The organism is Nesterenkonia rhizosphaerae, assembly GCF_039544555.1.
GTDB classification, from domain to species: Bacteria; Actinomycetota; Actinomycetes; order Actinomycetales; family Micrococcaceae; genus Nesterenkonia; species Nesterenkonia rhizosphaerae.
Genome location: NZ_BAABLW010000007.1, coordinates 455,423 through 570,765, shown reverse-complemented (window position 1 = coordinate 570,765; position 115,343 = coordinate 455,423). Strand labels below are relative to the sequence as shown.

At 63.3% G+C, this 115,343-nt stretch carries 98 protein-coding genes (2 of these 98 running past the window's edge); 37 read left to right on the top strand and 61 right to left on the bottom strand.

Going from position 1 to position 115,343, the window contains the following annotated elements:
- On the bottom strand, positions 1-481 hold the beginning of the coding sequence (locus ABEA23_RS08295) for an ABC transporter ATP-binding protein (protein WP_345477586.1). It extends 1,397 nt beyond the left edge of the window; 481 of the gene's 1,878 nt are visible here — the first part of the coding sequence; it begins with the start codon at positions 479-481; the stop codon falls past the left edge of the window.
- 91 nt (positions 482-572) lie between these two features.
- Between ABEA23_RS08295 and ABEA23_RS08290 the strand changes: the two genes are divergently transcribed.
- Together ABEA23_RS08290 and ABEA23_RS08285 are read left to right on the top strand one after the other, a co-directional pair.
- On the top strand, positions 573-1,145 hold the full coding sequence (locus ABEA23_RS08290) for a TetR/AcrR family transcriptional regulator (protein WP_345477585.1): 573 nt from the start codon (positions 573-575) through the stop codon (positions 1,143-1,145).
- A gap of 52 nt (positions 1,146-1,197) precedes the next feature.
- The gene (locus ABEA23_RS08285) at positions 1,198-2,802 is read left to right on the top strand and encodes an MFS transporter (RefSeq protein ID WP_345477584.1); all 1,605 of its coding nucleotides are present in this window, start codon (positions 1,198-1,200) and stop codon (positions 2,800-2,802) included.
- A 5-nt stretch (positions 2,803-2,807) separates the two neighbouring features.
- Here ABEA23_RS08285 and ABEA23_RS08280 read toward each other — a convergent pair whose 3' ends face one another.
- A complete protein-coding gene (locus ABEA23_RS08280; protein WP_345477583.1) occupies positions 2,808-5,747 on the bottom strand; it encodes an ATP-binding protein in 2,940 nt (979 codons plus the stop codon).
- Between the two features lie 83 nt (positions 5,748-5,830).
- On the opposite strand from ABEA23_RS08280, the gene ABEA23_RS08275 reads away from it, so the two are divergent.
- Both ABEA23_RS08275 and ABEA23_RS08270 read left to right on the top strand, forming a co-directional pair.
- Positions 5,831-6,835, top strand: coding sequence for an aldo/keto reductase family protein (locus ABEA23_RS08275; protein WP_345477582.1), 1,005 nt, complete (start codon positions 5,831-5,833; stop codon positions 6,833-6,835).
- Positions 6,836-6,872: 37 nt separating this feature from the next.
- On the top strand, positions 6,873-7,925 hold the full coding sequence (locus tag ABEA23_RS08270) for a hypothetical protein (RefSeq protein WP_345477581.1): 1,053 nt from the start codon (positions 6,873-6,875) through the stop codon (positions 7,923-7,925).
- A gap of 34 nt (positions 7,926-7,959) precedes the next feature.
- Here the strand turns inward: ABEA23_RS08270 and ABEA23_RS08265 are convergent, their stop codons facing one another.
- The 5 genes from ABEA23_RS08265 to ABEA23_RS08245 form a co-directional block, all read right to left on the bottom strand.
- A complete protein-coding gene (locus tag ABEA23_RS08265; RefSeq protein WP_345477580.1) occupies positions 7,960-8,718 on the bottom strand; it encodes a winged helix-turn-helix transcriptional regulator in 759 nt (252 codons plus the stop codon).
- Positions 8,719-8,860: 142 nt separating this feature from the next.
- A complete protein-coding gene (locus ABEA23_RS08260; protein WP_044493302.1) occupies positions 8,861-9,373 on the bottom strand; it encodes a DUF456 domain-containing protein in 513 nt (170 codons plus the stop codon).
- A 27-nt stretch (positions 9,374-9,400) separates the two neighbouring features.
- Positions 9,401-10,000 carry an SdpI family protein gene (locus tag ABEA23_RS08255; RefSeq protein WP_345477579.1) on the bottom strand — a complete coding sequence of 200 codons (600 nt, stop codon included), beginning with the start codon at positions 9,998-10,000 and terminating at the stop codon, positions 9,401-9,403.
- Positions 10,001-10,093: 93 nt separating this feature from the next.
- Entirely contained in the window at positions 10,094-11,203 is a 1,110-nt protein-coding gene (locus tag ABEA23_RS08250) for an enoyl-CoA hydratase/isomerase family protein (RefSeq protein ID WP_345477578.1), read from the bottom strand.
- A gap of 72 nt (positions 11,204-11,275) precedes the next feature.
- Positions 11,276-12,121, bottom strand: a complete 846-nt coding sequence (locus tag ABEA23_RS08245) for an HpcH/HpaI aldolase/citrate lyase family protein (protein WP_345477577.1) — start codon at positions 12,119-12,121, stop codon at positions 11,276-11,278.
- 134 nt (positions 12,122-12,255) lie between these two features.
- On the opposite strand from ABEA23_RS08245, the gene ABEA23_RS08240 reads away from it, so the two are divergent.
- Positions 12,256-12,903, top strand: a complete 648-nt coding sequence (locus tag ABEA23_RS08240; protein ID WP_345477576.1) for a hypothetical protein — start codon at positions 12,256-12,258, stop codon at positions 12,901-12,903.
- 20 nt (positions 12,904-12,923) lie between these two features.
- Here ABEA23_RS08240 and ABEA23_RS08235 read toward each other — a convergent pair whose 3' ends face one another.
- Genes ABEA23_RS08235 through hisC form a run of 4 tightly spaced genes read right to left on the bottom strand, consistent with a single transcriptional unit; the run spans position 12,924 to position 17,670 of the window.
- The gene (locus tag ABEA23_RS08235) at positions 12,924-14,342 is read right to left on the bottom strand and encodes a dihydrolipoamide acetyltransferase family protein (protein WP_345477575.1); all 1,419 of its coding nucleotides are present in this window, start codon (positions 14,340-14,342) and stop codon (positions 12,924-12,926) included.
- 1 nt (position 14,343) lies between these two features.
- Entirely contained in the window at positions 14,344-15,375 is a 1,032-nt protein-coding gene (locus ABEA23_RS08230) for an alpha-ketoacid dehydrogenase subunit beta (RefSeq protein ID WP_345477574.1), read from the bottom strand.
- On the bottom strand, positions 15,372-16,481 hold the full coding sequence (locus ABEA23_RS08225) for a thiamine pyrophosphate-dependent enzyme (protein ID WP_345477573.1): 1,110 nt from the start codon (positions 16,479-16,481) through the stop codon (positions 15,372-15,374). Before ABEA23_RS08225 ends, ABEA23_RS08230 begins: the two co-directional genes overlap by 4 nt.
- Positions 16,482-16,494: 13 nt before the next feature.
- A complete protein-coding gene (gene hisC / locus ABEA23_RS08220) occupies positions 16,495-17,670 on the bottom strand; it encodes a histidinol-phosphate transaminase (protein ID WP_345477572.1) in 1,176 nt (391 codons plus the stop codon).
- Positions 17,671-17,697: 27 nt separating this feature from the next.
- Here hisC and ABEA23_RS08215 point away from each other — a divergent pair, with 27 nt between their 5' ends.
- Positions 17,698-18,096 carry a phage holin family protein gene (locus ABEA23_RS08215; RefSeq protein ID WP_345477571.1) on the top strand — a complete coding sequence of 133 codons (399 nt, stop codon included), beginning with the start codon at positions 17,698-17,700 and terminating at the stop codon, positions 18,094-18,096.
- Between the two features lie 1,525 nt (positions 18,097-19,621).
- Here the strand turns inward: ABEA23_RS08215 and ABEA23_RS08210 are convergent.
- The gene (locus ABEA23_RS08210) at positions 19,622-20,110 is read right to left on the bottom strand and encodes a hypothetical protein (protein ID WP_345477570.1); all 489 of its coding nucleotides are present in this window, start codon (positions 20,108-20,110) and stop codon (positions 19,622-19,624) included.
- 178 nt (positions 20,111-20,288) lie between these two features.
- Between ABEA23_RS08210 and purB the strand changes: the two genes are divergently transcribed.
- Positions 20,289-21,722, top strand: a complete 1,434-nt coding sequence (purB, locus tag ABEA23_RS08205) for an adenylosuccinate lyase (protein ID WP_345477569.1) — start codon at positions 20,289-20,291, stop codon at positions 21,720-21,722.
- 123 nt (positions 21,723-21,845) lie between these two features.
- Positions 21,846-22,271, top strand: coding sequence for a VOC family protein (locus ABEA23_RS08200; protein ID WP_044493326.1), 426 nt, complete (start codon positions 21,846-21,848; stop codon positions 22,269-22,271).
- Here the strand turns inward: ABEA23_RS08200 and ABEA23_RS08195 are convergent.
- A complete protein-coding gene (locus tag ABEA23_RS08195) occupies positions 22,249-22,977 on the bottom strand; it encodes a Pr6Pr family membrane protein (protein WP_345477568.1) in 729 nt (242 codons plus the stop codon). The genes ABEA23_RS08200 and ABEA23_RS08195 overlap by 23 nt on opposite strands.
- A gap of 68 nt (positions 22,978-23,045) precedes the next feature.
- On the opposite strand from ABEA23_RS08195, the gene ABEA23_RS08190 reads away from it, so the two are divergent.
- The 4 genes from ABEA23_RS08190 (at position 23,046) to ABEA23_RS08175 (ending at position 27,549) form a co-directional block, all read left to right on the top strand.
- Positions 23,046-24,533 carry an alanine/glycine:cation symporter family protein gene (locus tag ABEA23_RS08190; RefSeq protein WP_345477567.1) on the top strand — a complete coding sequence of 496 codons (1,488 nt, stop codon included), beginning with the start codon at positions 23,046-23,048 and terminating at the stop codon, positions 24,531-24,533.
- A 102-nt stretch (positions 24,534-24,635) separates the two neighbouring features.
- A complete protein-coding gene (locus tag ABEA23_RS08185; protein ID WP_345477566.1) occupies positions 24,636-25,313 on the top strand; it encodes a response regulator transcription factor in 678 nt (225 codons plus the stop codon).
- Positions 25,310-26,686 (top strand): HAMP domain-containing sensor histidine kinase, encoded by a 1,377-nt coding sequence (locus ABEA23_RS08180; RefSeq protein ID WP_345477565.1) that lies wholly within the window; start codon positions 25,310-25,312, stop codon positions 26,684-26,686. The genes ABEA23_RS08185 and ABEA23_RS08180 overlap by 4 nt, the downstream gene beginning before the upstream one ends.
- Positions 26,687-26,736: 50 nt before the next feature.
- Complete coding sequence (locus ABEA23_RS08175) at positions 26,737-27,549, top strand: MerR family transcriptional regulator (protein ID WP_345477564.1); 813 nt, start codon at positions 26,737-26,739, stop codon at positions 27,547-27,549.
- Positions 27,550-27,660: 111 nt separating this feature from the next.
- Here the strand turns inward: ABEA23_RS08175 and ABEA23_RS08170 are convergent, their stop codons facing one another.
- Both ABEA23_RS08170 and ABEA23_RS08165 read right to left on the bottom strand, forming a co-directional pair.
- Positions 27,661-28,542: a manganese catalase gene (locus tag ABEA23_RS08170; protein ID WP_345477563.1), complete on the bottom strand. Its 882-nt coding sequence runs from the start codon at positions 28,540-28,542 to the stop codon at positions 27,661-27,663.
- A 272-nt stretch (positions 28,543-28,814) separates the two neighbouring features.
- Complete coding sequence (locus tag ABEA23_RS08165) at positions 28,815-29,681, bottom strand: SurA N-terminal domain-containing protein (protein WP_345477562.1); 867 nt, start codon at positions 29,679-29,681, stop codon at positions 28,815-28,817.
- A 160-nt stretch (positions 29,682-29,841) separates the two neighbouring features.
- Between ABEA23_RS08165 and ABEA23_RS08160 the strand changes: the two genes are divergently transcribed.
- From ABEA23_RS08160 to ABEA23_RS08145, 4 genes are read left to right on the top strand one after another with little or no spacing between them, the layout of a single operon-like run.
- Positions 29,842-31,041: a pyridoxal phosphate-dependent aminotransferase gene (locus ABEA23_RS08160; RefSeq protein WP_345477561.1), complete on the top strand. Its 1,200-nt coding sequence runs from the start codon at positions 29,842-29,844 to the stop codon at positions 31,039-31,041.
- On the top strand, positions 31,041-32,039 hold the full coding sequence (locus ABEA23_RS08155; RefSeq protein WP_345477560.1) for a YdcF family protein: 999 nt from the start codon (positions 31,041-31,043) through the stop codon (positions 32,037-32,039). Before ABEA23_RS08160 ends, ABEA23_RS08155 begins: the two co-directional genes overlap by 1 nt.
- Positions 32,040-32,052: 13 nt before the next feature.
- The gene (locus ABEA23_RS08150) at positions 32,053-32,343 is read left to right on the top strand and encodes a hypothetical protein (protein WP_345477559.1); all 291 of its coding nucleotides are present in this window, start codon (positions 32,053-32,055) and stop codon (positions 32,341-32,343) included.
- 41 nt (positions 32,344-32,384) lie between these two features.
- The gene (locus tag ABEA23_RS08145) at positions 32,385-33,713 is read left to right on the top strand and encodes an SLC13 family permease (protein ID WP_345477558.1); all 1,329 of its coding nucleotides are present in this window, start codon (positions 32,385-32,387) and stop codon (positions 33,711-33,713) included.
- Positions 33,714-33,735: 22 nt separating this feature from the next.
- Here the strand turns inward: ABEA23_RS08145 and ABEA23_RS08140 are convergent, their stop codons facing one another.
- Both ABEA23_RS08140 and rlmN read right to left on the bottom strand, forming a co-directional pair.
- Positions 33,736-34,164 (bottom strand): DUF3817 domain-containing protein, encoded by a 429-nt coding sequence (locus ABEA23_RS08140; RefSeq protein WP_345477557.1) that lies wholly within the window; start codon positions 34,162-34,164, stop codon positions 33,736-33,738.
- A gap of 13 nt (positions 34,165-34,177) precedes the next feature.
- Positions 34,178-35,515, bottom strand: coding sequence for a 23S rRNA (adenine(2503)-C(2))-methyltransferase RlmN (gene rlmN, locus ABEA23_RS08135; protein ID WP_345478649.1), 1,338 nt, complete (start codon positions 35,513-35,515; stop codon positions 34,178-34,180).
- Positions 35,516-35,686: 171 nt separating this feature from the next.
- Here rlmN and ABEA23_RS08130 point away from each other — a divergent pair, with 171 nt between their 5' ends.
- Positions 35,687-36,592, top strand: coding sequence for a PhzF family phenazine biosynthesis protein (locus ABEA23_RS08130; RefSeq protein WP_345477556.1), 906 nt, complete (start codon positions 35,687-35,689; stop codon positions 36,590-36,592).
- A 2-nt stretch (positions 36,593-36,594) separates the two neighbouring features.
- Here the strand turns inward: ABEA23_RS08130 and ABEA23_RS08125 are convergent, their stop codons facing one another.
- The 9 genes from ABEA23_RS08125 to ABEA23_RS08085 form a co-directional block, all read right to left on the bottom strand.
- A complete protein-coding gene (locus ABEA23_RS08125; protein WP_345477555.1) occupies positions 36,595-37,614 on the bottom strand; it encodes a siderophore-interacting protein in 1,020 nt (339 codons plus the stop codon).
- Positions 37,614-38,660, bottom strand: coding sequence for an iron-siderophore ABC transporter substrate-binding protein (locus ABEA23_RS08120; protein ID WP_345477554.1), 1,047 nt, complete (start codon positions 38,658-38,660; stop codon positions 37,614-37,616). The genes ABEA23_RS08125 and ABEA23_RS08120 overlap by 1 nt, the downstream gene beginning before the upstream one ends.
- A 75-nt stretch (positions 38,661-38,735) precedes the next feature.
- The gene (locus ABEA23_RS08115; RefSeq protein ID WP_345477553.1) at positions 38,736-39,575 is read right to left on the bottom strand and encodes an ABC transporter ATP-binding protein; all 840 of its coding nucleotides are present in this window, start codon (positions 39,573-39,575) and stop codon (positions 38,736-38,738) included.
- Positions 39,576-39,577: 2 nt separating this feature from the next.
- Positions 39,578-40,663, bottom strand: a complete 1,086-nt coding sequence (locus ABEA23_RS08110) for a FecCD family ABC transporter permease (RefSeq protein WP_345477552.1) — start codon at positions 40,661-40,663, stop codon at positions 39,578-39,580.
- Entirely contained in the window at positions 40,660-41,733 is a 1,074-nt protein-coding gene (locus tag ABEA23_RS08105) for a FecCD family ABC transporter permease (protein ID WP_345477551.1), read from the bottom strand. Before ABEA23_RS08105 ends, ABEA23_RS08110 begins: the two co-directional genes overlap by 4 nt.
- A gap of 152 nt (positions 41,734-41,885) precedes the next feature.
- Complete coding sequence (locus tag ABEA23_RS08100) at positions 41,886-43,100, bottom strand: Acg family FMN-binding oxidoreductase (protein WP_345477550.1); 1,215 nt, start codon at positions 43,098-43,100, stop codon at positions 41,886-41,888.
- Positions 43,090-43,839 (bottom strand): TetR/AcrR family transcriptional regulator, encoded by a 750-nt coding sequence (locus ABEA23_RS08095; protein ID WP_345477549.1) that lies wholly within the window; start codon positions 43,837-43,839, stop codon positions 43,090-43,092. Before ABEA23_RS08095 ends, ABEA23_RS08100 begins: the two co-directional genes overlap by 11 nt.
- Before the next feature lie 101 nt (positions 43,840-43,940).
- Entirely contained in the window at positions 43,941-45,431 is a 1,491-nt protein-coding gene (locus tag ABEA23_RS08090; RefSeq protein WP_345477548.1) for an amidohydrolase, read from the bottom strand.
- 105 nt (positions 45,432-45,536) lie between these two features.
- Positions 45,537-49,142, bottom strand: coding sequence for a bifunctional proline dehydrogenase/L-glutamate gamma-semialdehyde dehydrogenase (locus tag ABEA23_RS08085; RefSeq protein ID WP_345477547.1), 3,606 nt, complete (start codon positions 49,140-49,142; stop codon positions 45,537-45,539).
- 157 nt (positions 49,143-49,299) lie between these two features.
- Between ABEA23_RS08085 and ABEA23_RS08080 the strand changes: the two genes are divergently transcribed.
- Entirely contained in the window at positions 49,300-50,700 is a 1,401-nt protein-coding gene (locus ABEA23_RS08080) for a GntR family transcriptional regulator (RefSeq protein ID WP_345477546.1), read from the top strand.
- Between the two features lie 30 nt (positions 50,701-50,730).
- Here the strand turns inward: ABEA23_RS08080 and ABEA23_RS08075 are convergent, their stop codons facing one another.
- Both ABEA23_RS08075 and ABEA23_RS08070 read right to left on the bottom strand, forming a co-directional pair.
- Positions 50,731-51,351: a LysE family translocator gene (locus ABEA23_RS08075; RefSeq protein WP_345477545.1), complete on the bottom strand. Its 621-nt coding sequence runs from the start codon at positions 51,349-51,351 to the stop codon at positions 50,731-50,733.
- Between the two features lie 9 nt (positions 51,352-51,360).
- Positions 51,361-52,374 carry a DMT family transporter gene (locus ABEA23_RS08070; protein WP_425577144.1) on the bottom strand — a complete coding sequence of 338 codons (1,014 nt, stop codon included), beginning with the start codon at positions 52,372-52,374 and terminating at the stop codon, positions 51,361-51,363.
- On the opposite strand from ABEA23_RS08070, the gene ABEA23_RS08065 reads away from it, so the two are divergent.
- Together ABEA23_RS08065 and ABEA23_RS08060 are read left to right on the top strand one after the other, a co-directional pair.
- A complete protein-coding gene (locus tag ABEA23_RS08065) occupies positions 52,373-53,815 on the top strand; it encodes an aminotransferase-like domain-containing protein (protein ID WP_345477543.1) in 1,443 nt (480 codons plus the stop codon). The genes ABEA23_RS08070 and ABEA23_RS08065 overlap by 2 nt on opposite strands.
- 75 nt (positions 53,816-53,890) lie before the next feature.
- Entirely contained in the window at positions 53,891-54,607 is a 717-nt protein-coding gene (locus ABEA23_RS08060; RefSeq protein WP_345477542.1) for a hypothetical protein, read from the top strand.
- On the opposite strand, the gene ABEA23_RS08055 is transcribed toward ABEA23_RS08060, so the two are convergent.
- Positions 54,604-54,873 (bottom strand): metal-sensitive transcriptional regulator, encoded by a 270-nt coding sequence (locus ABEA23_RS08055; RefSeq protein WP_345478648.1) that lies wholly within the window; start codon positions 54,871-54,873, stop codon positions 54,604-54,606. The two genes, ABEA23_RS08060 and ABEA23_RS08055, sit on opposite strands and share 4 nt — an antisense overlap.
- Before the next feature lie 190 nt (positions 54,874-55,063).
- On the opposite strand from ABEA23_RS08055, the gene ABEA23_RS08050 reads away from it, so the two are divergent.
- A complete protein-coding gene (locus ABEA23_RS08050; RefSeq protein WP_345477541.1) occupies positions 55,064-55,300 on the top strand; it encodes a heavy-metal-associated domain-containing protein in 237 nt (78 codons plus the stop codon).
- A complete protein-coding gene (locus ABEA23_RS08045; protein ID WP_345477540.1) occupies positions 55,297-57,576 on the top strand; it encodes a heavy metal translocating P-type ATPase in 2,280 nt (759 codons plus the stop codon). Before ABEA23_RS08050 ends, ABEA23_RS08045 begins: the two co-directional genes overlap by 4 nt.
- Before the next feature lie 45 nt (positions 57,577-57,621).
- Here ABEA23_RS08045 and ABEA23_RS08040 read toward each other — a convergent pair whose 3' ends face one another.
- Complete coding sequence (locus ABEA23_RS08040; protein WP_345477539.1) at positions 57,622-58,512, bottom strand: DMT family transporter; 891 nt, start codon at positions 58,510-58,512, stop codon at positions 57,622-57,624.
- 119 nt (positions 58,513-58,631) lie between these two features.
- Positions 58,632-60,047 carry a hypothetical protein gene (locus ABEA23_RS08035; protein WP_345477538.1) on the bottom strand — a complete coding sequence of 472 codons (1,416 nt, stop codon included), beginning with the start codon at positions 60,045-60,047 and terminating at the stop codon, positions 58,632-58,634.
- A 162-nt stretch (positions 60,048-60,209) separates the two neighbouring features.
- On the opposite strand from ABEA23_RS08035, the gene ABEA23_RS08030 reads away from it, so the two are divergent.
- The gene (locus tag ABEA23_RS08030; protein ID WP_345477537.1) at positions 60,210-61,007 is read left to right on the top strand and encodes a methyltransferase domain-containing protein; all 798 of its coding nucleotides are present in this window, start codon (positions 60,210-60,212) and stop codon (positions 61,005-61,007) included.
- A gap of 126 nt (positions 61,008-61,133) precedes the next feature.
- Positions 61,134-61,457, top strand: a complete 324-nt coding sequence (locus tag ABEA23_RS08025) for a winged helix-turn-helix domain-containing protein (RefSeq protein WP_260072518.1) — start codon at positions 61,134-61,136, stop codon at positions 61,455-61,457.
- 5 nt (positions 61,458-61,462) lie between these two features.
- On the opposite strand, the gene ABEA23_RS08020 is transcribed toward ABEA23_RS08025, so the two are convergent.
- The 3 genes from ABEA23_RS08020 to ABEA23_RS08010 form a co-directional block, all read right to left on the bottom strand.
- Positions 61,463-63,466, bottom strand: a complete 2,004-nt coding sequence (locus ABEA23_RS08020) for a BCCT family transporter (RefSeq protein WP_345477536.1) — start codon at positions 63,464-63,466, stop codon at positions 61,463-61,465.
- 85 nt (positions 63,467-63,551) lie between these two features.
- A complete protein-coding gene (gene trmB / locus ABEA23_RS08015) occupies positions 63,552-64,403 on the bottom strand; it encodes a tRNA (guanosine(46)-N7)-methyltransferase TrmB (protein ID WP_345477534.1) in 852 nt (283 codons plus the stop codon).
- Positions 64,403-66,340, bottom strand: a complete 1,938-nt coding sequence (locus ABEA23_RS08010; protein WP_345477532.1) for a penicillin-binding transpeptidase domain-containing protein — start codon at positions 66,338-66,340, stop codon at positions 64,403-64,405. Before ABEA23_RS08010 ends, trmB begins: the two co-directional genes overlap by 1 nt.
- Positions 66,341-66,483: 143 nt before the next feature.
- On the opposite strand from ABEA23_RS08010, the gene ABEA23_RS08005 reads away from it, so the two are divergent.
- Positions 66,484-68,196, top strand: coding sequence for an AbgT family transporter (locus tag ABEA23_RS08005; protein WP_345477530.1), 1,713 nt, complete (start codon positions 66,484-66,486; stop codon positions 68,194-68,196).
- Positions 68,197-68,217: 21 nt separating this feature from the next.
- On the opposite strand, the gene ABEA23_RS08000 is transcribed toward ABEA23_RS08005, so the two are convergent.
- The 5 genes from ABEA23_RS08000 to ABEA23_RS07980 form a co-directional block, all read right to left on the bottom strand.
- On the bottom strand, positions 68,218-68,640 hold the full coding sequence (locus tag ABEA23_RS08000; RefSeq protein ID WP_345478647.1) for a heat shock protein transcriptional repressor HspR: 423 nt from the start codon (positions 68,638-68,640) through the stop codon (positions 68,218-68,220).
- Between the two features lie 144 nt (positions 68,641-68,784).
- Positions 68,785-69,756, bottom strand: coding sequence for a DnaJ C-terminal domain-containing protein (locus tag ABEA23_RS07995; RefSeq protein ID WP_345477529.1), 972 nt, complete (start codon positions 69,754-69,756; stop codon positions 68,785-68,787).
- Positions 69,757-69,779: 23 nt separating this feature from the next.
- Positions 69,780-70,583, bottom strand: coding sequence for a nucleotide exchange factor GrpE (locus ABEA23_RS07990; protein WP_345477528.1), 804 nt, complete (start codon positions 70,581-70,583; stop codon positions 69,780-69,782).
- Between the two features lie 102 nt (positions 70,584-70,685).
- The gene (dnaK, locus tag ABEA23_RS07985) at positions 70,686-72,545 is read right to left on the bottom strand and encodes a molecular chaperone DnaK (RefSeq protein WP_345477527.1); all 1,860 of its coding nucleotides are present in this window, start codon (positions 72,543-72,545) and stop codon (positions 70,686-70,688) included.
- 248 nt (positions 72,546-72,793) lie between these two features.
- Positions 72,794-74,269, bottom strand: coding sequence for an NAD-dependent succinate-semialdehyde dehydrogenase (locus ABEA23_RS07980; protein WP_345477526.1), 1,476 nt, complete (start codon positions 74,267-74,269; stop codon positions 72,794-72,796).
- Positions 74,270-74,371: 102 nt separating this feature from the next.
- On the opposite strand from ABEA23_RS07980, the gene ABEA23_RS07975 reads away from it, so the two are divergent.
- On the top strand, positions 74,372-75,634 hold the full coding sequence (locus tag ABEA23_RS07975; protein ID WP_345477525.1) for an aspartate aminotransferase family protein: 1,263 nt from the start codon (positions 74,372-74,374) through the stop codon (positions 75,632-75,634).
- 3 nt (positions 75,635-75,637) lie between these two features.
- Here ABEA23_RS07975 and ABEA23_RS07970 read toward each other — a convergent pair whose 3' ends face one another.
- Positions 75,638-76,429: an SGNH/GDSL hydrolase family protein gene (locus ABEA23_RS07970; RefSeq protein WP_345477524.1), complete on the bottom strand. Its 792-nt coding sequence runs from the start codon at positions 76,427-76,429 to the stop codon at positions 75,638-75,640.
- 191 nt (positions 76,430-76,620) lie between these two features.
- Here ABEA23_RS07970 and ABEA23_RS07965 point away from each other — a divergent pair, with 191 nt between their 5' ends.
- Together ABEA23_RS07965 and ABEA23_RS07960 are read left to right on the top strand one after the other, a co-directional pair.
- Entirely contained in the window at positions 76,621-77,340 is a 720-nt protein-coding gene (locus tag ABEA23_RS07965; protein WP_345477523.1) for a LytR/AlgR family response regulator transcription factor, read from the top strand.
- Positions 77,337-78,650: an ATP-binding protein gene (locus ABEA23_RS07960; protein WP_345477522.1), complete on the top strand. Its 1,314-nt coding sequence runs from the start codon at positions 77,337-77,339 to the stop codon at positions 78,648-78,650. The genes ABEA23_RS07965 and ABEA23_RS07960 overlap by 4 nt, the downstream gene beginning before the upstream one ends.
- On the opposite strand, the gene glf is transcribed toward ABEA23_RS07960, so the two are convergent.
- The 6 genes from glf to ABEA23_RS07930 all read right to left on the bottom strand — a co-directional run bounded on the left by glf (position 78,642) and on the right by ABEA23_RS07930 (position 88,547).
- On the bottom strand, positions 78,642-79,814 hold the full coding sequence (gene glf / locus ABEA23_RS07955) for a UDP-galactopyranose mutase (RefSeq protein WP_425577143.1): 1,173 nt from the start codon (positions 79,812-79,814) through the stop codon (positions 78,642-78,644). The genes ABEA23_RS07960 and glf overlap by 9 nt on opposite strands.
- Positions 79,815-79,818: 4 nt before the next feature.
- A complete protein-coding gene (locus ABEA23_RS07950) occupies positions 79,819-80,850 on the bottom strand; it encodes a glycosyltransferase family 2 protein (protein ID WP_345477521.1) in 1,032 nt (343 codons plus the stop codon).
- Entirely contained in the window at positions 80,847-81,572 is a 726-nt protein-coding gene (locus ABEA23_RS07945; protein ID WP_345477520.1) for a GtrA domain-containing protein, read from the bottom strand. Before ABEA23_RS07945 ends, ABEA23_RS07950 begins: the two co-directional genes overlap by 4 nt.
- Positions 81,569-84,013 (bottom strand): glycoside hydrolase family 3 N-terminal domain-containing protein, encoded by a 2,445-nt coding sequence (locus tag ABEA23_RS07940; RefSeq protein WP_345477519.1) that lies wholly within the window; start codon positions 84,011-84,013, stop codon positions 81,569-81,571. Before ABEA23_RS07940 ends, ABEA23_RS07945 begins: the two co-directional genes overlap by 4 nt.
- Positions 84,010-86,994, bottom strand: a complete 2,985-nt coding sequence (locus ABEA23_RS07935) for a glycoside hydrolase family 3 C-terminal domain-containing protein (RefSeq protein ID WP_345477518.1) — start codon at positions 86,992-86,994, stop codon at positions 84,010-84,012. The genes ABEA23_RS07940 and ABEA23_RS07935 overlap by 4 nt, the downstream gene beginning before the upstream one ends.
- Positions 86,995-87,416: 422 nt before the next feature.
- Entirely contained in the window at positions 87,417-88,547 is a 1,131-nt protein-coding gene (locus ABEA23_RS07930; protein ID WP_345477517.1) for a glutathione S-transferase family protein, read from the bottom strand.
- A gap of 68 nt (positions 88,548-88,615) precedes the next feature.
- On the opposite strand from ABEA23_RS07930, the gene ABEA23_RS07925 reads away from it, so the two are divergent.
- Complete coding sequence (locus ABEA23_RS07925) at positions 88,616-89,407, top strand: MBL fold metallo-hydrolase (protein ID WP_345477516.1); 792 nt, start codon at positions 88,616-88,618, stop codon at positions 89,405-89,407.
- A 57-nt stretch (positions 89,408-89,464) separates the two neighbouring features.
- On the opposite strand, the gene ABEA23_RS07920 is transcribed toward ABEA23_RS07925, so the two are convergent.
- Positions 89,465-89,872 (bottom strand): hypothetical protein, encoded by a 408-nt coding sequence (locus tag ABEA23_RS07920; RefSeq protein WP_345477515.1) that lies wholly within the window; start codon positions 89,870-89,872, stop codon positions 89,465-89,467.
- A 122-nt stretch (positions 89,873-89,994) separates the two neighbouring features.
- Here ABEA23_RS07920 and ABEA23_RS07915 point away from each other — a divergent pair, with 122 nt between their 5' ends.
- Positions 89,995-90,843, top strand: a complete 849-nt coding sequence (locus ABEA23_RS07915; RefSeq protein ID WP_345477514.1) for an SDR family NAD(P)-dependent oxidoreductase — start codon at positions 89,995-89,997, stop codon at positions 90,841-90,843.
- A gap of 82 nt (positions 90,844-90,925) precedes the next feature.
- Here ABEA23_RS07915 and ABEA23_RS07910 read toward each other — a convergent pair whose 3' ends face one another.
- Positions 90,926-92,353: a mechanosensitive ion channel family protein gene (locus ABEA23_RS07910; RefSeq protein ID WP_345477513.1), complete on the bottom strand. Its 1,428-nt coding sequence runs from the start codon at positions 92,351-92,353 to the stop codon at positions 90,926-90,928.
- A gap of 109 nt (positions 92,354-92,462) precedes the next feature.
- On the opposite strand from ABEA23_RS07910, the gene hisD reads away from it, so the two are divergent.
- Positions 92,463-93,770: a histidinol dehydrogenase gene (gene hisD, locus ABEA23_RS07905; RefSeq protein ID WP_345477512.1), complete on the top strand. Its 1,308-nt coding sequence runs from the start codon at positions 92,463-92,465 to the stop codon at positions 93,768-93,770.
- Positions 93,771-93,871: 101 nt separating this feature from the next.
- On the opposite strand, the gene ABEA23_RS07900 is transcribed toward hisD, so the two are convergent.
- Positions 93,872-97,324, bottom strand: coding sequence for an SH3 domain-containing protein (locus tag ABEA23_RS07900; RefSeq protein ID WP_345477511.1), 3,453 nt, complete (start codon positions 97,322-97,324; stop codon positions 93,872-93,874).
- A gap of 579 nt (positions 97,325-97,903) precedes the next feature.
- On the opposite strand from ABEA23_RS07900, the gene ABEA23_RS07895 reads away from it, so the two are divergent.
- On the top strand, positions 97,904-98,290 hold the full coding sequence (locus tag ABEA23_RS07895) for an RNA-binding S4 domain-containing protein (RefSeq protein ID WP_260072502.1): 387 nt from the start codon (positions 97,904-97,906) through the stop codon (positions 98,288-98,290).
- Between the two features lie 15 nt (positions 98,291-98,305).
- On the top strand, positions 98,306-98,656 hold the full coding sequence (locus ABEA23_RS07890) for a bifunctional 3-phenylpropionate/cinnamic acid dioxygenase ferredoxin subunit (protein ID WP_345477510.1): 351 nt from the start codon (positions 98,306-98,308) through the stop codon (positions 98,654-98,656).
- A 262-nt stretch (positions 98,657-98,918) separates the two neighbouring features.
- Here the strand turns inward: ABEA23_RS07890 and ABEA23_RS07885 are convergent, their stop codons facing one another.
- From ABEA23_RS07885 to ABEA23_RS07875, 3 genes are read right to left on the bottom strand one after another with little or no spacing between them, the layout of a single operon-like run.
- Entirely contained in the window at positions 98,919-99,665 is a 747-nt protein-coding gene (locus ABEA23_RS07885) for a hypothetical protein (RefSeq protein ID WP_044496049.1), read from the bottom strand.
- A 3-nt stretch (positions 99,666-99,668) separates the two neighbouring features.
- Positions 99,669-100,598: an ABC transporter ATP-binding protein gene (locus ABEA23_RS07880; RefSeq protein WP_345477508.1), complete on the bottom strand. Its 930-nt coding sequence runs from the start codon at positions 100,596-100,598 to the stop codon at positions 99,669-99,671.
- 29 nt (positions 100,599-100,627) lie between these two features.
- A complete protein-coding gene (locus tag ABEA23_RS07875; RefSeq protein ID WP_345478645.1) occupies positions 100,628-101,038 on the bottom strand; it encodes a GntR family transcriptional regulator in 411 nt (136 codons plus the stop codon).
- Positions 101,039-101,214: 176 nt separating this feature from the next.
- Between ABEA23_RS07875 and ABEA23_RS07870 the strand changes: the two genes are divergently transcribed.
- Positions 101,215-102,006: an HAD-IIA family hydrolase gene (locus ABEA23_RS07870; protein WP_260072525.1), complete on the top strand. Its 792-nt coding sequence runs from the start codon at positions 101,215-101,217 to the stop codon at positions 102,004-102,006.
- On the opposite strand, the gene ABEA23_RS07865 is transcribed toward ABEA23_RS07870, so the two are convergent.
- From ABEA23_RS07865 to ABEA23_RS07855, 3 genes are all read right to left on the bottom strand, one after another.
- Positions 102,003-104,972, bottom strand: coding sequence for an FAD-binding and (Fe-S)-binding domain-containing protein (locus ABEA23_RS07865; protein WP_345477507.1), 2,970 nt, complete (start codon positions 104,970-104,972; stop codon positions 102,003-102,005). The two genes, ABEA23_RS07870 and ABEA23_RS07865, sit on opposite strands and share 4 nt — an antisense overlap.
- Before the next feature lie 54 nt (positions 104,973-105,026).
- Entirely contained in the window at positions 105,027-107,687 is a 2,661-nt protein-coding gene (locus ABEA23_RS07860) for an MMPL family transporter (protein WP_345477506.1), read from the bottom strand.
- A 167-nt stretch (positions 107,688-107,854) separates the two neighbouring features.
- Positions 107,855-108,472, bottom strand: coding sequence for a TetR/AcrR family transcriptional regulator (locus ABEA23_RS07855; RefSeq protein WP_345477505.1), 618 nt, complete (start codon positions 108,470-108,472; stop codon positions 107,855-107,857).
- Positions 108,473-108,516: 44 nt separating this feature from the next.
- Here ABEA23_RS07855 and ABEA23_RS07850 point away from each other — a divergent pair, with 44 nt between their 5' ends.
- Positions 108,517-109,944 (top strand): anthranilate synthase component I family protein, encoded by a 1,428-nt coding sequence (locus tag ABEA23_RS07850; RefSeq protein ID WP_345477504.1) that lies wholly within the window; start codon positions 108,517-108,519, stop codon positions 109,942-109,944.
- A 67-nt stretch (positions 109,945-110,011) separates the two neighbouring features.
- Here ABEA23_RS07850 and ABEA23_RS07845 read toward each other — a convergent pair whose 3' ends face one another.
- Both ABEA23_RS07845 and cls read right to left on the bottom strand, forming a co-directional pair.
- Positions 110,012-110,875: a hypothetical protein gene (locus ABEA23_RS07845; RefSeq protein WP_345477503.1), complete on the bottom strand. Its 864-nt coding sequence runs from the start codon at positions 110,873-110,875 to the stop codon at positions 110,012-110,014.
- Between the two features lie 68 nt (positions 110,876-110,943).
- Positions 110,944-112,437, bottom strand: a complete 1,494-nt coding sequence (cls, locus tag ABEA23_RS07840) for a cardiolipin synthase (protein ID WP_345477502.1) — start codon at positions 112,435-112,437, stop codon at positions 110,944-110,946.
- A 71-nt stretch (positions 112,438-112,508) separates the two neighbouring features.
- On the opposite strand from cls, the gene ABEA23_RS07835 reads away from it, so the two are divergent.
- Positions 112,509-113,465 carry an aminodeoxychorismate lyase gene (locus ABEA23_RS07835; RefSeq protein ID WP_345477501.1) on the top strand — a complete coding sequence of 319 codons (957 nt, stop codon included), beginning with the start codon at positions 112,509-112,511 and terminating at the stop codon, positions 113,463-113,465.
- Between the two features lie 29 nt (positions 113,466-113,494).
- On the opposite strand, the gene ABEA23_RS07830 is transcribed toward ABEA23_RS07835, so the two are convergent.
- Positions 113,495-114,319, bottom strand: a complete 825-nt coding sequence (locus ABEA23_RS07830) for a carbon-nitrogen hydrolase family protein (RefSeq protein ID WP_345477500.1) — start codon at positions 114,317-114,319, stop codon at positions 113,495-113,497.
- Between the two features lie 80 nt (positions 114,320-114,399).
- Between ABEA23_RS07830 and ABEA23_RS07825 the strand changes: the two genes are divergently transcribed.
- Positions 114,400-114,672 (top strand): DUF4235 domain-containing protein, encoded by a 273-nt coding sequence (locus tag ABEA23_RS07825; RefSeq protein ID WP_044496064.1) that lies wholly within the window; start codon positions 114,400-114,402, stop codon positions 114,670-114,672.
- Positions 114,673-114,729: 57 nt separating this feature from the next.
- Here ABEA23_RS07825 and ABEA23_RS07820 read toward each other — a convergent pair whose 3' ends face one another.
- The 3 genes in view from ABEA23_RS07820 to ABEA23_RS07810 are tightly spaced (at most 9 nt apart) and all read right to left on the bottom strand, a layout consistent with a single transcriptional unit that may run on beyond the window.
- On the bottom strand, positions 114,730-114,900 hold the full coding sequence (locus ABEA23_RS07820) for a hypothetical protein (protein ID WP_345477499.1): 171 nt from the start codon (positions 114,898-114,900) through the stop codon (positions 114,730-114,732).
- A 9-nt stretch (positions 114,901-114,909) separates the two neighbouring features.
- Positions 114,910-115,332, bottom strand: a complete 423-nt coding sequence (mnhG, locus tag ABEA23_RS07815; protein WP_345477498.1) for a monovalent cation/H(+) antiporter subunit G — start codon at positions 115,330-115,332, stop codon at positions 114,910-114,912.
- Positions 115,329-115,343: the end of an MrpF/PhaF family protein gene (locus ABEA23_RS07810; protein WP_069956274.1), read on the bottom strand. Its footprint extends 390 nt past the window's final position; 15 of the gene's 405 nt are visible here — the last part of the coding sequence; the start codon falls outside the window, past its right edge; it ends in the stop codon at positions 115,329-115,331. The genes mnhG and ABEA23_RS07810 overlap by 4 nt, the downstream gene beginning before the upstream one ends.

Sequence of the window (115,343 nt, the reverse complement as noted above, 5' to 3'; positions counted from 1 at the left end):
CCGTGCCGTTGATCAGGCCGATGATGGAGCTGGAGGCGGCCTGGTTCAGCAGCACCGTATCGCTGGTGGTGCGCGTGACCAGTTCACCGGGGCTATGCCGAAGCAGATCAAAGACCCGGCTCCCCAGATAACGCAGCGTCATGCGTCGGCGCGCGTCATAGACGATGTCCTCGGCCAGCCGCCCCAGCAACACCCACTGGAACCACCCGACGGCGGCCCCGAGCACCAGCAGCCCCAACAGGATCAGTATCGGGTCGCGCAGTGAACCACCCACTGCCAGTGTCTCCAGCACCCATTCGGTGACCAGAGGACTGGCTAGAACCATCGCGGAGGTCAGCAGACCCAGCAGCAGCGCCACCAGAAGTGCTGACAGATAGGGGCGGGCGAAGGACCAGAGGATGCGGAGCCGCGCCGATGTGGGGGCTGAGTCAGTCTCAGCGCTTGTGGAGTCGAGAGCAGGCTCGGACTGTGAGTCATTCATAACCACTATTGAGACACATCTGTCCCAATAGTGTCAATAGGTGCACCACAATGGGGCTCTGCCTTTTCGTTCTGACCTATAGTCTTATGACATGCCGGAGAACACCCCCGCCGCCGAACGCACCCGTCGCGCCATTCTTGAGGCCGGCATCGAGGTGCTCAGCACTAATCCCAGCGCCCCGCTGTCCGAGATCGCTGCGCAGGCTGGTGTCTCGCGCAGTACCTTTCACCGGTATTTCTCCGATCGTGCAGCCCTCCGTGAGGCCGCCAAGACAGCTGCCGAGCAGGCATGGCGAGAGGTGGCCGACAGGGCTCGACTCGAGGAGGGCACCGGCTTCGAGGCCTACCGACGGCTCTGCACTGAGCTGCTGGGCGGGCTCTCCCTGCTCATCTGGTGGTGGGGTGTCAATGCGGACACTGAAGATCCGAAAGCTCCCGACGAAACCGAACTGCGCATCGGCGCGATGATCGCCCGCGGCCACGAGGACGGCACTATCGACCCACAGCTCAGCGTGGAATGGCTGGCCAGCTCCGTGTGGGCGATGCTCTACATGGTCCATCACCTCCCCCGCGAGTCTGGAGGAAAGATCAACGGATTCCAAGCCCGCCAGCAGGCGATCCGCTCCCTGTTAAAAGCCGCTGCCACAGACCCAGGCACCGTCTGAGCTGATCGGAGCTTTTCCGGAGCTTTCCCAGAACCCTCTCCTCCGAGAATCAGTGCATCGAAGCACCGACCTACTGGAGGAGGATCATGACTACCGCCCCCATGCCCATACAGCCGGAGTCGGCGACATGACCGGGACAGCCCAGTTCGATGCAACTCCCCGGGCAACCTGGAAACAGTGGGCTGGTCTGACCGTAATGGTCATCCCACTGTTCATGCTTGCCACTGACGTGACGGCGCTCTATCTGGCCATGCCAGCGATCACCGCAGACCTGCTCCCCGTGGGCTCACAGCAGCTGTGGATACTGCACATCGGGGAGTTCCTCAGCGCTGCCACGATGATTACCTTCGGACTACTGGCCACCCGCATCGGCCCCCGTCGGCTTCTTCTAGGGGCTGTAGCCGTTTACGCCCTTGCCTCGGCGGTGGCGGCCTATGCCGTCAATCCGGAGATGCTCATCGGCGGCCGGGCGCTGCTTGGCACAGCTGCTGCCGCATTTACTCCCGCGGGGATGATTCTGGTACGGCGAACCTTCCGGGATCCTCAGCAGTACAACGTTGCTTTCGCCGCCTACATGGCCGCATTCGCCGGAGGCATGGCAGCCGGCCCTCCCGTCGCCGGACTGATCCTGGAACACTTCTGGTGGGGCGCGGTCTTCCTGATCAATGTGCCGATCGCGGCGGTGCTGCTGATTGGAGGGCCATTTCTGTTGGAACACAATTATGCAGACCATACGGTGCGGATCGATCTGGTCTCCGTCGTACTGTCGATCGCGGCCATCGTGACCCTGGTCTATGGGCTCCAAGAGCTCTCTGCGTCCGGACTCTCCTGGCTGCCGATGCTCTCTTCCAGTCTGGGCGGGGGGCTGCTGGTGCTTTTTATCCGTCGGCAGTACACCTCTGCCCACCCGCTTCTGGATCTCAACCTCTTCCGTATCCGCACTGTGCGACTGATGCTGCTGATCCTCTGCGCTCTGATGTTCAGCATGACCGTGGTGGACATGCTCCTGCCCCAGTACCTGCAGCTCATCCGTGGCTTCAGTCCCTTGGAAACCGGGCTGGTGCTGTTGGCTCCTGCACTAGCCAGCACAGCAGGCACCATGCTCACACCGCTTCTGGCCGGAGCCAACAACAAGGGGCTAGCTCTGGCCGGCTCGATGGCGCTCACTGGACTTCTCGCCGCAGTCCTGGTTCTGTGGCTCCCAGAAGCGAACTTGCTCGGCCTGATCGTGGCGCTGACCCTGCTCGCTGCGGTCATCGCGCCCGTGGTCGCGTTGATCTCGCAGCTGCTGATCGGAGCAGCCCCAGAGGAGAAAACCGGATCAGCCACGGCTCTGCAGGATGTCGCCTCCAGCCTCAGCATGGCCTCCTCGCTTGCTTTCCTCGGTGCCGGCGCCCTGGCGCTCTACCGAAGGGTGCTCGCCAGCTGGGCTGATACGGACATTCCGGAGGAAGCTTTAGATTCGGCCTCGGAGAGCTTCGGCGCCTCCACCGCGGTGCTACCTCTACTTGAGTCCGCCGAGCAGCAGGTCCTGATGAACGCCGTAGAGACAGGACTCACCACCGCCATCCAATCCGGGTATGGTCTTTTCGCCCTGGTATCGCTGCTGCTGGCTGGATTGATGATGCCCTTAATGGCTCGTCGCAGGCCAGACTGACCTGCTCAGAGAGCGCTGAGCCGAAGCGGCGCGGGCAGCTCTCCTTCGCGGAAATACCTCACCAGGGCGCGCCTGGTGCTCGCTTTCTCTTCTGCGGAGAACCGTTCCAGCGCCTGCACAGCCTCGCGGTCCTCACCGCGCCGCTCTGCGAGCATGGCAGCCACAGCGTCGTTGAGCCTCATGCAGTAGACAAAGGCCACCCGTTTGGCCAGCTGCCGACTGTGCTCCAACTGCTCTTGCGCGGCGATGAGGTCACCAGCACGCAACCGCAGAACCGCCTGGATTGAATGCCAGAAGGCAGCCTCACCGTCGAGATCGAGCCTCGAGCTCAGTGATGTCACCTCATCCGCGAGCTGTTGGGCTTCTTCGTGGCGACCCTCGGTTTCGGCCCAAAGATGCTGCACGCCCAGAGCTTGAGTCAGACCGTAGTCATCACCGTGAGACCGGAGGATCTGTTCGGCGTCGAACCCACACGGCATCCCCTGAGGAGGCATATTCCAGAACTCCAGGAGGAACCAGTCCCGCTGGGTACTGGCGAAGGCAGCTGCCCGTGTCTCTCCCGCGGCCAGCAGGTACTGGATCGCTTCATCAGCCAGCTGCCGTCCCCGATCCCGGTGCTCTGCACTGCCGAACATTGCACTGGCGGCAAACCACTGGACCTGCATACGGGCCAGCTGCCCTTGCTGGTCAGGGCTGAACGCATCCAGTGCCGCCAGCAGCTGCTTCACCTTGGCCGCGCGAGGTGTGTCCTCCACGGTTCTGGCCAGCACGACCACCTGGGCATGAGCATTGAGCTCCTCCGAACTCTGCCCGGGATTGGGGCAGTCCGAAGCAGCCGCGAGTTCCTGGATTAATGAGCCGATGCGCCCGGTCATCCAACGGAACCAGAAAGTAGCAAGCACCAGAGCAACGGCGTTGGCCCCGTCCTGACGAAGCAGTGCTTCATCGACGGCGCGGCTTAGATGCGGACGGGCCTCATCCAGTCGCTGCATCCATTCCCGGGTGCGCGGGCCGAACAGGTAGCCCTGGGCGCAGTCGACCAGGTTGCGATGGTAGGCCAGATGCCGGCCAGCCACGATGTCCCTCTCCCCTGACGCGCTCAGCTTTTCCGCCGCGTAGGCGCCTACGGTCTCCAGCAGCCGATAGCTTGTTCTCCCGTCCACGTGCACCGTGGTGACTAGACTGCGATCCACCAGCCCGGCTAAGACGGGAAGCACCCGACGACGCGGCAGTTTCTGCGTATCCGAGCAGACTTGCTCAATGACCTCCAGCCGCCAGGTCACTGGATGCACTGCCAGGCGGCGCAGCAGCACCCGGTCCTCTTCTTGCAGCAGCGACCAGCTCCAGTCCAGCATGCCGCGCAGAGTCTGCTGCCGGCGGGGTGCGGCACGGTCTGGCCGGGCCAACAAGTCCAGCCGGTCGGTGATCCACTCCAGAAGCTCCGGCACCGAGAGCGTGCTGGTGCGCGCTGCGGCTAGCTCCAGCGCCAGCGGCAGCCCATCCAGCCTGCGGCACAGCTCAGCCGCGGCCTCCACGGTGTCCGAGTCCGCCTCAACCCCTCCGCTGACAGCCTGGGCCCGAGTCAGGAAGAACTCCACCGCTGGGCCAGTCCCGACATTGACCGGCAACTGCGGCACCAAGTATCGCTGCTCCTCAGCAAGGCTCATCGGCTCCCGACTGGTAGCAAGTATCCGCACTCCAGGGACTCTCCGCATCAGCCCGTCGGCGAAAGCCGCCACCTCGTCGATAATGTGCTCACAGTTGTCCAGCACCAGAAGCGCTTGGCGGTCCTCCAGGGCTGCAGCAATGCGGACGGAAAGATCCGAACTGTTCTGCCAGTCGGCGGTAAGACCGATCGCCGCCGCAGTCAGCCCCTCCACACGCCGAGTCGGTTCCCCACGCGTACCCGAACCATGCCGAGGGACCTCCGTAAGGTCCACGAACCATGTTCCAACCTTCTGCTCGGCAGCTAGGGACCCAGCGACCTGGACCGCCAGCCGGGTCTTTCCGATGCCGCCGATGCCCAGCAGGGTCACCAGCCGGTGCTTGGCCAGCAGGGCACGGACATCGCGCACCTCGTCGGCTCTGCCCAGAAACGGCGACGAATAGGAAGGCAGGCGGCCTTCGCAGGGCGGCTGCGCACCAGCGTCGCCCTGGACGGACTGGCGCCAGAGACCCTCAGACCGCCCTGGTGGATCGATCTGAGGGTCCTGTCGCAGAGTGCTCAGGTGTAGATCCTTCAGCTCAGGGCTGGGATCTACACCGAATTCGTCAGCCAAGTGGCTGCGCACGCGCTCATAAACAGCCAAGGCTTCCGGCAAGCGCCGCGTGAGGTAATTACCCATTAACAGGGGTTTCGCCAGCCCTTCCCTGGTGGGATGCTTCGCAAAGTACGGAGCAGCCAGAGCGAGTGCCTTCTCCGGGGCGCCTGCAGCAACCCACGCTTCAGCGCAGAGCTCCACAGCCTGGATTCTGGCTTCCTGGAGTCCCGCAACCTCCGCGGTGAGCCAGAGCTCATCGGTGAACTCTCCATATGGGCTCCCCCGCCACAGGTTCAGCGCAGATTCAAGCAACTCGGCCCGCTGCCGCCCGGCAGGCAGCGCCGAAGCGGTACTGAGCGCTAGTCGGAACTCGGTGGCGTCGCAGTTCTGCGCCGTCACCGCTAGCCGGTAGCCGCTGGGAGAGCGGACCAGCAGACTCCGTCCGCCCGAAGAGGCAGCGTCCAACAGGGATCGCAGCTGAGAGAGTTTGGCCTGCAGCACCCGCTGCGGATTGCTCGGCACGCCCACACCCCAGGCACTGTCGATCAAGGCGTCGACGGAAACTGTCGCACCTCCGGCGGCAGTCAGGGCCGCCAACAGGGCACGGACTTTCCGCTCGGGCACCTCTACGACAGCGGCGTCGTCGTCCCCGAGCTGAACAGGTCCAAGCACCTCTATTCTCACCGGGAAAAGTCTATGGCCCCGGTCACTGTGCAACGATAGGCTTAGGGCACTTGGCAGGGACTTCGAAACGAAAGTGAGCAAGCGTGGAATTTCGGCACCTCGGCAACAGCGGTCTCAAGATCTCAGAAATCACCTACGGCAACTGGCTGACCCACGGTGCGCAGGTCGAGCAGGATGTCGCCACCCAATGCGTCCATGCCGCGCTCGAGGCAGGTATCACCACCTTCGACACTGCTGATGTCTATGCCAACACCGTGGCGGAGCAGGTACTCGGCGACGCGCTGAAGGGCCAGCGCCGCGAGTCCCTGGAGATCTTCACCAAGGTCTACTTCCCCACTGGCCCCAAGGGACACAACGACACTGGGCTGAGCCGCAAGCACATCATGGAGTCCATCAACGGATCCCTGCAGCGTTTGGGCACCGATTATGTGGACCTCTACCAAGCTCACCGCTATGACTTCGAGACTCCGCTGGAAGAGACCATGCAGGCCTTCGCCGATGTTGTCCGGCAGGGCAAGGCGCTCTACATCGGCGTCTCCGAGTGGAACGCCGAACAGCTGCGCGCCGGTCACGCGCTGGCCAAGGAACTGGGCATTCAGCTGATTTCCAACCAGCCGCAGTACAACATGCTCTGGCGAGTCATCGAGCCCGAGGTCATCCCTGCCTCTGAGGAGCTGGGCATCAGCCAGATCGTGTGGTCCCCCATCGCTCAGGGCGTGCTCACCGGCAAATACCTGCCGGGCCAGCCCTGGCCAGAGGGCTCCCGTGCTGCAGATAAGGACGGCGGTGCGCAGTTCATTGAGAAGTACCTCACCGAGGAGATCCTGACTGCGGTACAGAAGCTGAAGCCCATTGCCGAGGACCATGGCCTCACCTTGGCCCAGCTGGCCATCGCCTGGGTGCTGCAGAACCCGAATGTTGCGTCCGCCCTGGTCGGGGCTTCACGTCCCGAGCAGATTGCTTCGAATGTTGCCGCAGCAGGTGTCGAACTGGATGGTTCCACCATGGAGGCCATTGATGCGGTGGTCGGTCATCTGGCCCAGGACGACCCCGCTCTGACCAAGTCTCCGCCGGCGCGACTGGCCTAGGCACTTTGCACTGCTGCCCTGACGTAAACTTGTCACCGTGGCTGCCCCTATCCAACGCACTGCCGCCTGCTGCGCGCTGATCAGCGCGCTGGTCCTAGGCGCCCCTGCTGCGGCTCTTGCTGCCCCGGAAGATGCTTCTTCCCCGGCCGCTCTGACTGCTGAGCCCTCGCCCACCGCCGACGAGGAAGAAGGCGAGGACACTCAGGAGCCGACTGAGCCGACACCGGATCCAGGTCCGGCGGATGAGCCGACCACATCGCCGCTTCCTGAGGGCGACGAGGACGACGACGCCACTGAGCCACCGGAAGAGCCGTCTCCTGAACCGGCGCCCCTGAACATCCAATGCTCCAACTCCAGCGTGCCTCCCGGCGCTTCGGTCTCCGTCTTCATCAGTGCGCCCCCGGGAACCTCCTTGGCATTGGGCTCTACTAGTTCGCAGCTGGGTGGCAGTATCAGCCTCAGCGGCAATGAAGTGACCTACACCGCGCCGTCGAGCTATGTGGGCACCGGACAGGACTTCTTCACTGTTGAAGGCACCGACTCGCAGGGCCAGCGAGCAACGTGCCAGATTCTCTTCACCGTCTACGGAGAGACACCGAGCCCTACTCCCCCCGCATCTCCTGACCCGGATCAGGGTGCCACCAGCCCGCCGCAGTCCCCCGAACTGACTCCTACACCAGGTACCACTCCGCCTGCTACCGAGCAGCCTGCCACCGAACAGCCCGGAACCGCGGCTCCGGCAGAGCCGCCGATTGTCGATGGCCAGCCCACCGCTGTACCGCCGAGTGTGCCGGGCGCCCCGTCACCTAGCCAAGGGCCAGAGAGGCCCAGCATTCTCCTCCCTGTTCCAGGTATCCCGATGCTGCCCTGGCTGCCGGGAGCTGGCGTTGAGCCCACAGCTTCTGCCACACCTGGAGAGACGCCAGAGAGCGAGCTCCCAGAGTCTGATACTGACTCTGAAGATGAGGGTGATGATCTGGCACTGACAGGTATGGACGCTCACGCGGCAGCCGCGTTAACGATTGTGGCGCTGCTGATCATCGGGCTCGGTGTCGGTTCGCTGACCCTCTCCCGGCGTCTGCACGGATGAGCCGACGCCGATTCGGCAGGTGCGTCAGACCCTTTTAGCCTGCTGATCCGGTGGGATCCTCCTGGACCACAGCAGGCCGAAGCACATACCCGGCGCCGCGGACGGTATGAATCATGCGCGGCATATCGGCCTCGATCTTCTTGCGCACATAGCTGATGTAGAGCTCGACGATATTGGCCTGACCCGCGAAGTCGTACTCCCAGACTTGCTGGAGAATCTCCGCCTTGGGCAGGACTGTGCGTGCATGCCGCATCAAGAGTCGAAGTAGCCGGAATTCAGTATCCGAGAGATCGATATCCCGGCCTGCCCGGGTCACCGTGCGGGTCGTGGTATCCAGTTCGAGGTCCCCTACCACCAGACGTTCTCCCTCGCGCCGCTCCGGGAGCCTCCCACTGAGCAGATGCAGCCGACGCAGGGCTTCAGCTACGCCCACCGTGCCGGTCATATGGTCATCAGCGCTGGTACACAGTTGCAGGACCTCGGCATCCTCGGCCTCCGCATCGACCCAGAACAGCGCAACCAAGTCCGGTCGCGCACTCCGGATTCCGGATAGAGCCTCCTGCAGGTCACTGACGCGACGTGAGGTTCGGCCATCAGCCACCAGGAGGTTCACTCCCTCCTCCTCCGCTATGCCTAATCCGGCAGATCCACTGGGGGCGCTGAGGACTTTGACGTCCAGGGCACGCAGCCTCCGGGTCAGTTCATTGGAAGCCGGCGAAGGTCCTGCCAGGATCAGCACGGGTGAGGAGATGCGCAGCAGCGGCTGCGCTGCCGATGCTTCGGCACTCTCCATACGTCCTCCCGGGGGTCTGGCCGGCCTGATGGGCACCTGCACGACTGCAGCAGGGTCCTTGATCCCCCACCCGCAAAAGCCTGTCAACAGATCATATACAGCTCAGGCCCAGTCAGCCCCGCCGGAGAGGAAAATGCGGATCTCAGAACAGGAAATGTATCACCGCGGCCAAGACAAAAACGGATACCGCAGTCCCCGCCAGAGCAAACTCCACGAGGATGCCCAGTCCCATAGCGCGCAGTGCCTTAAGGCTCGCAGCGCCTGCGGCTCGGAAGTCATAGTCCCGGCGTACCGCCTCAGCGCCAAAGAGCCCTGCAGCAAATCCGATAAAGAGCCCCAAGGGTGGCAGCAGGATCATCCCGACCAATGCGACCACTACCGCGATGAGGATAGGGCCGCGCGGTATCCCTTCGCGATGCAGAGCACGACCTGTCAGCACCGTTGAAGCGCTCCAACCGCAGATCGCCAGCACCACACCGATCACTGCAGCAGTCCATACCAAGGGGCCTCCCACCAGCACACCCCAGGTCAGCAGCCCCAGGATGATGATCAGGCTTCCTGGCAGTACCGGAAGGATCACGCCGACGACGCCGAGCACCAGCGCCAGGCCTATGAGCGCTGTGGCGAGTCCTTCAGCCGCGGCTGATTCCAGCATGTTTCGTCCTTCTCCTGGGAAGTTGCATCAACGCAGGCGGTACATCCGGAAGATGCCCCCCACCAAAGAACCGATCATGATGACCATAGCCGCAGACATGAGTGGAAGCAGGATGTTCATACCTTGGAAGTCCAGAAGCATCGCCAGTAGAACCAGCGCCATCGACACCTGTATCCAGATCATCATCTGCACTGCGTTCTGGTACTGGCGCTGCACATTATGCTCATTGAGCTCAAAGGGGAAGTTGTAGATCCGAGGGTAGCGCGTCAGCACAGCGATGCCGTAGAGCGAACCAGCCAGCAGGATTAGCGGTATCAGCGCCTCCAGCGGCGAACCATAGCGAGTGGGCTGACCATCGATCCCATAATGCAGGGGCACTTCTTCGGCAAGTGAACCGCTGATGAGCCGCAGTATGAACCACACAATAAGAACAGTGGGGGCGATGACCGACCCCCAGAACAGCACCCGGTGGAACGGATCGAGCGTGAAGTGTGGACGCGGACGGTTATTAAAGTGCGTATAGATGAGTGTGCCATCATCCCCGCGCAGAGGTTTACCGGTGCGCACCGATTCCTGATAACTGGTGACAAATTCGGGCTCGCTCTGCGCGCTATGTGTTTCCCCCATCAGCACCCCTCTATGCTCAGCATGACTCCCCGTAGGCCTCCATACTTTCAGGATGACTACGGCCTCCGCCGAGTGTGACGGGCACGCACGGGCTCACTCCAGACTTAAGAGTTTGCCCGGCACCGGGGTGAAGTAGTGGGCAACGAGGTCCTCATCCACAGTCTCGGGTTGTCCGGGGCTCCACCGCGGGGTGCGGTCCTTGTCGATCACTTGTGCCCGGATTCCCTCCCGGAAGTCATGGGATCGCAAGGCGTGTATCGCAATGGTGTACTCCTGGGCCAGGGCTCCAGAGAGGCTGAGCTGAGCACCCCGGCGGATGGCCTCCAGCGCTACCTTCAGCATCGTCGGACTCTTAGCGCGTAAAGCTGCCGCGGCCTGCTGGGCACCTGGGTAGCTGGAACTGTGCTCTTCCAGCTCCTCGAGAATCTCCTCAACGGTCCCTGCGGAATAGGCGGCATCGATCCATTCGGCATCCTGTTCCACTGCAGAGTCTCCAGGATGCGTGGCATAGCGCGGGAGTATCTGATCCACGGGGTGCTCAGTGAGCTGCTGGGTCAGTTCCTCTAGAGCTTCGGCAGGCACAAAGGTATCCGCGAGGCCGGTGAAGATGGCATCGGCGGCAGTGAGGTGAATACCGGTAAGCCCGAGGTGAAGTCCTGTGTTGCCGGGGGAACGCGGCAGCAAGTACGTACCGCCCACGTCCGGGGAGAACCCGATGGTGGTCTCCGGCATGCCAACCCGGCTGCGCTCAGTGACCACCCGGTGACTGCCGTGGGCGGAGACTCCCACGCCGCCGCCGAGCACCACACCATCCATCAGCGCGATGTAGGGCTTGGGGTATTCAGCGATGGTCAGGTTCATCCGGTACTCCACTGCGAAGAACTCTTCAGCCGGCATCGCCGCAGCGTAGCTCGGGGTGGATTCGGGCAGCAGCCCCCCGCCGTCCCGCGGCTGGTGCTCCAGCATGTCCCGGTAGACGCTGGAGATATCTCCGCCTGAGCAAAGACCACGGTCTCCGGCACCGCGGATGAGCACCTGAGCGACAGTCGGGTCCTCGGCCCAGTCCTGCAGCTGGATGAGGATGGACTCGCACATCAGCTGGGTCAGCGCGTTGAGCGCTTTGGGCCGATTGAGCGTGATCATCCCCAGGTGGCCGCGGACTTCAAAAGCGACGTCGCCCGTATAGGTCTCTCTGCCCAACACCAACCTCCTGATCGCATCACCAGTGATGTGACTGAGGTTACATGCTGCAGCTGGAGCCTTCCACCAGGGGGTTTAAGCGTTCCAGAGACCGTAGGAATCAGCGAGGCTGGCGATCTTCTGCGCACGCGCCAGTCGCGGCAGGTAGGAACCGTCGCCAATGGAGGCGCCCTTTTCGTGGGCTTCGATCAGCTCGCGTGCCCAGTTCAGCTCATCTTCGGAGGGGCTGAGGCCTTTATTGACCAGTTCCACCTGGGCGCGGTTGAGCGAGAGCTTCCCTGTCATGCCCATGGATGCGGTCACCTGGCAGGCTTCGGCGATGGCGGCCTCATCGGCGTTGGCTTCGGCGGGCCCATCGATAGCCCCCGGCAATCCGCCCACGCGAGAGGCGATGACCAGGCGTGAACGCGCGTAGGCCAGAGCCATCGGATCGGTGGAGACACCGGTGTCTTTACGGAAATCGTTGGTGCCGAACGCGAGCCGGAATGTGCCCGGTGCTGAGGCGATCTGCGTGGCGTTCTCCACGCCCAGTGCTGATTCCACCAGGGCAATCACCGGGGTGCCGGCGCGCAGCCGCATAGCGGTGTAGGTGACCTGATCCGGGCGCTCGGTCTCAGCGAGCATGACACCGCGCAGCCCCTCGGCCTCGGCCAGTGCTGCGACGTCGTCCTCCCAGTGCCGGGACGTGGTGGGGCTGATCCGCACCCAGGCGGTCATTCCACCGTTGAGAGCCCGCAGCACTGAGGCACGGGCAGCGTCCTTCTTCTCATCCGGTACCGAGGCCTCAAGATCGAAGATGACCGAGTCCGCCTCGCTGGCTAGACCCGGCGCGTAATCTTCCTCTTTGGCTGCGTTGATCAGCAGCCAGGAGCGGGAGAGTTTGGCGGGCAGAGCAGCGGCTCGACGGTTCCGGATTGGCATGGTCTCAGCCTACCCGAGAGCCGGCTTCAGCCTGGCCCGTTTGCCGGATAATGACGGTCGATCTCGGTCTTCTGCAATGGCCGTCACAGTGCTGCCGAACAGACTCATCGCGCGCTTTCCTTTATCCTGATTCAATGATCTCCACGATGACGCGCGGCAGGCTTGTGGCCGCCGGAATCAGTCTTGCTCTGGTCGCCACAGCATGTGGCTCCCCTACACCTCAGGACGCAGATCCGGATCAGAACCAGGGGGCGGAGACCCAGCAAGGCGCGGAGAACCCTTTGCGGCAGCCGGAGTTCGAATCCGATGACCTGATCAGGATGCCGGTGGCCCTGGTTGCCTCGGCCCCGCCGGAGGACGGAACTGCGGTATCTGATGCAGAAATCGCGCGCACTGAACCCTTCGGCTGCGGCAATGTGCTCTCCATTGTGGAGACGGTTCCGCTGCGCACCGAGGATCCGGCCGTTTCCGCCCTGGAGTACCTACTCTCTCTGCAGACCAGCACCCACGTTCGGGCCGGCTATTCCAATCCGCTGGCTGGGTCGGCTGAGCTCAGCGTGGAGTCAGTGGAACTGCATGGCGGGCAGGTCACGGTTGCCCTCGGCGGGGTGCCGGTCTCCCCCGGCTACTGCGAGTCCTGGCAGATTCTGAAGCAGATTGAAACCACAGCCCGCGCCGCCACCGGCGCCGCCTCGGCCGAGGTCCTGGTCGGTGACGTGCCACTGGCCCAGACCTGGGGGCTGGAAGACAGCGCCCCGCTGACCATCACTGAGATCAACTAGAGACTCCATGAACTAAAGGCTCAGTCGATGAGCAGTCCTGGTTGCTCCATCACTGCAGCCACATCAGCAATGAAGGCACCGGCCAGGTCGCCGTCGATGAGCCGGTGATCAAAGGACCCACCGATCACCATGACATCGCGTGGGACGATCTGACCATCCACAACCCAGGGTTTCTTGCGCACTGCGCCAAGTGCCACGATAGAGGCCTGCCCCGGAGGAAGAATCGGGGTCCCTGAGTCCAGTCCTAGAGTGCCAATATTGGTGATGGAGATGGTTCCGCCCTGCATCTCTGCCGGAGTGGTCTTGCCTTCACGAGCATCAACGGTCAGCTGGGTAATCGCTGCAGCCAGCCCCTGAGTGTTGTAAGTGTGGGCTTCGTGAATCACCGGGACCACCAGTCCGCGCGGCGTCGCTGCAGCGATGCCGAGGTTCACATAGTTGCGCAGCGTGTAATGGGTGTCATGCCAGGTGGCATTGATCTGCGGGTTCTTCCGCGCCGCCCAGATAATGGCCTTGGCTGCGAAGAGCATCGGGGAAACGCTGAGACCCTTATAGGAGGGCTCGTTCTTCAGCGCCTGCCGCAGCTCCATGGTGCGGGTGACATCCACTTCTTTGAACACTGAGACGTGCGGCACGGTGGAAGCCGATGCGGTCACGTTCAGTGCTGTGGCTTTGCGCACTCCGCGCACCTGGATCTTGTCCTCGCGGGGGCCGTCGTAGAGCAGGCCCACATCGGAGGGAAGACGACGCCCCTGCGGTACCGGCGCACCGGCGGCAGGTGTTTTGCCGGATTCGCGCTGAGCCTTCTTCTGGCGGGCCTGACGTTCGACGTCGTCACGGGTGATCTGGCCGTTGCGCCCGGATCCCACCAGCTCCCAGACCGCAACGCCAAGCCGCTTAGCCAGTGCGCGCACCGGCGGGCTGGCTTTGGCCACGATGTCTGCGATATCTCCGGTATTAAAGCCCTGCTGAGGAGCCGGCACGTCGTCGTCGAACTCGGACGCATCGATCAGATCCGGAACGGTGGCACGGACTCGGGGGCGGGCTTTGGCTACGTCAGCCTTCGGGCCTGAGCCCACCAACGCCTGATTCTCCCCGGCTGAGTCACGGCTCTGCGCCTGGGGGGCGGGGCTCGTCGACTCAGCCTCCGAAGGGGCGGAATCCACAGGGGAAGAAGCCGGTGAAGCACCGTCGTGCTCTGCACCTGTGCTGATCCGAATCAGCGGCTGCCCCACCTCAATGGTGTCGCCTTCGGCGGCCACCAGCTCCTGGACTTCTCCGGCGAATGGCACCGGAAGCTCCACCAGGGATTTAGCCGTTTCAATCTCACAGATCACGTCATTGATGGCGACGGTGTCACCCACCTGGACCTTCCAGGAGACGATTTCGGCCTCGGTCAGGCCTTCGCCGACATCGGGCAGGTTGAAGGTCTGCGTCATTTCAGCGAGTCCTTCCATAGGCGAAGCTGCGTTCAATGGCTTCGAGCATACGGTCAATATCGGGTAGATACCGGTCTTCCTGCCCTGAAGGCGGATACGGCATGTAGAAGCCGCCTACCCGCAGCACCGGGGCAGCTAGGCGATGGTAGGCGCGTTCGGTGACCCGTGCAGCGATCTCCGCGCCGAATCCGCCGAAGGTGGGCGCTTCATGGGCGACGACGAGTCGGCGGGTCTTGGCGGCGGAACGAGCGATGGTCTCATCGTCGAGAGGACTGATAGAGCGCACGTCGATGACCTCTACGCTGCGCCCCTCACGCTGGGCCACTTCCGCGGTGGCCAGGGCTACTGGGACCAGCGGACCGTAGGTGGCGATGGTGATGTCGCTGCCTTCACGCAGCACCTGAGCGCGGAAGGCGTCCGGCGCCGGATTGGCGGTATCCACTTCACCCTTGAGCCAGTAGCGGCGCTTGGGCTCCATGATGATGACCGGGTCCTCGCTGACAATCGCCTGACGGGTCATCCAATACGCATCATGGGCATTGGAGGGCGTGATCACACGCAGCCCGGCGGTGTGGGCGAAGAGCGCCTCCGGGGATTCGGAGTGGTGCTCAATGGAGCCGATATGCCCGCCATAGGGCAGTCGAATGGTGACCGGGACGGTCAGGGCGCCGTCGGTGCGGTTGTGGATTTTCGCCAGCTGAGTAGTGATCTGGTTGAACGCTGGGAAAACAAAGCCGTCGAACTGGATCTCCGCCACTGGCCGGTAGCCGCGCATGGCCATTCCGATGCTGGTGCCGATGATGCCGGATTCAGCCAGCGGAGAGTCGATGACCCGATGCTCACCGAACTGGGCCTGCAGCCCGTCAGTGACCCGGAAGACGCCGCCGAGTTTGCCGATGTCTTCGCCGATCAGCAGGGTCTTCTCATCAGCTGCCAGCTCATCGCGAAGGGCTGCGGTGATGGCCTTTGCCAGTGGCATGGTCTGCACGGCGGACTCGGTGCCGGTGTCCTGTTCACGCGTCGCGCGGCTCATTTATCTCCCCCAGCTTCTGCGAAGCCTGCCTCGTAGTCCTTCAGCCAAGCCTTTTCCATCTCGACCTGACGGTGCGGTTCGGCGTAGACAGTGTCGAAGACGCGCTCGATGTCGATGGATTCCATGGCCAGCACGGCTCGGCGCAGTTCGGTGGCCAGCTCTTCGGCTTCTTCCTGCACCTGGGTGAAGTAGGCCTGGTCTGCACGGTCACCGGATTCCAGCCAGCTGCGGAACCTGGTGATCGGGTCCTTGGCCGTCCATGCCTGGACCTCGTCGTCGCTGCGGTACTTGGTCGGGTCATCGGCGGTGGTGTGGGCGCCAATCCGGTAGGTCACCGATTCGATGAGCTTCGGCCCTGATCCGCTGCGGATCTGCTGGGCCATTTCCGCTGCCACGGCGTAGCTGGCCAGCACATCGTTGCCGTCCACCCGCACGCCTTCGAACCCATAGCCGTCTGCCCGGTGCACCAGTGGGTGCCTGGACTGAGTGGCCGTGGGGACCGAGATAGCCCAGTGGTTGTTCTGGATGAAGTAGAGCAGGGGCAGCTCGTAGGAGCTGGCGAAGACCATGGATTCGTGCACATCGCCCTGACTGGAGGCGCCATCTCCCAGACAGGCCAGCACGATCTCATCGGCGGCCTTGTCCCGTGCCCGCAGGCCGAGTCGCTCATCCTGTTTCACCGCCATGGCCCAACCGGCAGCGTGGAGAGTCTGCGCGGCGAGCACAATGCTGTAGCCGTGGAAGTTGTAGGCGTGGGGGTCCCAGCCGGCGTGTTTGGTGGCGCGGAAAGTGGCCATCAGCTCTTCTGCACTGATGCCGCGGTAGAGCGCCATGGCATGCTCGCGGTAGGTGGGAAACACCCGATCAGTGGGCTTCAGCGCTGCGATAGTTCCTACCTGCGCGGCTTCTTGGCCGAGTGCGGGTACCCAGAGGGCAAGCTGGCCTTGACGCTGCAGGGAGGTGGCCTCCTGATCGAAGCGGCGTTCCAACGCCATATGGCGATAGAGGTCGCGCAGACCGGCGTCATCAAGCGCTTCGAGGAACGGGCTGTAGCGCTCGTCCTCGCGCAGCGTGCCATCAGGGGAGAGCAGCTGGACAGGTTCCATGGGCCTCATTGTGTCAGTCGGCTGCACCGGTGCCGCTGTAGGTTCTGCACAACGCGATAAATCGGTCATTGGCTTCTGGCTCACCGATGGTGACCCGCACTCCTTCACCGGCGAAGGCCCGCACGGCCAGCGCCTGGGCCCCCGCAGCAGCGGCGAAGTCCGCAGCCGCCTCGCCAAGCGGCAGCCAGACAAAGTTGCCTTGGGTCTCTGGTATCTGCCATCCGGCATCTGCCAGTGCGGTGGTCACTCTTTGTCGCTCCTCCACAATCTGCTGCACGCGCTCATGAACCTGCTCGAGGTTTTGAAGCGAGGCGATGGCGGCAGTTTCAGCCAGCGCGTTGACCCCGAAGGGCACTGCCGTCTTACGCAGATGCTGGGTGATCGATTGCCCGGCAATCGAATAGCCCACGCGAAGCGCTGCCAGACCGTGCGCCTTGGAGAACGTCCGCAGGACCACCACATTGGGATAGCGGCGGTAGAGGTCCAGCGCATCCACCGGGTCGGAGCTGCGCACGAACTCCTGGTAGGCCTCATCAATGACAACGACGACGTTGCCGGGCACCTGCTGCAGGAATTCCTCAGTTTCGGTGTGGCTCAGCGCCGGCCCGGTGGGGTTGTTCGGAGTGCACAGCAGGATGACTTTGGTGCGTTCAGTGATCGCAGCCAGCATCGCGGGCAGATCGTGTCGACCATCTTCAGTGACGGCGACAGTGACGTCTTTCGCCCCGGCCGTGCGCACCACGATCGGATAAGCCTCGAAGGAGCGCCACGCATAGATGACTTCGTCCTGGTGCCCGCTCGGATCGGTGCCTGCGAAGGTATTGATGATCTGAGTCAGTGCACCCAGGCTGCCAGTGCCGGTCACGATGTCCTCGAAAGGGACTTGAAGGTGTTCGGCAAGGACTGCGCGCAGGTTCTCAGCTCCCGGGTTGGGGTAGCGGTGCAGAGCCTGGCCAGTTGCAATTGCCTCGGCAGCTGCGGGCACTGGACCCAGCGGGTTCTCATTGGATGAGAGTTTGAACGGAGTCAGTCCCTCCGCCGGGACCGGCGGTTTGCCGGCGGCGTATGCGGGCAGGGCTGCCACTGAAGGTCGGGGCAGAATGCCCGATACTGGGTTGCTGCCTGATGTCTGGGTGCTGCCGTGTGTCGGGCCGCTACTGGGCGTCTGGGTGCTGCCGTTCTGGGTCATGGTGTGCTGCTACCCCCTCATGAGAAGATGATGCTTGTGAGAATCTTACTGGCCATCATTCTCAACGCTCTTGCGCTGGGGGCAGCATCCTGGCTTGTCCCGGGGATCAGCGGCAGCGGAGCAGGTGACAGCACCGGGGACATCATCTTGTCTTATCTGTTCTTCGGCGCGATCTTCGGTTTGGTGAATGTGACCATCAAACCGATCGTGTCGCTATTGTCCCTGCCGATCACCTGCCTGACCCTGGGCTTGTTCGCCATCGTCATCAACGCGCTGATGCTGCTGCTGACCGGCTGGTTGACCAGCGTTCTGCCATGGTCCTCCTTCGAGGTGGACGGGTTCTGGGCCGCTGTCCTGGGCGGAATCGTGGTGGCCATTGTCTCGGCCCTGCTGAACAGGTTCCTGGTACGACCCAGTACCCGGTGAGGGCACAGTACCCGGTGAGGGAGTTGACGGGTCCAGTGCCTGTTCCAGACTCTCCTGCAGGTGACGTTCTAGACCGTCACGAATCTCTGTAAACGCTGAACGGTCCTGACCCGGAACCGCTGCCCATTGTGTGGAGTAGACCTCAGCGTGTGCTGATCCGTGCAGATACTGGCGCAATTCCTGCACAAGCTCCTGTTCCTGCTGGCTGAGTGTCTCGCGTTCGACCTCTGGCTGCTCCAGGCGATGGACCGCCTCAACGTTGAGGTCCCAGTTGTGGCCGCTGCCGGCAACGGTGCCGGTGATGTCCTGGTTGGTGTGGTTGGTCTGAACCGTCATCCGGTTGGCGGCTCCCTGATGCACCTGCCCCAGAATATGCGGGACGGGGTCGTGGGCGTTTTGCAGGTGGATGATCGGGAATTCGGCAGGCATGGGCGTATTGCGCCCGGGCGAGCCCACGGTGAGAACACCCTTGATGGAGTACTTGCCGCTCAGGCTGTCTTTTGAGCTGAGGTTCATTGCATGAAGGCCTCCTAGACTGAATCCGGTCAGCAGCAGCGGAGTTCCCTCCGGCACTCCGGAGTGTTCGAGGGCGTCTTCAACCAGTGGAGCGAGGTGCTCGGAGTTGTTCCCTAAGGCATCTGCCACGCCTAAGGTGCTGCGGCCGCCGTCGTCGGCATGGATGTCGAAACCAGGCAGATGCACCAGGGCAACCTCCTGCCCTTCAGCCTGAAGGCGGCTGACGGCGATATCGCCGTGCTCGCTGACCTGCTCCATCTGTTCCATATAACTGCCCAGAGACCCGTCTGCCATGTAGTCAAAACGGCGGGCGGGATCCGGTGTGAGATTCAGTTCCACACTGGACATGGCGTAGCTGACTAGTTCTGCCTCTGAGCTGATCAGCTGCGCTACCCCGGCCATTGCTGCTGCCGCCGGGAAACGCCTCTTAATCACGTCAACGGCACCGCCGGCGCCAAGGGTTCCTAGCGTCACCGACCAGTCGTAGGCGTAGGTTTTGTCCCCATCGGGGTGCAGGAGATTTGCCAGGACGACTTCGTGGTCAGCCGCCAGAGTGAGCGCGTGAAGCCACCTCAGGACAGTGTCCTCGGTATTGCGGTAGGCCTGGTGGGCGGCGTGAGCACCCGCTGAGAGCCCGTTGACCAGGTACCCGGTGGCAAATCCGGCGCCGATCAGTGCCACCAACCGTCCATGCAGGGCCGGAATCTTCCCGGATAACGGCAAGAGCGCTACACCGTTCTGGGTCAGCACTGATTGGGCGTTGCACGCCATCTGATGCTGAGCCTCCAGTGCTGCTCGGGCGCTGTCCAAGTGATCGGCTGACTCCATGAGGCTGGCCCAGCGCAGGTTGATATCGGTGGGTCCTCCGGCGGTGGTCACCCGGAACGGTGGTGGCAGCACGGGTGCACGCAGAATCTCTGAGATCGGAAGCAGCGGCTGGGAGGGCCCGGATGTCACAGCACCGGGAAGGCTGGTCAGGGTCATCATGCTCCTAGTTAGCGGGTGAAGGTCATATCCGCGCGGCGGCCTCGCGAAGCACCCAGGGAATGCCTCCGCTGTCTCTGAGGAATTCGGCCATCTCGTGGGCGGAGTTCAAAGCGCCAGCAGCCCGATGCCAGAACCAGTCCAGGTGGTCGGCGGCAAGAATGCCTGCGAAGGTTGCGCGCAACTCCGGGTTGGCCAGCATGTGAACGATCTGCTGCACCTGCCGCGCTAACTCAGCGAGATCTCTCAATTCAGCGGCAACAGCACGACACTGCTCGGCTATTGCTGAGGACTCAGCGCCGAGGTGTTCACCTGGCAAATGCAGTGCTTCAGCTGCAGTCCGGAAAGCACGGCCCGCTGGAGACTCCCACTCAACGCCAAGGGCCCGGCCCAGGTGCTGTTGGAAGGGCAGTTTCTGGCCAGCAGCACCTTCCAGGGTGACTGCGGCCGTGTCATAGGCCTCCGCGGCCTGAGCAAGCTGCCATGGCGCAGTAGCCAGCTGTGTACTGAACATCCGGAGCCTCCAATCTCGCGTCACCTGGAGGCTATAAATCGCCACGACACCAGCGCCGCAGCGCTGTGCGCTTCTCAGGATTATTCTGCGTGTCGAAGGAGCCCCGCACTGCCTGGGGAAAACTCAGCGACCCGGCAGTGGACGCACAGTGACCGCCGCCCGTGGAAGAATTGCCCTCATGACTCGCACTGCTGCTGACTCCGCTGCCCAGGACCGTGTCTCTCTCGCTGCCGCGCAGCCGCTTATTGCGCTTGGCGCGCTGGATGGGCGCTACCGCACCGCCGTCGCCCCCTTGGTGGATCACCTCTCTGAGGCTGCTTTGAACCGCAACCGCATCCACGTTGAGGTGGAGTGGTTCATCCACCTGTGCCAGCAGCAGGTACTGCCAGGGCTGCCGCAGCTGAGCCAGGAGCAGATCAGCGGCCTGCGCGAGACTGTCACCAGCTTCGGCTCCGAGGAGATCGCAGAACTTGGCGCGATCGAGGCCGAGACCGTCCATGATGTAAAGGCGGTGGAGTACTTCATCGCTCGCCGTCTGGAGCCGCTGGGCCTGGGAGATCTGACACCCCTGGTGCATTTCGCCTGCACCAGTGAGGACATCAACAACCTCTCCTATGCGGTGGGTATTCGCGACGCCGTCGAGCAGGTCTGGCTTCCTGCGGCACGCACTGCACTTGCCGGACTCTCCGAGCTGGCGCAGCAGGCCGCTGAGGTGCCGATGCTCTCGCGCACCCACGGCCAGCCTGCTACCCCATCGACTCTGGGCAAAGAGATCGCGGTGTTCGTACACCGGCTGAACCGTCAGGTGCGCCGTATTGAAGCCCAGGAGTATCTGGGCAAGATCAATGGAGCCACCGGCACCTACGCCGCGCATCTGGCTGCAGCGCCTGAGGCGGATTGGCCCAGCATTGCGCAGTCCTTCGTGGAGAAGCTGGGACTGACCTTCAACCCGCTGACCACCCAGATCGAATCCCATGACTTCCAGGCCGAGCTCTATGCGGATATCGCCCGTTTCAACCGGATTCTGCACGGTCTGTGCGTGGATGTCTGGAGCTACATCAGCATCGGGTTCTTCCGCCAGATCCCGGTGGCCGGCGCGACCGGGTCCTCCACCATGCCGCATAAGGTCAACCCGATCCGCTTCGAGAACGCCGAGGCGAACCTGGAGATCTCCAATGCGCTGCTGGATGCTCTGGGGGCAACTCTGGTGGAGTCCCGCTGGCAGCGCGATCTCACCGACTCCTCCGGACAGCGCAATATCGGCACCGCCCTGGGGCATTCGGTGCTGGCGCTGAGCAATGTCACCAAGGGGTTGAAGCAGCTGGCTGTGGCCGAGGACGTGATTGCGGCTGATCTGGATGCCAACTGGGAGGTCCTCGGTGAGGCGATCCAGACGGTGATGCGCGCTGAGGCGATCGCCGGTGTTGAGGGCATGGAGAACCCGTATGAGCGACTGAAGGAGCTGACCCGCGGTCGCCGTGTGGACGCCGAGAAGCTCAAAGAGTTCGTCGGCGGACTCGGCCTGTCCGAGGAGGCGGAGGCTCGCCTGAAGCAGCTGACCCCGGCGCAGTACACCGGTCTGGCCGCGCAGTTGGCCACGCAGTTCAGCTGAGTCCGTGGTGGCCAAGGCTGGCGGGTCTTCCGCTGCCGAGGAACATCGTTCAGACTGAGCGCGGGCGGGGATGTCCGAGCCGGCGTCGTCGTCCCTTCTTCCGCTTAGATGAAAGGCAGCACGATGGCACTTGGAATGACCCCCTACCTGCAGTTTCCCGGCACCGCTCGCGAGGCGATGACCTACTACGCCTCCGTTTTCGGCGGCGAACTGGACCTGCTGACCTATGAGGCCGGACTCGGCGACGACAGCGAGAACAAAGACCGGATCATGCACAGTTCGCTCTACCTAGAGCGCGGTGCTCACCTGATGGCCGCCGACCTCTTTGAGGGTATTGCCGGCAACGGGCTGGGAACTATTGCTCTCAGTGCCAGTGAGGACAGCCCCGAGGAGAACGCGCGGATCGCCTCCTGGTGGGAGAAGCTCTCCCCCGACTCGGAGATCTCGATCGCCCTGGAGCCCGCCCCCTGGGACCCCAACGGCAAGTTCGGTCAGCTCAGGGACAAATTCGGCGTGGAATGGATGTTCATGGTCGGGCCCACCGAGTGATGCCGCGGTCGACTGCCCACATCAGGAGGGCCAGCACCAGGTACACACCTAGGATGCTGACAACATAGGTCCACACACCGGGATAACCCATACCGGGCACATCCAGAATCGTGTACGGATACCAGTCCAAGAATGGGCCGCGTCCCAGGGTCACCGCCAGCCAGGTCAGCGGGATCACCATGGACAGTCCCACGACCAGTGGGCGCAGCCGACCGTGCGGACCGAAAATCAACCACACCAGCGGGGCCAGGACCGGCACCAGCAGATGCAGCACCGTGTCATTAAAGAGCCGCACCCCGGTGAGTGCACCGTCCCCGCGCAACAGCAGATTGAACACCACCCCGGTGATGATCACGCACACCACCCCGGACAGCCGCACCACCTGGAACAGCTGCGAGTCCCATCTGATGCGCACCGCGAGCATGACTGAGGTGAGACAGACCATCAACGCCGACAGCACCGTGAAATAGGCCGGTTGATTGACCAAGTGATCCCAGCCCGCAGTGAATCCCCCGGCGTAGCCCACCCCGTCGGGTAGGTCAGAGTCGACTGTCCAGCCCAAATATGCGGAACTGGCGAGCCCGGCACCGCTGAGCAGAGCAACCACCGCGTGGGCGACTCTGGCTGCCATCCCGTGCTGCCAGGCCAATCCCGAGCCCACAGCGTCGTCGGAGAGACGCGCCTGCGCAGATACCGCTTCGCCCACCGGGACCTCCCCAAAAAATGCCTGTGTGAGATGTTCTTTACCTCACTGTAACGATTAGGGTCATCTCTATGACTATGGAATCGGTCCTAGAGACCATTGGGAGCTTTGAGGAGGCGGCATGGAATCTTGTGGGCATCCCCGTGATTATCATCGTCGCCATCTACCTGACCATCCGCACCGGCGGAGTCCAGATCCGGCACCTGCCGGATATGCTGCGCAGCATCACCGATAAGGCCCAGAAGGACGAGAACGGGCGCACCCGCAGCCTGTCGGCCTTCCAAGCATTTACCGTGACCACCTCCGCGCGCGTGGGCACCGGAAACATCGCCGGCGTGGCAGGTGCAATTGCCATGGGCGGACCCGGAGCCATCTTCTGGATGTGGATCATGGCCATCTTCAACTCGGCCGCATCCTTCGTGGAGTCCACCCTGGCCCAGCTGTACAAGACGCGCCGCTTCGACACCTATAAGGGCGGCCCGGCCTACTACATCCAGCGCGGCCTGGGATCGCGCTCCGGAGGCATCGTCTTCGCGGTGATCTTCATCTTCTGCTTCGCCTTCAGCTTCACCTCCCTGCAGGCCAACACCATTGTTGACGCCGTCACCGGTGCCGCCAGCGAGTTCGGCATGGAAGACACCACCGCCCTGGTGTGGATCCTGGCCATTGTCCTCACTGCTCTGACCGGCATCATTGTGGTGGCCGGGCTGCGCCGAGTCGCCCAGGTGACCCAGAACGTGGTGCCCATTATGGCCATCCTCTACATCCTGGTGGGCCTGGTGGTCGTGGCGATGAATATCGACCAGCTCCCCACCGTGGTCGCGCTGATCTTCGGTGAAGCGTTCAACTTCCAGGCTGCTGCCGGCGGTGCCTTCGGCGCGATGATCATGGCCGGCATTCAGCGCGGCATGTTCTCCAATGAGGCAGGCATGGGCTCAGTGCCCAATGTCGCGGCCACCGCGGATGTCTCCCACCCGGCCAAGCAGGGTCTGGTGCAGACCCTCGGCGTCTATCTGGACACACTGATCATCTGCTCGGTGACGGCGTTCATCATTCTGTTCACCTTCCCGGACACCACTGTGGACGCGAACCTGGGTGCAGAACTGACACAGTCTGCACTGGTGGCGAACTTCGGCAGCTTCGGTGCGATCCTGCTGGCGGTCATCATCTTCCTGCTGGCTTTCACCTCCGTGCTGGGCAACTACTCCTTCGGCGAAGCCAATATCCTGTTCATCTCCAGCTCTGAGACGCTGCGCAAGATCTACGCAGTCGCACTGACCGCTGTGGTCTTCTTAGGTGCGGTGATCTCGGTGGATCTGGCCTGGACCATTGCCGGGGTGACGATGGTGATCCTGGCAATGTTCAACCTGCTGGTGATCATGGAGATGTCCGGCACCGCGGTGAAACTGCTCAAGCACTACCAGGCGCAGCGCAAACAAGGCCTGGACCCGGTGTTCCTGGCCTCGGATATGCCGGAGCTGCGGAATGTGGAGTGCTGGACCGAGGAGGATATGAAGGACTACCTCGCGGCCCAGAGACAAGCTTCTACCGCAAGCTGAGCCGAACATGACGACGACGGCGGCCCCGGGACTCTCCAACACTGGAGGCTCCCGGGGCCGTCGTCTTAGCGAGCTCTTAGCAAGCGCGAGGATAATGCGGCTATGCGGATACTGCTGGTGGACGACGAACAGGCGCTGCTGCGTTCAGTAGCGCGCTCCCTGCGCTTTGAGGGGTACCACGTGGTGCCTGCCTCCAGCGGCGAAGAAGCCCTGGAGATGCTGCCGGTGGCCACACCGGATGCAATAGTGCTCGATGTGATGATGCCCGGCCTTGATGGTCTCGCGACCTGCCGGGCCCTGCGTGCAGCCGGTGACCGCACCCCGGTGCTGATGCTCACTGCCAAATCTGAAGTCGGTGACCGGGTGGCAGGGCTGGATGCCGGAGCCGATGACTATCTGGTCAAACCCTTCGCCTATGAGGAACTGCTCGCTCGGCTGCGGGCCCTGCTGCGCCGCTCCGGTGGCAGCGAGGCGGACCAGCCGCTGACGTTTGGTCCGCTGCAGCTGGACCCGGCCGGCTGGCAGGTCAGCGCCGCTGGGCAGCCGCTGGAGCTCACGCGCACTGAGTTCGCACTGTTGGAGATCTTTATGCGTCACCCGCGGCAGGTGCTGACCCGCACCCAGCTCTACGATGCTGTGTGGGGCGGGGAGCTGGATGAATCGTCGAACTCACTTGATGTCTATATCGGATACCTGCGCCGGAAGCTGGAGCAGCGCACCGGCGAGCGGCTGATCCACACCGTCCGCGGCATCGGCTATGTGCTGAGGCAGCCCTCGTGACCCTGCGCGCCCGGCTGACCATGCTGACCGCCGCCGCGGTGGCGCTGGCTATCATCGCTGCAGCCGCGGTGGCCTGGCTGCTGGTGCGCTCCTCCATGATGGACGAGGTTGATGAGGAACTATTAGCTCGCTCCCAGCAGGTGGACCGTATCGCTGCAGCCGCCCGGGTACCCGGTGGCGGGTCACAACCGGAGCTGCAGCTTGTGGAGATGGTCCAGGCTGACCCGGTGGGGGTCCAGGTCATCGATGCCAACGGCAGCACCTATCAGGTGACCTTCGAGCCCCTCACCAGCGCCCTTGAAGGGGCTCAACTGCCCGAGCCCGGACCTCCGGGTCAGCCACAGCTTCAGACCCTACGGTTGAGCGGGGAGAGCTACCGGGTGCTGACCCACAGCGCGGCGGACGGGCACAGTGTGCTGCGGCTCTTTCAACCGCTGAATACCGTAGAGGCCACCCTGGACTCGGTCGCGTGGTCGCTGACCGGCACAGCGCTGGCGGGGATTGCGTTGGCCGCAGTGCTGGGCTGGATGGTCTCGCGGACCGCACTGCGGCCGGTGGAGAGGTTGGTGTCTGCCACCGAGCAAGTGGCCGCCACCCAGGACTTGAGTCACCGGATCGACGTCGAGGCCGGATTGAAAGATGAGATCTCCCGACTGGGGGCCTCTGTGAACCAGATGCTCGCGGCCCTGGAACGAGCCCGCGGTGAGCAGCGGGAACTGGTGGAGAACGCCAGCCACGAACTGCGCACCCCGCTTGCGGTGCTGCGCAATGACCTGGGACTGCTCACGAAATCGGAGGAGGACCCACAGCGCGGGCTCAGCCGGCAGGATCGTGCTGAGCTGATGCAAGACCTGGACGCCCAACTGGTGGCCCTGACTGAAGAAGTCAGTGGCATCATCACCTTAGCCAAGGGCGACCAGCATGATGAACCCTCCCAACAGACGGAGGTGTCCGAGCTGATCAGCCGCGCTGTACAGCGCAGCAAGAGAGTGAACCCGCTGGTGGCAGTGGAGGTCCACGCCGAACCCTGCACCACGGTGGTCCACCCCGCTGCGTTGGAGCGTGCGGTGGCGAATCTGGTGCGCAACGCCCTGCAGGTCAGCTCCCCCAACAGCATCGTCACCGTCCGTCGGATCCAGCAGGAACAGGAGGTCGCCGTCGTGGTGGAAGACAATGGCCCGGGCCTGCAGGAGGATGAGATCCCCCGGCTCTTCACCCGGTTCTTCCGCGGATCAGCCGCCCGGCAGCGGCACGGATCCGGCCTGGGGCTGGCGATCGTCGCGCAGGCCGCGGCGCTGCACGGCGGTAGCGCTGAAGCCGCCAACAGGGCCGACGGCGGGTCCCGTTTCACTCTGCGCTGGCCGCGACGTTGACCTTGACGCTGCGTTGACCTTGACGCAGCGTCAACCTCTACGGTGATGCTATGAGCTCCTCTCCACAGCCCCGGCGGCGAGAATGGTCGATCCAGGAGATCGCCCGAATCACCGGAACAACCAGCCGTACCCTGCGTCATTATCATCAGCAGCGCCTGCTGGAGCCCAGCAGAATCGGTCATCAGGGTTACCGGTATTACGACGGCGCTGCTCTGCTGCGCCTGCAGCGCATCCTGCTGCTGCGGGAACTGGGCCTGGGACTGCCAGCCATCAAGGAAGCCCTCAGCGCCAGCGATCCGCAGGCACCGGAGGCTGACCAGCAATCCCATGTCCGGGTGTTGAGGACTCATCTGCACTTGCTTAAGGAAGAGCAGCAGCGACTGGCGCGACAGATCGCGTCAGTGCAGCACACCACCAGCACAGTAGAGAAAGGCGGAGAACTCATGGCCAAGGACATGTTCGACGGTTTCGACCACACCGTTTACCAGCGCGAGGTCAGCCAGCGTTGGGGAGTAGACGCTTGGCAGCGCAGCAATACCTGGTGGGAGGCGAAGTCCGGTGCAGAGCGTCAGACATGGATGACCGAGGTGAAGGCACTCAACACAGCCTGGGTGGAGACCTGGGAATCAGGGGTGGGGGCGACGTCGTCCGCAGCCCAGGATCTGGCAGCCCGCCACGTGCAGTGGCTCAGCGGTGTACCGGGCACACCGGCCGCCGCCGGAGGTCAGCAGTTGAAGGAGTACGTGTTGGGGCTGGCTGACCTATATGTCAGCGATGCACGCTTCGCCGCGAACTACGGCGGCACCCAAGGCGCGGAGTTCGTGCGCGAGGCCCTGGCCAACTGGGTGCAGAATAACTGCTGATACGCATGCAGGCTGAGCAGCCTAGAGCGGTGTGAAACCTGCAGAATCAGTGCCAGGTATGAGCAAGGAACGCAGGTTTCACACCGCTCGCAGACAACGCGACTTCGAAGGCTACTCCTTCTTCAGCTTGTCCTGGACTGCGCCCGCTGTCTTCTCCACGATGTTCGGCATATCAGTAGTGCCGTAGAAACGAGAGTCAGGGCGGGTAGGAGGCGGCATGGGGACGCCGTCGGGAGGGGTGGCCACGTAGGTGAACTCGCCCAAACCATCGGGGGCAGGACCCGAGGCCCAGGAGCCTTCCTGCATATGCTCGCCGTCGCTGAAGTTGATGGCCTGGTAGGAGAACTCCTGTGCTTCTTTGGACTTGGGGAAATTGCTGGGAACCGGCATCTCCTCAACGCCCTCCGCTTGCAGTTCGCGCGCTGCCGCCAACCACTGGTTCTGATGATGGGTATCCCGTGCCAGGAGGAAGGAGAGCAGGTCCCGGACCCCGGGATCATCAGTCATGTGATATAGCCGAGCCACTTGAGTACGGCCTTGCATCTCCGCACTGATGTTGGAGGTGAAGTCCGCCAGCAAGTTGCCGCTGGCGGTCACGTAACCGGCGTTCCACGGGTTACCGTTACTGTCCACTGGGCGCGCCCCGGCGCCAGCGACAACTGCCTCCTGGACATCTGTGCCGCCCACAATGGCCGCCACCGTCGGGTCATCCTGAACAGCGTCTTCGGTGATGCCCTGCGGAGCTTTCTCCAGAAGTTGGGCCACCATGGTGGCGAGCATTTCCACATGCCCGAACTCCTCGGCAGCAGTGCTGAAGAGCAGGTCACGGTATTTGCCTGGGATATGGGCGTTCCACGCCTGGAAGCTGTACTGCATGGCCACGGTGATCTCACCGTACTGACCACCGATCAACTCCTGTAATTTTCGGGCGTAGACAGCGTCGGGTTTCTCCGGTGTTGCTTTGTACTGCAGGGTCTGTTTGTGCAAAAACATGGATTCCTCCGAATAGGGAGGGTCACGGCCGGCTCGTGCCCGTGGATATGCGGTGCTTGGTAGAACGGACGGTGCTTCAACGCACTGTGCTTGCTGCAGCACTTGCCAAACTACTCCGGAGCCACGGCGCGAACAATACTCTGCACCCGGGAAGTCCCCCTACATTCCCTGGACGAACGCCCTGGTCAGCGGCCGAAGGCCCCGGGCTCGACATCTCCTGCATCAAGCCCGGGGCCTGCCCGGTCGATCCGCGAAGGATCACCCTTGTGGGATCACAGGTGGATCTGCACGTCAGCATCCTCGCGCATCTGGTCAACGTGCGCTGTCGCAGCCTCGTTCTGCTTCTGCGCCGTCAGCTGCTCCTCGATCTGGGGGCGCAGCTCCTCCAGGGAAGGCGTCTCTGGTGCTTCAGCATCGCCTTCGCCCTCGCCTTCCGGAGGCGCAGGCTGGCCGGCGGTGAAACCGTCATAGGCCTCCTGGACCTCTTCATCAGTGGGCTCATCCACCTCGAGGGACTCAATGACGTGAGTGATCTTCAGCTGCCGCTGTACATCGGCCCGCAGCTCGTCCTCCTCGGTGCCCTGCTCCTGAGCCATCTGCATCAGCTCATCCGTTGATTCCATCCCGTTGGCCTCGGCGAGCTCCTGAAGTTCAGCATCAACCTCTTCCTCGCTGGGCTCATAGCCATCTTCCTCGGCCTGCTGCACCAGCAGCTCTGCACCGATGAGACTGTTGAGGACCTGATCCTGAAGCTGTTCCTCGTCGATTTCCTGGCCAGACATCTGCGCCTGCATGGACTGCTGCATGAACTGAGATTCGTACGCAGTGCGGTAGTCCTCACCGGAGATTTCCGCGTCATTGACCTCTGCCACTACCTCCGGGACATCACCAAGATCCGGCTCGGGCATCTCCGGTGCTTCTCCTTCGCCACCTTCGGGGCTGCCCTCATCCTGCTGGGGCTGCTCCTGCGAAGCCTCGTTGGCGGCGGCGTCCTCGGCGTTATCCTCCCCGGAGTTATCACAGGCCGAAAGCCCGAACAGCAGAGCGACAAGAGCCGCGGTGGTCAGCACCTTCTTCTGCACGGTGTTCTTCTGCGCTGTGTTCTTCAGAATAGGGTTGTTCAGATCGGGGTTCTTCATACCCAGCTCCTCCTTCAACGGTGTGCTCAAACGGTGAGCGAACCGGCACCGTAGCACTCTCACCGCAACGCAAGACCCAGCTGCAGTCCAGCCCAGCTTCAGGCAAAGGTATCCGCGCATGTCAGGACCGCACTATTGCGTGCCGGTTAGGCTGGGAGGTATGCACCCGTCGCGCCGCTCTGAGGTTCCTGGTTTTGAAGTCATGCGCATTCTCGGGCGCATCGAAGAGTTGCGCGAGGCGGGCCGGGACATTATCTCGCTGACTGCCGGGGAGCCTGGCTCTGGTGCCCCGGCCGCCGTCAACGATGCCGCGGCTGGTCTCCACGCCAGTCACACCGTGCTGAACTACTCCCCCGCTTTGGGCATTATGGCGCTGCGCCGCGCCCTGGCTGAGCACTATCAGCGTTGGTACGGGGTGCAGATCCCCGCCGAACGGATTGCCATCACCACAGGCTCCTCCGGTGCCTTCATGCTCAGTTTCTTGGCGACCTTCGACGCAGGCGATCGGGTGGCGTTGGCCAGGCCCGGCTATCCGGCTTATCGGAATATCCTCAGCAGCCTCGATATCGAGGTGGTCGACTTAGACTGCGGCCCCGAGGTGCGTTTCCAGCCGACTGTAGAACAGTTGGAAACGGCACATGCTCAGGGCCGGATCAGTGGGCTGATCCTCGCTTCCCCTGCCAATCCCACCGGCACCATGATCAGCCGGGATCAGCTTCAGAAGCTTAGCCAATGGTGTGCCGAACACGACGTGCAGCTGATCAGCGATGAGATTTACCACGGCATTACCTACGGTGAACCGGCAGTCAGCGCATTAGAAACCGGCGATGACGCCGTGGTGGTCTCCTCCTTCTCCAAATACTGGGGGATGCCCGGCTGGCGGCTGGGCTGGGCGGTGCTGCCCGAGCACCTGGTGGACCCGGTCTCGAGACTTGCCGGCAATATCGCCCTCTGCCCGCCACACGGCAGCCAGCTGGCGGCAGTGGAGGCCTTCAGCACTGAGTCACTGGACTTCGCCGCATCCCAGGTAGCCGGCTACGCTGCTGCCCGCCAGGCACTGCTGGATGCCCTTCCAGACCTCGGTTGGGAACAGGTGGCACCAGCCGACGGCGCGTTCTACGTCTACGCCCACCTGGGGCGCCATATGCACCGATGGGGCGACTCCAGCACCTACTGCCAGGCACTGCTGGAACAGGCCGGTGTCGCCGTCGTTCCGGGAACGGACTTTGACCGGGTCACCGGCCATGAATGGATCAGGCTCAGCCTGGCTCCCGGTGCAGCCACGGTGCGCGCCGGGCTGGAGCGGATTATGCAGTTCCACGCCGCCAATCAGAACCCCCGGAAAGACGAGGTCCCCTGATGTGGATGCTGATTCTGGCGCTGCTGTGTTTTGTGCTCTACGCCTGGTTCCACTCCCGGGACCGGCGAATGCTGCGCAACGGAGTGCTGTTAGTCCTTGGCGTCCTGCTGGGGCTGGCCGGCGTGCTGAATCTGCTCTGGGACCATGTTCCGGCGTTGGACTGGATCGTGGCCAAACTCATCCTGGGATCCCTACTCGGTGTCCTCCTGCTGGGGTTGGCGCTGATCGCCAACGGGGTGACGATGGTACGCCGCGAAGGCAGGCGGTTGGCCAACCTCTTATCTCTGCTGGCGGGAATCGCGGTCTTCGCCTCACCGCTGGCGGTCATCAATCTACTCAATGCCAATACCGTCATCACTGTCCCGCTGGCGGTTCTGATCTTCTTCGGCTTCGGATACCTGGGCATCGTATTCCTGATCTTCCTCAGCTACGCGGTGATCTACTCACGCGGCACCCATAAAGTGGCTCCGGCCGCCGTCGTGATTCTGGGGGCTCAGCTCATTGGCGGCAAAGTGCCTCCGCTGCTTCGCGCCCGGCTCGACCGTGCCCTTGAGGTCTACCGCGACGCAGACGATCCTAAACCGCTGCTGATCCCCTCCGGTGGACAGGGGGTGGATGAGTCTCGTCCTGAAGGTGAGGGCATGGCCGAGTACTTGCTGGCTGCCGGTGTCGCTTCCGGAGACGTCAGACCGGAGAACCGGGCAGTCAATACCGAGCAAAACCTGCTGTATTCCGCGCAGATCCAGCGCGAAGCCGGCCGCCCCGGGCCGATGCTAGTGGCGACAAACAACTATCATGTGCTGCGTTCAGCGCTGCTGGCACGCAAACTTCGCCTTGACGCTGAAGTGGTGGGAGCCCGCACCGCGTGGTACTTCGTGCCCAGCGCGTTTCTTCGCGAGTTCGTGGCGATACTGAAAAACCACATCCTGCTGCATGCTGTGCTGTTTACACCTTTCGTGCTGCTGGCGGCCTACTATTTCTTCCTCTACCTGGACTAGATAGGTTGTGAACATGCTCAGCGCGGACACCACCATGAACCCCCTCATCCCGACCGAATGGGAGATCACCGCCCAAGTAGTGGGGCTCATAGGAGTGGGGCTAATGATCTGGGCGATCATCGCGGTGCTCCGTGCCCGAAACCTCACAACCAGCATCCGGCTGGCGCTGGTCCTTGCTGCCGTGTTGGTGCCTTTTCTGGGTCCGGTACTGGCACTCCTAGGCACCCGCTCCCTGCTGCCGAGCCAGAATCGGACTCGGCGCGACGTCCGCGAGCTAGAAACGACATCCCCGGCAGTGAAATAGCTCATAGAACCTGGTGCCGTCAGATGTGATGGAATAACCCGGTGCTCGAACTCTTAAACCCCGTGGTCCTCTCTGTGCTGGTGCTGGTTGTTCTCAGTCTCAGCCGTGTCAATGTCATCATCGCGCTGCTGCTGGCCGCTGTGGTGGCCGGGCTGACCGGAGGGCTCTCCATAGAAGAGACTTTCGGGGTGGTTATCGATGGCCTGGGCGGTCAGGGCGAGACCGCGCTGAGCTATATCCTGCTGGGCACCCTGGCGGTGATGGTGGCTCGATCTGGGCTGACTCGCAAGCTCATCCGAGGTGTCATGCCGTTGCTGCGCGGACCCCGTGCTGCTGTGCTGTTCGCCATTGCCGGGTTGGCCTGCTTTTCACAGAACCTGGTGCCGGTGCACGTTGCGTTCATTCCGATTCTGATTCCGCCTCTGCTGGCGGCCTTCGACAAGATGAAGATCGACCGGCGCGGGGTGGCAGTCGCGCTGACCTTCGGTCTGAAAGCGCCGTATCTGATTGTCCCGCTGGGTTTCGGCCTGATCTTCCAAGGCATCATCGTCGATGCCATGGAAGAGAACGGTATGGAGATCAGCCTCGGCCAGATTCCCCTGGCGATGGCTATCCCGGTTGCCGCTATGGCGGTAGGTCTGTGCATCGCGATCCTGGTGACCTACCGCAAGGACCGCGAATACCTCGACCCGAAACCGCTGGCCCACGATGCCAGCACGTCCTGGGATATGACCGATGCGAACGATCTGAAGTGGCGCCGCGGCGATTATGCGGTGCTCATCGGTCTGGCTGTGACCCTGGTTCTTCAAGTGATGTTCCAGTCACTGGTCATGGCCGCACTGGCCGGGGTGCTGGTGATCTTCGTGCTGCGCGGAGAGCGGTGGACCGACGGCGACCCCATTGTGGACCGCGGTGTGGGCATGATGGGCACCATCGCATTCATCATGCTGGTGGCCTCTGGCTACGCCTCAGTCCTCAACGAGACCGGCGCTGTGGACTCCCTGGTGGCCTCGGCCTCGGAATTCATCGGAGACAGCAAGCTGTTGGCTGCGGTCATCATGATGCTGGTGGGTCTGCTGGTGACCATGGGCATCGGGACCTCGTTCGGCACCGTGCCGGTCCTCGCGGCGATCTTTGTACCGCTGGCCGCTGCGGTGGGCTTCACCCCGCTGGCCACTGCTGCGCTGATCGGTGCCGCCGGGGCCATTGGCGATGCCGGCGCACCAGCCTCTGACAGCACCCTGGGCCCGACATCCGGGCTGAACGCCGACGGTCAGCACCACCACATCTGGGACACCTGTGTGCCCTCGTTCCTGCACTACAACGTGCTGCTGTTCATCGGCGGTGTCACCGCCGCTATGGTGCTCTAGGACACCACCGGCAACGGCTGAATCAGCCCCGCGGTTTCACCCTGCCGCTGCGGGAGTACCAGACTTCCAACGGAATGGTGAACAACGGCGGGACAGCGGCCATCAGCGCCACCGCAAGCTCCCAAAGCTTCCAGCGGAAGGTCCAGGACGTCACTACCACCACTGCGCAGAACACCACGAACATGATGCCGTGCAGCATCCCCCACAGCGGCACCGGGTCATAGGCGGCCTCGGCAATGTAGCGCTGATGCATGCCCCAGAGCAGACCCGCCCAGGTGATGGCCTCAGTAATGGCCACCACGTGAAATGCTGCCCGGATCAGCTTCTGCCAGCCCAGCGAACCCCGCGGTGCACGCAGCGAGGCTCCAGCAGGAGTGACTGCTGGCGAGTTCTCGCTCAGCTCATCCTCAGGTGCGCGATCCGTCGTCGCTGCCGTGTCCGGCGTCGTCATCCGATGTCCTTCCTCAGTCTTCAGCCGCAGCCAGCTGGCCGCAGGCGCCGTCGATCTCTTTGCCGCGGGTATCGCGCAGCGTCGTGGGCACCCCGGCAGCGTTGAGTCGACGCACGAACTCTGCGGTCACATCGGCATCCGATGAGGTCCACACCGAGTTCGGCGTGGGATTCAGTGGGATCGGATTCACATGTACCCAACCGCGGCCGCGTGCGTTGAGCTTCTCGGCCAGCAGATCCGCCCGCCAGGGGTGGTCATTCATGTCCTTGATGAGTGCGTATTCGATCGAGACCCGCCGCCCGGTGGTCTTGTAGTAGTAATACGCCGCGTCAATCGCCTCATCGGCCTTCCAGCGCGAGTTCACCGGGATCAGCTCATCGCGCAGCTCATCATCCGGTGCGTGCAGGCTCAGGGCGAAGGTGATGGGCAGGTTCTCATCGGCCAGCTTCTTGATCGCGGGAACCAGTCCCACCGTGGAGACGGTGATTCCGCGTGCCGACATTCCCAGCCCTTCAGGTGCGGGGTCGATCATCCGGCGCACTGCGCTCATCACGCGCTTATAGTTCGCCAGCGGCTCCCCCATGCCCATGAAGACGATATTGCCCACCCGCTGCGGACCCGTCGGCTGGGGACCGCCGGAGGTGGCCGTGTCCTGGCCCTCGGCGAAATCGGCTTCCTCACCGAGACCGGCGAAGTCCTCTTCGTCGGCCACTTCAGCGGCATTAGGTGCGTCGAGCTCACCAGCGGCAATCACCCGGTTGGCCTGCACGATCTGGTCCACGATCTCTGCGGTGGACATATTGCGAGTCAACCCGTTCTGGCCGGTGGCGCAGAAGGGGCAGTTCATGCCGCAGCCGCACTGGCTGGAGATGCACAGGGTGATGCGGTTGCGGTAGCGCATCAGCACCGACTCCACCAGGGCGCCGTCAAAAAGCCGCCAGAGGAACTTGATGGTGGCGCCGTCGTCGGTCTTCAGCCGGCGGACCTCAGTGAGCAGCGGAGGGAGGAACTCCTCCACCAGTTTCTGACGCTCCGCGGCGGGCAGGTCCGTCATCGCCTCGGGGTCCGTGGTGTAGTGCTGGAAGTAGTGCACAGAGAGCTGCTTGGCGCGGAATCCGGGGATTCCCATCTCCTTGGCCTTGGCGATGCGCTCATCCAGGGTCATATCCGCCAGGTGCTGCGGCGGCAGCTTGACGCGGGGGCCTTGGGCGAACTGCAGTTTGGGGCGGCCCTCGGCGTCAACGGCCTGAGTCCAGCCCTCAGCACGCGGGCGCACCTGCTTCTGCGAACGGTCGGCAGGGGCCGACGACGACGGCGCGGCGGCACCATCCGCTGGGGCCTGACCGGCCATCGTGGCGGCGGCGGCAGTCTTGGGTGCGGAGATACCCGTGCTTTTCTCAGGATTGGTGGGATTCGACATCCTCACCAGTGTCCCACGAATACCACAGCGGAAGAATGCTGGAGACCGTCTCGGCTCATGCAGTGTGCCCGATCCCACGTTGCCAGCGGCACAATAGTGGCTATGACGCATGATTTTCGCCAGGTTGATGTCTTCAGCGATGGTCCCTTCACCGGGAACCCTGTAGCGGTGATCGCCAGCGCCGCGGACCTCACTGATGAACAGATGCGCGCGATCTCACGCTGGACGAACCTCTCCGAATGCACCTTCCTGCTGCCGCCGCGTGCGAGCCAAGCCGACTATCGAGTGCGGATCTTTGCCTTAGAGACAGAACTTCCCTTTGCCGGTCACCCGACGCTGGGCACGGCCCGGGCCTGGTTGGATCTGGGCGGGGTGCCGCAGCGCCCAGGGTTGGTGGTTCAAGAATGCGGCGTCGGGCTGGTCAAGGTCAGAGTCCAGGCTGACCAGCTGGCCTTCCAGGCGCCGCCGCTGATGCGCTCAGGCCCGGTGTCTGCGCAGGATCGGGCAGCCCTGCTGAGGGTGCTCGGGCTCGATGAAGCCCACGTGGTGGATGCAGCCTGGGTGGACAATGGTCCCGGATGGGCTGCGGTCCTGGTCGATAGTGCCGAGACGGTGCTGAGTGTGGTGCCGCAGCCGCAGGCATTGGACGCTGATCACCCGCAGGCCATCGGTGTGGCCGGACTTTATCCGCATGATGTCCACGACGCCCCCGCCCTGGAGGTCCGCGGGTTCTTCCCCGATGGCACCGGTGGTCTGCTGGAGGACCCGGTGACCGGCAGTTTGAACGCCTCGCTAGCCCAGTGGCTGATCAGCAGCGGCAGACTGCGTCCACCCTATGTGGCCAGACAAGGCACGGTGATCGGACGGCGCGGGCGGGTTCTCATCGAGGCGGGCGAGGACCCAGCCGAGGCTTCAGGGACCGAACCGTCTGCGGAGTCACTGTGGGTCGGGGGCCGGGCAGAGGTGCGCATTCGCGGCAGCCTCACAGCCCGCGCTGTGGACGCGTGAGCTCAGGCGCTTTCGCGGCCGTATTTCCAGTAGCCCATAAAGGACACCTGTTTGCGGGAAAGTCCGACCTCTTTGACCAGATAGCGGCGTAGTCCGGCAATCACACCGGCCTCCCCAGCCAGCCAGGCGTACTCGCGGAACCCTTCCGGGGCAGCGGTCTCCCACAGCACGGCGTCGTCATCGAGTTCAGGCAGTTCCTGAGGTGTGCCGGTCAGCGCTCCCACCGGTTCACGTCCGGGTTCCCAGGCGGCGCGCCGAGCGGCGAAGATCTTGGCCCGGCGGATGCCCCAGTCCTGGACGGCGGAGTTCAGGGCCGCACCGTGGCTGGCGCCGTCGCGCGGGAGCCAGTAGATCCGCACACTGGAGCGTGAGGCCACATCCAGGACATCGTCGCTGGTGGGCACCTCCAGGAAGGCCTCGCCGCTGTAGCTTTCGGGGAGGCCCTCGAGAATCGCGCAGATTGCCGGCACCGCGGTCTCGTCACCGGCCAGCATCAGATCACGAGCACTTCCCGGGGTGAAGTCGATGCCGCCGCCGGATTCCTCCGAGCGCCGATCCGGGCCGATGATGACCAGTTCGTCCCCGGGCTCGGCTCCCAGCGCCCAGGCGGATGCAGGACCGGAGTGGTCGTCGTCGTCAATGTGGATGACAAAGTCGATATCCACTTCACGGGCATAGGTGCGGATGGCCCGCACGGTGTAGGTGCGAATCGGATTGCGTTCAGCATCATCAAGCACCCGCCAGGCGGTGTACCACTCCATGATAGTGGCCGGCGGGTCAGCGAAGAGCCCTAATTCGGGCAGGGTCCCATCGGACCGCGGCAGGAACAGTTTGATTCGCTGGTCCCAGGCCACCGGCGAGGCCGCGGCCTCCAAGCCAGTGGTGCCGGTGCCGGCTGGGCCGAAATGCTCAAGGTCCTCGCCGGTGAGGGTGATACGGAGGAACTGCGGGGACAGCCGGACCACCCGCGCCACCTGAGTCAGGTAGGCGCGGGTGGCCGGACGGACAGCGGTCTGCTGCATCAGTCGAGGTTCTCCACTGCCTCGGCCAGCTGCGGGGTCAGCTCCTCAAGCACTAGTTCGATGCTCAGCGGAGAACCGGCACTGAAGGCCATAGATAGATCGGAGTCGCCTTCTAGGAACACCGCGCGGTCCTCCTGGACCACGTCCAGTGAGGAGATCAGCGGGTCAGCCTGCAGCTCTTCCAGGGTGTAGCCGATGGGGTAGAGCACCGCGACATCCGCGTCGAAGATCTCCACCTGCTCCTCAGAAATATCAGCGTAGAAATCCTCGCCGTTATTCAGTTCATCCGCCGGGGCGTACATCTGGAATCCCAGCAGCTCAAGAATGTCCCAGCGCATATCCCCGGAGAGATTCAGTCCGTAGGCTTCACCGAATTTTGAACCGGTGATCGCCTCGACACCTTCAAACTCAGGATGCGCCTCGCGGGCCTCCTCAATCTTGGTGTGGGTTTCTTCGATCAGTTCCGTGCCCTCGGCGGAGAGACCCAGCGCATCGGCGACCAACTGGGTCTGCTTCTCCCAGCCGGGGTTGTAGTTCGCCGCGCCTTCAGGGCCGGAGATGGTGGGCGCGATCTCGCTGAGCCGGTTGTACTCAGCCTCGTCATAGCCGGAATTGACGTTGAGGATCAGATCCGGGGCCAGTGACTGGATATATTCATAATCCAGATCGCCATCAGTGCGCGGAATGACCTCAGGGTCCACGTCGTCAAAGAGATCCGCAGCCCAGGGCCCGACGCCGTGGCTCTCCTCCCCGAAGCTCTGCCAGTCATGAACCGCGATGGGTTCCACGCCCAAGGCCAGGGCGATCTCAGCATCGGACCAGCCCAGGGCTACTACACGCAGTTCGCCGTCTTCGGGCTCAAGCACCTCGGTGGGGCCATACATATGCTCCACCACTGCCAGCACGCCGTCGCCCTCAGCTGCGGGGCTCGCGCTGCCCGCATCGCCCTCGGTGGCGCTGTCACCGTCTCCGCCACCACCACAAGCGGTCAGCGCCAGCGCGGAGGCCGCCATAACGGCGGACAAAGACAGTAGGGGGTTCTTCATAGGTTCTCCTCTTAGGGCAAGGGACTCAGTACAACCGGTGCGAACGGTCACTTGGGCGGGTTCTCGGGGCGGTTCTTAGGCCGCTGCTGCCCGGGGTATCACCAGCGGGCGTCCGGTCTCTGGATCTTCGATCACCAGGGAATCAATGCCGAAGACCTCGCGCACCAGCTCGGCGGTGCCGATCTCCTCGGGCGCGCCCTGGGCGATGATCTGGCCCTCGCGCATGGCGACCAGGTGGGTGGCATAGCGCAGCGCCTGGTTCAGGTCATGCAGCACGGCCACCAGGGTACGGCCATCGCGCTGGAGCTGGGTGCACAGCTCCAAGACTTCGATCTGGTGGGCGATGTCCAGGTAGGTGGTGGGCTCATCCAGCAGCAGAATCGGAGTCTGCTGAGCCAGCGTCATGGCGATCCATGCGCGCTGGCGCTGCCCGCCGGAGAGCTCATCGACGGCGCGGCTGGCCAGCTCGGTGGTGCCGGTGACCTCCAGAGCATGGCGGACTGCAGCCTCGTCCTCGCGGCCCCAGCGGCGCAGCAGACTCTGATGCGGGTGACGGCCGCGGGAGACCAGATCAGCCACGGTGATGCCTTCTGGTGCCAGCGAGGTCTGTGGCAGCAGCCCGATAGTACGAGCCAGCTGCTTGGTGGGCACGGAGCTGATCGCATCGCCGTCGAGCAGGACCTCTCCGGCGGCGGGACGGATCAGCCGTGCCAGGCTGCGCAGCAGAGTGGACTTACCGCAGGCGTTGGGACCGATGATGACGGTGAAGGACTCTTCGGGGATCTGCAGGTTCAGCTCTTTGAGCACGGAGCGCTCGTCGTAACCGCAGGCCAGATCTGCCGCTGCCAGCCGGTGCTCGGTCTGCAGCTGCGGCAGTTCCGCCACTGCCTCCTCGCGGACTTGGGTGATCGTCATTCTCAGATTCCTTTCCTGGCGGTCTGACCGATGCTCATGAGCAGCCAGACGAGATAGGCCCCGCCGAGGATGAGTGTGATGACACCCACCGGCAGGCTGACGGGGATCAAGGGGGTGCGCGCAATCGTGTCGCTGAGGGTCAGCAGCAGGGCACCCATTGCTGCTGAGGGAATGAGCTGACCGGTATGGGAGGAGCCGGCGGCTGCTCCAGCCAGGCGCAGTGCAAGCTGCGGAGCCACCAGCGCGATGAAGGCGATCGGCCCTGCCGCGGCGGTCACTAATGCCACCAGCACGATCCCGCAGAAGAACTGGATCAGCCGGGTACGTTCCAGCTGGATGCCAAGGCCGGAGGCGGCGTCGTCGCCCATTTCCATCAGTTGCATGTTCCGAGCGTTGGCCAGCATCACCGGCAGAGCCACTGCGCCGATCCCCAGCAGCGGCAGGACATGGGACCAGGTGATGTCATTGACGGAGCCCGCGCCCCAGGTGGCCACGGCCATAGCGGCCTCCAGGCGCAGTGTGGTGACCAGGTAGGTGTTCAGCGAACCCAGGAAGATGCTCACGCCGATGCCCACCAGGATGATGCGCAGCCCGGAGACACCGCGTTTCCACGCCAGCAGGTAGACGACGGCGCCGGTGGCCGTGCCGCCCAGGATCGCTCCGAAGGGTGTGGCCCAGACGCCGCTGAAGCCCAGTACGGCGACTAGTAATGCGCCGGTATACGCGCCGGCGGAGAAGCCGATGATGTCCGGGCTGCCCAGCGGGTTACGGGTCTGGGATTGGAAGACTGCCCCGGCAAGGGCCAGGGCGGCTCCGCCGAGAAGTGTGAAGACCACCCGTGGGGCGCGCCATTCCAGAATGACCCTGGAGGTACCTTCATCAGCGGTGCCCAACAGCGCAGCCAGGGCGTCGGAGGCACCCAGCATGGCCGAGCCGCTGATCAGGTTCCACCAGCCCACCATCAACGCCGCCGCCAGCAGCACGAAGGTCATGATCAGGCTGCGGCGCTGGATGCGCAGGCTGAAGGTGCCGCGGCGCAGGGTCCGCGACCCGGGGCCGAAAAGTGGCGGCGCAGTCTGCACGTTCACAGGTTTTTCACCGCCCTCCGGCGGGTCAGCCAGATCAGCACCGGAGCACCGAGGAATGCGGTGACCACTCCTGCAGGAAGTTCGGAGGCCACGACCAAGCGGGCCAGGATGTCAGCGGTCAGCACCAGCACCGGTGCGGCCAGCAGGCTCAGTGGAACCAGCCAGCGGTGATCCGGGCCCAGCAGCATCCGCAGCGCGTGGGGCACCATGAGCCCGATGAAGCTCAGCGGCCCGGCTGCCGCCGTTGCTGCACCGCAGAGCAGGGTCACCGCGGCCAGTCCCGCTACTTTAGTCAGTCCGGGCCGGGCCCCGAGGGCGACGGCGGCGTCATCGCCTAGCGAGATCGCATTCAGCGCCCGCGGCAGCAGTGCGGCGATGAGTGCGCCGATCATCATGAACGGCAGCACCGCGTTGAGCTCATCCCAGCTGCGTCCCTGCAGAGAGCCCGCGGACCAGAAACGCACTTGGTCAAAGACGGTGGGCATGGCCAGGGTGACGGCGTAGCTGAGTCCGCTCAGCAGTGCGCCGATGGCCACACCGGTCAGTACCAGCTTCGCGGAGCTGGCTCCGGCGTAGCCGCTGGTCCCGATCAGATAGACCGCTACGGCGGTGATGAAGGCACCGGCGATGGCCAGCCAGACGTGGGCGAAACCGATGGTCACCCCCATCGTGGCGGAGCCGAAGACCACTGCGGCGTAGGCTCCGGCGTTGACGCCGAGCAGCCCGGGATCCGCCAGGGGGTTGCGGGTCAGAGCTTGCATCAGCACACCGCCCAGTCCCAGGGCTGCGCCTACAACAATGGCCAGCACAGTGCGCGGGACTCGCCGCTCGAGGATCAGCAGTTCTGTAGTGTCCCGGGCACCTGCGGGCAGATCGCCTGCGGCCCACCGGCTCAGTGTGTCGCTGACGGTGCCTGCAGAGATATTTCCCGAGCCCACGAAGAGACTGATCCAGCTCAGTCCCAGCAGAAGCAGCAGACCGCAGCCGACGACGACGAGCCGCCGCGCACCGGCTGATGCCAGCGGCAGCGGCGCAGCATCGGCGCGCGTGGGGGCGGTCTGAGCGGTCACAGTTCCTCGGGTACTATCGACGAATCACAGCCGGCCTGGATTACGCAACATAAGTTTGCCGGAATTTTTGTGAACGTGATTAAGGTACTCCTGCGTTACCAAATGCGCAAACGTTCAGGTCGCGGCACCGCCCTCCTCTAAGCGGTCACAAGTCAGGGTGCTGCAGTGAGCAGAACCTCCTCTACCGCGCGGCGCGGGCTCGGAGGTGCGGCCACTGTGGGGTATCCAATGCGGAAGGTCATGATCGCTTTCCCTGCCCCGGGCAGCAGATCAGCAAGCTCACGATTGAAAACGTCGTCGAGCCCGGCCGATTCCTCCCGGTCCACCCGCTCGAGGACCTGGCACAAAGGCTGCATGGCCAGCCCGTCTCCAGTAGCCATTAAGTGCAGCCGCTGAAAGGTGCGACCGGCAGATAGCCGAGCTGCCACATCATGACCGTCTGCCACCATAATCGCGCCGAACGCAGCGGCGGTGCTGACCTGGGTGTCACGGGTGCCGCGCAGCCAGCCGTCGTGATTCTGCTGCTGCGTCGTAGGCAGGATCTTCGCTGCTCCGCGAATGAATGCCGACTGCCCGGAAGCATCGATCGTGACACCGTCGCGCAGAGTCTGGATATCGTTCCAGTCAGAGCGGTACCAGCGGTAGTCATCAGCGGCCTGATCCGGGTCTGCGATGATCGCCTCGGTCGCCCGGACGGTGATATCGCCGAATGCCTGCCGCACCTCGGGCTCACTCAACCAGACCAATGAGACGGCGTCGTCCTCAGCGGCTCTGCGGTAACGGTCCAGGGTCTGCCGGGGCACGGCCTGGTCAGTGCGGTACGCAGCGCGATCGGTATGCCGCACCGGAATAGCTTTCAAGAGCGGCGAGGCTGCCGCGGAGCTCTCGCGCAGCTCGATATGCGCGATGTGTCCGGGATCAGCGGAATCCGGAACGAGCTCCGCGATGGCCTGCAGGCCAAGTGCAGGTGCAGCGATCATCAGGTTCTCCAGGGCACAGCCCAGTGAGATCTGCTGTTCCCGAAGCAGTGGATCGATGGTCCCGATCGTCCGGCCTGAGTCGGCGAACAGGTCGATGTAGCTGTCCTCCACGCGGAAGATCCAGGGTTGGGTGTTGTGGGCATTGGCAGCCAGGATGGCCGCGCGCACTAAGTCTGCCCGCCCGGTGGGCGCGGGCAGGTTCCACGGCTCATAAGCGGGTCCCGATCCTTCGGCGAATACTCCGTTGTCCGCTGCTCGCCAGGTGAGGGCTCCTGATCCGGCAACGGCAAGTAACCCGGCACCCCCGCCGACCAATCGCAAGAGGTTCCTGCGCGAGAAGTTCTGGGCTTCCGCTGCGTCATCCTGTGTCTGAGATTCATGCTTCATTGCGATCTAGGTCCTTCCAGAGCTGGCGTGCGGCCGGTGACAGGTGTGGCTCCAGGACCGCGAAAACTACATCGAGCTGGGCGGCAACTTTTTCTGGGGAGACTTTTTCTGGCCGGTCAGCTTCCCCGGTGATCTCCAAGAAGGTGAACCAGTTCTCGGTGACCAACCAGACAGCTGCGGTGAGATCTGCCAACGGGGACCTCGGCTGAAGCAGTCCCTGGGCCACCAGCTGCTCCGCTGCTGCAGACCACTGCGCCATGCGGTGCTGATAAGCCTCGCGGTAGACAGCAGCCAGCTCAGAATCTGCGCGAAGCAGTGCCACCAGCTCACGTCCGAAGAACCGGTACCGCCAGGCCAGTTCTCCACCGCGCAGCATCCCCTGGCGCAGGTGTTCAAGGTCTAGGCCCTGGTCTGCGTGACCGCCCTGCTCCCAGTGCAGCGCGTACTGATCGATCATCTCAGCCAGGAGATCCCGGATGATGTCGCGCTTGCCGGAGTAGTGGTAGTAGAGGTTGCCGGGACTGATACCGAGCTCAGCGGCGATGCGGTTGGTGCTCACAGCCGCTGTGCCGTGGTCGTTGAACAGGACACGTGAGGTGTTCAGAATCTGCGTTCTTGTCGCCTCCGATCGAGTGCTTCGGCGCTGCCCCGACCGGGAGCCTTGGGAGGCGGGGCGCGGGGATCGGGACGGTTCGGGGACGGGATTCTGGGAGCTCAGGCCTGCTGAGTTAGAGTTCACACTCTAATTAGAGCTTATGCTCTACTCAGCTGCAACTTCGATTGCTGATGAGTCGATCACTGATAAGTCGCCCCGGCCGGAATCCGCCGGCGGTCTGCGCCCTAGAGCGCGTAGTGAGTGAACCGTCCGCCTAATAGCGTGGCTGCCACCGGCATGTTCCGCAGCTGGTCCCCCGTGCAGTGGTAGGGGTCACGGTCCAGCACGGCTAAATCAGCGGGTGCTCCCACGCGGACTTCAGCGGGACCGCCAGTGCTGGCAGCAAGAGCTGTACCTACGGCGATGCGCTGCTCCGGATGCCAGGGGTCACGGCCATCACGGCTGCGGCTGACGGCCGCAGCAATCGCCATCCACGGATCCAGCGGTGCCACCGGGGCATCAGAGCCGAAACGCAGGGTGACTCCCGCTTCCACAAGGCTGCGCAGGGGGAAGTTCCGGGCGGTGCGTCCGGGCCAGTATGCCTCCGCGACGTCACGGTCATCCATGGCATGTTCGGGCTGCACGCTCGCCGTGACGCCAAGCCGGGCGAATCGTTCAACGTCCTCCCAGCGAAGCAGCTGGGCATGTTCGATACTGCCGTGCATTGCAAGTTGTTCAAAGATGGTCAGGATCTCCGTATTGGCACGGTCACCAATGGCGTGAATGGCTGCGGCAATGCCTGCACCCTGGGCGGTGCGCATCAGTTCGCGCACCTGCTGCGGCGGCACAGTAGGCCCACCGCAGGCATGAGGATGTGTGGGATCCAACCCTGCATAGGATTCCCAGCACCACGCGGTTCGGGTGTTCAGAGAACCATCGGAGATCACCTTCAGCGGCCCCAACCGAACCAGTCCGGATTCCTCGAGCAGATCTCCGGTCCGCAGGCCGGATTTCACAGTCTGCGCCAGGTAGTCGGGCCACACCGCGGCCTCCACGCGCAGCTGGTTCACCCCCTGGGCCACCCGCTTGGGCCACAGCGAGGCGTTATCGGCGTTCTCGAACTCCACCACGCCCACAGTTCCGCGGGCTGCGGCAGCTTGGGCCGCATCCTGGTAGTCCTGCGGAGTCAGGTCAGCGGGGTCACCGAAGCGGTCCATGACCGCGAAAGACTCTGCTTCCCGCAGGATTCCGGTGTCATCGGTATGGACCCCCACCAGCTGCTGGGCAGCGGTGTTCAGCCACATGCAGTGCAGGTCGCCGGCGATCAGCGCCACTGGATGATCACCGGTGACCGCATCGAGGTCGCTGAGCCGAGCGGGCTCAGGCCAGAGCCCATCGCGGAATCCGAAACCGACCACCGTCTTACCGGCCGGCGCCTTCTGCACTGCCTCGCGTGCCAGTTCCAGGACTTCTGCGGCACTGCTGGTGCGGGTCAGATCAATACGCTGCCGACGGATCACCCACTGCGTGAAATGCACATGGTGATCCCACAGCCCCGGAATCAGCCAGCGCCCCTCGAGGTCCACCACCTCGGCAGCTCTGTCCAGCTGCTCACCTGAGGCAGTCAGTGCAACGACGACGCCACCGGAGATCAGCACATCCACTGCGGGGGCCTCGGCCCTCTTCGCCCCACCGGGGGAAGCGATCACAGCATTCTTCAGCAGCAGCTCAGACACTCACGAACTCTCTTTCAGACAGGGGCATCGGTGGTTCTCCATGCACAGCGTACTGGCCTGAAGAACCACCTATGACGCCCGTGCCTGCTGCGCGGAAACCCCGGATTAAAGACCGGCCTTGAGCTGAGCTGCAAGCTCGTGGAAGCGCGGGCTGGGGTTGCCGAAGCGGTGCAGAGTCATCGACACCGCCTGCTCCTTGACCCAATAGCGCAGCTCAACGCGACCAGAGGCGGTCACCACGTCATCGAGCAGCGCCACCTCCGGACGCGACGCCACCGCCTGGTGCACCTGAGACCCGAGGGTCCCCAGCACGCGCACCCGGATGCCAACGCCGGCGTCGTGAGCGCCAGAAGCCAACGCCTGGGCGAACTCTTGCTCCGCCTCCTGAAGCGGCTTCTCGATACCCACCACCAGCTTCTGCACCAGTTTGGCCGCCTGCTTGGCTTTCTTCTGCGACTTGGGATCCACACTGATGCGCACCTGGGCACCTGCGGTCCGGGCAGCCAGCAGGGCGCGCAGCACCGGCGCGGGTTCTGCATCAGCCTGGACTCGCAGCAGCACAGTCTCCGGCAGATAGCGGAAGATATTGGCTTCGGCATTCATCCCGGTGTGATCCTTGGGCTTGCCGAACTCCTGAGCCCACCAACGTGCGTCGTCGGCAGCGGCAGCCTTCAGCCAGGCGAACTCCTCCGGTCCGATGACCTTCTTGGATTCGGCCTCCTCAAGCACCACCGCAGCCGGGGTGCCTTCAGCAGGAGGAGCCAGCTGAGCCGCAGTGGCAATATCGACGTCGTCGCTCCACTGCCCGAAGAGCATCACGTAGTTGGGGCCACCGGCTTTGGATCCCAGTCCCACAGAGGACTGCTTCCAGCCGCCGAAGGACTGCCGCTGCACAATCGCACCTGTGATTCCGCGGTTCACATAAGCATTGCCCACCTGGACCTGCTCCAACCACTGTTCCACCTCGGAAACCTCCAAGGAATGGATGCCGCCGGTGAGACCGAAGTCCACCTGGTTCTGATAGGCGATTGCCTGATCCAGGTCCTTGGCTTCCATGAGCCCCAGCACTGGTCCGAAGACCTCCGTCAGATGGAAGAAGCTGCCGGGCTTGACGCCGGTCTTGATGCCGGGACTCCACAGCTTGCCGGTGTCATCTAGCTGCTCCGGCTTCAGCAGCCAGGCTTCTCCCGGCTCCAGCGTAGTCAGCGCCCGGTGCAGCTTGTCACTGGGGTCCTCGGTGAGCGGACCGACTGTGGCCGAGAGGTTCTGCGGCCAGTCCACCACCATGGACTTGGCAGCATCCACCAGCTGGCGGCGGAACCGCTCCGAGTTGTAGACGCTTCCCACCAGGATGCCCAGGGACGCGGCGGAGCATTTCTGTCCGGCGTGACCGAAGGCGGAGTTCGCCAGGTCAGCCACAGCGAGGTCGCGGTCTGCAGCCGGGGTGATGATCAGGGCGTTCTTGCCCGAGGTCTCGGCGTTGATGCGCATCTGCGGCTTCCAGGAGCGGAACAGTGCGGCGGTCTCTGAGGCTCCGGTGAGGATCACCCGGTCCACGCCGTCGTGGCTGACCAGCCGCTTGCCGGCCTCGCCTTCGAAGGGATAGACGCCATGGAGCACATCACGTGGCACGCCTGCTTCCCACAGGGCTTCCAGCAGCGCCATAGAACAATGCGGAGTCGGTGAGGAGGGCTTGTGGATCACCGCAGATCCTGCTGCCAGGGCTGCCACGGTGCCGCCAAAGGGAATGGCCAGTGGGAAGTTCCACGGCGGTGTCACCAGAACCAGGGTGTCCGGGGTGAAGTTGGCGTATTCCACCTTCTCCAGTTCCAGAGCGTGATGGGCGTAGTAACGGGCGAAATCAATCGCCTCGGAGACCTCAGGGTCGCTCTGCGCCACGGACTTGCCCACCTCAGCTGCCGCCAAGGAGATCAGATGGCCCCTGCGCCGGGCCAGAATATCGGCAGCCCGGTAGAGAATGCGTGCCCGGTCGATGGCCGGGCGGGCGGCCCACTCTGCGGCTGCTGATCGAGCTCGCTCCACCAGCGGGTCGATATCCTGAAGCCCGACTTCCTCCGGTACCGGCTGAGACTTCAGCCACTGAGGCGTTGCCCGCGCCACCACCTGCTCGGCCCAGCGCTGGTTGGCCTCAAGAGCCGGGTGAGTATCGGGCTCGTTGTGGAAGGGCGGCAGCTGATCGTAGTCAGGGAGCTCGGCCTGCTCTTCAGCGGTCCGGTCCTGAATGTGTTTCGGCGCCGGCGCGGTGTGACCGTTCTCCTGCAGAATGCCCGCCAGGGTCTGCACCGAGCTGCGGAACCGGGTTTCCTCGCGGCGGAAGACCTCACTGCCGGTGCCGGTCTCGTCCACGCCGAGATCGAAGATCCCGGACATGAAGTTCTCACTCGCGGCATTCTCCTCCAACCGACGCACCAGATAGGAGATCGCGACGTCGAACTCGGCCGGGCGCACGGCCGGTACGTAGAGCAGCAGCTGCCCGACATCGCCGCTGACGGCCTCGGCCTGCTCGGCGGCCATGCCCTGGAGCATCTCGAATTCCAGTCGGCCGGCCCCGCCGTCGTTGTGCACCCCGCGTGCCAGCCCCAGCAGGTGGGCGAAGGCGATGTCGAAGAGGTTGTGGCCGGCCACGCCGAGCCGCACGCCGCGCATGCGCTCAGGCTGCAGCAGCCAATGCAGCACCAGTTTGTAGTTGGCGTCGGTGGCTTCCTTGGAGTCACAGGTGACAACAGGCCAGTCGTGAATCTCCGCATGAACCCGCTCCATGGCCAGGTTCGCGCCCTTGACCAGGCGGATCTTGATACCGGCACCGCCGGCGTCCACCCGGGCGTTAGCGAACTCAGCCAGCTCCTGAACAGAGGCCAGGGCATCGGGCAGATAGGCCTGGATGACGATTCCGGCCTCGTAGTTTTTCATCTGCTCCATGGACAGCAGGCGCTTGAAGACCGCGATGGTCAGCCGCAGATCCTGGTACTCCTCCATATCCAGGTTGATGAACTTGGATCCGGCCGGGGCCTTTGCGGCCTCGGTGTAGAGCGGGATGAGCCGCTGCACCACATAGTCCACAGTCTCCTGGAAACCCCACATGGAAATCTGGCTGGCCACTGAGGAGACCTTGATGGAGACATAGTCGACGTCGTCGCGGCGCAACAGCCGTACGGTGTCTTCCAGGTGCTTATCGGCTTCTTCCTCACCCAGAACTGCTTCACCCAGAAGGTTGATATTGAGCCGGTGGCCGTCCTTCTTGATCCGTGCCACGGCTTTGCCGAACTGCTTATCGCGAGCGTCCACCACCATGTGGCCGACCATCGAGCGCATCCGCTTGCGGGCCGCGGGGACCACGACGTCGGGCAGCAGTTTGCCCAGCTTCGAGCCGGCCTGGATCTGAGCCAGATCCAGCTTCTCGAGGGTGTCTGGAGCCAATGCGCCGAGTTCAGACAGTGCGGAGGCGGCCGCTTTGGTGTCCTCAGTGCGGATCACCCGGTCCACGAATCCCACAGTGAAGTCCAGGCCGGTGGGGTGAGCCAGGACTGCGGCCAGCCGCTGCGCGGAGGGATGCGGGGTCACGCCGGAGTGCTGAGTCTGACGCAGCCAGCTGGTGACCTTTTCCACTGCGGCATCGGTGATGCTGTTCAGCTCGTTCAGCGTCTCTGGGTTCAGGTCCTGCGAGTGGGCCGGTGAAGTCTGCTCAGCCATGTGCTCTGCTCCTTGAGTCGTTGCAATCCACTGCCTCCATGACAGGGGGCCGGTGGGATATCAGTCTTGCCTTCAGTGTCAGCAGGGCTGGGGCAGATGAGAAGAGATATGGACCACACGCTGAGATAATTTGAGTCAAAACTGATTCAATAGCCTGATGCAGACAGTGGTGCGGGGTCGCCCCCGGGTACAGGACACCGCCGATGACATCGTCGCCAGTGTGTTGGCTACGGCCGGCCCCCGGGTGGGCGGCACGGAATTTTCCACCCGCCGTATCGCCGAGCTGACCGGGTTGAGTCAGACCCTGGTGAGTCGCGCAGTGCGGCGGATTCGCCATCCAGGCCAGTCCACACAGCGGCACGCAGCCCCTACCGCGGCATCCCCCGCTGCCCAGCGGCTTCGTCTCATGGACTTCCGGGTGGAGTACCCCCGGATCACGCTTCAGTTCGGCACCAGTGCCAGCGCCGCAGCACCGGCGCGACGACGCTTCGAACGTCGGGCGACTGCACTGATGGCCGCCCTGTGGGTCTCCGGAGCTGCCGCCTGGACCGACCCGCCCCGGAACTCGGCTGCCGAACCCCCCAGCGCAGAACCATCGTCCCTGCGCGCTCAGTGGTCACCGGGGGCAGACTGGGAGGAGTTTCTGGCTGCTGTGGCGGCGCTGCTGGACCGTTGCGAACCCTCGGAGGCCGCCCTTCCGGGTTCACTGCTTCGGCTTCTGGCAGCGCGGGCAGGCAGAGGACTTCTGGGGGTTCATTGGCGGGCCGAGACAGAATCATCCGGAACTGATCCTATTTTTGACTCAAATCTACTTGCCGTCATGGAGTACCCCGCCCCGGACCGCTCCCCCGCCAACCGCTGGCTGCCCCGGATGGAGCTCTCTGCCACTGAGCAGTTGGCCATCGCCCTGCGCAAAGAGATGATCAATTCCGGATTCCGGCCTGGTGACCGGCTTCGTCCAGCTCTCTTCGCTCAGCGGTTGGGTCTGCCACCAGCCACAGTGCGAACCGCCATGCGCCAATTGGCTGATGACGGCCTGCTCGTGCAGTCCTCCACAGGCGCAGCCAGCAGCACGTTCCGCATCCCACGGGTGACCGGTGCTGATGTCATTGACCTCTACGCCTCCCGGCTTCATGTGGGCATGGTGCTGCTGCGGGCCTGCGCCGCCCAGCCGCGGCACCGGCTGCTTCCTGCCAGACTGGCGCTCGGGGCACTGGAAGCTGCCGCTGCCCAAGGCACCCGCGCGGATGTGGGCGAGGCTGATCTGCGCTTCCAGCAGGAGCTGGCCGAGGCCTCCGGCTTGCGGCAGTCGGCACGCAGCTTCCACGCGCTCACCCTGCGCGTCAGGATGTTCATCGCGGTGCTGCAGCTGGACTACACCCCCGCCGTCGACCGTCTCCTCCGAGATGACCGGCGGATCCTTACTGCGGTTCTGGAGGGACGGGGTGACGGAGCAGTCCGCCTCTGGCGCGGCAAACTCGATAACGCGGTACGGCATATGTCCGCACTGGCTCCGGAATCCTTCGATGCCGCTCTATGGGACCGCCTGACCCGCTGAGCTGTGGACCCGCTAACTTAGGGAGAAGCTTCAACCCAGCAACGGCTGCAATGAGGACCAGATCTCTTGGAAAGCGGGAATCAACGAGATCACCAGCAGACCCGACATGACCAGATTGAAGATCCGCATATGCCGTGCCGAGGAGATGAAACGTCCCGCCCCTACTCCCAACAGGGTCCAGGCGATGGTGCACGGGGTGCTGAAGACCAGAGCGAAGCCTGCAATCACCAGCACTTCGGCTAAGAAGGACTCCCAGAAACCGGTGAAGGTGGCCAGGGCCGCCACTGCCAGGGTCCAGGCCTTGGGATTGACGAACTGGAACAGCGCCATCTGAATGAGCCCCGGCGGTCGGCCTTCGCGGCGAGACTCCACATCAGTGGGTCCGGTGGCGATCTTAAAGGCAAGCCACAGCAGATACGCCACGCCGATGGGCCGCAGCACGTCCAGGACCACCGGCCACTGGTTCAGCACCTGACCTAAACCGAGCCCTACCAGGATCATCATGACCGGGAACCCGATATTGATCCCGATGATGGCCGGCAGCGTCCGGCGGAATCCGAAACCAGCACCGGAGGCCATCACAATGGTGTTATTGGGCCCGGGGGTTCCGGCACCGGCGATGACAAAGAGCATCAGAGACAGCAACTGCACTTCTTGAACCTACTTCGCTTCCTGAACTGATGAGGACTTGCCCCGGACTTTTCCATCATGCGGACTGCGCGCCGGGGCCATCCGCACCCTTATCGCAGCACCAGCGCAAAGCACGACGGCGACTCCCCCGGCCACTGTGGCCAGCGCCAGCTGTTCTCCCAACAGCAGCGCAGCCCACAACAGAGTCAGCACCGGCTGAATGAGTTGGATCTGACTGACTTTGGCCATCGAGCCGATGCCCAGTCCGCGGTACCAGGCGAAGAATCCGAGGAACATCGAAACCACGCCCAGGTAGAGAAACGCTCCCCACTGGAGGGTCCCGGCAACCGGGGGCTGCTGAAACCAGGCCACAGCTGTCAGGGTCAGCATGAGCGGCAGCCCCAGAACTAGGGCCCAGGAGATGGTTTGCCATGCGCCGAGCTCCCGGGCCAGCAACCCGCCTTCGGCATAGCCGAAGGCTGCACCGATCACGGCCGTAAACAACAGCAGATCTGCCCACTGCAGACTGCCCATGCCGCCGCCGGACAGCGCAGCGAATATCACTGCCGCTGCTGCACCGACGCCGGTGACCAGCCAGAACAGCACTGGCGGCCGTTCCCTGCCGCGCAGTACCGCAACCACAGCAGTGGCTGCCGGGAGTAAGGCGATCACGACCGCGGCGTGGCTTGCTGACGCCGTCGTCAGAGCATAGGAGGTCAGGAGCGGAAAACAGAGCACGATGCCTCCGGTGACAATCAACAGGCGCAGCCACTGTTGCCCTCTTGGCCATGACTGCCCAGTGAGTGCCAGGGCCGCGGCAGCCAGCACGGCGGCCAACACCGCGCGGCCTGCTCCGACAAAAAGCGGTGAGAGCGCACCCTCGCCCACTGCTATGCGGGTCAGCGGTACCGTGAGTGAAAAAGCAGCCACCCCCAACAGCCCCCAGGCCCAGCCAGCACGGGAGGTCGAATATCGGCCGGGTGCTGCGTCCACGGCCGGTAACGGTGGCCCAGAATAAGCAGTAGCGCTACTCTTGATTTCCATGCAACAGGATAGCAGTAGCCGAATTGTCCAGGGACTGAGGCAATGGATCGAGTCTGCTCCTACGGGCACTCAGTTGCCCAGCAGCCGCAGCCTGGTGACTGAATACGGGGCCAGTCCGGTCACCGTGCAGAAGGCGCTGCGAAGCCTGGCAAGTCTGGGACTGGTGGAGACCCGCCCTGGGGTGGGCACATTCGTCCGCGCCTCCCGGGCTCCGCGACCCCATGATTACTCCTGGCAGACTGCCGCTCTGGGGCCGCGCAACGCCGCCTCGCCCCAGCTGGCGTCAGCGCTGCGCATCGCTTCCGGAGATACCTACGACCTCGGTTCCGGGTTCCCTGATCCGAGCCTCCTCCCCGAACGGCTGGTCCGCTCGGCCTTTGCTCGCGCCGCCCGCAGCCGGGCCACGCTGAGCTGGCCTTCGGCAGTAGGTCTTGCAGACCTGCGCGCATGGTTCGCTTCTGAGCTAGCCGCCCAGACAGCACCCGGAGTCAGCGCCCCCACTGCCGGGGACGTCATCATCCTTGCTGGTAGCCAGAGCGGGTTAAGCGCCGCCTTTCGAGCCCTAGTAGGACCGGGAAAACCACTGCTGATCGAGTCGCCCACATACTGGGGCGCCATTCTCGCGGCCACTCAGGCCAATGTGCAGCTCGTGCCGGTGCCTAGCTCAGCCGAGGGGCCAGACCCTGAGGCCCTGGACCGGGCTTTCACGCAGACCGGCGCCCGTGCGTTCTACGCCCAACCCAGCTTCGCCAACCCGCACGGCGCCCTGTGGTCCCAGCCGCTGCGCGAACAGGTCCTCAGCACCGTACAACGTCACGGGGCGTTCGTGATCGAGGATGACTGGGCACATGACTTTGCCATTGACGCCCACCCGCGACCGCTGGCAGCCCAGGACGACGGCGGACATGTGGTGTATCTGCGTTCGTTGACCAAGAGCGTCTCCCCTGCCGTACGGGTCGGTGCGGTGATCGCCCGCGGGCCGGCCCGTGAACGGCTGTTGCATGTCACTCAATCTGAGTCGGTCTTTGTCAGTGCGGTGCTGCAGGCCGCTGCACTGGAGGTGGTCACCAGCTCGGCTTGGCGGACACATCTACGCAGCATGTCTCAGCAGCTGGGAGCGCGCCGGGATCTGCTGGCACAGGCCCTTGCCGAGAACGCACCCCTGGTGCAACTGGACCATCTCCCTCGCGGTGGGCTGCATTTATGGGCGAGGCTTCCTGAGGCCGCGGATCTGGCCGCCGTCGTCGCAGGTCTACAGCGGGCGGGGGTCAGCGTGGTGCCAGGACATGAGCTCTTCCCCGCCGAACCCACAGCCCCATATCTGAGGCTGACCTTTGCTGGGCCAGATCCGGGTAATTATGTCCACGCTGCCCAAGCACTCCACGAGGTGCTCCACGAGGTGCTGCAGAACAGCTCCCAGGGCACACACCTGCCGCTATAGCCGTGCCCGGGAACGGCCACTGTCCCGACATATGCACCCCTTGACCCGCCCGCGGCACCCCTGGAGACTCAGGGAATGAGATTCGAAGGCCTCGTCGACCATTCATCCCCAGACCCCGTGGCGGAGGTGCGAGCCAGAGCACTGGAGCTGGGGATAGCCGTGGCCGGCCTGGAACCTCAGCCTCACTTAGAGGACTGGGGACCCTGCCATGTGGTGGAACAGCACATGGCAGGACACCTCGCGGTGACGTTTTCACGCAGCTACACGCTGCGACTACCTGGTGCGGATCACAAGCTGGATCCCGCGGTGGCTCCCCCTGCAGCACCAGGGGCCCCACCACCGGGCACCCTGGAGGATGCCCCCGAGCAACTGTTAGCAGCGCTACCTGCCTGGCTGCGCAAACAGAATGACCGTGCCCACTACCCCGGACTCTGGAATGCTGTTGAAACGCATTGGACACCATACCCGCGGTTGGCGAAAACACTGCCCGAGCTCTTACGGGAACACATCCTGCAGGCAATCCTGAACTGGCAGCCGCACTACTGCCCCGGTGGAGCACCGGCCCCGGCTATCCATGAGGTCTCCGAGGCCTACCCGTACCCCGGGGTGATCGTCGACGGCTCAGCAGCCACCGGACTCGCCGTTGATGTGGGGTCAGTGGCACTGGGCCTTGGTCTCCCACTCGATGGCGGCAGGATCATGACCGCGGTCCTGCCCAACAGGTACCTCTCAGACATCGAGTTGCGCTTTGTCTCCACGGCTTCACTCACAGCAGGCCAGGACGGCCACTAGGACTTCACGAGGCGCTGGATCGCAGCCGATGCCTCGCGGATCTTCTCCTGAGCATCGTCACCACCGCTGTTGATGGCATGGCTCACGCAGTGCTTGAGGTGATCATCAAGCAGCCCCAGCGCCAGATTCTCCAGGGCCGAGGTCATCGCGCTGATCTGGGTGAGGATATCGATGCAATAGGTGTCTTCGTCGATCATCCGGTGGATGCCGCGGGCCTGCCCTTCGATCCGGCGCATCCGCGCCAGGTACTTCGCCTTCTCGCTCATGTAGCCATGACCGGATGTGGCGTCGTCGGGAAAGGAAGTTTCCGCCGGGCCAATCTGGGATTCTGCTGCGCACATGGTGTCCTCCTGATTCGGTGCCTCATCCAGGGTATACACAAATACCCCATGGGGGTATATTAAACAGCATACGATCCGCATCGGGACGCATCCCGCCACTCTCCAGGAGGACACCATGGCCGAAACACGCATCTACACCGTGACCGGGATGTCCTGCGGCCACTGTGAATCGGCAGTCACCCAAGAAGTGAGCCAACTCGCGGGCGTGGCCGATATCCAGGTCAGCTCCGCTGCCGGCTCCCTGACCATCACGGTGCAGGATGACGCCACAGTGACCGACGAGGCAGTGATCGCCGCAGTGGATGAGGCCGGCTACTCGGCCTCCCCAGCTCGCCTCGAGGGGACCCCGTGACCCCATCACTGAACACTGACACAGCCCAGGAACGAGTCGAACTCCAGATCGGCGGGATGACCTGCGCCGCCTGCGCCAACCGCGTGGAGAAGAAGCTCAACGCACTCGAGGGTGTCGCCGCCAGCGTCAACTACGCCACCGAGAAAGCGTGGGTCACCGCCGAGAACGTCGCGGACCGACACAAGCTGGTCGATGACCTTATCGCCACCGTGGAGAAGACCGGCTACCGCGCCGAACTCCCTCCCACCCCGGAGAACGACAGCGCACCGGGGCTCGCCGATAGGGATCTGAAGTCCCTGCGCAACAGGCTGATCGTGGCTGCGGCACTGAGCCTGCCGGTGCTGATCTGGGCCATGGTGCCGGCCACCCAGTTCGATTATTGGACCTGGGTCTCTCTGGGCCTGGGCCTGCCCGTGGTGCTGTGGGCCGGTTGGCCCTTCCACCGCTCGGCTGCACTGAATGCCGTGCGCGGCACCGCCACGATGGACACCCTCATCTCCCTGGGCACCCTCGCAGCGCTGGCCTGGTCGCTCTACGCGCTGATCTTCGGCCAAGCCGGGGATCCTCACATGCGCCACGCTTTTGAACTCTTCCAGGAGCCTTACTGGCTCTCCGGCCATTCTCATGGTGCCGGCAATGTCTACTTTGAAGTGGCCACCGCAGTCACCACCTTCCTACTCCTGGGCCGGTACCTCGAGAAGCGCTCCAAAGCTCGCGCCGGGGCTGCTCTGCGCTCCCTGCTGAATATGGGCGCAAAGGATGTCACCATACTCAAGGATGGCCAGGAACAGCGCGTCCCGGTCAGTCAGCTCCGCGTAGATGACGAATTCCTGGTCCGTCCCGGAGAGAAAATCGCCACCGACGGCACCGTGGTCACTGGCGCCTCCGCCGTAGATATGTCCATGCTGACCGGGGAGTCTGTTCCGGTTGAAGTAGCCGAAGGTGACACCGTGGTGGGTGCCACCGTCAATACCTCCGGCCGACTGGTAGTGCGAGCGACCCGGGTGGGCGGTGATACCCAGCTCGCTCAGATGGCCCAGCTGGTGGAACAAGCCCAGTCCGGCAAAGCCGGCGTCCAGCGCCTCGCCGACAAGATCTCCGGGGTCTTTGTCCCGGTGGTGCTGGCCATTGCCGCCCTCACTCTGGGGCTCTGGCTGCTCAGCGGCGCTCCGGCTGAAGCAGCCTTTACCGCCTCCGTCGCGGTGTTGATCATTGCTTGCCCCTGCGCGCTGGGCCTGGCCACGCCCACGGCTCTGTTGGTGGGAACCGGGCGCGGTGCTCAGCTGGGCATCCTCATCAAGGGACCGGAGGTCCTGGAGAGTTCCCGCGGCATCACCACCGTGATCCTGGATAAGACTGGCACTGTCACCACCGGTGCCATGCAGCTGACCGCACTGCATGCCGCAGGCCAGTGGAACGACGACGCGCTGCTGCGTCTTGCCGGTGCCCTGGAGTCAGGCTCCGAGCACCCTGTGGCCCGTGCGGTGACCAATGCTGCACGCGAATCCTTGGGTTCCCGGCAGGGTACCCTGCCGGTACCGGAGGACTTCACCAATCACCAGGGCCACGGCGTCAGCGGTCGCGTGGAGGGACACCGGGTGCTTATTGGTCGACGGAGGTTCATGGACAGCTTCGGTGTCGCTTTGCCTGGAGAGGTCGATGGTCTGCTTGAACGCGCCGAGACCCTGGGGAGCACGCCGGTGCTGGTAGCGGTGGACGGAGAGTTCGCCGGGGTGCTCATCGCTGCCGATACGGTGAAGGAAACCTCCGCCCAGGCGGTGCAGCAGCTCAAGGCCCTAGGAATGCAGCCGGTACTGCTCACCGGAGACAACTATGGTGCTGCTCAGCAGGTAGCCGCAGAGGTTGGTATTGATGAGGTCATCGCCGAGGCACTGCCTCAGGACAAGGTCGACGCCGTAGCCCGTCTCCAGGGTCAGGGCCGGACGGTGGCCATGGTGGGTGATGGTGTCAACGACGCCGCGGCGCTGGCTCAGGCCGATCTGGGCATCGCGATGGGCACCGGCACCGATGTGGCCATGGAGGCCGCCGATATCACCGTCATACGAGGAGACCTGCGTAGCGTCGGTGATGCGGTGCGACTGTCTCGACGGACTCTGCGCACAATCCGGGAGAATCTGTTCTGGGCTTTCCTCTACAACACGGCCGCGATTCCGCTGGCCGCTCTGGGACTGCTGAATCCGATGCTCGCAGGCGCAGCCATGGTGCTGAGCTCTTTGAGCGTGGTGGGCAATTCGCTGCGGCTGCGGCGCTTCTGAAGGGTGTGACCGAGCTCAGACTCACGGGCAGGCTCGGAGTCAGGCTCAGCTCGGCCGGCGTCGTCGTGCAGTAGCAGCCCACCAGGCACCGGCGATGATGAGCGCACAGCCCAGCAGCTGCCAGAGGCTCGGGATCTCACTGAAGAGCAGAACCCCGAGCCCGACGGCGAAGATCGGCCCGGTGAGCATCAGTGCGCTGGCAACAGTCTCCGGCAGGGCGGTCATGGCGATGTTGAAGCACAGGTAGACCACCACCTGGCCGATAAAGGCCAGCGCCAGGAACCAGCCCCAGGAGATAACAGTCTCGGGCACCTCGAGACGTCCGGTCGCAGTGGCTCCGGTCAGCGTGGTCAATCCTGCGCAGAGGCACACAATGCTCAGCACGGTAAACGGGGCTGGTCGCAGTGTCGGTGGTGCCGTGCGGCGGATGATCGCTAAGTAGATCGCGTAGCAGGCACCTGCCGCCAGACCTGCCAGGACACCGGCCCAGCTGAGCACAGCCTCCCCGAAGGCCCCGGCAGTCAGCGCCACTCCGAGCATCATCAGCGGGACGATGACCGCCAGTCGAGCTGGGGGACGGACTCCTTCGAAGACCCAGCTGAAAAGCGGCAGCACGATGATCTGGATATTAATCAGCACCGTGGCGATGCCAGCACCGATCAGCAGGATCGAGGTGTTGTAGAAGCTGTAGTCGATACCAATGGCGATCCCACCTACGGCAGCACCGAGAAGAGTGCGCGCTGGCAAGGCTTGCGCCCGGTCCACCCTCCGCAGCTCCCAGAGCATAAAGGGGGCAAGCATCGGCACTGCCAGCAGACAGCGCCAGGCCGCTGTACTCATCGGTTCAGCGTCGATGAAGGAGATCAGCGCCGCAGAGGAGGCCATGGCAAGGCTTCCCAGCAGCATCAGCGTCACTGCCCGGGATGAAGAGATCACTGGCCGATTCTAGGCCCAGATGCGCCCAGGGCATGGGAAACGGCCCGGCAGAACTCCACAGGAGCTCGGCCGGGCCGCCCTATCCCACTTCGCACCATGAAGCGGAGGTCTATCGAGGATCAGTGGTCGTGCTCATCCTCGTCGTCGTGGTCGTGGTCGTGGTCATGATCGTGGTCCTCGTCACCGTGGTCATGATCGCCGTGATCGTGGTCGCCATGGTCGTGCTCGCCCTCCTGAGCGCCGTGAGCGGGGCGACCATCAGCGGCAGCGATCTCATTGGGGACAAAATCCAGCTCTGCGGAGTGGATGATCTCCAGGGAGGTCAGGTCCACCATGTGGATGGTCTGCGCCTCAGGTTCAGTGATGTAGGCGATATCGCCGATCACCCGGATCGCCGGACGCGGCTGCTGCCACTCCTCTGGTTCAGTCCACTCGTCCATGATCTGCACCTGATCGATGCGCTCGCCGGTCTCAGCATCGATCACGTGCAGCTGACCGTCCTCGGCCAGCACCAGTGCCTCACCCTCGGGCCCGCGGGCCAAGGAGCGGAAGTTGTAGGCGGCACCGATGTCTGCAGTGGTCAGCTCAAGGGTCTCGGCGTTGATCAGCGCCACCTCGGTCATCGGCACGTCCTGGTCTGTGCGGTAGTCGGCCAGGAAGATCGGGGAACCCTCAGCCGGGAAGAGGTTGCCGCTACGGGCGTATTCCGCTCCGCCGTCGATCTTCTGGAACTCGCTGCCGTCCCAGATCAGCGCACCATCCTCACAGCCGACGGCGATGATCGGGTCTGGTCCGGCGGCCTCTCCGTGGACGCCGGGGCAGTTTTCAGCGCGAGCGAGCTCTTCGCCTTCAGCATCGAGTACGCGTGCTCCGCTGCGATCCTCCAGCGTTTCGAAGCGGGTGCCGTCCTCCATCACGACCGCCACGCCGTGGTGTACACCCTCTGTGGCCGCGCTTTCGGTTTCGATCTCGGACTCAGCGTCGAGGTCTGCGATATCGAACCAGTGATATTCGCCTGTTCCATCGAAGAACAGCACACCGATACCGTGATGGGCCACCACATGGGCGGGGGTGTCGCCGTCGACAGCGATATCTGTCAGCAGCGGGTCGGTGGTGTAGTAGTGGTTGTGATCGCCATGCGGCTCTCCCCATGTTCCAGCGTCCAGCAGCCGGAAACTGTCGCCTTCAGCGAGGAAAACATGGCGGCCATCCCCTGCCGGGTTGACGCGCACAAAGCCCTGGGCGCTGAAGTCTCCCAGGACTTCGAGGGTAGCGCCGTCGATGACGCTCACGCCGCCGTCGTAGGTGACAGCCAGCCGCGGCGATGGGCCACCGGCCTCGTGAGTGGGTCGGTCTGAGGGCTCGACCTGCTCTTCATCTTCTCCGCCGTCTTCAGCGGCATCCGCGGCAGCGCCTTCAGCAGAGGCTTCCGCGCCGGCAGTGGGCTCATCAGTGGGTTCTTCCTGACCATCCCCATTCGCACAGGCTGAAAGAGCCAGTGCAGAAACCAGGGCCAGGGAGGTGAGAGTGCTCATTTTTCCGTTCATGCGAATCATTATCATCAACCCATCCACTCAACTGCAAATCGTTCGCAATAATTACGCGCTCATGACGTCATCGCAGGGACCAGCGCAGAAGGTTGCGTTTCATGTCGGCGCCCTGGGAGTGCAGTGACCAGCGCCCCTAGAATCAAGCTCATGCCCAGTACCCTTTCCAGTGCCCCGTGGAATCCGGAGCGTTACCTGACATTTGCTTCAGAGCGCACCCAGCCCTTCATCGACCTGCTCACTCACGCCCGCGCATACGATCCGCGGCGCATTGTGGATCTGGGCTGCGGACCAGGCAACAGCATGCCGGTGCTGCGGGAGTTCTGGCCGGAAGCGGAGATTATCGGCATCGACTCCAGCCCGGAAATGCTCCAGCGGGCTCAGGAATCCACCTCCGCTGACCCTCGCATCAGCTACCAGCAAGCAGATATCAGGGATTTTCAGCTGGATGAGCCGGCAGATCTCATCGTCTCCAACGCTGCTCTGCAGTGGATCCCCGAGCACCGAGATCTGCTGCCGCAGATTCAGGCCAATGTGGCCCCCGGGGGCACACTGGCAGTACAGGTCCCCGGCAACTTCTCCGCGCCCAGCCACCGGCTGCTGGCTGAACTTGCCGCGTCCGAACCATACCGGCAGTTCATCGACCCACACACCATGCTGCAACCCACCGCAGAGGTCAGCGACTATATGCTCGACGTCGCGGCAGAGGGCTGGGAGGTGGAAGGCTGGGAGACCCGGTACCACCACGTACTCCATGGCGAAGATCCAGTCTTCACGTGGATTTCCTCTGCAGCTGCCCGCCCGGTGCTGGAGGCGCTTCCAGAAGGACCCCGGGAAGAGTTCACCCGCCAGTACAAAGCCGCACTGCGCAGGGCATATCCCAAGACGAAGCTAGGCACCATCCTGAGCTTCCGGCGCTTGTTCTTCATTGCCCGTCATCAGGGCTGAACCAGTGATTTATTGCCGCTGATTCCGGTATGTGAGAGATAAGACATCCTCGGTTTACATTCCTGACAATAGGCAGAAACGCTACCGCCCTACCCTGAAGCTCAAGCATGACAGGGAGGGTAGGGCATGGCAGAACCTGTACCAGAGGTCATCGAGGATGACCAGTACCTGCGCGTCCCGATGCCCGCTGGCGAGGTGGAGATCATCGGCAACACCGTGCATCTGCCCGGCCACGGCCCCGTAGCGCTGGCACCGGGTCCGATGTCTGTCATGCGCGCCCTGACCAAAGCCCAGGGCGCGGTCATCTCACGGGAGGACCTGCTCTGGCTGCTGCCGCACTGCGGTTCTTCGCACGGCCTGGAAATGTGGGTTTCCCGGCTGAGGCAGGCCCTGCCCGACTCAGCCGTAGTCCAAACCGTGGTCAAGCGGGGCTATCGGCTGGCTCTCTGAGCCGATTACCGGGCGCCGTCGTTGCTTGTCTTCGGCTCCTCCTCGGTGAGCACTTGGGCATCCACCGTGGTGATCTCACCGGTGGCGGGATCCCAGCCGTCTCCCCATTCGCCAGTTTCAAAGTCATACTCCACCGGCTGACCGTGCTCGTCGGTGCGCTGATACCACTCGGTGTAGTCAGCGTGCTCTGAGTCGATTTCACTGCCAGCACCCTCACCGGGCTCGGTGGGAACCACCTGCAGTGCAAAATCGTCGCCGTAGCGATCCACACCTTCGACCACTGCATCGGAGATCGCCTTCTCTGCGTACTGCTCACGCAGTGCTCGAGGATCAGTGCGCAGATCGCGCAACCAGGCGATGATGATCAGGATCATAATCACCGCAAACGGCAGCGCGGTGACAATCACCAGCGACTGCAGGCCCTGCAGCGCTGTGGCACCGCCTATGGAGAGCATGACCACGGCAATGCCTCCCATGATCACGCCCCAGAAGACGACGACGAACCGGCTCGGGTTCTGATCACCTCGAGTCGAGAGAATGCCCATCACTACAGAGGCGGAATCAGCAGAGGTGATGAAGAAGATCGCCAGAGTGATCATCACCAATACCGGCAGCCACTCCATATAGGGGAGGTTGTCGATGATCGTAAATAGCACTTCCGGCGGCGCCATATCGGCGCTGAATCCCTCTGCTCCTTCGCGGTACATCCACATAGACGTCCCGCCCATAATTCCGTAAGCGATGAACAGCAGTGAAGACGGCACCAGGATGGTCCCCAGGATGAACTGACGGATGCTTCGCCCACGGGAGATGCGGGCTATGAAGATGCCTACGAACGGGCACCATGAGATCCACCAGGCCCAGTAGTACACAGTCCAGGCCGACTGGAAGTCCAGGGTCTCCTGTCCCCAAGATGCGGAGCGGCCCATCATCTCAAAGAGCGTTCCGAAGTACTCCATCATGGCCGAGGGCAGCAGATTCAGCAGAAACAGTGTGGGACCCAGCAGGAAGACCAGGAGGATGACGCCCATGGTCAGCACGATGTTGATACTGGAGAGATACCGGATTCCGCGGGACACACCGGAGACTGCGGAGATGATGAAGCCGACGCTGAGCACGGCCACAATGGCCACCAGCACGGTATTGCTGAGTTCATCCAATCCCGCCACGATGGTGACGCCCTGGCCGACCTGCATAGCGGCAATGCCCAGTGCGGCGGCGGTGCCGAAGAGCGTAGCGATGATCGCGAATATGTCTACCAGCTGACCGGCAAAGCCCTCGGAGTGGCGGCGTCCGAAGAGGGTTCGGAAGATCGAAGACATCAGCGGAACGCGTCCGCGCCGGTAGGCGGCATAAGCTACGGCGCCGCCGACCAGGGCGTACATGGCCCAGGCATGAAAGCCCCAGTGGTAGTAGGTCTGAGCCATGGAACCGTGCATGGCTGCGACGCTCTCTGCCTCATGGGTCAGCGGCGGCGGGGTGTGGAAGTAGGTCAGCGGCTCGGAGGGCCCGAAGAAGAACACCCCGATGCCGATCCCGGCGGCGAAGAGCATCGATACCCACGCGAACGTTGAGTATTCGGGCTGCTCGCCGTCTTTGCCCAGCGGAATTTTGCCGTAGGGCGAGAACGCAAGCACCAGCAGGAAGACCAGCACCACCAGCGCCACGGCGTTAAAAAGCCAACCGGCATGGGTCATGGTCCAGGTGTAGGCGGCGCCTGCTACATCAGCCACACTCTGCGGATTGAGCACACCCCAGAGAACAAAGAGGGCGGTCAGCAGTCCAGCAACGGTGAATATGACCTTGTCCAGGCCGTACTGCTTCCGCTGCTCGTCGATTCCGATTCCAGGCACCAGCGCCGGGTGGATGTCATGCGGGTAGCTGGGCTGATGATAGAGGTCCAACCGTTGCAGCGCTTCGCCAGCGCGCCTTCCCGCGCGTACCGCTTCCTGACTGATCTGACGGCTCCGCTGTGGGCGCGGGGCGGACTGTGGCTGGTCATCAGCCATGGAGGGCACACCTCTTCTGTTCCGAATGACATTCACTAGGGTTACTGCGCAAACGGTAATGAACTATAGCGCGTATCCCTGTTGCCTATTCAGAACGCAGATAGGTGAGGTCGAAGATTTGTCGTCCGACGTTAAGGGCTTTGGCCTCGAAATCGGTAAGCACCCGGCCCTCGAATCGTGGGGCCCAGCCGCCTTCATGATCCAGTGCTTCTTCCAGCGGCCGCGGGTGAGTTTCCTTGCCCAGGCTGCGTGCGTCCAGGTCCTCCAGACGGACCCGGGTCAACGCAGATTCCTCGCCGGTCCGTTCGCCGGCGTGCGGATTGGTGAAGGACGACGACGCCGAAATCACCTCGCGCATCTGCACGGCATAATCAGACCAGTCAGTGGCCAGCCGCCAGCGTCCACCGGGGGCGATCACCCGGGCCGCCTTCTCCACGAAGGCAGGCTGCACCAGGCGGCGCTTATTGTGCTTCTTCTTATGCCACGGGTCGGGGAAGAAGATCCATAGTTCAGCAACGGATGCCGCAGGCAACAGGTGGTCCATCAGCTCCACCGCATCAATGCAGGCCACCCGGACATTGGTGAGACCTTCGCGGCGGATCCGCGCAGCCAGCTGCGCAGCACCGGGTCGGTAAACCTCGATGGCGAGGAAGTTGGTCTTGGGGTTGTTGGCGGCAGCCGCCGAAACTGCCTCGCCAGAACCGGAGCCGATCTCAACAATCAGCGGTGCATTGCCGCGGCCGCCGAATCGTGAGTATTCGGCTTCCCAATCGATGCTGAAACCGGGAGCCACAGACGTATCGCGGTCACCGTGAGGCACATCCAGCAGTTCCTGTCCCAGGGCGGCGTCCCAGGATCGCTGGTAACTGGGCTTGAGCTTATTGCTGCGCCGAACGAAGGACAGCGGTTTGCGGAGGTGTGCAGAATCCTGGGGCATCAGTTCAGGATATCGCGGGCTCCGGTGAGGAATTGGTGCAGCAGCGGCCCATTGGTGGATCCTCCGAACTCGCCTTCCTCTAAGAAGATGGCCACCGCCAGATCCCCCTGGATAGCGATCACCCAAGTGTGGGCGTAGGTTTCGTCGCCCTCGCCTGCCTCCGCGGTGCCGGTCTTGGCGTAAACGTGCTCACCAGGCACCGGATCCATCGATGACAGGGTGCCGAAATTCACCGTGTCCGTCATCAGCGTCATCAGCTGCTGGGCTTCTTCAGCACTGAGCTGACCTTCGGGCTCTCGGGGCTCCTGCGGGACCACCAGGTGAGGGTGGACAGTTTCACCTGCGGCGATGGAGGCCGCAACGGTAGCCATGCCCAGCGCCGAGGATTCCACCACACCCTGGCCGAAGAGATTGGCTGCGTGCAGATTCAGGTCGCTGTCATCGGGTACCGAGCCCATAATGGCTGGCACTCCGATGCGCGGTTCCTGCAGCAGGCCAAGGTCCACGGCTGCCTGGTGCAGATCAGCGCTGGTGACGTCGTCGTAAGCGGCAGCAAAGAGGGTGTTGCAGGAGACTGCCAGCAGATCCCGGAAACGGTGGGTACCGATGTACTCACCGGGATAGCCTGGCACATTGCTGAAGACCTGGCCGTGGACCGTTGTCCTGGCAGCGCATGCCACTTGAGAATCAGGGCTCAGCCCATCGCGCAGCATCGCCAGGGCAGAGACCATCTTGAAGGTGGACCCTGGAGCGAAGGAGCTCTGCGTTGCCGTTTCCACGAAATTCTCCTCCGGGCTGTGGCTGGCCGCGGCCAGGATCCCGCCGTCGGAGGGTCGGATTGCCACCAGCGCGGAGGTGACATCCTGCTCGCCGGTGATCTGCTGAGCCAGGTCCTGCAGCCGCGGGTTCATAGTGGTAGGGATGTCCTGGCCGGTCTGCGGCTCAACTGACCAGAGGGTCTCGCCGTCCTTATGAATGCGCATCCCGGGAACACCGCGCAGCTGATCTTCGCGGCTGGCCTGAATACCGGAGGTCCCCACCATGTCACCAACCTGAAGTGTGGGGTCATTCTCGATATGTTCGGCGGTCACCGGGTCCACGCGGCCCAGCAGCAGCGGGGCGAAGTCCCGGGTGGGCGCTAGGGACCGGGTGCCGGGAACGGCGACGGCCCCGGGGATCCCTTCAATATCCGCCACGGAGATATCGGTGCTGTCTCGGCGGATGGTAATAGCATCAACAAAAGCCTGCTCGCCGTAGGCCATCACCTTTTCGGTGTAGGACTCCTCGTTGATCCCCACTGCGGCCGCCAGCTGCGCCGCTGCATCCCGGTACGCGACTTCTGTGTCCTCGGCTTCGCTGAGCTGAGTCTTATCCAACCCGAGAGTCACCACATCCCGGTTATAGACCAGGGCCCTGCCGTTGTCGTCCATGATGCGACCGCGTTCGGCGCTGGTGGTGACCAGCCCGATGCCCTCATGGCCGGCATAGTCAGGAAGCAGGGTCTCGGCAGTAGCTTCTGCGTGCCACACATCAGCTTCAGCGTCATAGCTGAATTCCGCTGTTGTGGTGTAGGTCCATTCCTCTCCGCTGATGCCCAGCTCGCCGAGGTCCCAGCGGTGTTCATAGGTGATCTCAGCGGTGGGAGCCCGAGGTGAGTCCTCCGGCGGTTCGAGCACATCGATCTGCGCCACCGTCACCTCGGGAGTCAGCTCCCCGAAGGGCTCATGCAGGTTCTCCGCTGCTTGGCTCAGCGTTTCCGCAGAGCCGGAGGCGAAGCTGACCTGGGAGAAGTCACCGCTGGAGAGCGCCCGTGCAAGGGACTGAGCAAAGGAGTCCACGGTAGCGGGAGGATCCTCCCCGCAAGAGGTGATGAGCAACGCCCCGGCGAGGGCAGCGGAAGCTACGAACAGACGACGACGGCGACGCAAGGAGAACACTCATCAAGTATGGAGGTTTTCTTCAGGTCGTGGGGGACATCGTGTGAAAAATGTTCCCTCGTGACGCTGACATGGATAAACTCCGCAAAGAATCACTGCACTGACGGGGTCAATACTAAAAAGCACCTGCGAAAGGACACTTGATGCCGAGCAACGACGGTCCCCCCGTCCGCGAGCCCGAATCCACCTCAGAGCACGAACCGGAGCGCAGGGGCGTCATCGTACGCTTCCTGGGCGGGATCGAGCGGATCGGTAATCTGCTGCCGCATCCTTTCTGGCTCTTCGTCATTCTCGCTGCGGTGGTGGTTACCCTTTCCGCCGTGCTGGAGGCCGCCGGGGTTGGCGCACAGAATCCCGCTGATGGGGAGCAGGTCGATGTCCAGAGCCTGCTGACTCCAGAAGGATTCCAGCGGATGATCTCCGAGGCCGTGGAAAACTTCGTGTCCTTCCCGCCCCTTGGTCTGATCATCACCGTCATGCTCGGGGTCGCCGTGGCCGAGGGATCCGGGCTGATCAGCGCAGCCATCCGGGTAGCGGTCTCGAGGGTCTCCCGCAGCTGGCTGACTTTCACTGTGGCTCTGGTGGGCGTGACCGGATCTGTGGCCTCCGATGCTATCTACATCATCTTGATTCCCTTAGCGGCTGCGGCGTTCAAAGCGGTGGGACGTTCGGCAGTCCTCGGCGCCATCGTTGCCTTCGGCTCGGCATCGGCCGGATATAACGCCTCATTGCTGATTACCGCTTCAGATCCACTGTTCGCTGGCATCTCCACCGCTGCCGCCCAGCTGATCGAGGAAGACTACGTGGTCTCCCCCATCGCCAACTACTTCTTCGCTGCTGCCTCCGCGGTAGTACTGGCTACGGTGGTGACTCTGGTGACGGAGCTCCTGCTGGTGAAGATGACCGAGCGGATGCGCAAAGAAGAGGACGCCGCTGGGGGCGCGGCCACTGCTGTACTCGCTGCAGGTCGGCCGGCGCAGCTTGCCGATGCGCAGGACTCGGTGCACAAGACCGGGACCGCTACTGGCGGAACCGCCGAAGGCACCGCTGGCGAGGGCGCGGAGCAACAAGCGCCGACCAGCGAGGAGGAGCTGCTGAGCTATTCCGCGCAGGAGGTGCGCGCCCTACTGTGGAGCGGACTGGCACTGGCAGTTTTCCTTGCGCTGTACTTCACGTTGTTGTTCCTGCCTGCTTCGCCGCTGTCCGGCGAGGGAGGGGCCCTTGAATCCCCCTTGCTCACCGATGTTGCTGTGCCCATCGCACTGGCGTTCCTCGTAGTCGGCCTGACCTACGGCATCGTCGCGGGCAGCATTACCCGCGCCCGAGATGTGCCAGAGCTGATGGCCCGATCCATCAAGGAGCTTTCCGGAGTAGTGGTGATCTTCTTTGCCGCGGCCCAGTTCATTGCCTACTTCAACTGGTCAAATATCGGCACAGTCTTAGCGATCAACGGAGCAGAAACCCTGGAACGCTGGGATCTGCCAGTCTTTGTGCTCTTCGGCGGAGTGGTCCTGCTGGTGGCGCTGTTCAACTTCTTCATCACCTCAGGCTCAGCCCAGTACACGCTGATGGCACCGGTGTTGGTCCCGATGCTCATGCTGATTGGGGTCAGCCCCGAGGTCACTCAGATGCTCTACCGGATGGGAGATTCCCCTACCAACATCATCTCCCCCATGAGTCCGTACTTCGCCCTGGCGCTGGGATATCTCCAGCGTTATTACCCGAAAGCCGGTGTGGGAACCCTGCTCTCGCTGACGCTGCCCATTTCAGTGGCGCTGCTGGTGTCCTGGTTCCTGTTCTTCATGCTTTGGTACGCCATCGGTTTGCCACTGGGCCCGGGAGTGCCGATTCGCTAGAGCATCGTCTAGGGACAGCGGCTACCGGTCCTGCCAGAGGACAATCTCTCTGGTGGCAGGCCGGGGCCGCTGTCCGCGGCTGAGACTGACCACATCGCCGTGGGGGCCAACCGCGAAGATCCTGGCCTGCCCAGGATTGCGCTGTGCCTGGCGCAGCTGCTGACGCAACTGACCGACCGTGTCCTCCAGTTCATCCACGCGGTTCTGCAACTGCAAGATGCGTCGGATTCCCTCCAGGGAGACGCCCTCCTGCGAGAGCTGCTGAATCTGTCGCAGCTGCTCAATGTCATAGGGAGAGTAACGCCGGTGCTTGCCGCCCTGGCGACGAGGAGTCACCAAGCCCATTCGGTCGTACTGACGCAGCGTCTGAGGGTGCATATCGGCTAGCTCTGCTGCCACGGAGATGACGAACAGGGGGGCGTGGCGGTTCTCCGCATCGACCATTCGCGGATCCTCCGCGAACTCTGCGATATTCGCTCGCACCGTGTACCGCATGACCATCGTTCACCTCCTGTGCTTGCTGTCTTCAGCCCCAGGTGCCTCCCGGCAATGGGACTGGAAGACCACTGGGCCTAGCCGACTTGTCCTTTACAACGCAGCCTTGGTCTCTAAATCTTCCCGAGGGCCGGTGCCTGCGGTGGCCTCCGCATAGGCCTTCACCGCGGCCAGAGCATCATCATTGAGCTCCTTGGGTACATGAACGTCGACGACGACCAGCATGTCACCCTGACTGTTCTTGCGGCGGATCCCGTGGCCCTTCAACCGCAGCACTCGCCCAGAGCTGGTTCCCGCGGGCACTTTGATGCGGACTTTCTCGCCGTGCACAGTAGGAACTTCCACAGTGGCTCCGAGGGCGGCTTCATCGAAGGTCACCGGCAAGTGGATGCGGATATTGTCTCCGTCGCGCTCAAAGAACGGGTGCGACTGGATGGAGACCTCCACGAGCAGATCACCGGTGCCACCGGGACCCTGCTGGCCCTTGCCCTTCACGCGGACCTTCTGTCCTTCTTTAATACCCGGGGGGATGCGCACGTCAATGACATTGCCATTGGCCTCGCGCAGCCCCACCGTGGTGCCGCGAACGGCGCCTTTGAAGGAGATCGTCGTTTTGGCGGTACGGTCAGCGCCCTTGGGCGAGCCGCCGAAACGGGAACCGAATCGGTCTCCTACGCCGCCGAAGAGATCCGAGAAATCCGGCCCCCCGCCGAAACGGCCGCCACCGGTGCCAGGTGCCCCTGAGAAACGATCTCCGAAGAGGCCGCCAAAGATATCCTCGAATCCGGCGGTGCCAGAGCCCGGGGCACCCGCGGAGAAGCGGGCGCCCGAGCCCATGGCACGGATCGCGTCATACTGCTGACGCTGTTCGGGATCGGAGAGCACCGAATGTGCCTCGGAGATGTCCTTGAAGCGCTGTTCGGCCGCCTCGTCACCCGGGTTCTTATCCGGGTGGTACTGACGCGCCAATTTGCGGTAGGACTTCTTGATCTCCTCGGCGGTGGCCTCCTTGGAGACGCCGAGAATCGCGTAGAAGTCCTTCTCTACCCAGTCCTGTGAAGCCATAGCGTCTCCCGCCTCCCTTCTACTTACTGCTGAGCTCCGCTGGAGACGATCACCTGTGCTGCACGCAGCAGGCGGTCGCCGTAGCGGTAGCCCGAACGGACGACGACGGCGATGTGGTCCGCCTCCACCTCGTCATGGGGCTGCTGCATGATGGCCTCATGCTCAGTGGGATCAAAGGCCTGACCCACCGCACCCACGGTTTCCAGACCCTGCGCGGTCAGCGCAGATTCCAGTCGGGCAGCAATATGCGCGAAGGGACCATCCTCGAGGTCACCGGCCTGACGGGCAGCGGCGATGTCATCGAGTACCGGCATCAGTTCGGCGATCAGCTGACCCTTGGTGCGGTCCTTCTCCAAGGCCCGGTCACGCTCCACGCGGCGCCGGTAGTTGACGTATTCGGCCTGCACTCGGCGCAGATCGTTCTCCAGCTCCGCTTCCCGGTCGTAACCCTGGGCAGCGAGCTCCTCCTCGGCAGCCTCGATACGTGACTCCGGTTCGGTTTCACCGCCGCCGATCGCTTCATCAAGAGGCACCTCGCGCAGCTCAGGCTCTTCGCTCAGTTCAGGATCCTCACCCGGCAGCGGCTCGTGGAGATCGCCTTCTTCTCCAGCCGGAGCCGCGTGGGCCTGCTGGACCTCGATGGACTCCTCGGGGGCATCTGCCAGTATCCGCTCGGCTTCTGCCAGCGGGTCTGCAGCAGGATCGGTGCCTGCGGCTTCACGGTCTTCGGCGGTGGCCTCGCCGGTAGCTTTGTCATCCCGTGCCGGGGTCGGATCGGGGATGCCATCCTCGGGGGATTTCTCCGGGTTGTACTTGTCCTCTGCCATGAGCTAAGGCCCTCCCTTCGGTCTGAGGATGCGCCCGCCCCTAAATGGAGCGGGCGCATCCTGCTGGTCTTCGAGAAGCGGGTCAGACGGTAACCGCCGTGACTACTTGTTCTCGTCCTCGTCCTCGTCGACAACCTCTGCGTCGACAATGTCCTCGTCCTGGGCCGGGGCGTCACCGGCGGGTGCACCCTCACCGGCTGCCTCGGCACCGCCCTGAGCATAGAGGGCTTCTCCGATCTTGACCTGGGAGGTCTGCAGCTTCTCGAAGGCTGCGCTGACCTCGTCGTCGTTATCGGTTCCCTCAAGGGCCTTCTTCAGTGCGTCGACGTCGGCCTGGACCTCAGTCTTGACCTCTTCAGGCAGCTTCTCGGCGTTGTCCTTGAGCAGCTTATCCACCGAGTAGGCGGAGGCCTCAGCAGCGTTGCGCTTCTCAGCGGCTTCGCGGCGCTTCTTATCCTCTTCGGCGTGCTTTTCTGCATCGGCGACCATCCGCTCGATGTCCTCCTTGTCCAGAGAGGTTCCACCGGTGATGGTCATGGACTGCTCGGTGCCGGTGCCCTTGTCCTTGGCGGAGACGTGGACGATACCGTTGGCGTCGATGTCGAAGGTGACCTCGATCTGGGGCATGCCGCGCGGTGCCGGAGCGATGCCGGTCAGCTCGAAGGTGCCCAGGGCCTTGTTGTCACGAGTGAACTCGCGCTCACCCTGGAAGACCTGGATAGCAACCGAAGGCTGGTTGTCCTCAGCGGTGGAGAAGACCTCCGAGCGCTTGGTGGGGATTGCGGTATTGCGCTCGATCAGCTTAGTCATCACACCGCCCTTGGTCTCGATACCCAGGGACAGCGGAGTGACGTCGATCAGCAGGACATCCTTGCGCTCACCGGCCAGCACACCTGCCTGCAGTGCGGCACCGACGGCGACGACCTCGTCCGGGTTCACCGACTTATTGGCTTCCTTGCCGGAGAGCTGCTTGACCAGCTCGGCAACGGCCGGCATACGAGTGGAGCCGCCCACCAGGATGACGTGGTCGATGTCGGAGATCTTGACTCCGGCCTCGGAGATGACATCGCTGAATGGCTTCTTGGTCCGCTCCAGCAGATCCGAGGTCATGTCCTCGAACTTCGCGCGGGTCAGCGTCTCGTTGACGTGAACCGGGCCGTTCTCGCTCTGGGTGGCGTAGGGAATGTTGATGGTGGCGGAAGTGGCGGAGGAGAGCTCCTTCTTGGCGCGCTCAGCCTCTTCCTTCAGACGCGGAACGGCGATCTTGTCCTTGGACAGGTCTACGCCTTCCTTCTGCTTGACCTGCTCGACCAGCCAGTCGATGATGCGCTGGTCCCAGTCATCGCCACCGAGACGGTTGTCACCGGCAGTGGCGCGCACCTGGATGGTGGAGAAATCGTCCTCATCCTTGCCGACTTCCAGCAGGGAGACATCGAAGGTACCGCCGCCGAGGTCGAAGACCAGGATGAGCTCATCTTCCTTGCCCTTGTCCAGGCCGTAGGCCAATGCTGCAGCGGTGGGCTCGTTGACGATACGCGAGACCTTCAGGCCCGCGATCTCGCCGGCTTCCTTGGTGGCCTGACGCTCGGCGTCGTTGAAGTAGGCCGGCACGGTGATGACAGCCTCGGTGACATCCTCACCCAGGTAGGACTCAGCGTCATGCTTGAGCTTCATCAGGGTGCGGGCGGAGATCTCCTGCGGGGTGTACTTCTTGCCGTCCACCTCAGTGGTCCAGTCAGTGCCCATGTGGCGCTTGACGGAAGCGAAGGTGCGGTCCGGGTTGGACACAGCCTGACGGCGTGCCACCTCACCGACGAGAACATCGCCGGTCTTGGAGAAGGCCACCACCGAGGGAGTGGTGCGTGCGCCTTCTGCGTTGGCGATCACGGTGGGCTCGCCGCCTTCGAGGACGGTCACCACCGAGTTCGTAGTTCCGAGGTCGATTCCGACTGCGCGGGACATGGGGACTCCTTTCGTCAGAGCTTTTGAAGCCTGTCACTTTCGCTTATTGAGCGAACTGGACTCAAGTCTTCAACGCACACTCTCAGCTGTCAAACTGACTTGAGTGAGGTCGACTCAACTTTGCGTCGATGATGATAACGACGCCGTCCCCAGCTTCATTCCCACCGCACCCACTTGCACACGCGGAAGCTTGCGCACCTGGTGTTCGGATGCGCGAAACGGGTGTGATGACAGCCAGAGCCGGGCGGTTACATGGCGATACCGATGTACTTGGTCTCCAGGAACTCATCGATGCCGATGTCGCCGCCCTCTCGGCCCAACCCCGATTCCTTCACGCCGCCGAAGGGTGCGGCAGGATTGGAGACCACACCTTGGTTGATGCCGACCATGCCGGATTCCACAGCCTCGGCCACCCGCAGCGCCCGGGTGAGGTCATTGGTGAAGACATAGTTCGACAGCCCGTACTCGGTGCTGTTGACCGCCGCGACAGCTTCTTCTTCGGTGTCGAACGGGGTCACTGGTGCCACCGGGCCAAAGATCTCCTCGCTGCGCACACGTGCACCCTCAGGGATGTCGAAGAGCACGGTGGGCGGATAGAAGTAGCCCTCACCGGCAATCGGCTCGCCACCGAGCAGCACTTCGGCCCCGGAACGCACGGCGTCCTCCACCAACTCCTGGACTTTGTCCCGCTGCTTGGCATTGATCAGCGGACCAACCTTGACGTCGTCGTCGACACCACGACCCACTTGGAATTCAGCCATCCGCTGAGCCAGTCGGTCGGCGAAATCCTTCGCCACGGAACGCTGAACGAACAGCCGGTTAGCAGCGGTGCACGCTTCTCCGGAGTTGCGCATCTTAGCCAGCAGCGCACCCTCCACAGCCTTGTCCAGATCTGCATCTTCGAAGACCACCAGGGCCGCATTGCCGCCGAGCTCCATGGAAGTGCGCAGGACATGGTCGGCACACTGCTCCAGCAGTTTTTTACCCACAGCGGTTGATCCGGTGAAGGAGAGCTTGCGCGCAATACCAGAGCGGATCAGCGGCTCCATAGTGCCTCCGGCGTTGGAGGTCACCACAATATTGACCACTCCTGCTGGCAGGCCGGCGTCCTGAAGGATCTGCGCAAGAGCCAGCATGGACAGCGGAGTCAATTCAGAGGGCTTGAGCACCGAAGTGCATCCGGCTGCCACAGCGGGGCCGATCTTCCGGGTGCCCATAGCCAACGGAAAGTTCCACGGAGTAATGAGAATGGAGGGACCAACGGGCTGCTTGGTCACCAGGAACCTGGCATTGCCGGCTGGTGCAGTCTGATAGTTTCCGCTGATCCGGGTCGCTTCCTCGGCGAAGTGCCGGAAAAACTCCGCGGCGTAGGTGACCTCCCCGTAGGCCTCGGCCAGCGGTTTGCCCATCTCCAGGGTCATCAGCAGAGCCAGATCATCTTTGCGCTCATGCATCAGCTCAAAGGCGCGCATCAGGATGTCAGCCCGCTGCCGCGGCGGCATCGCCGCGAAGTCCGACTGAGCCCGCTGGGCAGCATGCAGTGCATCCCAGCCGTCCTGCTCGCCGGCGTCGGCAACCTCGCACAGCACCTTTCCGGTGGAAGGATCCTGGACCTCCAGCCGGGCACCGCTGTGAGCCTCGCGCCATTGACCGTCGATATAGAGGGACTTCGGTACAGAGCTGATCAAGGCGGCCTCGCGGTCAGCAGTAATGGTCTCTGACATGACTTCTCCTTGTAAGGATGTGCTGGCGGTGACATTCATGCTCTCACTCTGTAGTCTAGGCGCCAGCGCCGATTGTCAACAATCAGACACAAAGGATGAATGATGACTCAGCTCTCCCCCCTCCTGAAGCAGGCGACTCCCGTGGTGGCGTCCCGCGGAGAAGGCGTCTATCTCTATGACGACGGCGGGACCCGGTATCTGGACTTCACCGCCGGGATCGGTGTGACCAGCACCGGACACTGCCACCCCAAAGTTGTTGCCGCGGCCCAGCAACAGGTGGGGACCCTGATTCACGGCCAGTACACCACCGTCATGCACCGCCCCTTGCAGCAGCTGACCCAGCGACTCAGTGAAGTGCTGCCGGCGGGCCTGGATTCGGTGTTCTTCTCCAACTCCGGTTCGGAGGCCGCCGAGGCCGCACTGCGACTGGCGCGGCAGGCGACGGGCAGACCGAACATTGTGGTCTTCCAAGGCGGGTTCCACGGACGAACAGTGGCAGCGGCATCGATGACTACCTCCGGCACCAAGTTCCGTGCTGGATTCAGTCCGCTCATGGGCGGCGTCGTCGTCTCCCCCTTTCCGAACCCTTCGCATTACCGGCGCTACGGGTGGGATCAGGACCAGGCCACCGACTTTGCCCTGCGCGAGCTGGATCTGCTGCTGAACACCCAGTCAGCGCCGGCGGATACTGCAGCGTTCCTGGTGGAACCGGTGCTCGGCGAAGGCGGATACGTGCCCGGTCATGAGAGGTTCTTCGCCGGGCTGAGGGAGCGCGCCGATGCCCACGGGATTCTGCTGATCGTTGATGAGGTGCAGACCGGTTTCGGGCGCACCGGACGGTTCTGGGGCCAGGACCATTTCGGGCTGGTGCCCGATATCCAGATGTTTGCCAAGGGCATCGCCTCCGGCTTCCCGATCTCCGGGATCGCAGCCTCAGAGCAACTCATGGCCAAAGCCTGGCCGGGGTCACAGGGCGGGACCTATGGCGCAAACGCGGTAGCCTGCGCCGCAGCCCTTGCCACCCTCGAGGTCATTGCCGAGGAACACCTGGTGGAGAACTCTCAAGCCCGTGGTGAGCAGCTTCGCAGCCGGCTGCGGGAGGCCACGCAGGGGTACACCCAGGTAGCCGAAGTACGCGGTCTGGGGCTGATGGTGGGCGTGGAGTTCATCAACGACGACGGCACCCCCGGCACTGCACTGGCAGCGGCCGTACAACAGGAGGCGGCCCGCCGCGGACTGCTGCTACTGACCTGCGGCCCGTGGACTGAGGTGGTCCGGTTCATTCCAGCGCTGGTTGTCAGTCAGCAGCAGGTGGAGGACGCTGCGGGGATCTTCAGTGCGGCCCTGAAGGCAGTGCTGGGGTGAGGTCTACCAGATCCGGGATGTCAGCGCCGGATACTTCGGGTTCATCGCATCACCTGAAGAGACCCGGGTCACGCGACGCTTCACCCACGGGTAAAGATAGTCCTTGCTCCAGGTCACCTCGGCGGCGATCTTCTCCGGCAGTGAGACCACCGGGGGCTCGTCCAACTCCGGCTCGTCGATCTCGTCCTGCTCCCCCAGCACTTTCAGGACTTCTTTGGCCATGGTGATGTGACCGGCGATGCCCAGATGCATTCGGTCCACATCCCAGTAGCGCCAGTCCTGGAAAACGCGCATATGCCAGAAGTCCACCAGATCCAGCTCAAGATCAGCGGCGATCTTACGCACATACTCGTTGTAGATGGCGGTACGGCCACGGGTGAGCCGGAACATGGGAGCCTTCCCGGAGTCGAAACCGGTGAAGAGCACCACGCGGGCTCCTGATTCCGCGAGCTTCTCCACACCGGCGCGATAGCGCTCCATCAGCCCGTCGATATTGACCACCGGGCGCAGAATGTCGTTGCCTCCGGCATACAGCGTCACCAGCGTGGGCTTCAGCGCCAAGGCGGCATCGAGCTGTTCATCCAGCACCTGCTGCAGCTTCTTCCCGCGGATGGCGAGATTCGCATAACCCCAGGATGAGTCGTTGGAGATCAGCTGAGCGGCGACCCGGTCGGCCCAACCTCGCACGTCATTGGGACTTGAAGGGTCAATATCCCCGACTCCTTCGGTGAAGGAGTCCCCCAGCGCGACATACCGCTTGGTGAATGATCCTTGGGCTGTACCAGCTGCAGGCATCTCGGCCTCCCCTGTTGCGAGTGCGGGTTTTCCTCTTCAGCCACCCTACCCGCGGGGCACCCAGGACTGAACCTACCGTCAGGTAACCACCTTCACTGATACTTAGCCGGCGTCGCCCACCGGCGTACCCGCCGGCTTGATAGCCTGGAGACCGCCATCCTCGCCCTGCGCCGCACTGGAGGGAGCCCGCCGTGAGAAGACCCGTGCGCGTGGCCCTCGTCGACGACGAAGATGAGCCGCGAGCAGTCCTGAGGGAACATCTGCGTCACTGCGAGGATGAGCTCGACGTCGTCCTTCACACTGAGGAGTTCTCCAGCGGAGAGCAGCTGCTTCAGGATTACCGCCCCACGCACGACCTGATTTTCCTCGACGTGCAGATGTCCGGGCTGGACGGCTTCGAGACGGCCCAGCGCATCCGCAATCTTGATGCTGAGGTCATCATCATCTTTGTCACCCATCTGGCGTCACACGCCATACGCGGCTACGAAGTGGGCGCTATGAACTACTTGGTGAAGCCGGTGCAGAGGTTCCCCTTCACCCATGAGGTTCGGCGCGCCCTGCAGCAGCTGGACCGGCGCGCCAGCCCCTCCATCATGCTCAGCACCACTGAAGGCACCGCCCGTGTGGAACTGGCGTCAGTGGTGCATCTAGAGAGCGACCGGCACCGGATTGCCGTTCACTGTCTGGACCGCCGCTATGAGCTCACCGGCACTATGAAGTCCTTTGAGGCCGAACTGGGGCCGGAGGGTTTCTATCGGATCAACCACGGGTATCTGGTCAACTTACGCCATGTCATAGGCGTCGACGGCGGCCTGTGCCTGCTGCGCTCGGGAGCACGACTGCAGATTTCGAGGTCGCGGCGACGGGCGTTTATGGAGGCTTTGGCGACACATCTACAGGACACGGCGTGACTGACCTCGCTGCGCTGCCGGATATCCCACGGGTCCTGACAGCCACTGCCGAATGGGCAGCCTGCCTGCTCTATATTCTGATGCTGGGCCGCCGACGCTCCACGGCAGTGCTGGTGGCGCTGGCCGGCGTCGCTCTGGTGCTGCTACTGGGTGTCCATCTGCTGGCAGAGATGCTGCCCCTGGCGTTCTGGACTCCGGGGATGCTGGTGGCCGCAGGGGTGATGTACGCATTCCTCGCCTTGGCCGCGCGGACTTCGCCGATTGTCACCGGCTACCTGCTGGCACGAGCCTTCGTGCTGGCCGAGCTCGTGGCCTCCCTGCATTGGCAGCTGCACGTCTTCTTCTTTCCCACCCCCGCCGCGGAGGTGGGTCAGGCGCTGGTCACCGTGGCCGTCTATGCAGCCTGCTTCGCAACCGTGCTGCTCATTGAACGTCGGCTCTTTCTGCGCGGCAGAGCCCCTGAGGTGGAGGTCCGCGCCCTGGCCGCAGCTGCCGCGGTAGCAGTGGTCACCTTCATGATGAGCAATCTGAGCTTCATCAGCACTAATACGCCCTTCAGCGGCCCTGAAGGACTCAGCGTCTTCTACATTCGCACCCTGGTGGATTTGGCCGGTTACGTGGCCCTGCTCGCTCTGCATGCACAGCGCCAGCATCTGCACCAGCTGCGCGAGGTCGACGCGATGGCGCAGCTGGTGCGCTCCCAGCATCAGCAATACCTGCAGTCCAAACGGAACATCGACGAGGTCAACAGGAAGTATCACGACCTGAAGCACTACATCACTGCGTTCCGTGCGGAATCTGATCCGACCTCTCAGGCCGGCTATTTGGACAAGCTGGAGCAGAGTCTCAGCGGATACGCCCAGCAGATAGAGACCGGCAACGGCATTCTTGACGCGGTCCTCACCGCGAAGCTCGCTGAGGCCGAGGAACGCCAAGTACCGGTCACTGTAGTGGCTGATGGCCGGCTGCTGGAGCCAATAGAGCCGCTGGATATCTCCGCCCTCTTCGGCAACGCCCTGGACAATGCCCTACACGCATCGGCTGCGGTGCCGGATCCGAAGCGCCGGTTCATCCGGGTCGGTGTTCAGGCCCGGCGAGGCTTCGTGGTGGCGGAGGTGGAGAACAGCTTCCACGGCGTGCTGGAGTTCGACGACGGCCTGCCGGTGTCCACCAAAGGCGACAGCGCCCATCACGGCTATGGTCTGCGGAACATGCGGCAGATCGCCGAGCACTACGGTGGGACGCTGTCGCTGCGGGCGGAATCAGGGGTGTTTACCGTCGCCGTGGTGCTCCCGGTGGTCTCAGCCTGAGAAAAGCTCGTCCAGTGAGTTATCCACTAGGCTCAGCGCTGACGCGATGGCCATGTGCATATCCAAATACTGGTAGGTTCCCAGCCGCCCGCCGAAGAAGACCTGCGGCTGGGCAGCGGCTAAGTCCCGATACCGCTGCAGCGCCTGGCGGTCTTTCGGGGATCCCACCGGGTAGTAGGGCTCGTCCTCCAGTCCTGCCCAGCGCGAGTATTCCTTCATGATCACGGTGGATTTCTTCGAATACCACGTGCGCTCAGGGTGGAAGTGCCGGAACTCGTGGATACGGGTGTAGGGGACTTCGATATCGGCGTAGTTCATCACCGATGTCCCCTGGAAGTCACCCACGTCCAGCACTTCTTGCTCGAAGTCCAGGGTGCGCCAGGACAGGCGTCCGGCGCTGTGGTCGAAGTACTGATCAAACGGCCCGGTGTAGACCACCGGAACGCGTCCCACCAGGCTGTCCCGGTTCAGCGGCTGAGTAGAGTCGAAGAAGTCCGTGTCCACATGGACGCTGATTCGGGGGTGCTCCACCATGGAAGCCAACCAGGCCGAGTAGCCGTCTACGGGCAACCCTTGGTAGGCGTCGTCGAAGTATCGGGAGTCATAGTTGTAGCGCACCGGAAGGCGCCGGATGATCGAGGCCGGGAGGTCCCGGGGGTCTGTCTGCCACTGTTTGGCGGTGTAACCCCGAATGAACGCCTCGTACAGGGGCCGGCCGATCAGCGCGACTCCCTGCTCGTCCAGGTTCGTTGGAGTGCGGCCATGCATTTCGGCGGCCTGTTCGCCGATGATGCTGCGAGCCTGCTGGGGGCTATAGGCGGCGCCGAAGAACTGGTTGATAGTGCCCAGGTTGATGGGCATCGGGTAGACCACGCCCTGATGGACGGTATGCACATGGTGTTCGTAGTCGGTGAATCCGGTGAATTGGTTGACGTAGCGCCAGACGCGCTCGTTATCGGTGTGGAACAGGTGGGCGCCGTAGCGGTGAACTTCGATGCCGGTTCTCGGCTCCGTCTCCGAGTAGGCGTTACCGCCAATATGGCTGCGCCGCTCCACCACCGCGACGTCGATGTTGTAGCGTTCAGCCACTTGCTGGGCCACGGTGAGCCCGAAGAGCCCGGCACCGACGACGACCAGCCCGGGGGTGTTATTCATCATGCTCATGGGCCTAGTTGAATCCGTAGGCCCAGCGCGCGGTGCGATAGGCGCCCAAGGAGAAGCGCCGGCCCAGCTGGCCCGGGAGATTGACCAGCATTCCCAGCAGGCTCAGCCGCAGTCGACGGTAGAGCTGCGGTTCCACACGGCGCAGCTCATCCCAGAGATCCGCTTTCAGCCGCAGCATCTCCTTGCTGCCACCACGCAGGGCCATCGTGGAGGTCACCACAGTGATGATGCCCAGATAGTGCGCCATATAGCGGTTCAGAGCGGGGTGAAGGGTCTGCGAAGCCCGCACCTGCGCAAGATGACGGACCATCATCCGGTTGACCAGAAGCTGCTGATCAAGCCGTGAGATCATCACCTTTTCGTTCACCGATTGATCCGGCCGTCCGATGTAGTACCGGTACAGGTCGACGTCGAGGTAGTGCATACTCCGCACCTGCGGCAGCGGAATGTAGGCGAAGAGGTTGTCCACGTAGAACGTGTGCTCAGGCAGCCGCAGCTGGACCTCACGCAGCAGCTGGGTGCGGTAGGTCAGCGCATGCATCAGCAGATACTGAGCAGGGCCGAAGCTGCCCACATCGTCCCACCCGATATCCTCACCGACCGGAAGAACCCGGGTGTAGCGGATGGTCTTCGTCCGTGATGCGGCCTCGTTCTCATAGACATAGTTGCTCAGCACCAGGTCAATGCCGCGGTTCTGCTCGATGATGCGGCGCAGCTCCTGACGCAGCGTGGTGAAGGCTTCCGCGTTGAGCCAGTCATCGGAGTCCACCACGCGCACATAGTGCCCTAGGGCGTGATCCAAACCGGTGTTGATCGCAGAGCCGTGGCCGCCATTAGGCTGACTGACCACCCGCACCACGTCCGGGTGCGCTTCGGCGTACGCTTCGGCGACCTCCCGGGTGGAGTCTGTCGAGCCGTCGTTGACGACAATGACCTCGACGTCGTCTATACCGTCGGCGGGGAGCAGTGTGTCAAGGCACCTCGGCAAGTACTCTGCCGAGTTGTAGCTGGGCACAATCAGGCTGAGGGTTTTCACTTCTGTGGCGCTCCGGACCTTTCTCCTGACGGTGACGCCATCATATCTTCGCTGACCTCCGGGGCTTCCGGCACCTGCCGGAAGATGAGCTTGAAGATGGGGAAGAACACCCAGAACTGGATGGCCGCGTTGATCACCATGGTCAGTACATCTGCGGTTGTCTCACCCGCTGAGCCCCAGCCGAGGTTGTCGATGAAGAAATCGTACAGCGGCGCCCGATAGAAGCCCTGCGCGGCTGCTGCGGCGAAAGTGATCACCACATAGGCGATCAAGTACCACATGGCAGCCCACCAGATGCTGGAGTTGGACCGGAAGGTCACGCTGCGCTGCATGAAGAAGTTGATCACCTGGGCGATCAGAATGGTGATCTGCACTGCAAGGAAGTAGCCGAGACCACCGGCTCCGCCGTCGGAGAATGCGCCTCCGGGGTAGTCGAAGATGAAGAAGGTGGAGCCATCGGGGTTCTCCCCCACCGGCAGCACTTGGAAGTTCTGGTGGACCAGATCGGTGTAGCTGAACATCCACCGGAATACCGGCATCAACGCCAGCTGCAGGGCGGTGACACCGTTGCTGATGACGAAGAACAGCACAAACTGTGCCAATGTCGTGTGCCGCTCGTAGAAGCTGGACCATTTGGCGCCCAGCCGACCTTTAAGGGTGGACGGCTCGGTGGTGGGATTCTTCTCAGCAACCACCGGCTCTGGTGTTTTCCCGACGCTCATGCCTTCTCCTGATGATTGGTGACGCCCGCAGTGGAGCTGGTGATGAAGCTTTGGCGCAGTCGACGTTGACGCCGCAGCTGGCGCAGGGTCTCGCGCAGCAGTCCGGCAGTACCGGAGAGGTGGTGTCCGTTGAAGATCCGAACCGCCTGCTGCGCCATCTCCAGGCTCATCGCCCCGCCGCTCATTTTGGCCAATCCGCGTACCGGCATGGCGTTGAGGAACAGCACGTTGAGATTTGGCTTACCTTTGGCTTCAGAACGCGCCAGCAGCTTGCCAAGCACGGCGGCTGCGCCGCGGGCCAGCGGGGACTTTGCCCGGCTCAGCTCAGCCAATGGATGGTTCAGCCCCACCTGGATGCGTTCCTTGGACTCGGGCTGTTCCGCCGCGCCAGCCCTGTTGGCAGCGTGGACTTTCTCAATAAGTTCCGCCAGCTGATGCTGACCACCGCTTCTGGCCTCATGATCGCCGATGACCTCCACACTGACGCATGATGCGGTGTCCTCGGAGTGCGCGGCCACGATGACTTCGTAGCTGCCGGATTCTACGCGCCAGTCTTCGGCGTCGAGATCCCAGTGCTGGAAGGCCGCGCGCCCCAAGGGAATGCTGACCTGCTGGGACTCGCCCGGCTGCAGGTGGACTTTGAAGAATCCGGCCAGCTGGCGCTGCGCACGCAGCACAGCAGAATCACTGGTGCGCCGAATGTAGACCTGGACGACATCGGCGCCAGCACGGTCACCGGTATTGGTCACCGTCACAGTCACCTGTTCGGAATCCGCCTGGACATCGGTGTAGTCGAAACTGGTGTAGCTCAGCCCGAAACCGAAGGGAAAGGCCGGGGCAATCTGGGCGCTGGTGTGCCAGCGGTACCCCACCAGGGGGCCTTCCAGGTAATGGACTTCACGTCCGAGAGCGGGGAAGCGCCCAGCCGTGGACGTGTCCTGCAGAGACTCCGGCCAGCTCTCAGCCAGCCGTCCGCCGGGTTCGCTGAGACCGGTGATCACATCGAAGAGTGCCTCAGCACCGGCCTGACCGGCCAGGTACCCGTGCAGTACTGCGTCAGCATCCTTCATCCACGATGATTCGACTGCGGCTCCGCCGGAGAGCACCACAGCCACCGGTGTGCCGGTGTCCTTCAGCGCCTTCAGCAGCTGGATCTGATTATCCGGCAGCCTCATATGGCTGCGGTCCAGACCCTCGGACTCGCTGAGCTCATCAAGGCCCATCCACAGCAGCACCACATCGGCTTTGGCAGCGAGGGCAGTGGCCTCAGCAGCAAGCGCGGCGTCTTCGGCACCGTCGCGGCGGAAGCCTTGTGCGATTCCCACAATGTCCAGGCCCGACGCAGCGGAGACCTCAGCCGGGGTGCGCAGCCGGGTGGGGTTCACCAGTGATGACCCCGCCCCCTGGTACCGCGGTGTGAGGGCAAAATCGCCGACGACGGCGGTCTTCACGCCAGCTCGCAGCGGTAGCAGCGGAGCGTCACCGACGATTGACTCATTCTTCAGCAGCACCGCGGACTCTGCTGCGGCCCGCCGCGCCAGTTGATGATGGGCTTCTTCATCGATGGGACCCGGGGTGCTCGGCACCGTCTCAGCAAGCTGCTGGATGAGTGTCACGATCTCCTGGACTCGGGCATCAAGATCCGCCTCGTCCAGCTCCCCGGATTCCAGTGCTTGGAGCAGCTGATGCACTGAGTCCCACCCCGGTGAGGGCATTTCCAAGGTGCCTCCGGCGCGGACAGCAGCTGCGGCGTCGTTGCTTCCACCCCAGTCTGAGACCACTACGCCGTCGAAGCCCCACTGGTCGCGGAGGATCTCGGTGAGCAGATGGTAGTTCTCATGAGCGTATGTGCCGTTGATCTTGTTATACGCAGACATGATGACCTGGGGTGCTGCCTCAGTCACCACAATCTCGAATGCCCGCAGGTAGATTTCGCGCAGCGTCCGCTCATCGACGATGGAGTCGCCAATCATGCGCAGAGTCTCCTGGCTATTGGCGGCGAAGTGCTTGGGGCAGGCCCCCACCCCGGCCGACTGGATGCCGCGGACATAGGCGGCAGCCAGTCGACCGGAGAGCAGCGGGTCCTCCGAGAAGTACTCGAAGTTGCGACCGCACAGTGGAGAGCGCTTGATGTTCAGCCCAGGGCCCAGCACCACATCCACTCCGAGGGACACTGCCTCGGCCCCCAGGGCCTGACCGATCTGCTCTCCCAGCTGAGGGTCCCAGCTGTTGGCCACGGTGGCAGCAGTCGGGAAGCAGGTGGCTGGCTCTGAGGCGTGCAGCCCCAGGTGGTCGCCGTCGCCACTTTGCCGCCGGATGCCGTGGGGGCCATCGGAGAGGACAATCGGGGCGATCCCGGCCCGCGGTACGCCACGGGTGTGCCAGACGTCCTCTCCGCTGAGCAGAGCGGCCTTTTCCAAGGGGGTGAGTTCTACACTCATGCGGTCGCTGATTCCTCATTTCCGTGCTTGCGCACGCGGCGAATGACCCAGACCAGACCGATGATCCACAACAGGCTCAGTACCGCAGTGACAATCCAGCGGATGATCTCCCAGGCTGCCGGGGTGTAGCTCACCTCGGCGTCGGGGCCCAGGCCGTTCATCGCGTTGGAGTTCACCACGGTGTAGAGGATGTTGTGGGTTGCCTGCCGGATGTTGTCCACCGCTTCGGCGCTGCTGGTGTCCTCGAACTGCTTCATCGGGGCGAAGACCAGCTGGTGGTCAGTTCCAGCCGCGATGGACTGATCCGGGGACATGTATCCGTAGAGGTTGAAGTCGGTGATGACCATGCCTTCAAAGCCCCATTCCTTACGCAGCACATCATCCATCAGTGCCGGGTAGCCGCCGGCCCAGTAGGGGCCGATTCGGTTGAAGGAGCTCATCATGGCGGTGGAGCCGATCTCAGTCTCGGCGTGGTTGCCGTCCTCATCAGCGATGTAGGTCATCGGTGCCGAGGCGTTCTTGACGATCATCTCGAAGGGCTTGAGATAGATCTCGCGGATGGTCTGCTCATCTGCCCAGGTAGCAATGCCGTTATCGACTCGACCGTTTTCCTGGTCGTTCATGGCGAAGTGCTTGGTGTAGGCGTAGAGACCGCGGCTTGCGGCACCGGAGACTACTTCAGCGCCGAGAACCCCGGAGATGGTGGGATCTTCGGAGAAGTACTCGAAGTTACGCCCGGCAAACGGTGAGCGGTGCAGGTTCACGCCGGGGGCGTACCACCCGGAGATGCCCATCTGCAGAGCCTCTTCACCCATCATCTCGCCCATGCGGTACACCAGGTCCTTGTCCCAGGTGGCCGCGATCAACGGCGCTGAAGGGTAGGCAGCACCCTTGAAGTCATCGTTGATGAAGGAGGTGAAACCGTGTGGGCCGTCGACGTCGTTAGTGCGCGGCTTAGCGATAGAAGGCACCGCTTCAGTGTTGTAAGCACCGTTGAGCAGCATCGTGGTCATCTCGTGGACATCGAGCTGGTCCAGCAGGTCTTCCCACTGGGGATCGTTGTAGTCCAGCCCGCGCATATCGATCAGCGTCAGGCCGTTGTCAGCGCCGGTGGTGGGCATCTGAGCATCAGATGCATCAGCGGCAGCGTCGACGTCGAAGTGCTGGTAGCCCTCGATGATGTAGTCGGCTGCTTCCTGGTCGGAGGCATCCGGTGCGGTGGGGAAGGTGCCGGCAAAGTCCTCACGGCTGAGCAGGTGTGCTCCCTCGCCGTCGGCGCTTCCGGAGAAGTGCTCAGAGACCACGTCGAACCGGTTGGTGGCGACAGTCTCATCAGTGGAGCGCGGGGCGTCCTCGCCATAGACGACGGTCTCATCCACCTGGTACTGCACTGCTTCAGTGCCCTCTGCCACGGTGTGGGAGTCGGTGCGGACGCTCAGCTCGTAGCTGCCTTCTTCCAGTACCCAGGCCTGTGCGTCTTGGTAGTCGTAGGAGGCCATATCCTCCACGGCTAGTTCAAGGGTCACAGTCTCAGACTCGCCGGGCTCCAGGAGCGAGGTCTTGGCGAAGTCAGCCAATTCCACGTGGGACTTCTCGATCCCACCGGGGGTGTAGGGCGCGGTGTAGTAAAGCTGGACGACGTCGCGTCCGGCAGTCTCACCGGTGTTGGTGACCTGCACCTGGACCTCGATCGTGCCATCAACATCGCCGGTGGTGGAGCTGGTGAGCTCCCAGTCGAAGCTGGTGTAGCTGAGCCCGAATCCGAAGGGGTAGACCACGGCGTCGTCGTAGTTCAGAGCGCCCTCTTCGGCTGCCGTCTCGTAGTAGCGGTAGCCGTAGTAGATGCCCTCTTCGTATTCGACGAAGAATGCGCCGTTATCCATGGCGGCGTGGCTGGGCTGCTGCAGGGTCGAAGCGTTGGAGTCATCGATGTTGGTGTACTCCCAGCGGCCGAAGTTCACGAACGTGGGGTCTGCGGTGAAGTCCCGTGACCACAGGTCCACAGTGCGCCCGGAGGGATTGACCTCACCGGTGAGCACCTCGCCGAGGGCGTTGAATCCGGTTTCGCCGGGGCCGCCGGTCCAGAGGATGGCGTCGACGTCGGCGTCGTCTTCAAGCTCGCCAAGCTCCATGATGTTGGAGGAGTTGATGACGACGATGACGGTATCGAAGTGCTCTTTGGCCAGCTGCAGGGTCTGCTGCTCGTCCAGGTTGAGCATCAGCTCATGCTGACCTTCAACGTAGTTCTCGTCCCAGCCGTCCATATCGGTGGCCAGATCTCCGCCTTCGCCTCCGCCGCGGCCGAAGACCACGATGGCTGCGTCGTTGTAGTCAGCGAAGGAGTCGACGGCCGCCTCGGAGTAGTCAGCCGCTGGCATCTCCCCGACGGCGTATTCGGACTCGTCCGGCTCGTCCATGACGATGTCGGTCCGGGGAGCGTTCTCAGCGAAATCAGCCAGCTCGTCGTAGACGGTGGTGTTGATATCGAATCCGGCGTATTCCAGGCCTCCGCGGACATCGACTGCTGCCGACGCATCCACCGAGCCGGAGCCGGAGCCGCCGTAGACGGGCTCGGCGGCCGTGCGTCCGAACAGGGTTACCGCGCCGGCGCTGATGGGCAGGGTGTCCTCGGAGTTCTTCAGCAGGGTGATTCCCTCGGCTGCGATCTCCTGGACCAGCTCCGAGGCGGCGTCGCGAGCCTCATCCAGGGAGCTGTAAGAGGCCTGGTTGTATTCCAGATCCCAATCCTCAGCCTCTTCGCTGTTTGTGACTTCCCAGGTTCCGATACCCAGCTGGGATGCCACCCAGTTATGGAAGATGTTGAGCGCAATATTGGCTCCGAGGATCACAATGAGGACTACAGCGAGGACAGGGGTCCAGATGCTGAGGAACTTCTTGTTTGACATCGGGCGCCGCTCTTTGCGGCGGCCTTTTTTCTCACGAGGCTCCGCCTGCGCGGAATCCTGGTTCGGCTCTTCCACATCTACTCCTTCGTAGGTTGGGTCAAGAGACTCGGGCATGACTGTGCCCTGTGATGTAGCTAACTTCATTGCAGTCGATGTCGGGGGCGCGCAGTCCCCCCGGCGCACAAGTTGTCGCTTTTAGCCGATAACCGGTTCCGTTGACGCCTGCCTCGCCCATGTGGAGGCCGCTCGGGAGCACTTCTGATACCCCGGTCCCGCCGTTCGGTGGCGCATTTTTACCGCATCTGTGACCTAAAATGCCCGAAACTGCCCGATAATCACGTCAAACTGCGCCACCGAACGAGAGACCCCCGCGCCGCGGAATGCCGGCCACTCATGATGCGAGCGCGGCTTCTACGCGTCGCCGGAACCCTTCAGGCGTGAAGGCGAGCGTGAGCCCGCCGAGAGCGTGGCGGGGTTTCCCCGCCCGCGGAACTAACTCAGTACAGCGGGTTGGCTCCGGGAGGCTGTTCCTCGGCAGCGATCGGACCAGGAGCCGTGCCCGCACCGAATGGTGAGCCGCCGAGCTCCTCGCGACCGTGCTCACTCAGCCAGTTCTGCAGGTCCGGCCCCGCTGGGACTACCTGGGTGGGGTTGATGTCCTCATGCACCACGTAATAGTGGGCCTTGATCTGATCAAAGTCCACGGTGTCCCCGAATCCGGGTGTCTGGAACAGGTCCCGGGCATAGCCCCACAGGTTCGGCATCTCGGTGAGCTTGTTCCGGTTGCACTTGAAGTGCCCGTGGTACACCGCATCGAAGCGGACCAGAGTGGTGAACAGCCGCACATCAGCCTCGGTGATGTGCTCGCCCATGAGGTAACGCCGGTCGGCGAGGAGTTCCTCCAGCCAGTCCAGCGCGGTGAAGAGTCGGTCGTAGGCCTCCTCATAGGCGCGCTGCGATCCGGCGAACCCGGCGCGGTAGACCCCGTTGTTGACCTCGGTGAAGACGCGTTTGATCACCGGAAGCATCTCATCGATCAGCTCCTCGGGCAGCAGATCCGGCGCCCCCTCCCGGTGATACGCCTTCCATTGCGTCGAGAAGTCCAGAGTCAGCTGGGGGTAGTTATTGGTCACCACCGCCCCGGAGGGCACATCCACCAATGCCGGTACTGTGATTCCCCGCGGATAATCCGGGAATCGCTTGAAGTAGTTCTCCTGCAGTCGCTCAGTGCCCAGTACCGGATCCCGGCCGTCTGTTGTCAGGTCGAAGGTCCAGGACCGCACATCATGTACCGGGCCCGGGGTAGCCAATGACATCACACTCTCAAGGCCCAGTAGGCGTCGCACAATAATCGATCGGTGCGCCCACGGGCAGGCTCTTGCCGCCACCAGGCGATACCGTCCCGGCTCCACCGGCCAGGCTTGGGCTTCAGCGGTCAATCCCGCAGCACGCGGATCCCCGATGCTGGAGGGCTCCTCCTGGGGTGCGGCGGTGACCGCGTCGACGTCGGCCACCACTCGGTCCTCGATGTAATTGGTGTCCCGGGCGAACTCCTCCCCGGTCACGTAGGTGCCCTTGGTGGAGTGCTCGGTTTCGTATGTCTTACGCGGACCCTGTGACTCAGCCATACCGCAAGGTTACGTTTCCGCGCTGAACAACTCCAGGGAGGCTCCACGTGGTGACTAGTCTGGATCCCATGAGCACGACGGCGCCCTGGCAGGTCCTGACCTGTAACAACCCCTCGCCCATGACGCTGGAGGGCACTAATACCTATCTGTTGGGAGCAGCGGGAGCCGACGACGTGGTGGTCGTAGACCCCGGTCCTGCAGATCATCCCGAACATCTCCAGGCGATTCTGGACGCAACTTCTCACCGCTCAGTGCAGCAGATCCTGATCACCCATCGTCACGCCGACCATCTGGGCGCAGCCGCGGCTCTGGCGGATCTCACCGGTGCTCCGGTGCGGTCCTTAGACCCCGAGTTGTGCCGATCCCCAAGGCTGGGCCGGGGTGAAGCGAGAAACAGCTCACCGGCGCCGCTGCGCGATGGTGAGCGAATCAGTGTCGGTGGAGTGGACCTCGAGGTCCTGCATACTCCCGGACATACCGCGGATTCAGTGTGCTTTTGGCTCCCCCAGCACAGGGTCATGCTCACTGGAGATACCATCCTTGGCCGTGGCACCTCCATGGTGGATTATCCCGATGGCACCCTGGCCGACTATTTCGCCACACTGGCCCGATTACAGTCCTATGGAGATGTGCCCCTACTTCCCGGTCACGGATCCCAGCAGCCCGACCTGGCAGCCGCTGCCGCTCGGTATGAAGCTCAGCGTCGGCAACGTCTGGACCAGCTTCACCAGCTGCGAAGGAAGCACCCCGATCACAGTCCTGCCCAGTTGGCGGAGCTGATCTACGGTCCGCGCCCAGGGGTGCAGCAACCTGTGATCCTTCAGCTGATCAACGCGCAGCTGGACTATTTGACTAGCTGAGAACTGCGCTGAACGGCTGAGAACCGGCCGCGCTTCAGGTCCGGACCCGCGCGTGGTCTAGAACGGCCGCTTGATATAGGGCAGCTGGGACCAGCGGATCTCTTCTACGCGCACGCCTTCAGACTGCAGCTGATCAACCAGTGCGCTGGCCGCTTTCGCCAGCCTCTCGAAGGCGTCTGGGGAGCTCTCTCCCACCACCCCGGAGGCGTAGCAGGTCACCACAAGCACAGGCCGACCCCACGAGTCCTGGTCGCGTTGCTGCACCACAGCCAGTTGCCCGTCGGTGACACCGGTGAGTGGACCATCGGGTAAGTCTTCGCGGAAGTAGTCCATGAAGCCGGTGAGTTCTTCCACCACCTGCTCCACGGCATCGAGGTCATCAGCGGCAATACGTGCTTGTAAGGGCGCCCACTCATCACCGGCTAAACGGGACGGTCCCCACTCACTCTGTTTGTTCCACCGCACAGGCTCCTCCTCCGCCTCTTCAGGGTTAGCTACCCCGGCATCTCTGTGATGCCACAACAGCCTGAACGCAGGCTGTAAGGATCTGGCGCCGGCGTCCATTTGGGCACTCTACGATATCCCCCATGGGCACCCATACAGCAGTCATTACAGGTTCCACCGCAGGCCTCGGAGCCGCCTTCGCGAGGCAGCTGGCAGCCCAGGGATATGACCTGGTGCTGGTGGCCCGCAGCGGCGAGCGGCTCGAAGCGCAGGCCGAATCCCTCTCCGCGCAGTATAAAGTCCGTGCCGATGTCATCATCGCTGACCTGACCACCTCTGATGGTGTAGACGCGGTAGCCGAGCGCTTGGCTGATGAAGCCAATCCGGTCCACCTGCTGATCAACAACGCCGGCCACGGCTTGGCGGGCGACTTCCTAGATAATGACCTGCAGGATGAGCGGGATCTGCTGCGTCTGCACGTGCAGACCACCATGGAGCTCACGCATACCGCTGCCCGCGGCATGGTCCGGCGCCGCGGTGGGCGCATCATCAACGTTGCCTCGGTGGCTGGATTCACACCCACCGGCACCTACTCCGCTGCCAAGTCCTGGGTCATCAACTTCTCCAAGGCTCTGCACCAGCAGCTGAAGGCCGACGGCGTCACCGTCACCGCTCTGTGCCCGGGTCTGGTCCGCACCGAGTTCCACTCGCGTTCAAAGATCACCGTGGCCGGGGCCAAGAAGTGGATGTGGCTCGATGCCGAGGATGTGGTGCGCGCAGGCTTGACTGCCAATGCTCAGGGAGCTGCTGTCAGCGTCCCGTCGCGCACCTACCAGGCGCTGACGGCATCTCTGCGGTTCATCCCCGACCCCGTGGTGCAGTGGGCCACCGGACGCGGGATGGGTGTACCGGGCCAGGATCAGGACCAGGACGAGAGCACCTCAGCTCCCCAGCAACTGACCTCCGGGGAGACAAAGGGCAAGTCCGCATAGGGCAGCATCTCCTCTTCTGCGGCGCTGACCTGACGGAATCGTTCGCCCGGGCCGCTGTCCGCCCGGGCGAATCATCCCGACCTTAGTCTTCGTCCTGCCGCTCGCGACGCTCCCGGTAGGCGTCCTCCCCCGGTCCCGCGAAGTCCCGATTACGTTCAACAGCCTGGATCGAGCCGGTGAACAGTGAAGCATCCTGTGAGGATTCGGTGCGGATCTCTGTGGCCGCGGCTGGGCTGGCCGGGGCGTCGTCGTCTTTGTCTACGGCCCCGAATTGGCCGGTAGCCACCGGTTCCGGCTTCTGCCCGAGGGCTTCTTCATTGGTGATCAGCATCCTCTGGGTCATCACCGCATAGGGGTGCTCGGTGCGCAGGTAGTTGACCAGATCCTCGCGGATCAAACAGCGCAGATCCCACAGCTCGCCAGAATTGCGCGCAGAAACCACCACCCGAGTCTTGATGTGCCCCTCTACAGCTTCAATCACCTGCACGCTGTATGTATCGCCGTCCCACAGCGGGGTGGAGTCCAGTAGGCGCTTCAGGCGTGCACGCAGCGCGTCCATAGGCACCCGCCAGTCGACGTCGAGCTCCACGGTGCCCAGCAGCTCAGTTCCGACTCGAGTCCAGTTCTCAAATGGTGTGGCCACAAAATGGGCACTGGGGTAGATGAAGCGACGTCCATCCCAAGATTTGATGACCACTGTGGAGAGGGTGATCTCCTCCACTGTGCCGAAGTTCTCCTCGATGACCACGACGTCGCCCACCCGGATGGAGTCGGTGAAGGCCAACTGGATGCCGGCAAAGACATTGGCCAGGGTGGACTGCATGGCAAGACCAGCCACCACAGATACCACACCGGCGGAGGCCAGCAGTCCGGCCCCGAGCCCGCGCACATCCTCGTTCAGCAGCAGCACAGCGGCCACTGCGAGGGTGATGATGACTGCCGCCAAGATTCGCCCGATCAGGTCCACCTGGGTCTGCACACGCCGGCCCCGGCGGTCTTCGGCCTCAAGCTCGCCTTCCCCGATGTAGCGAGAGAGAATCACCGCCTCAACGATTCTGACCACCCGCAGCGCCCACCAGGCCACAGAGACGATGACCGCAATGTTCAGCACCACAAAAAGCGGCTGGCGCCACCATAGGTCAGTGTCGGTGGCGTAGTTGACGCTCAGCGCAGAGCCGGCAAAGAGCAGCACGCTGAACAGCGGTGCCTGCGTGCGGCCGATGGCGCGTTTGACCTGAGCAGAGCGGCGGAAGATCTGCTTCATCACGGTGGAGGTCACCAGAGTGATGACCAGGGCGACCACCACCGTTAAGCCCACGCCGATCAGCAGCCCCATGAATGGTCCTGCGTTGGAGACCAGCTGCTCGAACTCTTCTGGGATGTGGTCCTCTACCTCGCTGGTGATCCCGTTGGCCGGATTCTGCGTGGCGGCATCCTCATCAAAGAGCGGCTCCTGGGTGTCGCTGAGGAGGAGGGCAGTAGGTGATGAGACGGCGGGGAAGAAAACCATGTGGGGAATGATGGCACGCGTAGGGTGGAGAATGAAACCGTCACGCGCTGCTTTCGGGAGTCCTTTGGCAGGGTGTGACGCATATCTACACGCATCTTCGAGGAGGACCATGCTCACGTTCAGGGATCTGCGCGGAAGTTCCGTGGACCCGCTGTCTGTTCTGCCCAGGGCTGAGCAGGACATCTCTGCCACCGCGGCTACGGTGACCCCCATTCTGGAGCAGGTCCGCACCGGCGGGGCAGAAGCTCTGCTGGACCTCTCCGAACGGTTCGACGGCGTGCGGCCCCCTGCTCTACGGGTGCCCACCGAACAGCTGAATCAGGCTCTGGCAACTTTGGACCCGGCAGTACGTGCTGCCCTGGAGACGCTGATTGTGCGTGCGCGCGAAGTGCATTCGGCCCAGCTTCCTCCTGGCTCGGTGGTCTCTCCAGCTCCCGACGCTCGGGTGACCAACCGCTGGATCCCCGTGCAGCGGGTGGGTCTCTACGTGCCTGGGGGCCAGGCAGTGTATCCCTCATCTGTGGTGATGAACGTGGTTCCGGCCCAGGTGGCGGGGGTGCGCTCTCTGGCGATCGCCTCTCCCCCGCAGCGCGAGTTCGGAGGGTGGCCGCATCCTACTGTGGTGGCGGCTGCGGCTCTGCTGGGTGTTGAGGAGGTCTACGCCGTCGGCGGTGCCCAGGCTGTGGGTATGTTCGCCTACGGTGCTCTGGGGGCTGATGGTCAGCAGCTGTGCCCGCCGGTCTCGCTAATCACCGGTCCTGGCAATATTTACGTAGCGACCGCCAAGCGGGCGGTGCAGGGCGTAGTGGGCATAGATGCTGAGGCCGGGCCCACAGAAATCATGGTGCTCGCCGATGAGACCGCTCCGGCGAACCTCGTGGCCGCCGATCTGATCTCGCAGGCCGAACATGATGAGCTGGCCGCGGCAGTGCTGGTGACACCTTCGGCAAAGCTGGCCGAAGCGGTGCGTTCCCAGGTGGAGGAGCAGGTAGACGCTACTGAGCACAAGGACCGTGTCAAACAGTCCCTCTCCGGGACCCAGTCCGCAGTGCTGCTGGTGGACTCGATGGATGATGCAGTGGAGATCGCCAATGCCTATGGGGCTGAGCACCTGGAGATCATGACCGGCAACGATGAGAACCTGGTGGATCGCATTCACAATGCCGGGGCGATCTTTGTCGGCTCATACTCACCGGTGTCGTTGGGGGATTACTGCGCTGGTTCCAACCATGTGCTGCCCACCGGCGGGGCATCGGCGTACTCCTCGGGGCTGAATGTCACCAGCTTCCTGCGTTCCCAGCAGGTCATTCACTACGGGCGTGAGGGCTTAGGCCATGTGGCTGAGCATGTCACCGCTCTTGCCGCCGCCGAAGGGCTTCCAGCCCACGGGGATGCGGTGACTGCCCGCTTCCGCTGATTCGCTGTCCGCCTGAGGTAGACACAGCAGGGGTCCTGTTCCTCCTTCGGAGTATTCCGGAAGGGAACAGGACCCCTGCTGCGTGTGGCTGTGGTTGGCCCTTAGGCCGGGGTGATGTAGCCGGTGCTGACCCAGCCGGTGTAGCTGTCCCCGGCATGGGTGTATTCCACGCGGATCCAGTCACCGCGGCGTTCCAGTGCCGAGAGCGTGGTGCCACGCGGGATCTGGACCAGTTTCTCCGCGGAGGTGCTGGGCTCTTCGCGCAGCGGCACGGAGAAGCTGGCGGTCCACTGGTCCGTCGAGCTCACGCTGGAGACGGTGCTGGCGCTGGGGTGTACGGCGTAGTAGCTGTCTCCCCATCCGCCCGGATCGCCCTGCAGGTTCAGCTGGGTCTTGCAGGATGGCCAAGCGCCCCAGCCCTGGTGCTTCCAGAGCTCATAGGCGCGAGTGATCTGCTCCTGCTTGGAGGCCTGGTGCGGAAGGCCACTGCCGCCCACCCACTCCCAGGAGCCCTTGGAGAACTGCAGGCCGCCGTAGTAACCGTTACCGGTATTGATGGACCAGTTTCCGCTGGACTCGCACTGGGCCAGTTTGTCCCAGGCTGAGCTGTAAGGCCCGTGCGGGCTCTTGGCATGCATACCGCTGGTGGCAGGCGTTGACCCGGAGTTTGAGCCTGAGCCCGAATTCGAACCAGAACCGGAGCTCGAATCAGAGCCGGAGGTAGAACCCGAACCTGAGTTGGAGCCGGAGCTCGAGCTAGAACCAGAGCTCGAGCTAGAACCAGAGCTCGAGCTAGAACCGGAGTTCGAACCACTACTGGACCCGGATCCGGAACCGGTGTTGGAACCGGCCGCACTCGGCGCAGCCACCGTGGGGACTGATGCCGAGGATGGCACATCGAGGTACTCCCCCCACATCCAGCCGGTATTGCCAGCAATGCGCACCTGGTACCAGCCGTTGCGCTGACCCAACAGCTCAACCCGCTGGCTGGGGCTGATCGAGGCAATCACCCGATCACTGGTGCTGGGACCGGAGCGCATGTTCTGCCACATCGTGGTGACAGCGGTGTTGCCGGCCGACGACGGAGTCGTGGGCCGGGCCGGAGCAGGGCTCGGCGAGGGGCTCGGCGTAGCTGAGGGCGCCGGGGCAGGCTGTGTGCTAGGCCGTTCAGAGGGGGTCGGCTGAGCACTCGGCGTCGGCTGGGCACTAGGCGTCGGCTGAGCCGTGGGGCTCGGGCTCGACGACTCACTCGGGGCAGCCGGTGCGCTCGGGGTAGCCGGTGCACTCGGTGTGGGCTGTGCTGAAGGAGTCGGCCGGGGTGTGCTCGGTGCGGCTGAAGATGCCGAGCCGGAGTTGCCGGAGGAGCCGGAAGCCGAAGACCCGGTAGTGGACGAGTCAGTAGTGGACGACCCAGCGCTAGACGATCCGCTAGCCGAGGAACCTGCGCTGGAGGAGCCTGAGTTGGAAGAACCGCTGCTCGAGGATCCGGTGTTCGGGGCCTGGGCGGCTGCGGAGGCGGGTAGGTCTAGATAGTCGCCCCACATCCAGCCAGTTCCTGCGGTGGTACGCACCTGGAACCACCCGTTGCGCTGATCCAGCACCTCCATTCGCTGACCCGGTGCCACAGTGCGAGTCACGCCGTGGGAGAGCCCGGGGCCCGAACGCATGTTCTGCCACATAGTGGTGGTGGCGTGGTCGCTGCGCGAGGCCGAGGATGAGCTGCTAGCGCCAGAAGACGACGAGCTGGAACCTGAAGTGTCTGAACCCGAGGTGTTCGAGCCAGTCGATGCGCTGCTGGAGCCCGATGACTGACGCTCGCTGGGGGCCGCAGGGGCCGGTGCACTCAGGTATCCAGAGTGCACCCATAGGGTCCGTGATCCCCGCGCGAAGCTCACCCACTCCCCGCTGCGACCGGTCACCTGAACGCGCTCCCCCGGAGCCAGCACAGTGACCACGCTAGAGCTCATACCGGGACCGCTTCGGGCGTTGAGGTACACGCCGTTGACGGTATGGGCACCGGCCGATTGTGCGGAGTCGGTGGAGCCAGTATTCGAGGAGCTTGAACCCACGGAGCCGGAGCTGGAGGACCCGGAGGAAGCAGACTCTGAGGACGATCCGGAAGAGGATGAACCCGTGCCAGTTGAGGTACTGCCGCCTACCGGCTCCAGATACGCACCATGGGACCACACCTGACGACCATTACGGGTGAACTGCACCCACTGGCCGCTACGGCCGGTGACGGTGATGCGCTCGCCGGCGGGCATGCCCTGCACTACAGGGTGCTGAGTACCCGGGCCGCTGCGCGCGTTCAGCGGGGTCGTCACGCGGAAGGTACCTGCAGCGGCGGTGGGCTGCGTGGCAGGCTGCCCACCTGATGCGCCCTCGGCACCAGGAGTGTTAGTTGCTGGCGTAGGCGCCGACGGGGCGCTTCCACCCTGGGAAGCGCCGCTGACTGGCTGGATGTAGGCGCTATGTGACCAGACCTGCTGGCCGTTTCTGGTGAACTGGACCCATGAGCCCTGAGCCGCCGTCACAGTGATCTCCTCACCGGTAGGCATTCCTTGGACAACTGGATGATGAGTGCCGGGACCGCTGCGTGCATTCAGCGGCGTGGTCACGCGGTAGACGCGCCCAGCCTGAGGCGCGGTGTTTCCGCTGGAGGCTGGATTCACCGCTGCTGCCGAGGGCCGGGTAGGGGTCAAGTGACCTAGCTGCACCCAGCCGGTCTGGCCCGCGGCAGTCACGCGGACAAAGCCATTGGAGGAGTCCCCCGGCTCCGAAGTGACCGCAGTACCGCGTCCCAGCTGACGCAGTACCGGTGCGGTGCTGCTGGCTTGTGAGCGCAGTGCAGTGGATTCGGCAGTGAAATAGTCGCAGGTCTGCGGCGTGCTCTGCTGCTGGACGCGGGCAGCCCCAGCGCGCAGGTCGACCCCCCGCTGAGCCAGCCACTGTGCCGGATCCAGCGCAGTGCCGGTGTGCCAGCCGCCCTTCCAGATCTCCAGGTGCAGATGCGGCACCACAGTCGGGCCGGAGGTGCCCACCAGCCCGATGGTCTGTCCCACCCGCACGGTGTCTCCGACCTTCACGTGGCTTTCGGCATCCCAGAGATGGATATAGCCGGAGTGGAAGGTCTGCCCACCGATATTGTGTCGCACCACCACGAAGCCTGAACGGCTGGCAGTGCCATGGACTGTGCGCACCACAGTGCCGTCTGCGATGGCGCCAATCGGGGTACCTTCGGACACCAGCAGATCCTGGCCCAGATGATACGTGGAGGCACCCTGCACCGAAATGCAGCGCGGACCGTGCCCAGAGCTGAAGGTATAGGCGTGCCCAGCCAGCGGGTCGGCGAAGCGGGTATCGGTACGGGAGGTGCGTAGCTCGATTCCGCCGGAGAGGCCGGCAGCTGGTGAGAAACCAGCTGTACCGGTCAGCGGCTGCGGCAGTGGTGCAAAATCTGGTGCGGGGGCGGCTTGCGCAGCAGCAGCGCTCATAGGCACGCTCAGGCCGACGGCCAAAGTGCCGATGACCGCTGCCGGGAGTTTCTTCGGCACGGGTCTTTCCTCACTAGTCGATCGGGCAGAACGACTCCTCATCGCAGCGACGGCACGCCACTGCAGGTACGACGGAACCACCCAGAGGCTGTGAAGCGATGGGAAGCAGACAAAGCCCCTGGTCAGTCAAAGGTCACTGTAGCCACAACCCCCTCATCAGCGGCAGGGCGGCATTCGAGTCCAGGTTTAAGCCTTTTAGCGACACTTAAGGAGTCTCCGTCGGAGGAACACGAGAAGGGCAGCGCCCTCCCCGAACAGTGCCACTACCGCAGGACACTGTCGGGGCATCGCGCTGCCCTTCTTAGGTCAACTATTTCAACCCCTGTGCCGCCTCGAGCCGGGTCGACACGTTCGCGAAGGTGATCGTAATGAGACTGTTATGCGAGCCCACCATTTGACCGGGCTAAAAACTCATAGGGAGCTTCCAGCTTCTATGCATGGTGCTCTCAATGAGGCCTCCTAGATTAATAAGTGCCTCTTCAAGGTGCGAGTGATTCATACAGGCCCCGGATCGAGATCAAAGCGTCCCCCTCACGCTCTCGGTTCGGGGTCTGTTCTCGTATCACTAGACTTTCCTCTATGACGGAAGCCCCCACCACGCCGGTCCGCCTGGACGCATGGCTGTGGTCTGTGCGGATGTTCAAGACCAGATCCGCGGCCACGGAAGCCTGCCGGGCTGGAAAAATCAAGGTCGACGGCGAACCGATGAAACCTGCCACCAAGATCGTCCCTGGCACGAAGGTTCATATCAGCCGGCCCGGATACGTGGTGATCCTGGAGGTCGTCCACACCTACGCCAAACGCGTGGGCGCCCCTGTGGCGCAGAAGGCCTACCGGGACCACAGCCCCGAACAGATCAAACCCCGCGACGTCGGGCTGCCCCTGCGCGAGCGCGGTACGGGACGTCCCACCAAACGCGAAAGACGCCAGCTGGAGCTGCTGCGCGGATACACCAAAGACCACTGAAGAGGAGACCCATCCATGACACTCAGAGTTGATCTCGGTCCTACACAGCAGTTGCCCGAAGGTGAGGTGATGCGAGCAACGGCCGAGAACACCGGATACACCGGCGATATCGCGGTGGTTCACACCGAGGACGGCGAGTTCTACGCGATCGACGACGAGTGCTCGCACCAGGCTGTCTCGCTCTCGGACGGCTGGGTCGAGGAGGACACTTTGGAGTGTCCGATGCATGCCTCAGCCTTCTGCCTCAAGACCGGGGTGCCTGAGACCCCACCGGCGATGACTCCGGTCAAGACCCACTTGGTGACCGTGGAACAGGACCGCCTGATCCTCCACCCCGGCACGCCTCACCCCGACGCGGAGAGCTAATCGGCCTGTCGAAAAACTCCCAGCAACCTCCCAGGTAGTTTCGGGGTTTCCGTCAAGGTCGATCCGTACATTAATAACTACCTCATCAAGGTGCGAGTGATTCAAGGCCCCGGGCCCGGCATTTTAAGCGTCCCCCTCACGCAGCCGGCCCGGGGTCTTTCTCGTGTCATCACCAAGATCTTCGAACTCCTACCGGGCCTACCTGACAGCGGCCCTGGTAGTTCCGGCGCCTACTCGGCTGGTAGTTCCACCGCAGCCTCGGCTAGGCCGGAGTGGTCTTCCGAATCGTGGCGTAGGTGACTGCTGTCAGCACCAGGGAAGCCGCCGCCAGGTATCCGGAGAAGGTCAGCACTGTCTGTTCGGTCAGCCATCGCCAGGTGTCACCCCAGGCTTCGTTGACTGTAATCAGACCTGCTACTCCGGCAAGTATGACAACTAAGCCGAGAATGCCGATCCACAGCTTCATCAGGCCGAAGCGGCGGTACAGAATAACGATTGCGAACCCTGCGATCATCAGCGCCAAGCACAGCAGGGCTGAGACCAGGCCAGCGCCGAACACCCCTCCGGGGCCGTCAACCAGGAAGGGCAGCGCAAAGGTGTAGGAGTCGACACCGAGACCGTCGGTGGCCTGTTCAATGGCTGCGGCTGCTGCCACTGCCGCACCGAAGAGCAGCGAGACGATGCAAAATGCCAACACCGTTCCCAGCGTGAAGACCCGTCGGCTGTAACTCAGAGCCATCGCAAAGGGGAAAGTATGCGAAGCGGCATAGGCAGCCATGAACACCAAGCACCACAAGGTGGCCTGAGATGCACCGGTATACATGGGCTGGCCGCCGTCAATGCCGCCCTGGCTGTGCACCAGCCAGCCGATTCCTGCGGCAATGGCCCAGGCAGAGAAGAAGACCAGCACTGGCACCAGGACCAGGGACGAAGGCACCAGGAACTGAAGCCCGATGGCGGCTGGCAGGCGGGAGAAGCTTGATCGTGGCATCGATTCGGTAGCAGTCATGGCTCAGCCTTCCTTGTTCTCGGTACGGCCAGCAATCCGGTTCTGGTCCTGCTGACGGGTGGTGAGGCGGACAATCAGCTGCTGCAGGGAGACCGGCACCACGTCCAGGTCAAGCTGCCGCACCCGCTCGCGCTCTGCGTCGTTCAGGGCCCCCAAAACTGTGGTGCGGGCCATGCGTCCAAGCTCCTCGTGATGGAGCAGATCTCGAGGTCCGGCGATCTCTGCGACGGTTTCAGCGCGGCCGACCAGGGTTACTGCGCGTTCACGCAGGTCCTCTACCGGTTCCTGGAGGAGGATCCGGCCCTGATCGATCAGCACCACGTTCTCGATGAGGTGGGCGATCTCATCGATCAGGTGACTGGAGAGCACGATTGTCCTGCGGTGCTCGGCGTAGTCCTCCAGCAGCCGGTCATAGAACAACTGACGAGCCACGGCGTCGAGTCCCATATAGGGCTCATCAAAGAAGGTGACCTCTGCCCGTGAGGCCAGACCGATGATCACACCCACGGCCGAACGCTGACCTCGGGACATCTTCTTGATGCGAGTCTTCTGCGGAACCCGGAAGTCCTCCTGCAGCCGCTGGGCGAAATCCCAGTCCCAGTTCGGGAATGCACTGGCTGCGGCTTTGAAAGCATGCTTTGCCAGCGCATCGTCCGGATAGCGCTGGTCTTCGCGGACGAAGCAGATCCGCGGCAGGACCTGTTCGTTCTCGTAGGGGCTCTGGCCGAACACCTCAACGCGGCCTTCGGTGGGCCAATCCTGGGCGGTGATGATGGACATCAGGGATGTCTTGCCAGCGCCATTGCGCCCGAGCAGGCCATGGATCATGTTCTGCTCAAAGCTCACTGACACGTTGTCCAGTGCTCTGACTTTCTTGTGGCGCCGGGTGAGGCCTTGGACCTCGATCACCGGTGTTGACGCGGTGCCGCTCATCGGCATTCTCCTCTCGAATGCGCTGCGCCCTATGGCTCAGCTGTCTCGTCTTCCTGAGCCCGGATCATCTGAATCACGGACTCCGCCGACAGCCCGATGGCGCGAGCTTCGGCAAGCAAAGGGATGAGGTAGTTCTCTGCGAACTGCTGACGGCGTTCCTCGCGGAGCTTCTCTTGAGCGCCGTCGGCCACGAACATTCCCAGGCCGCGCCGCTTGACCAGGATCTCCCGGTCTACGAGCAGGTTGATCCCTTTGGCCGCGGTGGCCGGGTTGATCCGATGGAAGGCGGCGAGCTCGTTGGTCGATGGCGCCCTGTCACCAGGGACGAGGGTGCCATCCAGCACTGAAGCTTCGATCTGTTCGGCGATCTGCACGAACAGCGGGCGACCTTCTTCCACGCTCACCTCCTCTCCGTCAACTGCGATGAGCTTCCCCAGCATACCCAGTTCACCACCTCTGTGGTTCATTACTTGACTAATTAACCACGGCACTAGTGCAGCTGTCAAGACACCGCCTAGGATGAAGGAAGAAGCGAGGCAGGGCAGAGAGCCGTCCGGCTCGAAACCAAGGTGAGGACGGAGAGCGCGTGAACGACATCGAATGCTGGCTGACCGATATGGACGGGGTGCTAGTGCGCGAGCAGGAAGCACTCCCCGGGGCTGCTGAACTGCTAGAACAGTGGCGCCGCAAGGATCTGCCCTATCTGGTGCTCACCAACAACTCGATCTTCACTGCCCGTGACCTCTCCGCCCGGCTGCGCAATTCAGGGCTTGTTGTTCCCGAAGACCGCATCTGGACCTCCGCTCTGGCCACCGCAACGTTCCTCGCTCAACAGGTGGCTCCTGAGCAGAACGCCTCCGGAAGCGCCTATGTTGTGGGCGAAGCAGGGCTGACCACAGCGCTGCATGAAGCAGGCTTCATCATGACTGAGACCAATCCGGACTACGTCGTCGTCGGCGAGACCCGCAACTACAGCTTCGAGGCCATTACCAAGGCCGTCCGGCTCATCAACGCTGGAGCACGCTTCATCGTCACCAATCCTGACGCCACGGGCCCGAGTCCAGAGGGTGTTCTGCCGGCCACCGGCGCCATCGCCTCACTGATCACCAAAGCGACCGGCAGCGAGCCCTATATTGTCGGCAAGCCTAATCCCATGATGTTCCGTTCGGCCCTGAACCGGCTCGGAGCGCATTCGATGAATACTGCGATGATCGGTGATCGCATGGACACTGACATTGTGGCCGGCATGGAGGCGGGCATGCACACCATTCTGGTGATGACAGGAGTCTCCTCCCAGGCCAGCATCTCCAGTTACCCCTTCCGCCCCAACCGCATCATCGACGGTGTCTATGAGCTGCTGGACGAGCCGCTGGATATCGATTCTGAGGACGCTCGCGGCTCGGCTTAAGCCGTGCCGGCCAGCAGCTCGGCCAGGTGCAGAGTCGGCACACCCTCGAGGTGGTCCAATTGCACCCGGCAGGACATACCGTCGGCCAGCACCACCTTCCGACGCTGACCATCCCGGTCCCGCTGAGCACGCACCGCCGGCAGAAGCGAAGTCTCGGCCACCGCAACGGAGACCTCGTAGTGCCCTTTCTCCATGCCAAAGTTCCCAGCGAGTCCGCAGCACCCGGCGACCTTGGTGACCTTCGCCCCGGCCATCTCCAGCAGCGCCTGATCAACATCCCAGCCGATCACCGAAGACTGGTGACAGTGCGGCTGCGCCACCACATCGACTCCTGAGAGATCCGGCAGCTGGATACGCTCCTCGTCCATGAGGCGATTGACCAGTTCAGCAAAGCTGAGCACCCCGTCTGCCACAGTCTTGGCTTCCTCCCGGTCACTGAGCTGCTGCGTGTCGCTGCGCAGGGTCGCCAGGCAGGAAGGCTCGAGCCCGATCACCGGTACACCGGAGGAGATATAGGGCTCAAGAGTACTGACCACCTCGTCCATCAGCTTCTTCGCCTGGTCGAGCTGGCCGGTGGTGATCCACGGCAGCCCACAGCATCCATCCCGCTGTATCACCTCCACCTTCAGTCCCTGACTGCGCAGAAAATCCAGCGCCGCGAGGCCTGACTGCGGGAAGAAGTGATTGGTGAAGGAGTCCGCCCAGACCCACACATCCGCTTCTGCCGACGGCGACAGCGCCTCGGTCTTGCGGCGTCGTTGGCTGCGCTTGAAGGTGGTGGAGGCAAAGGTCGCGACACCGCGGCGCTGATCGATGCCAGCGATCCACTTCACTGCTGCAGCCACTGCCGGGACCCGCATACTGAAGTTCGCCAATCCCGCTACCGGGGCAGTCAGCCTCGCCCATTGCGGAAGCCTGCCCAGAATGTAGTGAGACCGGGGCCGACGTCGCGTGATCCCGTCCTGATCCCCGCCGTCGTAGGTCTGATAGAGCGCCTCTGACTTATAGCTGGCCATATCGACACCGGCCGGACAGTCTGAAGCGCAACCCTTGCAGGACAGGCACAGATCCAGCGCTTCATGCACAGCAGGATCAGCCAGTCCCTTCACCAACGTTCCGTCCATTGCCTCCTGCAGAATGCGCCCGCGTCCACGGGTGGAGTCCTTCTCCTGACGGGTGGCCAGGTAGCTGGGACACATCACCCCGGTTGTGCGCGGAGCTACACAGCGTCCCACGCCGGTGCAGCGGTGGACAGCGGCCCCGAAGTCGCCATGATCATGCGGCATCCGCATTCCAGGCCAAGGCAGCTCCCGCTTCGGCTGGACCGGTTTGAGGTGGTCGGTATGGGACACCGTGCCGCTGTCATCGGGGGCGGTGATAATCCCGGGATTCAGGAGGTTCTGCGGATCACATATCTGCTTGACCCGGGCGAAGAGATCCAGCGAGGCCTGGTCATACATCAGTGGCAGCAGCTCGGATCGGACCCGCCCATCGCCGTGCTCTCCCGACAGGGAGCCGCCATAGCCGGAGAGTGCCTGTGCACAGGCGACCATGAACTCGCGGAAGACCGCGGTGCTGGAGGGATCCCCATGCTGGAAGGGAAAGTCGATGCGGCAGTGAATGCAGCCGTCACCGAAGTGCCCATAAGGGTAGCCCTGCAGCCCGAACTCCTTCATCAGTGCTTCAAACTCCCGCATCCAGGCCCCCAGATGCTGCGGCGGCACAGCGGCGTCCTCCCACCCTGAATGTGCCGGGGTGGGCAAAGAGATCCCGGCCAGACCGGCGCCGTCCTCACGGATCTTCCACAGCGCTGAAGCTTCGCCTGCCTGATCGATCAGCCGCTCCCCCACCGCACCAGCAGCTGCGCTGACCTGCTGCAGAACATCGCCGGCAGAATCACCGGCAACCTCCACGAAGAGCCAGGACTCACCACGCGGAAGTGTGGGCACCCGTTTGCCTGCTCCGCGCACCAGCGCCACCAGCCGGGAGTCCATCCCCTCGCAGGCAATGAGCCTGCCGGCACCTGCGGCCAGAATGCGCGGGACCGCATCGGCGGCCTCGGCCACATCCGGGAATCCCAGTACCAGCAGCCGGCGTCCTGGTTCGTCCTGAACCAGCCGCACTGTAGCTTCCAGCACAGTTCCCAAAGTGCCCTCGGAACCGGCGAGGAACCGCTCCACGCGTCCGCGCTTCTCCGGCAGCAGATGCTCCATGCTGTACCCGGAGACCTGACGGTCAAAGCGCCCGAAGGACGTGCGGATATGACCCAGATTCTGCGTTGCAAGGTCCAACAGCTGCCTGGCGGTACTCCCCTGCGCCCGCCCGGATCGGGCATCAAAGCTGCCGGTCTCCCCGTTTCCGAACAGCACGGTGAGCGCCTCAATATTGTCCGCAGTGCGCCCGTATCCCAATGCCCTGGAGCCGCAGGCGTTATTGCCGATCATCCCGCCGATAGTGCAGCGGGTGTGCGTAGAGGGGTCCGGACCAAAGCGCAGACCATGCGGGGCAGCTGCTCGCTGCAGATCAGCATGGACAACCCCGGGCTGGACCCGAGCGGTGCGGGACTCGGGGTCGATATCCAGAATCCGGTTCAGGTCACGGGTATCCACCACGATCCCCTCACCCACCGCGTTGCCCGCGATAGAGGTCCCGGCTCCGCGCATGGTGACCGGTACCTGCAGCTGTTGGGAGACCTCGTGGATGGCATGGAGTTCCTCGAGGTGCTGTGGGCGTGCCACCACCTGTGGAACAACCCGGTAGAGGCTGGCGTCAGCTGAGTACATCCCCCGCGTCAGAACGGAGGAATCCACGCCGTGAACCCCCGCCCGCAGCAGCTCCCAGCTCAGCTGTGCGCTGAGCTCCGCTGCTTGGGACCCGGCAGCACCAAAACCTGCGCTGCCTGCGCCTACTGTCTCGGCAGCTGTGCTGTGCGCGTCTGTGCTTTGGGCGTCTGTGGTCGGCCTCACCTTTCGCAGTCTACCTACGAGCGCTGCTCACCACACGGGGATGCCGCAGGAGGTTCAGATACCAGCGCCCTGCTGAGATTCCGCCATCGTGCGCTCCAGTGCCGCACCCTCGACGTCGACGTCGGGCAGGATCTTATCCAGCCACTTAGGCAGCCACCAGGCAGCTGGCCCGCACAGCGTCAGCAGTGCAGGCACCAGCAGCAGGCGCACCACGAAGGCATCCAGCAGCACGCCCACCGCAAGCCCCAGGCCGATGGAGGCGATCATCGGATCCGGAGTGAAGACGAAGCCGCCGAAGACGCTGGCCATGATCAGCGCTGCCGCGGTGACCACCGCCCGTCCAGCGTGCAGCCCCTGGCGCACGGCCAGCCTGGGGGCCGACCCGTGGACATAGGCCTCCCGCATGCCAGAGGCAGTGAAGAGCTGGTAGTCCATGGCGAGGCCGAAGAGGATGCCGACCATCAGAATCGGCAAGAAGGTCATTATCGGACCGGGTCGACTGATCCCGAAGATGTCCCCGAGCCAGCCCCACTGGAAAACCGCCACCACCACGCCGATGGCACCGGCCAGCGAACCGACGAAGCCCAGGGTGGCGATCACCGGCAGCAGAATTGAGCGGAAGACCATAATCATCAGGACCAGAGAGAGACCGATGACCAGGCCCAGGTAGAGCGGCATGGAATCGGCGATCACATCGGAGACGTCAATCTGCGCGGCGGTGATACCGGCTACTGAAAGCTCGGTGTCCTCCACGGCGGTACCCGCCAGCGGGTTACCGTCACGGAATTCATGAACCAGCTCTTCGGTAGAGGCTGCCGATGGGCCCTCCACGGGCACCACCTGGAACGCGGCCATGGTCTGGTCCTCAGAGAGCGTGATAGGCACGACGACGTCGATGCTCTCGTGCTCCAGCAGGGTTTCAGCCACATCGAGCTGATAATCCTCGGGCTGCTCTTCCCCTAGGTCAGCCGGCAGATCCGCCAGCACCACCAGCGGGCCGTTCATGCCCTGTCCGAAGGATTCCTCGGTTTCCACATAGGCCTGGTGAGAGAGTGAATCCTCAGCCTCAGTGCTGGCATCAGGCAGGCCCAGGCGCAGGTCCATGGTGGGCAGCGCCAGAACTGCCAGTCCTGCGATGGAGAGCAGCGCGATGGCCGCAGCCTTCAGCCCGCCCATGGGAGTGGTGATCTGCCGACTCTTGGCAGTGTCGAAGCCGACGTAGCGGCGTTCTTTGCGGCGCAGGATCTTCCAGCCGGTGAGCTTCAGCAGGGCTGGGGTCATGGTGGTGGCCATTAGCACGGCGATCACCACACAGAAGGCCGCCACCGTACCCATCAGGGCCAGGAACGGGATCCCGGTGACGTTCAGCGCCAGCAGGGCAATCACCACAGTGGCTCCGGCGAAGACCACGGCATTGCCGGCTGTGCCGTTGGCCAAGGCGATGGACTCGATGAGCGGAAGCCCGTCCTTGAGCTGGCGCCGGTGTCGGTTGATGATGAACAGGGCGTAGTCGATGCCTACCGCCAGACCCAGCATCATCCCCAGAATCGGCGTCATGGACATCATTTCGACCACACCGGAGAGCGCCATGGCACCGGCGACGCCGATGCCGACTCCGATCAGGGCGTTGAACAGCGGCAGTCCAGCGCCGATGAAAGTACCCAGCATCACCAGCAGCACCACAGCCGCCACGATCAGGCCGATGACCTCGGCGATGCTGAACAGGTGCGGCATCTCAAAGGCCAGATCACCCGAAGGCAGGATTTCTACACCGGCAATACCTGCCTCGGTGAGAGTGTCGGCGATCTCAGCCAGCTGCTCGGTGCCGATGTTCTCCAACGCGTTGTCAAAACTGATCATCAGGATGGCCACATCGCCGTCGTCGGACACCATTTGGGCGCCTGCGGCAAGGTCCAGCATGCGCTCGCCGCGCTCGAGCTCCTCAAGCGCGCCGCCGGCCTCCTGCTGGAACTGCTCCTCACCGGCTTCAAGTTCCTCGCGCCCGGCGGCCAACTGCTGCTCGCCCGCCTCGAGTTCAGCTTCGCCGGCCTCGATCTGGGCCTGTGCCGCTTGCAGCTGCTGCCGCTGGGCCACAATTTCAGCACGCTGAGCGTTCATCTCCGCAGCTACCGACGACCAGTAGCCGACATTGACGGCTTCCTCCACGGCAGCGTCCAGCTGCGCGTCGGCCTCCTCCAGCTGCGCCAGTCCGGACTCAACCTCCTGCCGGTTGGCTTCTAGCTCCTGACGCCCGGCTTCGAGGTCGGCTTCTCCTGCTTCGATCTCATCCCAGCCGGCGTCCAGTTCAGCACGGGCAGCATCGAGCTCCTCACGTCCGGATTCGATGTCGGCACGGCTGGCTTCAAGCTCATCCTGGGTGGCGAAAGGGTCGGTGACCTCGGTGATCGCTCCATGGGATTCCAGCTCTTCGAGCAGCTGGGCGATCTCCGCCTGCTGCTCTTCGGTGAAGGGCTCCCCGGACTCAGTGCGCGCTACCGCGGTGGCGCTGCCGGCGCTGGCGTCAGGAAGCTCTGCGGTGAGCCTGTCAGCCACGGCGCTGGTCTCCAGATCCGGGATGGTGATCTGGTCTGTGAGCTGACCACCGAATCCGATGAAGGCCGTCACCGCCACCGCCAGCGCAGCCAACCAGGCCGCGATGATGGTCTTGGCCCTGCGGGCGGCGAACAGTCCGAGGCGGTAGAGAAGCTTGGCCATGTGTAGAGGCTCCTAGAGGGTCTTCTTCAGTGCTGAAGGAAGCAAGAGGGTGCGCCAGTGCGACACCCACCCACCTATCCTAAACGGAACGCCCCGTCTCGCAATTGCCGTTGCGAACGAAACAGCCCTCATGTGATCAATATCACCCAAAAGTGCGCATGGAGAGCTCAGTCGGAGGCCCCCTGCGGCTGAAGTCCACGTACGACGACGTCGACCAGCGTCTGCGCCCAGCGTTCCCCTGGAGGCTGCCCCACCAGAAGGCGAAGGATGAATGGGTCCCCTAGAGCCGCGGTGACGGCGGCCAGGTCTGCCCCGGGGCGGATTTCGCCACGCTCCTCGGCGGACCGCAGCCGCTGGACCAACCGCCCGGTGTCCCAGAAAGCAGCACCGGAGAGCAGCTCCTCGGTGGCCGGGTCTTCCTGCACCCCCGCTGCCACCAGACTGCGGGCCATGCTGATAGTGCTCGGTGTAAAGGCCTCGCTGATCATGCTCTTGGTCCAGGTCAGCAGGTCAGCGCGAAGATCCCCGGTATCTGGCAGATCCACCAGCTCCATGTCTGTCTGGCCGGTCACCAGTGTCTCCAGGACCACTGCCGCCTTGTTCTTCCACCAGCGGTAGATGGTCTGTTTCCCCACACCGGCCTCTGCGGCGATGCGCTCCACGGTGAGGTCCTCGTAGGGAATGCTGCACAACAGTCGCGCAGTGGCCTCCAGGACTGCTTGATGAGAGGCCTCACTGCGCGGCCTTCCGCGCTGCCGGGATTCGGCCTGTACCTGGTCTGCCATGGCCAACATGGTAGCCGCAGCTGGCGGCCCATAGACTTTCCTGCATGCCCGTTCCGCTTGTCCGACAGCCCCTGCCTGCATCTTTGGCCCAGGCGGATTCAGCGGCCGGGCTGTTCGGTGCCCTGCGGCAGCGCCTGCCCGGTGTTCCCATGGCCTTCCTGGACAGCAGCGATCATTCTCACACCCCACGCCCAGAGCGCAGCCGCTACAGCATTCTGGCGTTCAGCTTCGGTCCGCAGGCCACAACGGTTCAGCACCGCAGCCGCCGCGAGTTCCTCAGTTGGCTCACCCACGCCTGGGACACCCCCCATGACGTTCCTCATGCCGCCCAGGAGGACCCAGCATTTCAGCTGGGATGGGTCGGAGTCCTCGGCTATGAGTACCGCACCCAGTTCTTCTATGCCACCCACGCGGTGGTGGTGGATCACCATACCGGCACCGCTGAGCTGCAGAGCCTGGGCGAGGGCTCTGGGTGGGTGGAAGCCGTCACCCAGGCTCTGCAGCTCGCCCAGTCAGGCCAGCTCGCCCAGTCCCGCCAAGACGTGCTGCATACCAACGCGGCGCAGGCCGTTGCTCCCGGTGTGCTGCGCCAGCTGCGAGCCCGGGACTCGCAGGCCGAATATCTTGGCAAGATCGCTGCGGCCCAGGAACAGATCCGCCGCGGAAACACCTACGAGGTCTGTCTGACTACAGCAGTGAACGGCAGCCTCACCGCTGACCCGTGGCAGAGCTACCTGCAGCTGCGCGCGCAGAATCCCGCCCCCTTCACCCAGTACCTTCAGCTGCCAGGATCCGCCTTTGACGGTGAGGACACGGTCATTCTCTCCACCTCTCCAGAACGATTCGTGCAGGTAAGCTCCGCAGGCCTGATCCGGTCGGAGCCGATCAAGGGCACGCGTCGTCGTCATCTGAATCCGGATCAGGACGCGGCCGCGGCAGATGATCTGCGCGCCCATCCCAAAGACCGGGCAGAGAATGTGATGATTGCCGACCTGGTGCGCAATGACCTCTCCATTCACGCAGCACCGGGGACTCTGCGCACCGAGCGGCTCTGTGCGGTGGAAACCTATGCCACCGTCCATCAAATGGTGTCCACCATCAGCGCCCAGCTGGAGCCAGGAGCTTCCCGGGCACGAGCCGTCTGTGACGCCTTCCCTCCGGGGTCCATGACCGGGGCTCCGAAGGGGTCAACGATGCAGATCCTTCAGGATCTGGAATCTGGCCCGCGCGGTCCATACTCCGGGGTGGCCGGATATTTCAGCTCTACCGGTGCCTGCGATCTCTCGGTGCTGATCCGTGCTGCAGTGCTGACCGCAGGAGAACCTGGCCGCTGGGACTTTCATCTCGGCCTGGGTGGTGCCATTACTGCCGATTCAGAGCCGCAGGCGGAATGGGAGGAGATCCTCACCAAGTCTCGCGGTGTCCTAGGTGCCCTGGGCGCTGAGTTTCCAACAGAGCCCTATCCCTGCTAAGACGGCGGAGCAACGCGCTCCTGACAGATATCCGCCTGACAGATATCCGTTTGTGAGATATCACTGCTCAGCCCTGAGGCTGCTGCCCGAGAGACGCTTCCAGCTCGGCGATTTTCTCGGCCTGGCGATCCATCAGCACCGCGAAGTCCCGGTCCTCCATATTGATCGCACTCATCATCACCAGGTTCTGCCCGAAGGCTGCGCTGGCTGACTGGCCTTGGGTGACCCCGGACTCTGCCTCCACCTCGCTGAGGAACTGCATGTTCACCCCGGAGAAGGGCTCGTGGTCCAGTGCACTGATGGTGATCTGCTCTGTGTCATTGCGCAGCCCCTGGTCCTCGCAGGCTGCCAGCAGCTTCTCCCAGGTGCTGGATGTGTCAACATCCCGGGGGTAGCTCAGCGCCCAGACGAAGAGCAGCTCCGGCGAGCCGTCAGCGCCGGTGCGCCGGTACTCATGCAGCACCCCGGTGAGAGCCCCCTCCCCCACCAGGTTCAGATTGATCTCGTCCATCTGGCGCGCGCAGGCATTCGGGCCGAAAATCTCGGTGTAGACACCCGGATTCACCGCAATCTTCTCTTCGAAGTAGGCAAGCCCGGTATCAGTGGAGTGTCCTTCAGGGGGATTCACCAGATCTGAGGAAGTCAGCAGGACATCCATAATCTGATCTTCGGTCAGATCGGTGATCTCAAGTTCGGCGGTTGCCGCCTCAGCGGCGCTGGTCTCCATGTTGGTCTGCGGTGCTGCCGAGGTGCCCGCTGATGCGTCCTCAACAGTGACCGGGCTGGCGGTGCTCTCGAGGTTGGTGGAGCCGTGCACGCTCACGCTGCAGGCGCTCAGAACGCACAGCGCAACGGCGCCACTTCCAGCAAGCAGCGCCGCAGACTTCAAGCCGTCCAGCCAAGCTGGACCGGTGGTTTCTACGTGGGGCACGGGTACAGGGTAGTTGAAATCTGTAAAACCTACTATCACCTGGGCCTGAACATCGCCTGCACCGGAGGCTACTGAAGCCCTGATGTGAGCCGGAAGACATTGTCCAGATACCTGATATGCCAGGGTCTAGAGGTCCATTCGTTCAGGTGCAGCTCCTCAGAGATGTCCAAGTATCCAGAGAACACCTCATAGATCTCGCGGACCTTGGCATCATCAACGATCATCAAGGTGACCTCCAAGTTCAGCGAGAAAGACCGCTGATCCATATTGGAAGATCCCAGGACCGCGACGTCGTCGTCTATCAGCATGAACTTCGCGTGCAGCACGTCTGGTTCCGGATAGCGGTAGATCCGTACCCCCGCCTCCAGAAGTGCCTGATAGTAGGACTGCTGCGCGTGCTGAACGGTGAACTGGTCCGCCTTGCGACTGACCATCAGGATGACGTCCACATCACGATGAGCCGCGTTGGTCAACGCATAGAGCAGCGAATCATCCGGTACCAGGTAAGGGGTGCAGATGACCAGCCGGTCAGTGGCCTGGTAGATCAGATCGTTGAAGAGTCGCAGATTATTCTCATCCGGGAAGCCGGGCCCGGAGGGAACTACCTGCACCAGGGCGCCACCGGTGGCAGCCTCATCGGCCTCTAGGTCCACCAGCAGTTGCTGCCCCAGGTTCTCTCCTGTTTCGGCGTACCAGTCCGAAGCGAAGACGATATCCAGCCCGGTCACTGCAGGCCCGGTCACCACCGCATTGAGCTCCACCCAGTGCCGCCCCATGCGTTTGGCCGAGCGACGCTGGTAGTGCGGTTCAATGAGGTTGGCCGAGCCGGTCAGCGCGGTTTCGCCGTCGATGACCACGATTTTGCGGTGATTGCGCAGATCCAAGCGGGAGAACCGACGCCGCAGCGGACGTACCGGCAGCACTCGGTGCCATTGGATCTGAGAGCGCTTCAAGCGCCGCTTGAGTCGACCGTAGCCCTTCACCCGGAAAGTCCCCAAGTGGTCATAGAGCATCCGCACGGTCACACCCCGGCGGGCAGCCCGCTCCAGGGCATCCAGCACTGGCCCTGAGTATTCCGAGTCGTCTCCGACGATGTAGAAGAGCACATGGACATACTCCTGAGCCTGGTCGATCTCCTGGACCAGCCTGTCGAAGAGGTCCTTGTACTCCGGCAACAAGGTGATGTGATTGCCATCCTGGATGGGAAAGGCTCCCAGGTTGCGGTTCAGAGCCGCGGTGGCTCCAAGCTGCTCGTCATAGTCACGCAACTGATCAGTGAGGTCCATGTGGCTGGTCGCCTCGAGCAGAGCAGTGTTGATCCTGCGCTGGCGCTCCTGACGCCGGGCGGAGAGCTTATTGCGCCCGATGAGCAGGAACAGCGGCAGCGCCACCAAGGGGATGAAGAAGATGGCCAACAGCCAGGCCATGGCTGTATTCGGCCGCCGGTTATCCGGAATGATGCCGATCACCGCCAGCCGGATGCCGACCTCCAAGGCGGCAACGATGAGGACAATCCAGTCCGGCAGCGCCTCAATGCTCAGCGCACTTAGTGGCCACAACATTGGGACCACCTGCTGAGATGCACCGGATTCTCCATTCCCTCCATCCTATGTGGTGGGGATAGTCTTGGAGCATGGCCGAGCACTTCCAGGAAGATTCTGTCTCCTCCGTTGCCGTTCGCATTGACGCCGAGCATCCCCATGGGGTGCTCTTTGACCCGCACCAGCCTCAACTGCGCGTCACCGATTTAGGCGTAGTCCGCGGTGACGGGGTCTTTGAGACCATGCTGGTCATCGACGGCGCAGTCCGGAAGCTGACCCCGCACCTGAACCGGCTACGCCGCTCAGCAGATATCACTGAGATCGGCATCCCTCCGGAGGAATCCTGGCGAGCAGCGATCCAGCTGGGCCTGGAGGAATTCCGCACCCGCGGCGGTCTGCCCGAACAGCTGAGCATCCGACTGACGGCAACCCGCGGCGTCGACGGCGAGCCGGCCAGCGAGGACCCCCAGTTCGCCGGCACCTACTGGGCCCTGCTTGCCCCTGTGCCGGCTACTATGCTGGCCTCGCGCGGCAAACCTATTGCGGTCACCCTGCTGGACCGCGGCTACAGCTCGGATGCTGTGGAGCGGTCCCCCTGGCTGATGCTCAGCGCTAAGACCCTGAGCTACGCGGTGAACATGGCCGCCGGCCGCTGGGCCCGCCAGCATGGTTTCGACGATGTCATCTTCCTCAGCTCCGACGGTCAGGTGCTTGAGGCTCCGACCTCCACGGTGCTGATGTACAGCGAGGATGCTGAGGGCACCCCAGTGCTGACTACCCCCACACTCAACACCGGAATTCTGCCAGGCACCAGCCAGGGCGCGATCTTCGCGGCCGCGGAGCGGGCCGGCTGGAAACTGGCCTACGGTCCGGTGACCCCGGAGGACCTGAAGGCCGCTCAGCACGTGTGGCTGCTTTCCTCGGTCCGCCTGGCGTCACCGGTGAACCGCATAGATGATCATCAGTTGGAAGTCAGCACCGAACTCACCGCTACGCTGATGGACTTCCTGGCCCAGGATCTGGCCGAGACCTACCCCACCGAGGACTGAGCTCCTAGACCAGGAGACGCCCGCAGCTCTTAGCCGATGTCCCGTGCGTTGGTCAGAACTGGAATCAACCCGCGGGTTCTCTCCACCAACGCTGGATCCAGATCTGCTACCAGCAGCTCGGGAGCTTCTCCGGCTTCAGCAAGAATCTCACCGGCTGGAGAGATGATCATTGAATGCCCCACCCCGGTGGGTGCACCTTCAGGTGCGGCAACCCCAGCAGCCTCGGGCAGGCCCTGCCCGCAGGCGATCACATACTGCGTGGAATCCAGCGCTCGTGCCTGGGCCAGCACTCGCCACTGCTCCACTTTGCCTGGTCCCGCCCCCCAGGAGGCTGACAACAGTGTGGCCTGCGCCCCGGCCCTGGCGTGATGCTGGAAGAGAGCGGGGAAGCGTATGTCATAGCAGGTGGCCAAGCCGAAGTTCAGACCCGTGGCCGCAAAACGCACCGGCGCTGTGCCCTCCTGCACGGTACGGGATTCCTGGAAACCGAAGGCATCGTAGAGGTGCAGCTTCTGGTAGGAGGTGTCAACAGTGCCTTCGCTGGTGGGCCCAGTCACCAACAGCGTATTGGCTACACGGGCGGTGCCCTGCTCGGAAGGCTCTGCGGGTGTGAACATGCCGGCGACAATCACCAGCCCGTGGTGGGCGGCGATGCTGCGCACCTGCTGAGCCCAGGGGCCATCGAGGGGCTCCGCGATAGAGGTCAGGTTGTAGCCGAAGGCGCGTTGGGCGGCTTCGGGAAAGACCACCAGCTCAGCACCGGCTGACGCTGCTTTTCCGGCCCACTGATCAATGAGGTCAAGATTCTTCTGGAGGTCCTTGCCGGTGACTATTTGGGCTGCCGCTACTCGCATGGTCTCACTCTACGCATTTAGGGTCGCGGGGGTAGGCTGGTCTCGGCAGAGGTCGTTCGATGCACTCAAAGGAGCACCCGATGGACAAGCTGATGGATAAGGCCCTCACCATGGGAATCTCGCTGGCGGGTGGCTTTGTGGCCACTAAGGCCTTTGACTTCGCCTGGCAGAAGATCACCGGCGAAGAAACCCCTAAGCACGACGACGTCGATGCGGTCTCCATCAAGAAGGCGCTGGTTTTCGCGGTCAGCTCCGCAGCTATTACCGCCACAGTGCAGATTCTCTCGCAGCGGGGCGCTAAGAGCGCCACACGTAAGCTCAAGGCGGCCTACGGGAAGCGCTCAGAAGTCTGAGCGGGATCCTCGTGCACTGACCGCGAACCCGTGGTTCAGTACTGCTGGCGGGCTTGCTTAGACCTTATTCTTGCCGTCACGGCCCATCAGATAGGCAAGGCCCACTGCGCTGAGCACTGCAGTGCCGAAGGAGAACCCAGCAGCCACCGCTGGCTCGCCGGTCAGGGCCACCACACCGGCAATCACGGCCAGGATTGTCATCACTGCGAATGCGACCTTGAGTATCATGGGTCCACTTTAATCACTGTTGAGCTCTCGCCGCACTCCTTTTTCGCGGCTGAGCCTGTCAACAGCAGTGGCCAGCTCATCATCAGTGAGCAAATCACGACGCATGTGCTTGGTCCGGTACCCGGCCCTGCCCACCACATGGGCACTGACCGGCGCGGTGAGAATCATCAGCCCCCAGGCCAGCAGCGCCACCGCCACCCATACCCAGGATCGCCACATAATGCCCGCTGCCAGGACCAGCATCAGCAGACCCAGCACCTGAGGCTTAGTGGCTGCGTGCATCCGGGAATGCAGGTCAGGGAAACGCACCAGGCCAATCCCTGCAGCCAGCGACATCAGTCCCCCCACCACCAGAAAGACTGCGGCAGTACCGTCGAGCACCGCATCCAGCGCAGACCCCCCTGAGGCTGCCGCCGTAAGAATGAAGGTCATTGCTTGTCCTC

What these genes read in the sequence shown, in the direction of transcription:
- ABEA23_RS08290 (WP_345477585.1), top strand. Translation starts at nt 573, where the DNA reads ATGCCGGAGAACACCCCCGCCGCCGAACGCACCCGTCGCGCCATTCTT.
- ABEA23_RS08265 (WP_345477580.1), bottom strand. Translation starts at nt 8,718, where the DNA reads ATGGAGAGTGCCGAAGCATCGGCAGCGCAGCCGCTGCTGCGCATCTCC.
- ABEA23_RS08260 (WP_044493302.1), bottom strand. Translation starts at nt 9,373, where the DNA reads ATGCTGGAATCAGCCGCGGCTGAAGGACTCGCCACAGCGCTCATAGGC.
- ABEA23_RS08255 (WP_345477579.1), bottom strand. Translation starts at nt 10,000, where the DNA reads ATGGGGGAAACACATAGCGCGCAGAGCGAGCCCGAATTTGTCACCAGT.
- ABEA23_RS08245 (WP_345477577.1), bottom strand. Translation starts at nt 12,121, where the DNA reads ATGCCAATCCGGAACCGTCGAGCCGCTGCTCTGCCCGCCAAACTCTCC.
- ABEA23_RS08240 (WP_345477576.1), top strand. Translation starts at nt 12,256, where the DNA reads ATGATCTCCACGATGACGCGCGGCAGGCTTGTGGCCGCCGGAATCAGT.
- ABEA23_RS08235 (WP_345477575.1), bottom strand. Translation starts at nt 14,342, where the DNA reads ATGACGCAGACCTTCAACCTGCCCGATGTCGGCGAAGGCCTGACCGAG.
- ABEA23_RS08230 (WP_345477574.1), bottom strand. Translation starts at nt 15,375, where the DNA reads ATGAGCCGCGCGACGCGTGAACAGGACACCGGCACCGAGTCCGCCGTG.
- ABEA23_RS08225 (WP_345477573.1), bottom strand. Translation starts at nt 16,481, where the DNA reads ATGGAACCTGTCCAGCTGCTCTCCCCTGATGGCACGCTGCGCGAGGAC.
- hisC (WP_345477572.1), bottom strand. Translation starts at nt 17,670, where the DNA reads ATGACCCAGAACGGCAGCACCCAGACGCCCAGTAGCGGCCCGACACAC.
- ABEA23_RS08215 (WP_345477571.1), top strand. Translation starts at nt 17,698, where the DNA reads ATGATGCTTGTGAGAATCTTACTGGCCATCATTCTCAACGCTCTTGCG.
- ABEA23_RS08210 (WP_345477570.1), bottom strand. Translation starts at nt 20,110, where the DNA reads ATGTTCAGTACACAGCTGGCTACTGCGCCATGGCAGCTTGCTCAGGCC.
- purB (WP_345477569.1), top strand. Translation starts at nt 20,289, where the DNA reads ATGACTCGCACTGCTGCTGACTCCGCTGCCCAGGACCGTGTCTCTCTC.
- ABEA23_RS08200 (WP_044493326.1), top strand. Translation starts at nt 21,846, where the DNA reads ATGGCACTTGGAATGACCCCCTACCTGCAGTTTCCCGGCACCGCTCGC.
- ABEA23_RS08190 (WP_345477567.1), top strand. Translation starts at nt 23,046, where the DNA reads ATGACTATGGAATCGGTCCTAGAGACCATTGGGAGCTTTGAGGAGGCG.
- ABEA23_RS08185 (WP_345477566.1), top strand. Translation starts at nt 24,636, where the DNA reads ATGCGGATACTGCTGGTGGACGACGAACAGGCGCTGCTGCGTTCAGTA.
- ABEA23_RS08175 (WP_345477564.1), top strand. Translation starts at nt 26,737, where the DNA reads ATGAGCTCCTCTCCACAGCCCCGGCGGCGAGAATGGTCGATCCAGGAG.
- ABEA23_RS08170 (WP_345477563.1), bottom strand. Translation starts at nt 28,542, where the DNA reads ATGTTTTTGCACAAACAGACCCTGCAGTACAAAGCAACACCGGAGAAA.
- ABEA23_RS08165 (WP_345477562.1), bottom strand. Translation starts at nt 29,681, where the DNA reads ATGAAGAACCCCGATCTGAACAACCCTATTCTGAAGAACACAGCGCAG.
- ABEA23_RS08160 (WP_345477561.1), top strand. Translation starts at nt 29,842, where the DNA reads ATGCACCCGTCGCGCCGCTCTGAGGTTCCTGGTTTTGAAGTCATGCGC.
- ABEA23_RS08155 (WP_345477560.1), top strand. Translation starts at nt 31,041, where the DNA reads ATGTGGATGCTGATTCTGGCGCTGCTGTGTTTTGTGCTCTACGCCTGG.
- ABEA23_RS08150 (WP_345477559.1), top strand. Translation starts at nt 32,053, where the DNA reads ATGCTCAGCGCGGACACCACCATGAACCCCCTCATCCCGACCGAATGG.
- ABEA23_RS08140 (WP_345477557.1), bottom strand. Translation starts at nt 34,164, where the DNA reads ATGACGACGCCGGACACGGCAGCGACGACGGATCGCGCACCTGAGGAT.
- rlmN (WP_345478649.1), bottom strand. Translation starts at nt 35,515, where the DNA reads ATGGCCGGTCAGGCCCCAGCGGATGGTGCCGCCGCGCCGTCGTCGTCG.
- ABEA23_RS08130 (WP_345477556.1), top strand. Translation starts at nt 35,687, where the DNA reads ATGACGCATGATTTTCGCCAGGTTGATGTCTTCAGCGATGGTCCCTTC.
- ABEA23_RS08125 (WP_345477555.1), bottom strand. Translation starts at nt 37,614, where the DNA reads ATGCAGCAGACCGCTGTCCGTCCGGCCACCCGCGCCTACCTGACTCAG.
- ABEA23_RS08120 (WP_345477554.1), bottom strand. Translation starts at nt 38,660, where the DNA reads ATGAAGAACCCCCTACTGTCTTTGTCCGCCGTTATGGCGGCCTCCGCG.
- ABEA23_RS08115 (WP_345477553.1), bottom strand. Translation starts at nt 39,575, where the DNA reads ATGACGATCACCCAAGTCCGCGAGGAGGCAGTGGCGGAACTGCCGCAG.
- ABEA23_RS08100 (WP_345477550.1), bottom strand. Translation starts at nt 43,100, where the DNA reads ATGAAGCATGAATCTCAGACACAGGATGACGCAGCGGAAGCCCAGAAC.
- ABEA23_RS08085 (WP_345477547.1), bottom strand. Translation starts at nt 49,142, where the DNA reads ATGGCTGAGCAGACTTCACCGGCCCACTCGCAGGACCTGAACCCAGAG.
- ABEA23_RS08080 (WP_345477546.1), top strand. Translation starts at nt 49,300, where the DNA reads ATGCAGACAGTGGTGCGGGGTCGCCCCCGGGTACAGGACACCGCCGAT.
- ABEA23_RS08065 (WP_345477543.1), top strand. Translation starts at nt 52,373, where the DNA reads ATGCAACAGGATAGCAGTAGCCGAATTGTCCAGGGACTGAGGCAATGG.
- ABEA23_RS08070 (WP_425577144.1), bottom strand. Translation starts at nt 52,374, where the DNA reads ATGGAAATCAAGAGTAGCGCTACTGCTTATTCTGGGCCACCGTTACCG.
- ABEA23_RS08060 (WP_345477542.1), top strand. Translation starts at nt 53,891, where the DNA reads ATGAGATTCGAAGGCCTCGTCGACCATTCATCCCCAGACCCCGTGGCG.
- ABEA23_RS08055 (WP_345478648.1), bottom strand. Translation starts at nt 54,873, where the DNA reads ATGAGCGAGAAGGCGAAGTACCTGGCGCGGATGCGCCGGATCGAAGGG.
- ABEA23_RS08050 (WP_345477541.1), top strand. Translation starts at nt 55,064, where the DNA reads ATGGCCGAAACACGCATCTACACCGTGACCGGGATGTCCTGCGGCCAC.
- ABEA23_RS08035 (WP_345477538.1), bottom strand. Translation starts at nt 60,047, where the DNA reads ATGAGCACTCTCACCTCCCTGGCCCTGGTTTCTGCACTGGCTCTTTCA.
- ABEA23_RS08030 (WP_345477537.1), top strand. Translation starts at nt 60,210, where the DNA reads ATGCCCAGTACCCTTTCCAGTGCCCCGTGGAATCCGGAGCGTTACCTG.
- ABEA23_RS08025 (WP_260072518.1), top strand. Translation starts at nt 61,134, where the DNA reads ATGGCAGAACCTGTACCAGAGGTCATCGAGGATGACCAGTACCTGCGC.
- ABEA23_RS08020 (WP_345477536.1), bottom strand. Translation starts at nt 63,466, where the DNA reads ATGGCTGATGACCAGCCACAGTCCGCCCCGCGCCCACAGCGGAGCCGT.
- trmB (WP_345477534.1), bottom strand. Translation starts at nt 64,403, where the DNA reads ATGCCCCAGGATTCTGCACACCTCCGCAAACCGCTGTCCTTCGTTCGG.
- ABEA23_RS08005 (WP_345477530.1), top strand. Translation starts at nt 66,484, where the DNA reads ATGCCGAGCAACGACGGTCCCCCCGTCCGCGAGCCCGAATCCACCTCA.
- ABEA23_RS08000 (WP_345478647.1), bottom strand. Translation starts at nt 68,640, where the DNA reads ATGGTCGATGCGGAGAACCGCCACGCCCCCCTGTTCGTCATCTCCGTG.
- ABEA23_RS07995 (WP_345477529.1), bottom strand. Translation starts at nt 69,756, where the DNA reads ATGGCTTCACAGGACTGGGTAGAGAAGGACTTCTACGCGATTCTCGGC.
- ABEA23_RS07990 (WP_345477528.1), bottom strand. Translation starts at nt 70,583, where the DNA reads ATGGCAGAGGACAAGTACAACCCGGAGAAATCCCCCGAGGATGGCATC.
- dnaK (WP_345477527.1), bottom strand. Translation starts at nt 72,545, where the DNA reads ATGTCCCGCGCAGTCGGAATCGACCTCGGAACTACGAACTCGGTGGTG.
- ABEA23_RS07980 (WP_345477526.1), bottom strand. Translation starts at nt 74,269, where the DNA reads ATGTCAGAGACCATTACTGCTGACCGCGAGGCCGCCTTGATCAGCTCT.
- ABEA23_RS07975 (WP_345477525.1), top strand. Translation starts at nt 74,372, where the DNA reads ATGACTCAGCTCTCCCCCCTCCTGAAGCAGGCGACTCCCGTGGTGGCG.
- ABEA23_RS07970 (WP_345477524.1), bottom strand. Translation starts at nt 76,429, where the DNA reads ATGCCTGCAGCTGGTACAGCCCAAGGATCATTCACCAAGCGGTATGTC.
- glf (WP_425577143.1), bottom strand. Translation starts at nt 79,814, where the DNA reads ATGAGCATGATGAATAACACCCCCGGGCTGGTCGTCGTCGGTGCCGGG.
- ABEA23_RS07945 (WP_345477520.1), bottom strand. Translation starts at nt 81,572, where the DNA reads ATGAGCGTCGGGAAAACACCAGAGCCGGTGGTTGCTGAGAAGAATCCC.
- ABEA23_RS07940 (WP_345477519.1), bottom strand. Translation starts at nt 84,013, where the DNA reads ATGAGTGTAGAACTCACCCCCTTGGAAAAGGCCGCTCTGCTCAGCGGA.
- ABEA23_RS07930 (WP_345477517.1), bottom strand. Translation starts at nt 88,547, where the DNA reads ATGGCTGAGTCACAGGGTCCGCGTAAGACATACGAAACCGAGCACTCC.
- ABEA23_RS07925 (WP_345477516.1), top strand. Translation starts at nt 88,616, where the DNA reads ATGAGCACGACGGCGCCCTGGCAGGTCCTGACCTGTAACAACCCCTCG.
- ABEA23_RS07915 (WP_345477514.1), top strand. Translation starts at nt 89,995, where the DNA reads ATGGGCACCCATACAGCAGTCATTACAGGTTCCACCGCAGGCCTCGGA.
- ABEA23_RS07910 (WP_345477513.1), bottom strand. Translation starts at nt 92,353, where the DNA reads ATGGTTTTCTTCCCCGCCGTCTCATCACCTACTGCCCTCCTCCTCAGC.
- hisD (WP_345477512.1), top strand. Translation starts at nt 92,463, where the DNA reads ATGCTCACGTTCAGGGATCTGCGCGGAAGTTCCGTGGACCCGCTGTCT.
- ABEA23_RS07895 (WP_260072502.1), top strand. Translation starts at nt 97,904, where the DNA reads ATGACGGAAGCCCCCACCACGCCGGTCCGCCTGGACGCATGGCTGTGG.
- ABEA23_RS07890 (WP_345477510.1), top strand. Translation starts at nt 98,306, where the DNA reads ATGACACTCAGAGTTGATCTCGGTCCTACACAGCAGTTGCCCGAAGGT.
- ABEA23_RS07885 (WP_044496049.1), bottom strand. Translation starts at nt 99,665, where the DNA reads ATGACTGCTACCGAATCGATGCCACGATCAAGCTTCTCCCGCCTGCCA.
- ABEA23_RS07880 (WP_345477508.1), bottom strand. Translation starts at nt 100,598, where the DNA reads ATGAGCGGCACCGCGTCAACACCGGTGATCGAGGTCCAAGGCCTCACC.
- ABEA23_RS07875 (WP_345478645.1), bottom strand. Translation starts at nt 101,038, where the DNA reads ATGCTGGGGAAGCTCATCGCAGTTGACGGAGAGGAGGTGAGCGTGGAA.
- ABEA23_RS07870 (WP_260072525.1), top strand. Translation starts at nt 101,215, where the DNA reads ATGGACGGGGTGCTAGTGCGCGAGCAGGAAGCACTCCCCGGGGCTGCT.
- ABEA23_RS07860 (WP_345477506.1), bottom strand. Translation starts at nt 107,687, where the DNA reads ATGGCCAAGCTTCTCTACCGCCTCGGACTGTTCGCCGCCCGCAGGGCC.
- ABEA23_RS07855 (WP_345477505.1), bottom strand. Translation starts at nt 108,472, where the DNA reads ATGGCAGACCAGGTACAGGCCGAATCCCGGCAGCGCGGAAGGCCGCGC.
- ABEA23_RS07850 (WP_345477504.1), top strand. Translation starts at nt 108,517, where the DNA reads ATGCCCGTTCCGCTTGTCCGACAGCCCCTGCCTGCATCTTTGGCCCAG.
- cls (WP_345477502.1), bottom strand. Translation starts at nt 112,437, where the DNA reads ATGTTGTGGCCACTAAGTGCGCTGAGCATTGAGGCGCTGCCGGACTGG.
- ABEA23_RS07835 (WP_345477501.1), top strand. Translation starts at nt 112,509, where the DNA reads ATGGCCGAGCACTTCCAGGAAGATTCTGTCTCCTCCGTTGCCGTTCGC.
- ABEA23_RS07830 (WP_345477500.1), bottom strand. Translation starts at nt 114,319, where the DNA reads ATGCGAGTAGCGGCAGCCCAAATAGTCACCGGCAAGGACCTCCAGAAG.
- ABEA23_RS07825 (WP_044496064.1), top strand. Translation starts at nt 114,400, where the DNA reads ATGGACAAGCTGATGGATAAGGCCCTCACCATGGGAATCTCGCTGGCG.
- ABEA23_RS07820 (WP_345477499.1), bottom strand. Translation starts at nt 114,900, where the DNA reads ATGATACTCAAGGTCGCATTCGCAGTGATGACAATCCTGGCCGTGATT.
- mnhG (WP_345477498.1), bottom strand. Translation starts at nt 115,332, where the DNA reads ATGACCTTCATTCTTACGGCGGCAGCCTCAGGGGGGTCTGCGCTGGAT.